This is a genomic window from Rhizobium jaguaris (genome assembly GCF_003627755.1).
GTDB lineage: Bacteria > Pseudomonadota > Alphaproteobacteria > Rhizobiales > Rhizobiaceae > Rhizobium > Rhizobium jaguaris.
The window spans coordinates 1,320,615-1,435,164 of record NZ_CP032695.1 but is presented as its reverse complement, the minus strand read 5'-3'; the positions used below and the strand labels follow the sequence as shown (position 1 = coordinate 1,435,164).

106 protein-coding genes and 1 pseudogene (2 of these 107 only partly in view) are annotated in these 114,550 nt (G+C 59.3%); 59 read left to right on the top strand and 48 right to left on the bottom strand.

Annotated elements, in window-relative coordinates; genetic code table 11:
* From CCGE525_RS28945 to CCGE525_RS28930, 4 genes are all read left to right on the top strand, one after another.
* Positions 1–198 carry the final stretch of an ABC transporter permease gene (locus tag CCGE525_RS28945; RefSeq protein ID WP_120707675.1) on the top strand. The gene continues 810 nt to the left of window position 1, outside the view, so the window shows 198 of its 1,008 coding nt (coding positions 811–1,008); the start codon falls outside the window, past its left edge; it ends in the stop codon at positions 196–198.
* Positions 195–1,022, top strand: coding sequence for an ABC transporter permease (locus CCGE525_RS28940; protein WP_120707674.1), 828 nt, complete (start codon positions 195–197; stop codon positions 1,020–1,022). Before CCGE525_RS28945 ends, CCGE525_RS28940 begins: the two co-directional genes overlap by 4 nt.
* Positions 1,015–2,646: an ABC transporter ATP-binding protein gene (locus CCGE525_RS28935; protein ID WP_120707673.1), complete on the top strand. Its 1,632-nt coding sequence runs from the start codon at positions 1,015–1,017 to the stop codon at positions 2,644–2,646. The genes CCGE525_RS28940 and CCGE525_RS28935 overlap by 8 nt, the downstream gene beginning before the upstream one ends.
* 66 nt (positions 2,647–2,712) lie before the next feature.
* Positions 2,713–4,716, top strand: coding sequence for a CocE/NonD family hydrolase (locus tag CCGE525_RS28930; RefSeq protein ID WP_120707672.1), 2,004 nt, complete (start codon positions 2,713–2,715; stop codon positions 4,714–4,716).
* Here CCGE525_RS28930 and CCGE525_RS28925 read toward each other — a convergent pair whose 3' ends face one another.
* The 3 genes from CCGE525_RS28925 to CCGE525_RS28915 form a co-directional block, all read right to left on the bottom strand.
* Positions 4,717–5,637: an alpha/beta hydrolase gene (locus tag CCGE525_RS28925; protein ID WP_120707671.1), complete on the bottom strand. Its 921-nt coding sequence runs from the start codon at positions 5,635–5,637 to the stop codon at positions 4,717–4,719.
* Between the two features lie 117 nt (positions 5,638–5,754).
* On the bottom strand, positions 5,755–7,590 hold the full coding sequence (locus tag CCGE525_RS28920) for an ABC transporter ATP-binding protein (protein WP_120708682.1): 1,836 nt from the start codon (positions 7,588–7,590) through the stop codon (positions 5,755–5,757).
* 22 nt (positions 7,591–7,612) lie between these two features.
* Positions 7,613–8,812: an aminotransferase class V-fold PLP-dependent enzyme gene (locus CCGE525_RS28915; RefSeq protein ID WP_120707670.1), complete on the bottom strand. Its 1,200-nt coding sequence runs from the start codon at positions 8,810–8,812 to the stop codon at positions 7,613–7,615.
* 109 nt (positions 8,813–8,921) lie between these two features.
* Here CCGE525_RS28915 and CCGE525_RS28910 point away from each other — a divergent pair, with 109 nt between their 5' ends.
* Positions 8,922–9,761 carry an IclR family transcriptional regulator gene (locus CCGE525_RS28910; protein ID WP_120707669.1) on the top strand — a complete coding sequence of 280 codons (840 nt, stop codon included), beginning with the start codon at positions 8,922–8,924 and terminating at the stop codon, positions 9,759–9,761.
* A gap of 15 nt (positions 9,762–9,776) precedes the next feature.
* Here CCGE525_RS28910 and CCGE525_RS28905 read toward each other — a convergent pair whose 3' ends face one another.
* The 7 genes from CCGE525_RS28905 to CCGE525_RS28875 form a co-directional block, all read right to left on the bottom strand.
* Entirely contained in the window at positions 9,777–10,274 is a 498-nt protein-coding gene (locus CCGE525_RS28905; RefSeq protein ID WP_120707668.1) for a RidA family protein, read from the bottom strand.
* A 39-nt stretch (positions 10,275–10,313) separates the two neighbouring features.
* Positions 10,314–11,516 (bottom strand): amidohydrolase/deacetylase family metallohydrolase, encoded by a 1,203-nt coding sequence (locus tag CCGE525_RS28900; protein ID WP_120707667.1) that lies wholly within the window; start codon positions 11,514–11,516, stop codon positions 10,314–10,316.
* A 3-nt stretch (positions 11,517–11,519) separates the two neighbouring features.
* Positions 11,520–12,389, bottom strand: coding sequence for an ABC transporter permease (locus CCGE525_RS28895; protein ID WP_120707666.1), 870 nt, complete (start codon positions 12,387–12,389; stop codon positions 11,520–11,522).
* A complete protein-coding gene (locus CCGE525_RS28890) occupies positions 12,389–13,330 on the bottom strand; it encodes an ABC transporter permease (protein WP_162950339.1) in 942 nt (313 codons plus the stop codon). The genes CCGE525_RS28895 and CCGE525_RS28890 overlap by 1 nt, the downstream gene beginning before the upstream one ends.
* Positions 13,331–13,388: 58 nt before the next feature.
* Positions 13,389–14,870 carry an ABC transporter substrate-binding protein gene (locus CCGE525_RS28885; RefSeq protein WP_425375922.1) on the bottom strand — a complete coding sequence of 494 codons (1,482 nt, stop codon included), beginning with the start codon at positions 14,868–14,870 and terminating at the stop codon, positions 13,389–13,391.
* 475 nt (positions 14,871–15,345) lie between these two features.
* Complete coding sequence (locus tag CCGE525_RS28880) at positions 15,346–15,591, bottom strand: helix-turn-helix domain-containing protein (RefSeq protein ID WP_120707664.1); 246 nt, start codon at positions 15,589–15,591, stop codon at positions 15,346–15,348.
* Between the two features lie 492 nt (positions 15,592–16,083).
* Positions 16,084–17,070, bottom strand: a complete 987-nt coding sequence (locus CCGE525_RS28875) for a quinone oxidoreductase family protein (RefSeq protein ID WP_120707663.1) — start codon at positions 17,068–17,070, stop codon at positions 16,084–16,086.
* A 134-nt stretch (positions 17,071–17,204) separates the two neighbouring features.
* Between CCGE525_RS28875 and CCGE525_RS28870 the strand changes: the two genes are divergently transcribed.
* Entirely contained in the window at positions 17,205–18,089 is an 885-nt protein-coding gene (locus CCGE525_RS28870; RefSeq protein WP_120707662.1) for a LysR family transcriptional regulator, read from the top strand.
* Between the two features lie 67 nt (positions 18,090–18,156).
* Here the strand turns inward: CCGE525_RS28870 and CCGE525_RS28865 are convergent, their stop codons facing one another.
* Both CCGE525_RS28865 and CCGE525_RS28860 read right to left on the bottom strand, forming a co-directional pair.
* Positions 18,157–18,825: a Vgb family protein gene (locus tag CCGE525_RS28865; protein WP_120707661.1), complete on the bottom strand. Its 669-nt coding sequence runs from the start codon at positions 18,823–18,825 to the stop codon at positions 18,157–18,159.
* A 9-nt stretch (positions 18,826–18,834) separates the two neighbouring features.
* Positions 18,835–20,055, bottom strand: a complete 1,221-nt coding sequence (locus CCGE525_RS28860; RefSeq protein ID WP_120707660.1) for a helix-turn-helix domain-containing protein — start codon at positions 20,053–20,055, stop codon at positions 18,835–18,837.
* 120 nt (positions 20,056–20,175) lie between these two features.
* On the opposite strand from CCGE525_RS28860, the gene CCGE525_RS28855 reads away from it, so the two are divergent.
* Positions 20,176–20,946 (top strand): DUF899 domain-containing protein, encoded by a 771-nt coding sequence (locus CCGE525_RS28855; protein ID WP_120707659.1) that lies wholly within the window; start codon positions 20,176–20,178, stop codon positions 20,944–20,946.
* A 6-nt stretch (positions 20,947–20,952) separates the two neighbouring features.
* A complete protein-coding gene (locus CCGE525_RS28850) occupies positions 20,953–21,258 on the top strand; it encodes a hypothetical protein (RefSeq protein WP_120707658.1) in 306 nt (101 codons plus the stop codon).
* On the opposite strand, the gene CCGE525_RS38525 is transcribed toward CCGE525_RS28850, so the two are convergent.
* Positions 21,151–21,561 carry a hypothetical protein gene (locus CCGE525_RS38525; protein ID WP_162950259.1) on the bottom strand — a complete coding sequence of 137 codons (411 nt, stop codon included), beginning with the start codon at positions 21,559–21,561 and terminating at the stop codon, positions 21,151–21,153. The genes CCGE525_RS28850 and CCGE525_RS38525 overlap by 108 nt on opposite strands.
* Here CCGE525_RS38525 and CCGE525_RS28845 point away from each other — a divergent pair.
* From CCGE525_RS28845 to CCGE525_RS28785, 13 genes and pseudogenes are all read left to right on the top strand, one after another.
* Positions 21,446–22,492: a glycoside hydrolase family 25 protein gene (locus CCGE525_RS28845; RefSeq protein ID WP_120707657.1), complete on the top strand. Its 1,047-nt coding sequence runs from the start codon at positions 21,446–21,448 to the stop codon at positions 22,490–22,492. The genes CCGE525_RS38525 and CCGE525_RS28845 overlap by 116 nt on opposite strands.
* A gap of 225 nt (positions 22,493–22,717) precedes the next feature.
* Positions 22,718–24,298 carry an amidohydrolase gene (locus tag CCGE525_RS28840; RefSeq protein WP_245472201.1) on the top strand — a complete coding sequence of 527 codons (1,581 nt, stop codon included), beginning with the start codon at positions 22,718–22,720 and terminating at the stop codon, positions 24,296–24,298.
* A 330-nt stretch (positions 24,299–24,628) separates the two neighbouring features.
* Positions 24,629–25,945, top strand: coding sequence for an MFS transporter (locus CCGE525_RS28835; RefSeq protein WP_120707656.1), 1,317 nt, complete (start codon positions 24,629–24,631; stop codon positions 25,943–25,945).
* Between the two features lie 453 nt (positions 25,946–26,398).
* Positions 26,399–27,496: an enolase C-terminal domain-like protein gene (locus CCGE525_RS28830; protein ID WP_120708679.1), complete on the top strand. Its 1,098-nt coding sequence runs from the start codon at positions 26,399–26,401 to the stop codon at positions 27,494–27,496.
* Positions 27,497–27,531: 35 nt separating this feature from the next.
* Complete coding sequence (locus tag CCGE525_RS28825) at positions 27,532–28,710, top strand: enolase C-terminal domain-like protein (protein WP_120707655.1); 1,179 nt, start codon at positions 27,532–27,534, stop codon at positions 28,708–28,710.
* Between the two features lie 32 nt (positions 28,711–28,742).
* Positions 28,743–30,392 carry an ABC transporter substrate-binding protein gene (locus CCGE525_RS28820; RefSeq protein ID WP_120707654.1) on the top strand — a complete coding sequence of 550 codons (1,650 nt, stop codon included), beginning with the start codon at positions 28,743–28,745 and terminating at the stop codon, positions 30,390–30,392.
* Entirely contained in the window at positions 30,393–31,397 is a 1,005-nt protein-coding gene (locus tag CCGE525_RS28815; RefSeq protein WP_120707653.1) for an ABC transporter permease, read from the top strand.
* Position 31,398: 1 nt separating this feature from the next.
* Positions 31,399–32,013: an ABC transporter permease gene (locus CCGE525_RS28810; protein ID WP_120707652.1), complete on the top strand. Its 615-nt coding sequence runs from the start codon at positions 31,399–31,401 to the stop codon at positions 32,011–32,013.
* 34 nt (positions 32,014–32,047) lie between these two features.
* Entirely contained in the window at positions 32,048–33,013 is a 966-nt protein-coding gene (locus CCGE525_RS28805) for an ABC transporter ATP-binding protein (RefSeq protein ID WP_120707651.1), read from the top strand.
* Positions 33,010–33,999: an ABC transporter ATP-binding protein gene (locus tag CCGE525_RS28800; RefSeq protein WP_120707650.1), complete on the top strand. Its 990-nt coding sequence runs from the start codon at positions 33,010–33,012 to the stop codon at positions 33,997–33,999. The genes CCGE525_RS28805 and CCGE525_RS28800 overlap by 4 nt, the downstream gene beginning before the upstream one ends.
* Before the next feature lie 23 nt (positions 34,000–34,022).
* Positions 34,023–34,649 (top strand): YjbE family putative metal transport protein, encoded by a 627-nt coding sequence (locus CCGE525_RS28795; RefSeq protein WP_120707649.1) that lies wholly within the window; start codon positions 34,023–34,025, stop codon positions 34,647–34,649.
* Positions 34,650–34,786: 137 nt separating this feature from the next.
* Positions 34,787–36,150, top strand: a pseudogene (locus CCGE525_RS28790) (NfeD family protein).
* Positions 36,151–36,185: 35 nt separating this feature from the next.
* Positions 36,186–36,959: a slipin family protein gene (locus CCGE525_RS28785; RefSeq protein ID WP_120707648.1), complete on the top strand. Its 774-nt coding sequence runs from the start codon at positions 36,186–36,188 to the stop codon at positions 36,957–36,959.
* 26 nt (positions 36,960–36,985) lie between these two features.
* Here the strand turns inward: CCGE525_RS28785 and solA are convergent, their stop codons facing one another.
* The 6 genes from solA to CCGE525_RS28755 all read right to left on the bottom strand — a co-directional run bounded on the left by solA (position 36,986) and on the right by CCGE525_RS28755 (position 42,868).
* Entirely contained in the window at positions 36,986–38,155 is a 1,170-nt protein-coding gene (solA, locus tag CCGE525_RS28780; protein ID WP_120707647.1) for an N-methyl-L-tryptophan oxidase, read from the bottom strand.
* A 9-nt stretch (positions 38,156–38,164) separates the two neighbouring features.
* A complete protein-coding gene (locus CCGE525_RS28775; protein WP_120707646.1) occupies positions 38,165–39,661 on the bottom strand; it encodes an HAL/PAL/TAL family ammonia-lyase in 1,497 nt (498 codons plus the stop codon).
* Positions 39,658–40,434, bottom strand: a complete 777-nt coding sequence (locus CCGE525_RS28770) for an ABC transporter ATP-binding protein (protein ID WP_120707645.1) — start codon at positions 40,432–40,434, stop codon at positions 39,658–39,660. Before CCGE525_RS28770 ends, CCGE525_RS28775 begins: the two co-directional genes overlap by 4 nt.
* 32 nt (positions 40,435–40,466) lie before the next feature.
* Positions 40,467–41,171: an ABC transporter permease gene (locus CCGE525_RS28765; protein ID WP_120707644.1), complete on the bottom strand. Its 705-nt coding sequence runs from the start codon at positions 41,169–41,171 to the stop codon at positions 40,467–40,469.
* A gap of 9 nt (positions 41,172–41,180) precedes the next feature.
* Complete coding sequence (locus CCGE525_RS28760) at positions 41,181–41,903, bottom strand: ABC transporter permease (protein WP_120707643.1); 723 nt, start codon at positions 41,901–41,903, stop codon at positions 41,181–41,183.
* Between the two features lie 119 nt (positions 41,904–42,022).
* On the bottom strand, positions 42,023–42,868 hold the full coding sequence (locus tag CCGE525_RS28755) for a transporter substrate-binding domain-containing protein (protein WP_120708678.1): 846 nt from the start codon (positions 42,866–42,868) through the stop codon (positions 42,023–42,025).
* Positions 42,869–43,062: 194 nt separating this feature from the next.
* Between CCGE525_RS28755 and hutC the strand changes: the two genes are divergently transcribed.
* Complete coding sequence (hutC, locus tag CCGE525_RS28750; protein ID WP_120707642.1) at positions 43,063–43,818, top strand: histidine utilization transcriptional repressor HutC; 756 nt, start codon at positions 43,063–43,065, stop codon at positions 43,816–43,818.
* A 66-nt stretch (positions 43,819–43,884) separates the two neighbouring features.
* Here hutC and CCGE525_RS28745 read toward each other — a convergent pair whose 3' ends face one another.
* Complete coding sequence (locus CCGE525_RS28745) at positions 43,885–44,472, bottom strand: sterol desaturase family protein (RefSeq protein ID WP_162950338.1); 588 nt, start codon at positions 44,470–44,472, stop codon at positions 43,885–43,887.
* A gap of 541 nt (positions 44,473–45,013) precedes the next feature.
* On the opposite strand from CCGE525_RS28745, the gene CCGE525_RS28740 reads away from it, so the two are divergent.
* Positions 45,014–45,217, top strand: coding sequence for a hypothetical protein (locus CCGE525_RS28740; RefSeq protein ID WP_120707640.1), 204 nt, complete (start codon positions 45,014–45,016; stop codon positions 45,215–45,217).
* 50 nt (positions 45,218–45,267) lie between these two features.
* On the opposite strand, the gene CCGE525_RS28735 is transcribed toward CCGE525_RS28740, so the two are convergent.
* A complete protein-coding gene (locus tag CCGE525_RS28735) occupies positions 45,268–45,978 on the bottom strand; it encodes a hypothetical protein (RefSeq protein ID WP_245472200.1) in 711 nt (236 codons plus the stop codon).
* Between the two features lie 361 nt (positions 45,979–46,339).
* Between CCGE525_RS28735 and CCGE525_RS28730 the strand changes: the two genes are divergently transcribed.
* Together CCGE525_RS28730 and CCGE525_RS28725 are read left to right on the top strand one after the other, a co-directional pair.
* Positions 46,340–47,764: a sensor histidine kinase gene (locus tag CCGE525_RS28730; protein ID WP_120707638.1), complete on the top strand. Its 1,425-nt coding sequence runs from the start codon at positions 46,340–46,342 to the stop codon at positions 47,762–47,764.
* A complete protein-coding gene (locus tag CCGE525_RS28725; RefSeq protein WP_120707637.1) occupies positions 47,761–48,408 on the top strand; it encodes a response regulator in 648 nt (215 codons plus the stop codon). Before CCGE525_RS28730 ends, CCGE525_RS28725 begins: the two co-directional genes overlap by 4 nt.
* A gap of 94 nt (positions 48,409–48,502) precedes the next feature.
* On the opposite strand, the gene CCGE525_RS38810 is transcribed toward CCGE525_RS28725, so the two are convergent.
* On the bottom strand, positions 48,503–49,021 hold the full coding sequence (locus CCGE525_RS38810; RefSeq protein WP_120707636.1) for a hypothetical protein: 519 nt from the start codon (positions 49,019–49,021) through the stop codon (positions 48,503–48,505).
* Positions 49,022–49,465: 444 nt separating this feature from the next.
* Here CCGE525_RS38810 and CCGE525_RS28715 point away from each other — a divergent pair, with 444 nt between their 5' ends.
* Positions 49,466–49,855, top strand: a complete 390-nt coding sequence (locus CCGE525_RS28715; protein ID WP_205587488.1) for a hypothetical protein — start codon at positions 49,466–49,468, stop codon at positions 49,853–49,855.
* 74 nt (positions 49,856–49,929) lie between these two features.
* On the opposite strand, the gene CCGE525_RS28710 is transcribed toward CCGE525_RS28715, so the two are convergent.
* The 5 genes from CCGE525_RS28710 to CCGE525_RS28690 all read right to left on the bottom strand — a co-directional run bounded on the left by CCGE525_RS28710 (position 49,930) and on the right by CCGE525_RS28690 (position 53,861).
* Positions 49,930–50,487, bottom strand: coding sequence for a DoxX family protein (locus CCGE525_RS28710; protein ID WP_120707635.1), 558 nt, complete (start codon positions 50,485–50,487; stop codon positions 49,930–49,932).
* Positions 50,471–51,286, bottom strand: a complete 816-nt coding sequence (locus CCGE525_RS28705; RefSeq protein WP_120707634.1) for an HvfC/BufC N-terminal domain-containing protein — start codon at positions 51,284–51,286, stop codon at positions 50,471–50,473. The genes CCGE525_RS28710 and CCGE525_RS28705 overlap by 17 nt, the downstream gene beginning before the upstream one ends.
* The gene (gene bufB / locus CCGE525_RS28700; protein ID WP_120707633.1) at positions 51,273–52,199 is read right to left on the bottom strand and encodes an MNIO family bufferin maturase; all 927 of its coding nucleotides are present in this window, start codon (positions 52,197–52,199) and stop codon (positions 51,273–51,275) included. The genes CCGE525_RS28705 and bufB overlap by 14 nt, the downstream gene beginning before the upstream one ends.
* A 33-nt stretch (positions 52,200–52,232) precedes the next feature.
* Positions 52,233–52,547, bottom strand: coding sequence for a BufA1 family periplasmic bufferin-type metallophore (locus tag CCGE525_RS28695; protein WP_120707632.1), 315 nt, complete (start codon positions 52,545–52,547; stop codon positions 52,233–52,235).
* Positions 52,548–52,988: 441 nt separating this feature from the next.
* Positions 52,989–53,861: a protein-L-isoaspartate O-methyltransferase family protein gene (locus CCGE525_RS28690; protein WP_120707631.1), complete on the bottom strand. Its 873-nt coding sequence runs from the start codon at positions 53,859–53,861 to the stop codon at positions 52,989–52,991.
* 162 nt (positions 53,862–54,023) lie between these two features.
* On the opposite strand from CCGE525_RS28690, the gene CCGE525_RS28685 reads away from it, so the two are divergent.
* Together CCGE525_RS28685 and CCGE525_RS28680 are read left to right on the top strand one after the other, a co-directional pair.
* Positions 54,024–56,666, top strand: a complete 2,643-nt coding sequence (locus CCGE525_RS28685; RefSeq protein WP_245472199.1) for a spermidine synthase family protein — start codon at positions 54,024–54,026, stop codon at positions 56,664–56,666.
* A gap of 387 nt (positions 56,667–57,053) precedes the next feature.
* Positions 57,054–58,868 (top strand): methyl-accepting chemotaxis protein, encoded by a 1,815-nt coding sequence (locus CCGE525_RS28680; protein WP_120708676.1) that lies wholly within the window; start codon positions 57,054–57,056, stop codon positions 58,866–58,868.
* Between the two features lie 125 nt (positions 58,869–58,993).
* On the opposite strand, the gene CCGE525_RS28675 is transcribed toward CCGE525_RS28680, so the two are convergent.
* From CCGE525_RS28675 to CCGE525_RS28650, 6 genes are all read right to left on the bottom strand, one after another.
* On the bottom strand, positions 58,994–59,518 hold the full coding sequence (locus CCGE525_RS28675; protein WP_120707630.1) for a DUF992 domain-containing protein: 525 nt from the start codon (positions 59,516–59,518) through the stop codon (positions 58,994–58,996).
* Between the two features lie 214 nt (positions 59,519–59,732).
* Complete coding sequence (locus CCGE525_RS28670) at positions 59,733–60,581, bottom strand: sugar phosphate isomerase/epimerase family protein (RefSeq protein WP_120707629.1); 849 nt, start codon at positions 60,579–60,581, stop codon at positions 59,733–59,735.
* 5 nt (positions 60,582–60,586) lie between these two features.
* The gene (locus tag CCGE525_RS28665; RefSeq protein ID WP_120707628.1) at positions 60,587–61,582 is read right to left on the bottom strand and encodes an ABC transporter permease; all 996 of its coding nucleotides are present in this window, start codon (positions 61,580–61,582) and stop codon (positions 60,587–60,589) included.
* The gene (locus CCGE525_RS28660; RefSeq protein WP_120707627.1) at positions 61,579–62,580 is read right to left on the bottom strand and encodes an ABC transporter permease; all 1,002 of its coding nucleotides are present in this window, start codon (positions 62,578–62,580) and stop codon (positions 61,579–61,581) included. The genes CCGE525_RS28665 and CCGE525_RS28660 overlap by 4 nt, the downstream gene beginning before the upstream one ends.
* Positions 62,573–64,087, bottom strand: coding sequence for a sugar ABC transporter ATP-binding protein (locus tag CCGE525_RS28655; protein ID WP_120707626.1), 1,515 nt, complete (start codon positions 64,085–64,087; stop codon positions 62,573–62,575). The genes CCGE525_RS28660 and CCGE525_RS28655 overlap by 8 nt, the downstream gene beginning before the upstream one ends.
* Positions 64,088–64,174: 87 nt before the next feature.
* A complete protein-coding gene (locus CCGE525_RS28650) occupies positions 64,175–65,164 on the bottom strand; it encodes an autoinducer 2 ABC transporter substrate-binding protein (RefSeq protein ID WP_162950337.1) in 990 nt (329 codons plus the stop codon).
* Positions 65,165–65,406: 242 nt separating this feature from the next.
* Between CCGE525_RS28650 and CCGE525_RS28645 the strand changes: the two genes are divergently transcribed.
* A complete protein-coding gene (locus tag CCGE525_RS28645) occupies positions 65,407–66,465 on the top strand; it encodes a LacI family DNA-binding transcriptional regulator (RefSeq protein ID WP_120708674.1) in 1,059 nt (352 codons plus the stop codon).
* Positions 66,466–66,651: 186 nt separating this feature from the next.
* Here CCGE525_RS28645 and CCGE525_RS28640 read toward each other — a convergent pair whose 3' ends face one another.
* Entirely contained in the window at positions 66,652–67,290 is a 639-nt protein-coding gene (locus tag CCGE525_RS28640; RefSeq protein WP_120707625.1) for an outer membrane protein, read from the bottom strand.
* 284 nt (positions 67,291–67,574) lie between these two features.
* Between CCGE525_RS28640 and CCGE525_RS28635 the strand changes: the two genes are divergently transcribed.
* Positions 67,575–68,240: an alpha/beta hydrolase family protein gene (locus CCGE525_RS28635; RefSeq protein WP_120707624.1), complete on the top strand. Its 666-nt coding sequence runs from the start codon at positions 67,575–67,577 to the stop codon at positions 68,238–68,240.
* 125 nt (positions 68,241–68,365) lie between these two features.
* Here the strand turns inward: CCGE525_RS28635 and CCGE525_RS28630 are convergent, their stop codons facing one another.
* The gene (locus tag CCGE525_RS28630) at positions 68,366–68,629 is read right to left on the bottom strand and encodes a hypothetical protein (RefSeq protein WP_120707623.1); all 264 of its coding nucleotides are present in this window, start codon (positions 68,627–68,629) and stop codon (positions 68,366–68,368) included.
* A gap of 218 nt (positions 68,630–68,847) precedes the next feature.
* Between CCGE525_RS28630 and CCGE525_RS28625 the strand changes: the two genes are divergently transcribed.
* The 4 genes from CCGE525_RS28625 to CCGE525_RS28610 all read left to right on the top strand — a co-directional run bounded on the left by CCGE525_RS28625 (position 68,848) and on the right by CCGE525_RS28610 (position 72,932).
* Positions 68,848–70,023 carry an adenylate/guanylate cyclase domain-containing protein gene (locus tag CCGE525_RS28625; protein WP_120707622.1) on the top strand — a complete coding sequence of 392 codons (1,176 nt, stop codon included), beginning with the start codon at positions 68,848–68,850 and terminating at the stop codon, positions 70,021–70,023.
* Positions 70,024–70,114: 91 nt separating this feature from the next.
* On the top strand, positions 70,115–71,311 hold the full coding sequence (locus CCGE525_RS28620; protein WP_120707621.1) for an MFS transporter: 1,197 nt from the start codon (positions 70,115–70,117) through the stop codon (positions 71,309–71,311).
* A 160-nt stretch (positions 71,312–71,471) separates the two neighbouring features.
* On the top strand, positions 71,472–72,494 hold the full coding sequence (locus tag CCGE525_RS28615; protein ID WP_120707620.1) for an LLM class flavin-dependent oxidoreductase: 1,023 nt from the start codon (positions 71,472–71,474) through the stop codon (positions 72,492–72,494).
* 147 nt (positions 72,495–72,641) lie between these two features.
* Entirely contained in the window at positions 72,642–72,932 is a 291-nt protein-coding gene (locus CCGE525_RS28610) for a hypothetical protein (RefSeq protein WP_120707619.1), read from the top strand.
* Between the two features lie 338 nt (positions 72,933–73,270).
* Here CCGE525_RS28610 and CCGE525_RS28605 read toward each other — a convergent pair whose 3' ends face one another.
* Positions 73,271–73,615, bottom strand: a complete 345-nt coding sequence (locus CCGE525_RS28605) for a hypothetical protein (protein WP_120707618.1) — start codon at positions 73,613–73,615, stop codon at positions 73,271–73,273.
* A gap of 284 nt (positions 73,616–73,899) precedes the next feature.
* On the opposite strand from CCGE525_RS28605, the gene CCGE525_RS28600 reads away from it, so the two are divergent.
* Both CCGE525_RS28600 and CCGE525_RS28595 read left to right on the top strand, forming a co-directional pair.
* On the top strand, positions 73,900–74,370 hold the full coding sequence (locus CCGE525_RS28600; RefSeq protein WP_120707617.1) for a DUF1801 domain-containing protein: 471 nt from the start codon (positions 73,900–73,902) through the stop codon (positions 74,368–74,370).
* A 136-nt stretch (positions 74,371–74,506) separates the two neighbouring features.
* Complete coding sequence (locus CCGE525_RS28595) at positions 74,507–74,968, top strand: DUF1801 domain-containing protein (protein WP_120707616.1); 462 nt, start codon at positions 74,507–74,509, stop codon at positions 74,966–74,968.
* Between the two features lie 65 nt (positions 74,969–75,033).
* Here CCGE525_RS28595 and CCGE525_RS28590 read toward each other — a convergent pair whose 3' ends face one another.
* Entirely contained in the window at positions 75,034–75,507 is a 474-nt protein-coding gene (locus tag CCGE525_RS28590; protein WP_245472333.1) for a DUF4334 domain-containing protein, read from the bottom strand.
* A gap of 471 nt (positions 75,508–75,978) precedes the next feature.
* Between CCGE525_RS28590 and istA the strand changes: the two genes are divergently transcribed.
* From istA to CCGE525_RS28570, 4 genes are all read left to right on the top strand, one after another.
* Entirely contained in the window at positions 75,979–77,508 is a 1,530-nt protein-coding gene (gene istA, locus CCGE525_RS28585; protein WP_120703235.1) for an IS21 family transposase, read from the top strand.
* Positions 77,509–77,520: 12 nt separating this feature from the next.
* Entirely contained in the window at positions 77,521–78,258 is a 738-nt protein-coding gene (istB, locus tag CCGE525_RS28580) for an IS21-like element helper ATPase IstB (protein ID WP_120702904.1), read from the top strand.
* Positions 78,259–78,587: 329 nt separating this feature from the next.
* Positions 78,588–78,830 (top strand): DUF982 domain-containing protein, encoded by a 243-nt coding sequence (locus CCGE525_RS28575; protein WP_120707615.1) that lies wholly within the window; start codon positions 78,588–78,590, stop codon positions 78,828–78,830.
* 255 nt (positions 78,831–79,085) lie between these two features.
* Positions 79,086–79,340 carry a DUF982 domain-containing protein gene (locus tag CCGE525_RS28570; RefSeq protein ID WP_120707614.1) on the top strand — a complete coding sequence of 85 codons (255 nt, stop codon included), beginning with the start codon at positions 79,086–79,088 and terminating at the stop codon, positions 79,338–79,340.
* A 263-nt stretch (positions 79,341–79,603) separates the two neighbouring features.
* Here CCGE525_RS28570 and CCGE525_RS28565 read toward each other — a convergent pair whose 3' ends face one another.
* Positions 79,604–80,104, bottom strand: a complete 501-nt coding sequence (locus CCGE525_RS28565) for an invasion associated locus B family protein (RefSeq protein ID WP_120708672.1) — start codon at positions 80,102–80,104, stop codon at positions 79,604–79,606.
* Between the two features lie 425 nt (positions 80,105–80,529).
* Between CCGE525_RS28565 and eglC the strand changes: the two genes are divergently transcribed.
* Positions 80,530–81,969, top strand: a complete 1,440-nt coding sequence (eglC, locus tag CCGE525_RS28560; RefSeq protein ID WP_120707613.1) for an endo-1,3-1,4-beta-glycanase EglC — start codon at positions 80,530–80,532, stop codon at positions 81,967–81,969.
* A 167-nt stretch (positions 81,970–82,136) separates the two neighbouring features.
* Here the strand turns inward: eglC and CCGE525_RS28555 are convergent, their stop codons facing one another.
* The gene (locus CCGE525_RS28555; protein WP_205587487.1) at positions 82,137–82,586 is read right to left on the bottom strand and encodes an OsmC family protein; all 450 of its coding nucleotides are present in this window, start codon (positions 82,584–82,586) and stop codon (positions 82,137–82,139) included.
* Positions 82,587–82,676: 90 nt separating this feature from the next.
* Between CCGE525_RS28555 and CCGE525_RS28550 the strand changes: the two genes are divergently transcribed.
* Both CCGE525_RS28550 and CCGE525_RS28545 read left to right on the top strand, forming a co-directional pair.
* Positions 82,677–83,288 carry a GntR family transcriptional regulator gene (locus tag CCGE525_RS28550; protein ID WP_120707611.1) on the top strand — a complete coding sequence of 204 codons (612 nt, stop codon included), beginning with the start codon at positions 82,677–82,679 and terminating at the stop codon, positions 83,286–83,288.
* Positions 83,289–83,387: 99 nt separating this feature from the next.
* Positions 83,388–84,017 carry a L,D-transpeptidase family protein gene (locus tag CCGE525_RS28545; RefSeq protein WP_162950336.1) on the top strand — a complete coding sequence of 210 codons (630 nt, stop codon included), beginning with the start codon at positions 83,388–83,390 and terminating at the stop codon, positions 84,015–84,017.
* Positions 84,018–84,041: 24 nt separating this feature from the next.
* On the opposite strand, the gene CCGE525_RS28540 is transcribed toward CCGE525_RS28545, so the two are convergent.
* Positions 84,042–85,352, bottom strand: a complete 1,311-nt coding sequence (locus tag CCGE525_RS28540; RefSeq protein WP_120707609.1) for an HlyD family type I secretion periplasmic adaptor subunit — start codon at positions 85,350–85,352, stop codon at positions 84,042–84,044.
* Complete coding sequence (locus CCGE525_RS28535) at positions 85,349–87,049, bottom strand: type I secretion system permease/ATPase (protein ID WP_245472332.1); 1,701 nt, start codon at positions 87,047–87,049, stop codon at positions 85,349–85,351. The genes CCGE525_RS28540 and CCGE525_RS28535 overlap by 4 nt, the downstream gene beginning before the upstream one ends.
* Here CCGE525_RS28535 and CCGE525_RS39200 point away from each other — a divergent pair.
* Entirely contained in the window at positions 86,961–87,263 is a 303-nt protein-coding gene (locus CCGE525_RS39200) for a hypothetical protein (RefSeq protein ID WP_245472380.1), read from the top strand. The genes CCGE525_RS28535 and CCGE525_RS39200 overlap by 89 nt on opposite strands.
* A 467-nt stretch (positions 87,264–87,730) precedes the next feature.
* Positions 87,731–89,098: an FAD-containing oxidoreductase gene (locus CCGE525_RS28530; RefSeq protein ID WP_120707607.1), complete on the top strand. Its 1,368-nt coding sequence runs from the start codon at positions 87,731–87,733 to the stop codon at positions 89,096–89,098.
* A gap of 146 nt (positions 89,099–89,244) precedes the next feature.
* Here CCGE525_RS28530 and CCGE525_RS28525 read toward each other — a convergent pair whose 3' ends face one another.
* The gene (locus CCGE525_RS28525; protein ID WP_120707606.1) at positions 89,245–90,555 is read right to left on the bottom strand and encodes an ABC transporter ATP-binding protein; all 1,311 of its coding nucleotides are present in this window, start codon (positions 90,553–90,555) and stop codon (positions 89,245–89,247) included.
* A 31-nt stretch (positions 90,556–90,586) separates the two neighbouring features.
* Entirely contained in the window at positions 90,587–92,320 is a 1,734-nt protein-coding gene (locus CCGE525_RS28520) for an ABC transporter permease (protein WP_120707605.1), read from the bottom strand.
* Positions 92,321–92,772: 452 nt separating this feature from the next.
* Between CCGE525_RS28520 and CCGE525_RS28515 the strand changes: the two genes are divergently transcribed.
* Positions 92,773–93,855 carry a sensor histidine kinase gene (locus CCGE525_RS28515; RefSeq protein ID WP_245472198.1) on the top strand — a complete coding sequence of 361 codons (1,083 nt, stop codon included), beginning with the start codon at positions 92,773–92,775 and terminating at the stop codon, positions 93,853–93,855.
* Positions 93,852–94,484: a response regulator transcription factor gene (locus CCGE525_RS28510; RefSeq protein WP_120707603.1), complete on the top strand. Its 633-nt coding sequence runs from the start codon at positions 93,852–93,854 to the stop codon at positions 94,482–94,484. Before CCGE525_RS28515 ends, CCGE525_RS28510 begins: the two co-directional genes overlap by 4 nt.
* Before the next feature lie 182 nt (positions 94,485–94,666).
* Here CCGE525_RS28510 and CCGE525_RS28505 read toward each other — a convergent pair whose 3' ends face one another.
* From CCGE525_RS28505 to CCGE525_RS28490, 4 genes are all read right to left on the bottom strand, one after another.
* Positions 94,667–96,157, bottom strand: a complete 1,491-nt coding sequence (locus CCGE525_RS28505) for a methyl-accepting chemotaxis protein (protein ID WP_120707602.1) — start codon at positions 96,155–96,157, stop codon at positions 94,667–94,669.
* Positions 96,158–96,470: 313 nt separating this feature from the next.
* Positions 96,471–98,360 (bottom strand): molecular chaperone HtpG, encoded by a 1,890-nt coding sequence (gene htpG, locus CCGE525_RS28500; RefSeq protein WP_120707601.1) that lies wholly within the window; start codon positions 98,358–98,360, stop codon positions 96,471–96,473.
* A gap of 220 nt (positions 98,361–98,580) precedes the next feature.
* Positions 98,581–99,057, bottom strand: a complete 477-nt coding sequence (locus tag CCGE525_RS28495) for a hypothetical protein (RefSeq protein ID WP_120707600.1) — start codon at positions 99,055–99,057, stop codon at positions 98,581–98,583.
* A 224-nt stretch (positions 99,058–99,281) separates the two neighbouring features.
* Positions 99,282–99,782: a histidine kinase gene (locus CCGE525_RS28490; protein ID WP_120707599.1), complete on the bottom strand. Its 501-nt coding sequence runs from the start codon at positions 99,780–99,782 to the stop codon at positions 99,282–99,284.
* A 260-nt stretch (positions 99,783–100,042) separates the two neighbouring features.
* Between CCGE525_RS28490 and CCGE525_RS28485 the strand changes: the two genes are divergently transcribed.
* From CCGE525_RS28485 to CCGE525_RS28475, 3 genes are all read left to right on the top strand, one after another.
* The gene (locus tag CCGE525_RS28485; protein ID WP_120707598.1) at positions 100,043–100,927 is read left to right on the top strand and encodes a helix-turn-helix domain-containing protein; all 885 of its coding nucleotides are present in this window, start codon (positions 100,043–100,045) and stop codon (positions 100,925–100,927) included.
* A 163-nt stretch (positions 100,928–101,090) separates the two neighbouring features.
* Positions 101,091–103,286 carry a TonB-dependent siderophore receptor gene (locus CCGE525_RS28480; protein WP_162950335.1) on the top strand — a complete coding sequence of 732 codons (2,196 nt, stop codon included), beginning with the start codon at positions 101,091–101,093 and terminating at the stop codon, positions 103,284–103,286.
* Between the two features lie 290 nt (positions 103,287–103,576).
* On the top strand, positions 103,577–103,882 hold the full coding sequence (locus tag CCGE525_RS28475) for a hypothetical protein (protein ID WP_120707596.1): 306 nt from the start codon (positions 103,577–103,579) through the stop codon (positions 103,880–103,882).
* A gap of 87 nt (positions 103,883–103,969) precedes the next feature.
* On the opposite strand, the gene CCGE525_RS28470 is transcribed toward CCGE525_RS28475, so the two are convergent.
* The gene (locus CCGE525_RS28470) at positions 103,970–104,740 is read right to left on the bottom strand and encodes an alpha/beta fold hydrolase (protein ID WP_120707595.1); all 771 of its coding nucleotides are present in this window, start codon (positions 104,738–104,740) and stop codon (positions 103,970–103,972) included.
* Positions 104,741–105,197: 457 nt separating this feature from the next.
* Between CCGE525_RS28470 and CCGE525_RS28465 the strand changes: the two genes are divergently transcribed.
* From CCGE525_RS28465 to CCGE525_RS28420, 9 genes are all read left to right on the top strand, one after another.
* Positions 105,198–105,671 carry a DUF2147 domain-containing protein gene (locus CCGE525_RS28465; RefSeq protein WP_120707594.1) on the top strand — a complete coding sequence of 158 codons (474 nt, stop codon included), beginning with the start codon at positions 105,198–105,200 and terminating at the stop codon, positions 105,669–105,671.
* 338 nt (positions 105,672–106,009) lie between these two features.
* Positions 106,010–106,840, top strand: coding sequence for an oxidoreductase (locus CCGE525_RS28455; protein ID WP_120707592.1), 831 nt, complete (start codon positions 106,010–106,012; stop codon positions 106,838–106,840).
* Positions 106,841–106,896: 56 nt separating this feature from the next.
* Entirely contained in the window at positions 106,897–107,931 is a 1,035-nt protein-coding gene (locus CCGE525_RS28450) for an AraC family transcriptional regulator (RefSeq protein ID WP_120707591.1), read from the top strand.
* 173 nt (positions 107,932–108,104) lie between these two features.
* Positions 108,105–108,707 carry an ANTAR domain-containing response regulator gene (locus tag CCGE525_RS28445; protein WP_120707590.1) on the top strand — a complete coding sequence of 201 codons (603 nt, stop codon included), beginning with the start codon at positions 108,105–108,107 and terminating at the stop codon, positions 108,705–108,707.
* On the top strand, positions 108,704–109,930 hold the full coding sequence (locus CCGE525_RS28440) for a CmpA/NrtA family ABC transporter substrate-binding protein (protein WP_120707589.1): 1,227 nt from the start codon (positions 108,704–108,706) through the stop codon (positions 109,928–109,930). Before CCGE525_RS28445 ends, CCGE525_RS28440 begins: the two co-directional genes overlap by 4 nt.
* A 318-nt stretch (positions 109,931–110,248) precedes the next feature.
* Positions 110,249–111,520 carry an MFS transporter gene (locus tag CCGE525_RS28435; protein WP_120707588.1) on the top strand — a complete coding sequence of 424 codons (1,272 nt, stop codon included), beginning with the start codon at positions 110,249–110,251 and terminating at the stop codon, positions 111,518–111,520.
* An 18-nt stretch (positions 111,521–111,538) separates the two neighbouring features.
* On the top strand, positions 111,539–113,989 hold the full coding sequence (gene nirB, locus CCGE525_RS28430; RefSeq protein WP_120707587.1) for a nitrite reductase large subunit NirB: 2,451 nt from the start codon (positions 111,539–111,541) through the stop codon (positions 113,987–113,989).
* A 4-nt stretch (positions 113,990–113,993) separates the two neighbouring features.
* Entirely contained in the window at positions 113,994–114,344 is a 351-nt protein-coding gene (nirD, locus tag CCGE525_RS28425; RefSeq protein ID WP_120707586.1) for a nitrite reductase small subunit NirD, read from the top strand.
* A 46-nt stretch (positions 114,345–114,390) separates the two neighbouring features.
* Positions 114,391–114,550, top strand: the 5' portion of a protein-coding gene (locus CCGE525_RS28420; RefSeq protein ID WP_120707585.1) for a nitrate reductase. Its footprint extends 2,498 nt past the window's final position; 160 of the gene's 2,658 nt are visible here — the first part of the coding sequence; it begins with the start codon at positions 114,391–114,393; its stop codon lies off the right edge, out of view.

Below are 114,550 nucleotides of genomic sequence, written 5' to 3'. Positions count from 1 at the left end.
ATCGTCGGCGTCGTGGTGGTGGAAGTGGTCTTCGTCTATCCCGGTATGGGCCAGTATATGGTCGATGCCGTCACCGTGCGCGACATGCCGGTGGTCCAGGCCTGCGGACTGATCTTCGCCGCCGTCTACATCCTGCTCAACATGGTTGCCGATGTCCTGGCGATCGTCGCCAACCCGCGCCTGAGGCATCCGCGATGAGATTGAGAGACATCCCCATCACCGCCTGGGTCGGCATCATCGGAATTCTGCTGGCCTTCATCTGTGCGATCTTTGCGCCCCTGATCGCGCCCTACGGCGAAACCGAGGTCGTCGGCAACGTCTGGCAGGCGGCCGACGCGCAGTATTTCTTCGGTCTCGACAATCTCGGCCGCGATATCCTGTCGCGGTTGATCTACGGCGCCCGCACCACTTTATTCGTGGCGCTGGCGGCGACGATCATTTCGTTTTCGCTCGGCATCATCCTCAGCTTCACTGCCGCCGTCTCGCGCGGATTGGTCGACACGGTCTTCTCGCGTTTCAACGACCTGATGATGTCGATCCCGACCTTGATCTTCGCACTCGTGGTGCTGGCCGTGCTGCCGCAGAATCTTGTCGTGCTCATCCTCGTCATGGCGATCCTCGATTCCACGCGCGTCTTTCGCCTTGGCCGCGCAGTCGCGCTGGATGTGGCAGTGATGGAGTTCGTGGAGGCGGCTAAATTGCGCGGTGAAGGCAAGGTCTGGATCATCTTCCGTGAAATCCTGCCGAACACGCTCTCGCCATTGCTGGCGGAATTCGGCCTGCGTTTTGCTTTTTCGATCCTGTTCCTCTCGACGCTGTCCTTCCTCGGGCTCGGCATCCAGCCGCCGTCGGCCGATTGGGGCGGCATGGTCAAGGATAACAAGGACGGCATCATCTTCGGCGTCTCCGCCGCTCTTGTGCCGGGCGCCGCGATCGCGGCGCTGGCAGTCTGTGTCAATCTGGTGGTCGACTGGCTCCTGAAGCGCACCTCCAGCCTTAAGGGAGGACGTGGCGATGCCTGAGCTTCTTTCCGTTCGCAATCTCAAGATCGAAGCGACAAGCTATCCGCCCGGCGAGCCGCCGAAAAAGGTCACGATCGTCAACGATGTCTCCTTCGATCTCAAAAAGGGCAAGGTGCTCGGCCTGATCGGCGAGTCCGGCGCCGGCAAGTCCACCATCGGCCTCTCGGCGCTTGCCTATGGCCGCGGCGGCGCGGAGATCACCGGCGGCACGGTGCTGCTCGACGGCGTCGATATTCTTCCGCTTGGCAAATCGGGCATCCGCAGGATTCGCGGGGCGCGCGTCTGCTATGTCGCGCAATCGGCTGCGGCCGCCTTCAATCCGGCCCACAAGCTGGGCGAACAGGTGATCGAAGCCTCCGTCAAGCATGGGTTGATGACGAAGGATGAGGCGAGGAAGCGTGCACTTTACCTCTTCCGGGTCCTCGGCCTGCCCAATCCCGAGACCTTCGGCGATCGCTTTCCCCACCAGGTCTCGGGCGGCCAGCTTCAGCGCGCGATGACAGCGATGGCGCTCTGCTCCAATCCCGAATTGATCGTCTTTGATGAACCTACCACCGCGCTCGACGTGACGACGCAGATCGACGTCCTGGCGGCGATCAAACACGCCATCGAGGAGACCCATACGGCAGCACTCTACATCACGCACGACCTTGCCGTCGTCGCGCAGATCTCCGATGACATCATGGTGTTGCGGCACGGCAGACAAGTGGAATGCGGCCCAGTACAGCAGATCATCGAGGCGCCTCGGGAAGACTATACCCGCGCCCTCGTCAATGTCCGCCAGACCGCGCGGGAAGAGGCGGCAGATCAATCCAACACCCTTCTGAAGGTTGAGAATATCAGTGCCGAATATTCGAACGGCTTCAAAGTGTTGCACGATGTTTCTCTACATGTACCAAAAGGTCAGACACTTGCCATTGTGGGTGAATCCGGCTCCGGAAAATCAACGCTCGCACGCGTTATCACCGGATTGCTGCCGCCCAGCGACGGCAGGATTTCCTTTGACAACAAATCGCTCACTCCGGCCCTCAAAAACCGCTCGCGCAATGAGCTGCGACGCATTCAACTGATCTACCAGATGGCCGATACCGCCATGAACCCCCGACAGACCGTGCGCGATATCATCGGCCGTCCCCTCACCTTCTATTATGGCTTGCGGGGCGCAGCAAAGACGGCGCGGGTGAAGGAGCTGCTCGATGAGATCGAGATGGGCAATGGTTTCATCGACCGTTATCCGGCCGAGCTTTCCGGAGGCCAGAAACAGCGCGTCGCGATTGCACGCGCTCTTGCAGCCAAACCGGAACTGATCCTCTGCGACGAGCCTACCTCGGCGCTCGATCCGCTCGTTGCCGAAGGCATCCTGAAACTGCTCATGCGGCTCCAGGAGGAATCCCAGCTCTCCTACATCTTCATTACGCACGATATCGCCATCGTGCGTGCCATCGCCGACAGTGTCGCGGTCATGCATCGCGGCAGGCTCGTGCGCTTCGGGCCGAAATCGAAAGTGCTTTCGCCGCCGTTCGACGACTACACGGATCTGCTGCTGAAATCAGTGCCGGAAATGGAGATCGGCTGGCTGGAGCGGGTGCTGACGACAAGAAAGATGGAGAGTGCTGGAAATTGATGTTGTGATCTTTGACCATTCCACGCGCTATAATCATCATCCTCGCAATATCGGAATGAGCCCGTCATGACTGACCGCAGCTTCACTGTCATCGAAAACCATTGGATCACGCTTAAGGACGGCACGCGGCTTGCGGCGCGTATCTGGATGCCCGACGGCGCTGAAAGCGATCCGGTACCGGCGGTGTTCGAATTCCTGCCTTATCGCAAGCGCGACGGAACGAGCCCTCGCGATGAATCGACCTACCCGGTATTTGCCGCCGCCGGCATCGCCGGTGTTCGTGTCGATATTCGCGGCTCTGGCGAATCCGATGGCGTTATCGACGGCGAATATACCGAACTTGAGCTCGCCAATGCCTGCGAACTGATCGCCTGGATCGCGGCACAGCCCTGGTCGAACGGCTCCGTCGGCATGATGGGCATTTCCTGGGGTGGCTTCAACAGCTTGCAGGTCGCAGCGCTCCGCCCGCCTGCGCTCAAGGCGGTGATATCGATCGCCTCAACAGTCGACCGCTATAATGACGATATCCATTATAAGAATGGCTGCCATCTCTCGGCGCAGCTCTCCTGGGCCGCAACTATGCTCGGTTATCAATCCCGCTCTCCCGACCCCGATATCGTCGGCGATCGTTGGAAAGATATGTGGCTACAACGCCTGGAGAATGAGCCATTCTTCATGGAAGAATGGCTGCAGCATCAGCGCCGCGACGATTTCTGGCGGCACGGCTCGATCTGCGAAAATTTCGCTGACGTCAAGGTTCCCGCCCTTGTCATTGCCGGCTGGGCGGACGGCTATCGCAACACGCCGCTGATGGCCGTCGAAGGTCTCGGCAATAGGGCAAAGGCGCTGATCGGTCCGTGGGTCCATAAATATCCGCATTTTGCCTGGCCGAAGCCCCGCGCCGATTTCCACGGCGAGGCGATCGCCTGGTGGAACCGCTGGCTGCGTGGCGATCAAAATGGTGTCGAGGGCGTGCCGCAGGTGCGCGCCTATATTCTCGACGCGGTGAAGCCGGCACCGCGCCGCGATTTCGATCCGGGCTTCTGGATCGCCAAGCAGGATTGGCAGAAGCCGGAGATGCAATGCTTTTATGTCGAGCAGTTCGGCACGCTGATAGAAGGCATGCCGATCCCGCATGCGCCGGAACATGCCGTCTATCTGCGCTCGCCGCTCGATACGGGTACGACTTCCGGTGAATATTTCACCTTGAAACCCGATGCCGAAATGGCGCTCGACCAGCGTCTCGACGATGCCGGCTCGCTGACCTTTCAAACCGCACCGCTGGTCGCCGATCATGACTATCTCGGCTGTCCGGTCGTCACCCTCCGCCTGCGCTGTGATGCCGAGACGGCAAATCTTTGCGCCCGGCTTATCGATCTTCACCCGGACGGTACCGCGACGCGCGTCTCCTTCGGCGTCCTTAACCTCGCCCATCGCGAAGGCAACGCCGAGCCAAAGCCGCTGAAGAAGGGCGAACGCACCACGGTCAGGCTGACGCTGGATGCATGCGGCTATCGATTCCGAAAAGGCCACCGCATCTGCCTTTCGCTTTCGACTTCATACTGGCCGATGATCCTGCCGCCGCCGGAAAATCCAGGCCTGACGATCGATATCGCCTCCATTGGTTTCGGTCTGCCAAAGCTCGGCGCACATGAAGCCATCGATATCAAGCAGCCGGACAGCCCCGACCCGCTGCCGAAATATATCGAACATGCCCCGGCCTTGACGAAGCGTCAGGTCGTGCGCGATCTCTCCGCTAACAAGACCCATTATGAAATCCGCGAGGATACCGGCCTTTTCGAACATCCGGGCACCGGACTTTCCACACGCCAGCTCCGCGAAGAGGTCTGGTCCATCGCGCCGGACGATCCGCTGTCGATGAGTGGAACCTCGATCTGGACATGCGACATGCGGCGGCCGGGATGGTTCGTCCGCACGGTGGCGATGGCGACGATTTCTTGCACGGCAACCGAATGGATCATCCGCGCGTCCGTCATCGCCTTCGAAGACAATACGCAAATTTTCGAAAAACTCTTCGAGGAAAAGCGTTTCCGGCGCGATCTGATGTGATCAGTTCGATCCGGCAAAATGCCTGGCTGCCTCGCATATGGCGCGGAAACCGGCACGCGCGCCGTCGCTCATATGCCGCGCGCGCAGCCAGGCATGCACCATCTGCGGCTCTTCGCGAAACCAGACCTCGACACCCGCCTCGGCGAGCCTTGCCGCATAGTTGCGGCCGTCATCACGCAGCGGATCAAAATGCGCGACCGTTATGAAGGCCGGCGGGAGGCCGGCAAAAGACGATGAGGCAAGAGGCTCGACGACCGGATCGCCAGCGGGCGCCTGCAACACGCTGCGATAATAGCCGACGTCGGCGGTCGTAAGCCCCGGCGCATTCGCCATCTCCTCGTAGGAACCGGAAACGAGGTCGCCGCCAAGCGCCGGATAGATCAATATCTGCCCGACAATGCCGGAGAGCTCCTCTCCCTTTGCCCGAACGGCGAGCCCCGCCGCCAGATTGCCGCCGGCGCTGTCGCCGATCAGCACGACGGTCTTTCCCTCGGCAAGCAACGACTTGAGAACGCCATAGCAATCATCCGTCTGCGCAGGCCAGCGATGTTCAGGTGCCAGACGATAATCGACGGACACCAGTTCGGCCCCAGCATGGTCGGCTATTTCGGCGCAGATTGCATGATGGCTCTCGAGCGAACCGACCACGAAGCCGCCGCCGTGAAGATAGAGCAGACATGTAGAGGTCCGGATCGTCCGCGGCGGATAACGCCTCACCGGGATTCTCCCCATCACGGCGTCATCCTGCGTGCGCATGCCCTCAGGCAGCGGGCGATCGAAGCGGCTGCAAAGTGCATCATACCATTGCCGCTGCTGCTCGATGGAAGCCGTCACGGCATCGGGCGGATAGAAGGAATCGCAGATCTCCATGAATTGCAGAATGCCCGCCTCGGTCGGTCGGGGTTGCTGGGAAAAATCCATGGGATCTCCTCAAGATAAGGCTCGTTGTGCAACCATAACATCATCGACGCAAACCGTTTATCCAGGGACGGCTTGCGACACTGCAATGACGACATGGATGCGCCGAACCTCCGGCCGTCAGAGCGCAACCTGATGACCGGGCGAGATCTCCACATATTTCAGCGGCTGCATCGTGTGGTTCGGAGGCCGGATTGGGCTTTTCAGCTCGTCTGCAGCGATGCCGTGCTTCAATTTTCGCCGCGCCGGATCGGGTACCGGCACCGCCGACATCAGCTTCTTGGTATAGGGGTGTTGAGGGTTCTCGAACACCGCTTGGCGCGGCCCGATCTCGACGATTTCGCCGAGATACATCACCGCGACCCGGTGGCTGACGCGCTCGACGACGGCCATGTCATGGGAAATGAACAGGAAGGCGAGGTTCAGGCTTTGCTGCAGGTCGAGCAGCAGGTTGATGACCTGTGCCTTGATCGAAACGTCGAGAGCGGAGACACTCTCGTCCGCGATGATCACCTTGGGATCGAGGGTGAGCGCCCTGGCAATGCAGATGCGCTGACGCTGCCCGCCGGAGAACTCGTGCGGATAACGCGCCGCCATATCAGGCGAAAGGCCGACTTTGACCAGAAGGTCCGCGACCTTGTCGCGTGCCTCTTTCGCCGTTCCCATCTTATGTTCGAGATAGGGTTCGGCGACGGCAGCACCGATCGTCATGCGCGGATTGAGGCTCGCAAAGGGGTCCTGGAAAATCATCTGCACCTTACGGCGCATATCGCGCAGACCCTTGCGGTCAAGGGCCAGCATCTCCTCGCCGTCGACAAGCACGGAGCCGCTTTGCGGCTCTATCAGCCGCATGATGGCACGGCCCGTCGTTGACTTGCCGCAACCGGATTCGCCGACCAGCGACAGCGTCTCGCCGGCCTGGAGATCGAAGGAGACGTTCTCGACCGCATGCACCCTGCCCTGCAGCCGGCCGAAAAGACCGGAATGGATGTCGAACCGTTTGCAAAGGTTCTTCACCTCCAGCACAGGTCGCTGCATCGCTGCGACAGTATCGGCAGCCTCCATCAACGGCTCCGCTTGGCCGGTTTCGCTGTTGACGACAGGAAACCGCAAGGGCCGCTCGCGCCCCTTCATCGACCCGAGCACAGGAACGGCCGAAAGCAGCGCGCGTGTATAGGAGTGCGTGGCGTGGAAGAAGATCTCGCTGGTCTCGCCCGTTTCCACCTGCTCGCCGCGATACATGACGATGGTGCGGTCGGCGATCTCGGCGACTACGCCCATGTCGTGGGTGATGAAGAGGACGGACGTTCCCTGCTCTTCCTGCAGCATTTTGATGAGATCAAGTATTTGTCCCTGAATGGTGACATCGAGTGCCGTCGTTGGTTCGTCGGCAATCAAAAGCTTCGGGCGCGAGGCCAGCGCCATGGCGATCATCACCCGCTGGCGCATACCGCCGGAAAAGCGGTGCGGATATTCGTCGAAGCGCGAGGCGGCCGATGGGATGCGCACGCGCTCCAGGAGCCGGATCGTCTCCGCCTTCGCTTCGGCCCTGGACATCTCACCATGGCAGAGCAGCGCCTCGGAAATCTGGTCGCCGATGGTGAAGAGCGGATTGAGGCTGGTCATCGGCTCTTGGAAGATCATCGCGACATCCTTGCCGCGTACCTTGCGCATTTCGCTTTCTGGCAGCGCCAGAATATCGCGCCCGCCGAGCATGATACGGCCGGTAATCCGGCTCATATCCTGCTGCAAGAGCCGCATGATCGACAGCGACGTGACGCTCTTACCGGAACCGGATTCCCCGACGATCGCCACGGTTTCTCCCGGCGCCACGGTGAAAGACACGTCACGCACCACCGGCTTCCAGGCGCCCTCCACCAGGAAGGAGGTCGTCATTCCCTCCACCGAAAGCACCGGCTCGGCGATCTGTGAAGTCTGCGAGTCGCTGCTGGCCATCATGATCCCCTTGTCCACCGCCTCAATCCGGCCAACGCAACAGACCATCGAAACGGCGGCGGCTGCGATCTTCCAAGGACGTGGCGATGATCTCGTTCGAGGCCTGCGCCCTGTCGAGCTCTTCGCCGATGCGGGCCGCTACGATCACCTCCTCGCCCGGATGCAGATTGCAGGGATCAAGATAGAAGTAATTGTGCTCGACCTCGTGGTCGCGAACGATGATTGGCGGTGTTCCCCGTGCCAAGGCGACGGCCAGATCCCAGGCGGTGATGTGGGCCTCGCGCGGATCGATGGCTAAACGCAGCCGGTCAAGCGGATTGTTGGTCGGATCAGGCTCGATTACCGCCTCGACGCCGGGGCGGCCCTCGAAACGGTCGTGCCAGAGACGGAGATAGCTAGTCTCGCGCTCGCGGATGCCGGCATGGTCGCGCGTCTCCCAGGCTTCGAGTGCCGCCATGACGCCGAAGATGCTCTCCTTGCCGACCTTCATGCCGCGGCCGATACCGAGATTTTGCAAGAAAGTGTTGCGCACCATGTCCTTGCGTCCCGCGACGATGCCCGAAGTCGGACCGCTGAGGAATTTGTGGCCGGAGTAGAGAACGAGATCCGCGCCCTGCTCCAGGAAGATGCGCAGATCATATTCGGAAGCCGCATCGACAATGACGGGCACGCCCTTGGCATGGGCGATCTCACAGAATTCCTTGAGGCTCAACATGCCGTAATTGACGACATGATGCGAAACGACATAGAGGGCGGCCGCCGTCTTTTCGGTAATCGCGCCTTCGAGATGATGCCGGTATGTCGAGGTCGCCTGGCCGATCAGCACGACCTTGCCGCCCGCAAGCCGTATCGCCTGGTCGACCGGCGCGCCATAGCTCACGACATGTCCCATCTGAACGATGACTTCGTTCTTGTCGCCGCGCACGTCGGGGAGACGCTCAATCGCGGCAAGGTCGTTGCCAGTGATGGCGCCGGCGACCGCCAGGCTGATGCCCGCCGAGCAGGAGGCCGTGACGAAACCCGCCTCGCCGCCCGTCAGACGCGCGATAACCGCACTCGCCTTGCGCTGCAGGTCGTTGATTTCAACGAACTGCGGCAGGATGGATCCCATTGCCGCAATCGCCTGCGGAACCACGATCGATGCGCCAAGGCTCGTCATCGTGCCCGAGACGTTGATGACGGGGCGAAGTCCGACGGACGGACGAATATCTTCATTCGGCATGGGGATCTCCAGATTTTTTTGCTGGCGAGGTGGTGCTTGCAGTTCCGAACCATCGACAGCTATGCCATAATTATGTAACAAACCACCGATTTGAACGGGAGTTCGGTTTTTGGACGCGAAGACATCACCCATCGGCTACTCCGAGAGCGAGGCAGTCAGCGAAAATCACGGCGACGCCGTCAAGGGCGCGCGGCGCTCGCGGGTCAGCGGCATCGATCGGGCGCTGCAGGTCATCGATCACCTCTACGAAACCGGCGCGCCCTGCGGTGTCTACGCCGTTGCCAAGGCGATCAGCGCACCGCTCTCGACCGTGTACGTCATCGTCGACGACCTCGTTGAGAAAAACCTGCTCAGCCGCAATGCCGACGGCACCATCTGGCTTGGCTCCCGCCTCTATCACTATGGCCTGGCCTATGCCCGATCGCTCGATTTCATGAGCGTCGCCACCCATGAAATGCACGATCTCTGCCGGCAGGCCGGAGAAACCGTTCAGGTCTGCGGCCGCGACGGCGACCACATGCTCGTTCTCGCCATGGCCGATGGCCCAAGCCACTTTCAGGTGGCCTCGCGCGTCGGCACGCGAGTACCGCTCAATTGGACGGCTTCCGGCCGCCTGCTCGTCGGTCATCTGCCGGAGGAAGAACGCATCGAACTTTTCAGGCACTGCGCACGCACCTCTCCGACCGGCCGCGCCGATGTCGATCCCGTGACGCTGTCGACGGCTGCGGCAAAAGCGCTGGAAGCGCGCCTGTCGATCCAGGCAGGGGAATCCGACTATTCCGTCGCCTGCATCGCTTCGCCCATATGCGATCGCGACGGCCAGTGCGTCGCCACCATCTCTATCGTTCTGCCGGAGCAGAAAGCCTTCTCCGACGAGGGCCACTATGTCGCGCAGGTGCGTAGCTCGGCGGAGAAGATCGAAAGACTGATGGGCTGGCGCGGTCATTGATGTCCTGTCCTTCCCTCAGCCGTGCAAAGCCACGATCGCTTCGATCTCGACGGTGATATTGCCTGGCAACGAGCCGAAGCCGACAGCGGAACGGGCGTGCTGACCGGCTGCTCCGAAAACCTCGATGAACAGGTCGGAACAGCCGTTGATGACGCTCGGATGATCAGCGAAATCCGGGGTGGCGTTGACCATGCCCAAAAGCTTCACCACCCGCTTGACGCGCTTGAGATCGCCGAGCGCGTCCTGCATGACGGCCAGCAGGTTGATGCCGGTCAGCCGGGCATGGCGATAAGCCTGTTCGATGCCCACCTCAGCGCCGACCTTGCCGAAATGCATGGTGCCGTCGGCTTCGCGCGGACCTTGGCCGGATAGGTAAAGCATGTTGCCTTCGAGAACATGCGTTACGAAATTGGCGATCGGCGGCGGCGGTGGCGGCAGCGCGATGCCGAGGGTGGAGAGGCGCTCATAGGGCGAACCCTGTGCGCTCTCGGCTTGGGCTGAAGACTGGTTCACACAAACTCCTGTCGTATAATCATAAAATTCTAAGTTCGGCTAATGGCCGTGGCCATGGGGTGTCAGTTTTCGCGCCCGCGGGATGTAGCGGCTTGCCGCAACGGCCTCACTGCCGATGACCGCGTAGCGCGGTTCAAAAAGCTGCTTCAACATGGCGGTATCGCCCATCGAATCCACCGCCTCGATATCGGACTCCACAAGATCGAAGATGGTGAATTCAGCGCGTTCTCCGACCGCAAGTCGATTGATAAGCGGCAACTTGATGGCCGAGGCCGGCGCGTGGGTGACCGCTTCGATCACCTTCTCGAAGGGCATGTCGACCGACAGGAGCTTCGACATCGTCGTTGCGAGATCCCAGACCGGGAAATTCAGCGATCGGTTATGCAGATCGGTGGAGATCGAGAATGGCAGAAGCCCACGCTTGATCGCCGCCTCGGCGACACGGAAGGAGAAGGACGCGCCGCCATGGCCGATATCGAGACGGATGCCCTCGCCGGCGCAGCGCTCGGCGAGATCGAAAAGATCCTCATCCTCCATGATGCTGCTGCCAGCCTTGCCGTTGAAGCAGTGCGTGACGATGTCGCCAGGTCCGAGAACCTCCAGCACCTCGTCATAGAGTGCAGGCGGCTCGCCGACATGCACCATCATCGGGATCTTCAATATCTTGGCGATCTTCTTGCCGAGCTTGACGGGTGTGATGCCCCAGGAGCCGGTGATGACATGGCTCGCGCGTACCTTGATGCCGACAATATGCTCGCTGTTGTCGGCATAGACCTGAAGCATCCGGTCGAAATCGATCGAGCGGATGTCTATCAATTCGCTGACGCGATTGCAGGCGACGAGGCCAATCGAGCCGAGATTGAGAAACGCCTTGATGCGTTCGCGTGCCGGCTCGATGATATATTCGCGGAAACCATGGAAATTCGCTTCGCCTGCCGAGCCGGCATCGACCAGTGTCGTCACGCCGCGTTCAACGCCACATTCTGAGGGACGAAGGGAGATATCAGTCCCGCCATGCCAGATATGGACGTGTAAATCGATCCAGCCTGGCGACATCCAAGCGCCCTTTCCATCGATCCGTTCGACGTCGGCGGAGACCGCAAGCGACGGCCCGACCTCGGCGATACGCCCATCCGCGCCGATCAGCACGTCAACGACGCCGTCTGACGTCGCCTGTCCGAAAGCCATCGGCTTGACGTTGGCGATCAGCAATGGCCGTTTCGGTTCATATCCGGAAGACATGAGCTACAAGTCCTTTCGAAGTCTGGGATCGAGAATGTCGCGCAATCCGTCGCCGACCATCTGCAGCGACAGGACGGAGAGGATGATAGCGAAGCCTGGGAACAGCGTCATCCAGTTGGCCTGGTCGAGATATTGCCGGCCGGCGGCGATCATCGTTCCCCAGGTCGGAATGTCGGGGCTGACGCCAAGGCCGAGGAAGGAAAGGCCGGCTTCGGCGAGCATGGCATTGGCGAAAAGGAAAGTGCCCTGCACCAAGATCGGCGACAGCAGGTTTCTGAGCACATGTCGCGTCATGATATGCAGCGTCGAGACGCCGAGTGCGCGCGCCGCCTCTACATAGGGCAGTTCGCGGATGACCAGCGTCGAGGCGCGAACGATACGCGCGAGCCGAGGCGCATAGACGATGCTGAGCGCAATAATGACAGTCGTCAGCGACGGCCCGAGCGCTGCGACCAGCGCGATCGCCAGCAGGATGTCGGGAAAGGCCATCATCGCATCGATCAGCCGGGCGATCGGCGTATCCAATTGCTTGAAGAAGCCGGCGAGCAGACCGAGCGTGACGCCTATGACAGCCGCCAGTGCAACGACCGCGCCGCCGACCAGCAATGATAGGCGGCCGGCATAGATGGTGCGAGTGAAGACATCCCGGCCGAACTCATCGGTGCCAAAGAGATGAATGAGGCTCGGCGGCTTCAGCCGGTTGACGATGGACAGCTTAGCCGGCGCATAGGGCGCGATCAGCGGCGCAAAGACGGCGAGCAGCACGAAAATCGTCAGCACGGCGACGCCGAAAACGACCGTCTTGCGCTTGAAGAGACGCCTGACGAATTTGCGGCGCTCGGCGCCGGCGGTCATGTCTGATATCGCGGCCATCAGTAGCGCACCCTCGGATCGACCAGCAGATAGAGCATGTCGATCGCAAAATTGATCAGCACATAGAGCCCGGCAATGACGAGCAGTGCGCCCTGGATCACCGGATAGTCGCGCCGCAGCACGGCGGACACCACGAGATTGCCGATGCCGGGCAGACTGAAAATGGTCTCGGTCACCACCGCGCCGGAAATCAGCACCGCGGCGGTCAGACCGATGACGGTCAGGATCGGGATCAGCGCATTTTTCAACGCGTGCTTCAGGATGACCTTGCGTTCGATGAGACCTTTTGCCCGCGCGGTGCGGATATAATCATCACCGAGCACATCCAGCATCGAAGCGCGAGTAAACCGCAGGATCAGTGCCGAGGAGACGACACCGAGCACGATCGAGGGTAGCGCCAGGTGATACATCCGATCCACAAATGATGAGCCCGGCCCGCCATATCCGGAGACGGGGAAGATACCGTGGCGAACGGCGAAGGACTGAATGAGGATCAGGCCCAGCCAAAAGCTCGGAATGCTGGCTGCTAGCATGGCAAGCGCCGTCGCCGCTTGATCGAACAGCGAACCGCGACGATAGGCGGAATAGATGCCGATCGGCAGGGCGATGATGCTCGCGATGATCAACGAAAACACGGTCAGAAAGAACGTCGGCTCGGCGCGTTCGAAAAGCGCCGCCGTCACAGGCTCATTCAGAAAGATCGACTGACCGAGATCGCCCTGCAAAAGCTGGCCGAAATAATAGAGATATTGCAGGGCGAGCGGCTGGTCGAGGCCGAGCCGGGCTCTGAGGCTGGCGATGTCCTGCGCGGTCGCATCCGGACCGAGCATGACCGCGGCCGGATCGCCGGGGGTGACGCGCACGATCACGAAGACGATCGTGACCACGAGGAACATCACCACGATCATGCCGAAGAGGCGCTGAAGGATATAGCGTATCATGTCTTGTCCGATCCTTCGGCCGCGTCAATCGCGGCCGGAATGACGAGCCTAAGGGCTGCTACTTCTTGATCGACGCATTCCAGAAATATGGCCAGGGCGCGGCCTCGACCCCTTCAAGCTTCTGCGATTTGGCGGCGAGCGCATTGAAGTCGCCGATCTTGATCAGCGGCACTTCGTCGTAGATCACTTTTTGAACATCAGCCCACGCCGCCTGGCGCTTGTCGGGATCAACGGCGGAATTAAAGGCATCAACTGCGGTCTTTCGCGCCGGCGTGTCCCACCAGCCAGGCGAACTCGTCGACATTTGGCCCATCAGAGCCGGCTCGGGCAGGAAAGGACTGTGGGTGATATAGATGTCCCACAGCTTCGGATCGGCACGGCGTTGCGTGAGTGTCGCCCAATCAACCACCTGCATATCGACATTGAAGCCGGCCTGCTTCAGATATTCGGCAGCAACCTGCGCCATCTTGTAATGAAATTCATACTGGCGGCTGGTGAGGATACGCAGTGGCTCGCCATTATAGCCCGCCTTCTTCAGCAGCGCGCCGGCAGCCTCGGGATCGGCGACATTATAGGCGCCCTTCGTGCCAGCATCTGTGCTCCAGGCATAGGGCTTCGGATAAAGTGCAGCATCGAGCGAATAGAAATCGGTACTGCCGAAGGCGGCGGCAAGCATGTCTTCCATGCTGAGCGCGGTGCGCACCGCCTTGCGGATATCGACATTCTTGGTGATGCCGTTCGCCGTGTTGAAGACGAAGACCGGATAGCCGAAGGGCTTCAGCATGACCGGCTGGGACGCTGTCGAGCCTTTTACGCGGTCGAAGGATTCGACCGGCAGCGAGTCGACATAGTCATATTGACCGGCAACCGCCGCCTCGACGCGGGTATTGGCATCGGGAACTGGGACAAAGCGGATTTCATCGAGATATTGATGCCGGGCGCCGCCATAACCATCGGCCTCGCCGTCGCGGGACCTATAACCATCGAAGCGCACCAGCTGAATATATTGATCCGCCTTGCGCTCCTTCAGCATGTAAGGGCCGGTGCCGATGAAGACGGTCATCGGGTCTTCCTGATGCTTGGCCGGAATGATGATCGCCGCCGAATTATTAAAGGCGAGCAGAGAGAGAAGCGGCGCATAAGGCTGCTTCAGCACGATCTTGACCGTCGAGGGATCGACCGCCGTAATGCTGTCGATGATACCGGCTGTCTGCTTGCCGCGTGAGGCAACCTTGGTCCAGCGATTGAGCGAGGCAACGACATCGTCCGAGGTCATCTCGCTGCTGTCGTGGAACTTGATGCCGGTGCGAAGCTTGATCGTATAGGTTTTGCCGTCGGCGCTGATGTCGGGCATGCTGTCGGCCAGAAGCGGCGTCACCTTCCAATTCTTGTTGAAGGTGAAAAGGGTCTCGAAAATATGCTGCGAGACGATGCCGACCAAATCGGCCGTCGACGCCATCGGATCCAATGTCGGCGGCTCGCCGATCGTCGCGACATTGATCACACCGCCTTTTTCCTGCGCCAGAAGCGCCGACGGCATGATGAGAAGAGCTGCTCCCAGAAGAAAGGCAAATTTGTTTCGCACGATATCATCCCCTTGATTATTCCGTTATTACGGAATATTAAATGTTATAATGGAATGATAGCTGTGGTGAGCACGATGTCAATATGGTGGGGAATATCGGGAGGGCGTCTTGGCGCGATGCTATTGGCCGGCACAGTGGAAACCACGCCAACAGCAGGACCGACGTCCCATCGCGACGGCGATCTCGAAAGCATCATTTATCTGGTAGAAGGCGGGGCACGTGCACTTGGTAAAAAGCCGGGCCAAGCGGCCGAGGCAAAAGCCGTCAGTCGTAATTACCTGCGGCGGTATCTAATGCCCTGCGGGGTTCGGACGAGTACTGTACAAAAGGGGAACGCATCACCGCCAGGGTGTTCGCCAATATGGAAGAACAATTGCCCTACTAGTCGGCCCTTGCCAGTGGCAAGGCCGACCAGATTTCTTCTGAAGATTAAGCCGCCAGGAACGCTGACGGCGGAAGCTGAAGAGCGGTGGCGATCCGCCTGAGCTTGGCTGGATCGATATCCGCGCCGCCCTCGATGTCGATGAGTTCCTCATTGGCGAGACCGCATGTCACCGCCAGATCCTCAATGCTGTAGCCCACGGTTTCACGGGCCGCTTTAACACGCGCCGCCACATCGTCCGCCTGCAGGGCTTCCGTTTGAACCTCATTGAAATTGTTGATTGAAATGGACACTATCGTCTCCTTCTCTGCATAGATTCTTGCGAAGTCTTTTGTGAGTTTTGGGACAGCGTCCGTTAAGACGCCGATAACCTTTTATTTCAACGTTGTAATATGAACAAGCGTAAATCGTTGCATTGCGTCAACCACGCTTTAGGCCGCGCGGAGACGCCGTTCATGCGTGTCCTGGCTGACATCCGACGACGATTGACCAAACAACGGATAGTTAACGGATTTTCACCGATCCCGAGGCGCTAAATAATGGCAGTAAAGAGATCGGCGCTCGGCTTATCGCCCCGGAAATATCTGTGCATACGGATGGGCAGGAAAACGAATTAATGCGCAAACACGTTGGGATGGCTTGCCTTTTCGAACGACATCCAGCTGCGATTCGTCCGACCCGGCACATCCGATCGGCATCGCCAAACAGCCTAATGGCTTTGTAGCTCAGATCCCGGCATCGGGAGCCTCGCGATGATGAGTTTTCGGTGCCGATCGATCCCTTCACTATTGCGTCACGCGAAGCACGGCCGAACCTGTCGTGCGTCGCTCTTCCAGATCGTGATGAGCCTGGACAACATCATCGAATGAATAAATGCGGGAAGGATCGACTTGCAGGACGCCCGATCGGATTGCAGTGAACAGATCGGCTGCCGCCTCTGCGGTCTGCGCCGGTGTCGCAACATAATGCTGCAGCATTGGCCAGGTGAGGTGCAGTCCTCGCGGGCCAAGTTCATAGGGATCGATGGGAGTGATCTCACCCGACGCCTTGCCGAATTGGACCAGCGTACCGCGAACTTTGAGGACGGCTAGGGACCCGCGAAAGGTATCTTCCCCGACAGAGTCGAAAACCGCGTCTACACCGAGTCCATTCGTCAGTTCGAAGGTTCGCGCGACAAAATCTTCCGCGCGATAGTTGATGACATGGTCACATCCAGCCTGGCGCGCAACGTCTACTTTGCTGTCATTGGATACGGTTCCAATCACTCGATAGCCGAGAGACTTTGCCCACTGTACAAAGATCTGGCCCACGCCGCCTGCAGCGGCATGATAAAGGATGGTGTCACCTCTCTTTAATGGGACGACGTCCCTAATCAGATATCTAGCTGTTAAACCTTTGAGAAAACTGCCGGCGGCCTGCGCGTCGGAGATATCGTCTGGAATGATCGCCAACCGGTCAGCGGGATGAAGACCAGCCGTGGCATAGGCCCCTGTGCTGTGGCCGAAAACCACGCGATCACCCACTTTTACCGAGCTGACGTCGCGCCCAACAGCCTCGACGACCCCTGCTGCCTCATTACCGATGATTGCAGGAAAGGACGGCACTTCCATTGTGCCTCGCCTGAAATAGACATCGACAAAATTGAGACCAATCATTGTGTGGCGGACGAGTACCTCACCATCGCGGGGTTCCGGGATAAGAATGTCTTCGAATTTCAAAACCTCCGGCGCGCCGTACTGATGAATCCGCGCTGCTCGAGCTTTGACCATCATCTCGATTTCCTTCCAAGCTGTAGCGCCACTCTCATCGAGTGGTCGTCTCCAAAGTTCATGTCCGAGATATTGATTATTTCGTCTTTTTTGATAATCGTGGCTATTTCGACAGCACCTTTCGGAGTTTTCGAGAAATGGACACCTTGGATGCGCTGCGTCTATTCGTCAGCATCGCGGAAGCGGGAAGCCTGTCAGCGGCGGCACGACAGAGCTCGGTCGCTACGTCGACTGCTACGGTGGCACTGCAACAGTTGGAGGATCAGGCAGGCACGACACTGATCAGGCGGTCAACGCGCCGGCTATCGTTCACATACGAGGGGCTGCGGTTCCTGTCGAATGCCCGGCGATTGTTGGCAGACTGGGACGCCTCCGTCGAAGGAGTAAGAGGGGGACCCTTGCGTGGCCCCATCAGAGTGACTTCAACCGTTGACTTTGGCAGGAGCAAGATTGTTCCGGCGATCGACCGGTTCATGGAGTTGCACTCCGGCGTTTCAATAGACCTGCATCTCTCGGATGCCGTTATTGATCTCGTCGAGCACAACATCGATCTCGCGATACGAAACGGGCCTCTGCGAGACTCTTCGCTAAAAGCCCGTCTGATTTTGCGTGGTCAGCGGGTCATATGTGCAGCTCCCTCCTATTGGGATTCACATGGGCTGCCGGCGCATCCCGATGACCTATCGGGCCACAATTGCCTCATGGTCTCGAGGCCCGCAACGACGTTTTCGACCTGGCATTTCGTGGATGGCGGCAGGAAGATTTCAACGCGCGTATCCGGAAATCGTGTCGCGAACGACGGCTCCATTTTGAAGCGGTGGGCGTTGAAGGGCTATGGCGTCTTCCTGAGCCCCGCCTGGGATGTCCGCGACGAATTGGCATCCGATGCGCTGGTGACGGCGCTTGATAGGTTTCTGCCGGATAGCGCCAATTTATATGCGGTCACGAATGGCAGCGCGCCCAGTCATCGCGTTCAGACCTTTATCGATTTCCTGGCGAACGAGCTGCACCATCAGGAGTAAACTCTTGTTGTTCCACTGCGAAGCGAGGACGTGCAGGGCCAAAAGCCTATCTGAGCCTCAACTCGATTTATAAGTCCTGACTCGGGCCTTTGGACTTGGAGACGCGACCTGGCCGGCGAACGGCTCTCACCTTGCCGCTGCGTCCGCCGCCACAGAAGAACTGATCGCCGCCATCGCACTCCAGTCCCGACACGCCCGTTCCAGGCGGCATATCGAGCCTCTCCAGCACCTTTCCCGTTTCAGGATCGATCCGCCTCACATCGCTCTCGTCACCTTCCCAGGTGCCATGCCAAAGCTCGCCGTCGACCCAGGTGACGCCGGTAACAACGCGATTGGACTCGATCGTGCGAAGGATCGCTCCTGTCTGTGGATCGATCTGATGGATTTTCCGGCCACGATGCTGCCCAACCCAGAGCGTCCCCTCGGCCCATGCTAGCCCCGAGTCTTCGCCGCCGCCAGGCGCCGGGATCGTGGCGAGTACGCGGCCGGTCTGCGGATCGATTTTCTGGATGCGGCCCTCGGCGATCTGGAACAGGTGCCCACCATCGAAAGCCGTTCCCGCATGAGCGGCGACATCAATCGAGCGCACCGTCTTCCCAGTTACCGGATCGAAGGCGTTCAGCCGATCTCCAGACGCAAACCAGACGTGTCGGCCGTCGAAGGTGACGCCATGTATGTGATCGGCATCTGGAAAGGGTCCATACTCTCTGAGGATTTCAGCAGCGGATTGTTTCATGCTCTCATCCTACTCGTTCAGCAGCGGACCGGGGAGTAACAAGATCGTCGGAAATCCAAGTACGGGTGGGGTCATCCAGCGGCGTGCCCTCCCGAGGCCCAACGACTGTACCTTGCCTGCCGCAGCAAGTTGTTCAAGTGCCCGCTGCACTGTACGCGGGCTAGCCCCAAGCGCAATCGCAAGAGCCGAACTTGACCAGGATTCTCCGTCGGCAAGGAAGGCAAGCACGGCTGCATGCTGCTCCTCAACAGGTGGCGCCAGCACCACGACCTTGCGCCCGCGGCGCGGCACCAGCGTAAAGCCTCCCTTCGTCGCCTTGACGTCCGCCAGCGTCCGAAGCTCCGCGCGGAGCCGCCCCATTTCGACCCGCAGCCGTGCGCGATGCGATTCATCGGCATGTTTCGCCCGGAAGGCGCGTGCGAGGAGGGTGTTCCTCGGCACGTCTCCGGGCCAGGCCTCACCCAGCGCACGGGCAAGCGCGAACAACACCGGGCGCGTCGCAAGTGAAACGACGCCGCCCGCGTTCCGAACGACATTTCGGCATGCGTCCACGACGAGTTCTCCCGATGCCAGAAGCGTCTCCACCTCTTCAAGCAGGAGCGGGCGTTCCTCGCCACGACGGACCAAGCGCGCCGCAGGCGTATTCAGGACAAGGGAAGCGCTTTCTACCTCCGCCGCCAGCGCGGGAATGTTCGCTGCCCGCGCAGCCTGCTCGGCTCGGGTGAGTGCCGCGCGCGCTGCCTTCGTCTGCAGGCGCCGAACGGCGATTCCGGCAACCACCAACTCGTAAGCGGCCCTCGAAACAGGAGGCAGCAGGGTCGGATCGAGCTCGGCAAGCATCCGCTCGGCCTCATCGAGATGGCCGATCAGGAGCAGCCGCCTGACCTCGAGATTGCGTGCATGGGCGGCATTCATCCGGTCGCCGTGCGCTTCAAGCGTCGCCCGCGCCGCAGCAAGCGCCTTAGCCGGCCAGGCAAGGTCGCGCGACACGAGTGCAATCTCAGCCTCGGCGACAATACAGCGCGCGCGAGCCATGGCCTCTTTCGGACCGAACGCGCGCGCAGCATTCTTGAGGAGCACCTTTGCCCGGACGAGATCGCCGAGCTGTGCCATTGCGATGCCTCTCAGCGCCAGTGCGGGCGCGTCGTCACGCAGGGCGACCCGCTTCAATGCCCCAAGAGGGTCACCCGTGGCCAGCGCCCGCGCCGCAGCGGTGATCATCGAGTCCATCGAAATCCCGTCAAACTTGTAACTCCCCTCATTTCAGCAGGCGGCGTATTTTATTACGGCCACCAACCAACACGTTGCATCTTGAGTGATACGACGACAGACAGTCAAAGGAGAAGAACAATGACGGCACATTTGACCGCGACACGGGAAGAGTGGTTGGCCGCGAGGCTCGATCTGCTCGAGGATGAGAAGGAGCTGACGCGGCGCAGCGACGAGCTGGCACTGCGGCGTCAAGCATTGCCGTGGGTCAGAATCGGCAAGGATTATCGGTTCGAGACTGACGAGGGACGCGCCTCGCTCGCGGATCTCTTCAAAGGGCGCTCGCAGCTTCTCGTCTACCACTTCATGTTCGGCCCCGACTATACGGCCGGGTGCCCCTCCTGCTCTTCGATCGCGGATGGGTTCAACGGCTTCGTCGTCCATCTCGAAAACCACGACGTCGCCTTCTCGGCGATATCGCGTGCACCGCTCGCAAAGCTGCAAGCTTTCAAGCAGCGGATGGGTTGGATCTTCCCGTGGGCATCTTCGTTCGGCAGTGATTTTAACCGCGACTTCAGCGTTTTGTTCACCGAGGAGCAACAGCGCGACGGTGGTATAGAATATAACTTCCGCCGCGAAGCGCCCTCGCCTCAGCTTGTCGCAGGCAAGACCGAGGGACCGGTTACACAAATAGCAGCCATGACCGGAACCGACGCTGCTACATTTACGCGCGACAGGCCGGGCATGAGCGCCTTCGTGCTCGACGACGGCATCGTTTACCACACCTATTCCAGCTATGCGCGCGGGCTGGACGGCCTTTGGGGCATGTACCAATGGCTCGACCGTGCCCCCAAGGGACGCAACGAGGACGGTATCTGGTGGCGCCACCATGACAAATATGGTCGGGGTTGACGTTCGATGTCTCTCCAATCCAACAGCACAAATCAGGCCTCACCCGTCGGCAGCGGTTCTGCCGGCGGCCTCAGCGACAACGTTCCCGCCACTGGCATCTCCCGTTGGCTACCCCTGGCAGCGGCGCCGGCATTTGCGGTTATGGCGCTGCTGACAGCTGCCACCGGCGGCGAGGATATGCTCTGCTCTGCCGCGCACGGGGCTTCACCGCTCAGCGGAATGGTCCCGATGTACCTGCTCATGAGCGTGTTTCATTCCGCTCCCTGGCTGAGGCTTCTCTCCCGCGAACGAAGCGGCGCCCGCCGGTCCTGACCCGGCGCGCGCCAAACCGACGACGATCAATGGCGATGTCGCTTTCTCTTCGCGCAGCGACGTTGGTCGCTGAACCGTAAAGATTGGATTCAATCTTTTTTGGTAATTGTCCGTTAGCATTTCATGTCGGTGGTTTTCCGACGGCATGGATTCGGTCGTCGACTGTTGTTTTTGCGTACGGGTTCCTATGCGTCTATCGGCTGTGTCAGCAATTTTTCTTGCTTCCCTCATCTTATCGGCTTGCGTCGCCAGTTCCGGTTCGGAAGAGGCCGGAACACCGTCGCAAGAAACGACCAGTTCCATCACTCGATCGAGCGGCCCTGTACCCTCTGCTAGCGTAGGCAACGCTACTGTGCAGGTGACCCAGCGACAGGATGCCCAGCAGCAAGCATTGGGCTGGACGGCGCCGCCCTCGGAGCCGCAGGCATTCCTACCCACGCCCACGGCCAGGACCGGCGACGTACCGATCCCCGCGGAAAAACCGGTCGCGTTGCTCATGCCGGCCAGCCCTGCGATCGCCGCGGCTCCGCAAGCACGAGCACAAATCTACAGCCGTCGTTTCCGTGACGCCAAACCTATCAACTTCGGCAGTTCCTCGCCGAGAAAACTTGCCGTGCACGGCGTCGACGTTTCGCGCTGGCAGGGTGAGATCGATTGGGAGACGTTGCAGGCACAGGGCGCAAACTTCGTCTATTTGAAAGCGACCGACGGTGGCGATCACCTAGATCCGATGTTCAACAAGAACTGGCGCAGGGCCAAAGAGGCCGGGCTGAAACGGGGTGCCTATCACTTCTTCTATTGGTGCCGAACCGCCGGCGAACAGGCCGACTGGTTCATCCGCAATGTTCCAAGGGAGGCAGGCGCCCTCCCGCCGGTCATAGACGTCGAATGGAATGGCGACTCCAGCTGCAAGAGACGGCTTTCACGCGAGCATGTCCTGGAAAAAATGCAGGTTTTTATGGACAAGCTTGAGAGGTATTACGGCCAACGCCCGATCATCTATACCTCTCCGGATTTCTACCGCGACAACTTGAAGGGCGAGTTCGCCGATTATCCCTTCTGGCTGCGCTCGGTCGCTGCGCACCCCTCCAAGGTCTATCCGGGACGCAAATGGCTCTTCTGGCAATATTCCGGTTCCGGCCTCTCGCATGGCGTCGAAGGTCGGATCGACCTCAACGCTTTCCATGGCAGCGAGGAAGAGTGGCACCACTGGGTGGCGTCGCGCTCGAATTGAGCCGGCGGACACGCCTAGGTGGCCTCAGTTCCAGAAGAACCAACAGGCCAACCTACAGCTTATACAGGAACGGCTCAGGACTGTTGGGCTGGATTTCTGCCAGCCGAGGTGCCATCATCCCCACCAAGCCTGTCCCTTGATGCCTTGCCGCAAACATGTGCCGGTTACAAACATGTGCCGGTTATTTGTGTCTGGGATCGTTGGACGTTGTTGGGATGACTCGCCATGTGGAACGAATCTTTCATCAGGATGAACGAGATTTCGCGCCGGACACTGCTAGCAGGCTCGCTTGCGTCCACGGCCGTGTGGATGATGCCGCCTTCCTTCGCCGCGGCTGAGGACGGCAACGTTCCCGAGTCTGCCAAAGCCGCGCATGACGCCGTCGAGGCGGTCCGCGAGGCGATCCTGCGAATCTCACGCGAGGTCTGGAAGACCCCGGAGCTTTCGCTACAGGAGGAGAAGTCGTCGGAAATCCATCTTCGGGAGTTGCGGGAGGCCGGCTTCAAGGTCGTCAGCACCGGGACTTCCGGCATACCTACGGCGTTCGTGGCCGAATGGACGCAGGGCGAAAGCGGACCGAAGATCGGCTTCCTGCCGGAATACGACGCACTTCCGGACCTCGGCAATGCTGCCGAGTCGCGCCAGACGCCCGGCCCCACAGGTGTCGAGGTCGGTCATGGGTGCGGCCACAACATGTTGGGCGCGGGCTGCACCGGCGCGGCGTTCGCGTTGAAGAATATGATGATCGACAAAAAAGTACCGGGAACCATCCGGGTCTACGGCTGCGCGGCAGAGGAAACCGAGGGTGCCAAGGTCTATATGGCCCGCGACGGGCTGTTCAGTGACCTCGACGCCTGCCTCGCCTGGCATCCGGGACCGATGAACGCCACGGGCCTGCTCAGGAGCGCGGCCGCCAACATACTGCGGATACGCTATATCGGCCGCACCGCTCATGCCGGCGTCGACCCTTGGGAAGGCCGTAGCGCGCTGAAGGGGGCCGAACTTTTCGGCATTGGCATCCAGTTCATGCGCGAGCATATGAAGCCGACGACGCGTCTGCACTATATCTATACGGATGCTGGCACGGCGGCGAATGTCATTCCCGCCTCCGCCGAGATTATCATCGTGATCCGCGATCAGGATCGGGAAGATGTCAACACCGTCACGGAATGGGTCAAGGATGTCGCCAGCGGTGCGGCCACCTCGACGCAGACCCACGTCGAAATTGATCATTTCTTCGGGATGTACGATCTGCTGCCGAACGAAACGCTGGTGAACCAGATCCACGCCCATATGACGAAGCTCCCCATGGAGTGGACGGAGGAGGAGCAGGAATTCGCCAAGGCCTTTCAGCGCGAAATGCAGCTGCCGGAAGCCGGCCTCATGCCCGTCATCATGCCAATGCTGCCCGAAATCACCACTGGCGGCAGCACCGATGTCGGCGACGTGAGCTTCAACACGCCTACCGGCCTTTTCGCCATAGCCACAATGCCGATCGGCGTCGGCCTGCATACCTGGCCAGTGACAGCCTGCGGCGGTATGAGCATCGGCGACAAGGGATCGATCTACTCGGCAATTATAATGGCTGGCGTCGGTTACGACCTGATGACCAGCGCCGAACTGCGCGCTGCCGCCCGTGCCGATTTCGACCGCCGCAAGGCCGGCCGGAAATATGTGTCGCCGCTGGCAGAAACGAGGCTGCGTCCCGATGGAATACCGCAGCATCTGCTTATGCGTGATGGAAGCCAGGAACTCGGCGTCGAGTTTGTGGAGGAGGCAGTCGACTCGAAGACGCCCATGCCGTAAGACTGCTCGCAAAACGTTCGGATCGAAACCTTGCTTCAATCTACAGCAGTAGATGCTCTCGGCAATGCCCCCGCAATGGCAGAGAGCAGCAATACCCTCCTCGCCGCGCAGGCCCTCCGGCACATTCGGATTTTGTCTTCGGCGGAGTGATAGTTGCGTGTCGCACACCGGATGTCTTCGGTGACCTGTTCGGCCACTGGTTTCTGCAGTCCGGATTTCTGTCTAAACACATATTGCCACACCCTCCCGCCGCCACATCTAGAAAGCGAAATAATCAGCTCGCTCATCTTCGAGTGCTCAGAAATCGAATAACATTTTAGGAGAACCGCCATGGTCGACGAAAAACAGCTCATCTCGAAAATCACCTGGCGCCTGATGCCCTTCTTAGGGCTTCTATACCTGGTAGCCTACATCGACCGTCAGAATGTCAGCTTCGCCAAGCTGCAGATGGTCGATGCGCTCGGGATGAGCGAATATGCCTATGGCCTCGGCGCGTCCCTCTTTTTCATCGGCTACTTCATCTTTGAAGTGCCGAGCAATCTGATGCTGGAGAGATTTGGTGCCAGCAAATGGTTCGCCAGAATTCTCGTATCCTGGGGCATCGTGACGACGCTCCTCGCCTATACGCAGAATGCGACGATGTTCTATATCCTGCGCTTCCTGCTCGGCGCTTGCGAGGCAGGCTTCTTTCCCGGCGTCCTCTACCTTCTCACGCTCTGGTTCCCGTCGGCCTATCGTGGGACGATGGTCGGGCTGTTCATGATCTTCAGTGCATTTGCCAACGCCGTCGGCGCGCCGCTCGGCGGTACCCTGCTCGATCTCGATGGGCTCTATAATATTTCCGGCTGGCAATGGGTGTTCCTCGCAACGGGTATTCCAGCCATCATCTTGGGCGTTGTGACACTGTTTTATCTATCTGACCGTCCAGCGCAGGCACATTTCCTCTCTGACGAGGAGAAGCGCTGGTTACAGGACAGGATCACCTCCGAAAATGCGGGTATGGACAAGAATTCCGATAGCGGTTTCAAGGCGCTCGTCGACCCGCGCGTGCTGCTGATGGCGCTCTGCTATGTCGCCTTTCCGCTCTCGGCCTACGGCCTCAGCTACTGGCTGCCGACGATCGTGAAAAGCTTCGGCGTCGGCAATACCGAAAACGGTTTCCTGAATATCATTCCCTGGGCCCTGGTCGCGATCTCCCTCTACGTCGTTCCCGCCATGGCGAAAAACGCGAAATCCAAGACGGCCTATATCGTCATCCCGGCTTTTGTCGGCGCGATAACGCTCCTGCTTTCCGCGCTGATCCCGGACCACACGCTACAGTTCGCGTTCCTGTGCATAGCTGCGGCCGGTATCTTTGCCGGTCAGCCGGTGTTCTGGAGCCTGCCCTCGCGATTCCTGAAGGGTGCCGGCGCCGCAGCAGGCCTCGCGGCGATCAACTCCGTTGGCAATCTAGGCGGCTTCGTTGCCCAGAACGTCGTGCCATGGATCAAAGACGCTACGGGAAGCACGATCGCACCGATGTTCTTCCTGGCCGCATGCCTGGCTATCGGCGGGCTGCTCGTATTCGTCGTCGAACAGCAGATATCGCGCAGGGAGCAGATCGCCAGGGAAACTCAGGTTGGAGCCGCGGCATCCCCGAAAATCTGACCGGCACACCATCTGCTATTTTGGCCGTCGGCGCGAAATCGTGCCGACGACCCATAACGCTCCATCAAAACCCTTTTTGCGCATGAAGGATCGCTAGTCCGCTTGAACTAGGCGCGCCGGCCCTTCTTTAAGCCGAAGATGAACGTGACCCGCCCTCCGCACTGGCCGGGCGCATCCCATTTCGACGAAGCCAATCACATTCATCGACCGGATCATCGGTCACCTTGGTTCGGGATCTCCTCGGCCCAGCCTGTCGGAAGCAGCGCCTCCATGGTTCGCGGCCGACAATCCCGGCTTGACAAATTATAAAATCAGATACGATATATGAAAATATAAAGTGCGCGGGGCCGGAGGAGGCAACCTTTGCAAGAACTTGATGATATTAAGCGTGATATCGAAGCGTCCCCTGCCACGCAGGTGAAGCGTATCGAGCTATTCCTGTTTTCGTATCCCATGATCGGCGTCGACCGCGGCGGCATCGATATGCCGGGCGCAAAATCCTCACGCGCCCGTTTGGCCGTTTCCATCGAGACCCGTGACGGCGGGAAAGGCGCCTATGTCGGTGGCCAGGCCAACGCGATGGCGCAGGCTTCAGCCTGCGCGCGCGCTATTTTGGGCATGGATTGCTTCGCACGCGAAAAGGCCTACGAGCTGATCCGGCGGCAACTGCGCAAAGAGGATCGCATGGGCGCCGGCGTCATCGACGTGGCTCTCTGGGATCTCGCTGGACGCCGGCTCGGAACATCGGTGGCCAGCCTGCTCGGCGGCGGCAAGGATCGGGTCAAAGCCTATGCCAGCACCTGGTTTGGCGGCGACGGCGGCGGACTTGCCACGCCTGAAGCTTTCGCCGACTTCGCCGAAGCCTGTTACGAAAAAGGCTACCGCGGCTTCAAGATGCATGGCTGGACCGACGGCGGCTATGAGCGCGATGCCGAGGCCGTGCGCGCCTTGGGCCGGCGCGTCGGCGGCCGCATGGCGCTGATGCATGACTCTGCCTGCCACTTCAAGACATTCGCCGATGCGCTCGCGGTCGGTCGCGCCTGCGACGACGCCGGTTTCTACTGGTATGAAGACCCCTATAGCGACGGCGGGCTGGCGGCGCATTCACATCGCCGTATGCGCGAATTGATCAAGACGCCGCTGCTGCTTGGCGAACACGTACGCGGCCTGGAGTCGATCGCCAATCTGGTTCTTGCCGACGGCACGGATTTCGTCCGCGCCGACCCCGACTTCGACATGGGGATCACGGGCACGATGAAGATTGCGCATTTTGCCGAGGCGCTCGGTCTCGATGTCGAGCTGCATGCGCCCGGTCCGGCACATCGCCACTGCATGGCGGCGATCCGCAACACGAATTTCTACGAGCTTTCGATGGTCGGGCCTTCGGGCGCCGATTTCAATGCGCCTGTCTATACATGCGGCTACAGCGACCATCTCGATGCCGTCGACGAGGACGGCTGCTTCCCGGTTCCGACCGGTCCAGGCCTCGGCGTGGACTATGACTGGGATTTCATTCGGAGCAATGCGACGGCGCACGCCGTCATCGAATAGGTCGTCAATCAAGCGGAAGGGAGATCGCTTCGGAGATGGACCAAACATCCAGAGAACCCGGCGCTGTGATCAAGCGGGTCGAGATATTTCTATTCTCGCAGCCGGTTAAGAATGTCGCATTCGATGTCAGTCCGAGCGGCATCGACATGCCAGGCGCCGAGAGCCTGCGCACGCGCATCGCGGTGACGATTGAAACTGCCGATGGCTCGCGCGGCGAATATAGCGGCGGGCGGTCCGACGCCGTTGGACAGACGCGATTTTGCGCCAAATGGATATTGGGCGAAAACGCGCTTGGCCGCGAACAGATCTATGAGCGCATTCGCCGCTTCTTGCGCAAGGAAGATCGGATCGGAGCCTGCCAGATCGACAACGCGCTCTGGGACCTGGCGGGCAAACGGGCCAATGCCTCCATCAGCCAGTTGCTCGGCGGCTTTCGCACCCGGCTTCCGGCCTATGCCAGCACATGGTTCGGCGGCGATGGCGGTGGCTTGGCGACGCCGGAGGCCTTCGCCACGTTCGCTGAGGAGTGTTACGGCCTTGGCTATCGCGCCTTCAAGATGCACGGCTGGACCGACGGTTCACCGGATCGCGATATCGCCGCCATCACATTGCTTGGTCAAACCGTCGGCGGCCGCATGGCGCTGATGCATGATTCCGCCTGCCATTTGAAGACCTTCGCCGATGCGCTTGCTGTCGGCCGCGCGTGCGACGAAGCGGGCTTCTTTTGGTATGAGGACCCTTACAGTGATGGTGGCCTGGCAGCGCATGCGCATCGCAGGCTGCGGGAGCTGATCAAGACGCCGATCTTGCTCGGCGAGCATGTTCGCGGACTTGAAGCCGTCGCCAATCTGGTCCTGGCGGATGGTACCGATTTCGTCCGCGCCGATCCGGACCTCGATATCGGCATCACCGGCACGATGAAGATCGCTCATTTCGCAGAGGCCCTTGGCCTCGACGTCGAACTGCACGGCAACGGGCCGGCGCACCGGCACTGCATGGCAGCCATGCGCAACACGAACTTCTATGAACTCGCCATGGTCGGTCCATCGCGCGGTCAGGCGACGGTGTCGATCTACCGGGATGGCTATTCGGACCTGCTGGACGATGTCGGCGCCGACGGATGCTTCGCCGTGCCCGACGGCCCAGGTCTCGGCGTCGAATATGATTGGGAAATGATCAAACGAAACACGCTCGAACATTTCGTCATTGAGTGACGTTCGCGATACCCTGAGGAGGAGGGACGAACATGACTACAAAAACAGAGGTCACGCAGCCGCTTGAGGCTGGCGCCAAAGGTGGCATCACCCGCCGCACCCTCTTGGCCAGTGTCGCCATAGCAGCTGCGATGGCCCATATGCCACGCGCTTTCGCGGCGGGCGATCCGAAGAGGATCAGCATCCGCCTGGGATCGCGCGATATCGGCTCGGTCGATCCGGCCATGACCAAAACGGGCGACGATGAAACCGTCGCGCTGCAGATTTTCAATTCGCTGGTTTCTCCCCCGCGCGGGACGCTCGACGTCGATTTGGACAAGTTGCAGCCGGTTCTGGCAAAAAGCTGGGATATCTCGCCGGATCGCAAGACCTGGACATTCCACCTTCGCCCCGGCGTGAAGTGGCACAAGGGTTACGGCGAAGTCTCCGCCGAAGACGTCAAATTCTCGTTCGAACGCCAGATGGATCCGAAGCTTGGCGGCGTGCATGGCGCAAGCTTCAAATCGATCGACAGCATCGACATCGTCGATCCTCTCACCGTCCGCTTCAATCTGAAGGCGACCGACCCATTCTTCCATGTCGAGGCGCTAATCCCCGGTTTCGGCCGGTTCATCGTGCCGAAGAAGGCTGTGGAAGAGCTGGGCGAAAAATTCGGCTTCCAGCCGGTGGGCAGCGGTGCCTTCGAATTCTCCGAATATCGCCCGCAGGAGGCGATTATCCTGAAGGCGTTCGACGGTTACTTCGGCGGCCGCGCGCCGCTCGACGAGCTTGAGCTGCGCTATATCCCCGACAACAATGCCGCGACCATCGCCTTTATCGGTGGCGAGCTCGACGTCACAGGCGGCGATCGCGATCCGAAATGGGTCAAGAACATGCAGGCGCAGAATCCGGATGCCGTGATCAACACGCTGCTGCCGGGAAGCTTGCAGTTCATCTCTTTCAACATGACGGTCAAGCCCCTCGATAACCTCAAGGTCCGCCAGGCTCTGGCCTATGCCATCGACCGCAGCCAGTGGGCGAAGGCCTTCGGCATTGTCCATGGCGATCTTCCAGCCATCGTTCCCGAGGAATTCTTCGGCGCCCTCAAGGCCTCCGACATCCCGGCGGAGCTGCGTTATGACTACAGCCCCGAGAAGGCCAAGGCCCTGCTGGCGGAGGCCGGCTATCCCAATGGCTTCTCGCTCGACGCAATCATCAGCGAGCGCGACGACTACAAGACCAATATGCTGATGGTACAGGACATGCTGCGCAAGATCGGCGTCAACCTGAACCTGCAGGTGCAGGATCACGCCAGCTACCAGGCCAATATCCGCCAGGATCGGGGCACGGTCGTCGAATTGTCGACCGCCATGGAACCGACGGCGCCGCAGGTTCTGAACGAATTCCTGTCGAAGCAGGCGGCTGTCGGCAAACCTTCTTCGCTGCGCAACTTCTCCCATTATGGCGAAGTTGGCGGCAACATCGACGATCTGGTTGCCAAGGCAGTCGCGGAAGCAGATGCCGCCAAGCAGCTCGATTACCTCAAGCAGGCGCAATTGCAGGTATTGAAGGACGTTCCGCTCATCACGCTGCAGACGGCCCCGATCATCACCGCGTTCCAAGGGAAGATCGACCTCGGATACAAACCGGTCAGCGGCTACGGCCAGTTTGAATATTCAACCGCCAAGCTCATGGACAGCTGATTGTTCGACGGACCGGGCCGGTCGCGCCCGGTCCTGACCATCAACCGGCATCATGCGTCAGAGGAACCAGAATTGCTCGGCTTTGTCCTCAAACGAGCGGGAGAAGCGATTTTAACCGCTTTTCTCGTCTTCAGCTTCGTCTTCTTCGCCATGCGCCTTCTGCCGGGCGATCCTGTCGTCGCCATGCTTGGGGACAGAGCCGGTGCAGAGGCGATCGAGAATGCCCGAAGGGCGCTCGGTCTCGACCAGCCGCTGATCGTGCAATACGGACAGTTTCTATGGGGTCTGCTGCATCTCGATCTCGGACATTCCCTGGTCAACAAGGTGGATGTCGGCGCCACCATGGCGCGGCATCTGCCCTATACGATCATGCTGACCATCGCCTCGACGCTCATCGGCATTATTGTCGGCCTGCCGCCGGGTGTCTGGGGTGCGCTGAAGCCTGGGGGCGGCGCCGACCATTCCTCACGCCTGGTTTCCCTGTTCGGCTCGGCGCTGCCCGACTTCTATGTCGGCCTCGTATTGCTTGTCATCTTTGGCCTCAGATTGCATTGGTTTCCGCTGCTTGGCGGCGGCAAGACACCGTTCGATCTGCGTTACCTGGCTTTGCCGGCGATCACGCTCGGCGTTCTCAAGGGTTTCGGATTGATCCGCTTCACCCGCACGGCGGTACTCGATGCCAGCGGCCGCGACTTCGTCCGCACGGCCCGCTCGCTCGGGCTGTCGGAGCGAACGGTCGTCTGGAAACACATCTTCCGTAACGCCATGATCCCGATCACCACGCAGATTTCTCTGTCAATCATCGCCACGCTCGGCGGCACGATTGCCATCGAACTGGTGTTCAACCGCCCCGGCGTCGGGCAACTGCTGGTGGGCGCCATCACCTCCCGAGACTATACGCTGATACAGGGAGGGCTGGTCATTCTGTCCGTTCTCGTCGTCGCGGTGAACCTCGCCACCGATCTCCTATACGTCGTCTTCGACCCGCGCGTGAGGACCAATTGATATGCTGGACCGCTTCTTCATCGGCATCGCCCTCATCATCCTGGTGGTCCTGCTCGGGGTCGTGGCCTTAGGTCCGGTCATCGAACCGCATGATCCTCTGCTGCAGAATGTCGACATGCAGGAGGCCGGCCCCTCCGCACAATATTTGCTCGGCACCGACACGCTCGGCCGCGACGTTCTCTCCCGGCTGATCGAAGGGGCAAGGCTTTCAATGACGATCGGGCTCGCCGCGCCGTTGATCGCCGGCGCCGTCGGCATTTCGCTAGGCATGGCGGCTGCTTTCTTCGGCGGCTGGACCGAGCGCATCGTCACACGCGTTACCGACGTGATGATGTCTTTCGACCCATTGCTGCTCGGCGTTCTCATCGTCGCCATGCTCGGGCCGGGCATCCAGAATCTCTCGATCGCGATCGCGTCGGCACTGGTGCCTTCTTTCGTCCGCTTGGCGCGCGCCTCCGCTCTCTCGGTCAGGCAGGAAAGTTACGTCGATGCCTCGATCGCCATGGGCCGGCCGAGCTTCGGCACGATCTTTGTTCATATCCTGCCAAATATCGCCGGGCCCCTTGTGGTGATGACCACTATCTGGATCGGCACGGCCATTCGCCTGGAGGCGTAGCTAAGCTTCATCGGCTTGGGCGCCCAGGCGGCCATTGCTTTCGATCAAAAATCTGCGGGTCAATTTCAGGAACAAGGGAGCGGATGTACCGGCCCTGCGCGGCATCGATCTGGCCGTCGCTTCCGGTGAATGTCTTGGACTGGTCGGCGAATCCGGTTCCGGTAAGAGCCTCACCGCACTTGCCGCTATGGGCCTGCTGCCAATGGCGGCCGATGTTGTCGCCGGCGAGATTTCCTTCGATGGCCAAGACCTGCTGCAGCTCAACCGCACGCAGCTCGATCAGGTCAGGGGCAAAGACATTTCGATGATCTTTCAGGAGCCGATGACCGCGCTCAATCCCGTGATGACGGTCGGCCGGCAGATCACCGCACCGATCATGCAGCACCTGAAGCTGTCGAAGGCTCAGGCACGGACCCGAGCCCTCGATCTCCTTGCCCGCGTCGGCATTCCGGACCCGGTCGCCCGGTTCTCGGCCTATCCCCATGAATTGTCCGGCGGCATGCGCCAGCGCGTGATGATCGCCATGGCGCTATCCTGCGAGCCCAAGCTGGTGATTGCCGATGAGCCGACCACTGCGCTCGACGTGACGATCCAGGCGCAGGTGCTGGAACTGCTGCGTAGCCTGCAGGAGGAAATGAACCTCGCGGTCATCATCATCACCCATGATTTCGGCGTGGTGGCCGAACTCGCCCAACGCGTCTGTGTCATGTATTGCAGTAAGGTGGTCGAAGAAGCACGGGCGATCGATCTTTTCGATCGCACGATGCATCCCTATTCGATCGGCCTTCTCGGCTCGACGCCATCCCTGGAAAGCCCTTTGGTCCGCCGTCTGCCGGCAATCGGCGGCGCCGTGCCGCATATCTCCGAAATCCCCTCGGGATGTGCATTCAATCCGCGTTGCGGCGAGCGACTGACCGTTTGCGACAAACAAATTCCGGCTCTTGAGGACTACGACCGCGGCCAGTGGGTCGCGTGCTGGGCGAGGAGCCAGGCAAGATGAGCGCATCCATTCTGAAAGTCGAAAACATTGCCAAGACCTACGGCAGCAGCTTGCGCGCGGTCGACGGTGTCTCCTTCGACATCAAGGAGCGTGAGACGCTGGCGCTGGTCGGCGAGTCCGGCTGCGGCAAATCGACGGTCGCCCGTCTGGTGCTCGGCCTGACCAAGCTGACGGCCGGCCGGATCGAGTTCGATCAAGCCGATATATCGAGGCTTTCGCAGCGGCAGCTACGCTCTGTGCGCCGCGAATTGCAGTTCGTTTTCCAAGACCCCTATTCCTCGCTGGACCCGCGCATGACCGCCGGCGCAATCGTGACCGAACCCATGGTCGTGCACGGCATGATTTCCGGTCCCAAGCAGCGCCAGACGATCGCCGGCCAATTGCTGGAGGCCGTGGGACTGAGCGCCCGGCACATCGGCCAGCGGCCGCGGCAGTTTTCGGGCGGCCAACGCCAGCGACTGGGCATCATCAGGGCCTTTGCCCTCAGCCCGAAGCTGATCGTCGCCGACGAGCCGGTTTCGGCGCTCGACGTGTCGATTCGCTCACAAGTCATAAACATCCTGCAGGATCTGCAGGAGGAAAAAGGCACCGCCTATCTGTTCATATCGCACGATATGCCGACCGTTCGCCATATCGCCGATCGGGTTGCCGTCATGTATCTCGGCAAGATCATGGAGATCGCCCCGAAGGCCAAATTCTTCCAGGAACCACATCATCCCTATAGCCAGGCCCTGCTCTCGGCCGTGCCCGCGGCGCATCCAGCGCGTCGGAAGAAGCGAATTCTTCTGCCCGGCGACCCGCCAAGCCCGGCGGCCGTCCCCGTCGGCTGTCGATTCCATCCGCGTTGCCCGATGGCGAAGGATATCTGCAAGGCCACCGAACCTCCGCTGCAATCCGTCGGCGACGGACACTCCGCCGCCTGCCATTTCGCCGGCCCCTGGCCGATCAAGTTCAAAGAGCTCGCCGGAGCCATGCTCACCGACTGACCGGGACAGGACCCCGTCTGAGAATGCCATTCCATATCGACCAAAGCGCGATCTCCGCCTATCTGCAGGTGATCGTGATCAACATCCTTCTGTCCGGCGACAATGTCATCGTCATCGGCATGGCGGCGGCCGGACTGGACAACAGGCTGCGGAGCAAAGCGATCGCCGCGGGGATCACGGCGGCCGCCATTATCCGCATCCTCTTTGCGATCATCGCGGTGCGGTTGCTTGATATCACCGGCATCGCCTTCGTCGGCGAGTTGCTGTTGCTATGGGTCTGCTGGACGATGTTGAAAGAATTGCGGGCGCCCCATGAGGAGGAGGCTCCCGATGCAGGTAATGCAGTGGCGATAGGAGCGAAACTGTTCCGGCAGGCGATCACTCAGATAATCGTTGCCGACGTCTCCATGTCGCTCGACAATGTTCTCGCGGTCGCGGGTGCCGCCGAGCGGAACATGGGTGCGTTGATTTTCGGCTTGGCCCTCTCGGTGCTGCTGATGGGCGTGGCATCGTCCTTCATCGCCATGCTATTGAGCAGGTATCGCTGGATCGGCTGGATCGGCCTCGCCGTCATCGTCTACGTCGCGATCGGCATGATCTGCCGCGGCGGCGAGCAATTGCTGCCTTTGGTGACGGCTCTTTACGCTTGACGGTTTATTGATCTGTTTTCAGCACAATAGAAATCGATCGAAGCGGTTTCCACCTTACCGTTTGGCGCCTCCGCCATATATTCATGAAAATGAACGCTCGGCGAAGGATAGCGCAGTGTTTGAAGCTTTGGCGACGAATGCCGCCAATCCTCGCGTTAATGCTGGCTCTGGCGTCCGCTTTCAGCCTGGCCGCCCCGCCGGCATGGGGGGCAGAGCGCGCAGCCATCGTCCTGAAGATAAACGGCGCCATCGGTCCGGCAACATCAGACTACGTGATACGGGGTCTTCAGCGCGCCAACGAACAAGGCGCAAGCCTGGTCGTACTGCAAATCGATACGCCCGGCGGTCTCGATACGTCGATGCGAGATATCATCCGCGCCATCCTCGCCTCACCCGTGCCTGTGGCTGGATTTGTGGCACCCAGCGGAGCACGGGCGGCTAGCGCCGGCACGTATATCCTATACGCAAGCCACATCGCCGCGATGGCGCCGGGCACCAATCTGGGCGCGGCCACTCCGATCATGATTAGCGGCGGCCCCTTCGGCGGCGGTACGGAACCCGACCAGGGGACTCCAGGGGCACACCAGGCAAACCAGATAACACACAGGGACAGCCCCATAACGCCAGCGAGGCGAAAGCCGTCAACGATGCCGTCGCCTATATTCGCGGGCTTGCCGAATTGCGCAATCGCAACGCCGATTGGGCGGAAAAGGCGGTGCGTGAGGCCGCGAGCCTCTCATCGACCGCAGCCGTGCGCGAGCACGTCATCGATTTTACGGCAACCACCGTCGAGGACCTCTTGACCCAAGCACAGGGTCGCATCGTTCGGGTCGGCCAAGCGGATGTCCGCCTCGATACCACCGGCCTTACCGTTCGGGAATTCGAGCCGGACTGGCGGACGCGTGTGCTTTCCGTAATCACCGATCCGAACATAGCACTCATCCTCATGATGGTCGGCATCTACGGCATAATTTTCGAATTTCTGAGCCCGGGGACATTTGTCCCCGGCACGATCGGGGCCATCTGCCTGCTGCTTGGTCTCTACGCTCTGGCATTGCTGCCGGTGAGTTACACCGGCGTCGGATTGATTGCTCTCGGCGTAGGGATGACCGTCGTCGAAGCCCATTCGCCGTCCTTCGGCGCCATCGGCGTCGGCGGCGGGCTTGCGCTGGTGCTCGGCGCGGCCATCCTGTTCAATACGGATATTCCCGGCTTTGAGGTGTCCTGGGGCGTGCTGGGTGGTATCGCCATCGCAGCCCTCGTATTCAGCCTCATCGTCGCCCGCGTCGCGATCCTCTCGCGCTGGCGCAACGTCACCACCGGCACAGAACAGATGATCGGCATTTCAGGCAAGGTCGAAAGTTGGACGGGTGCCGCAGGCTTCGTCATTGCGCGCGGCGAACGCTGGAAGGCAGTTTCCTCGGAACCGCTTGCCGCCGGTGACGCCATCAAGGTGATCGCCCGTGACGGCCTGACGCTCGAGGTGACGCGCAGCACTTAGGAAAATGCGGGCTTTGGAAAGCAGGAGGAAAAGTCATGGGCATATTTGCAGATCTCGCCTTCTATCTTGTGATCGTCCTTATTTTGCTGCTCGTCGTCGCATCTGCAATCAAGGTCCTGCGGGAATACGAGCGCGGCGTGGTTTTCACGCTTGGACGCTTCACTGGCGTCAAAGGCCCCGGCCTCTTTCTGCTCATCCCTTATGTCCAGCAGATGATACGGGTCGACCTACGCACGCGGGTGCTCGATGTGCCCGGCCAGGACGTCATTTCGCATGACAACGTCTCGGTCCGCGTCAGTGCGGTAATCTATTTTCGGGTCATCGATCCGGAAAGGTCGACGATCCAGGTCGAGGACTTTATGATGGCGACAAGCCAACTCGCGCAGACGACGCTACGCTCGGTCCTCGGCAAGCACGACCTCGACGAGATGCTGGCGGAGCGCGACAAGCTCAACAGCGACATTCAGGAAATCCTCGATGCCCAGACCGATGCCTGGGGTATCAAGGTCGCCAATGTCGAGATCAAGCATGTCGACATCAATGAATCCATGATCCGCGCGATTGCCCGGCAGGCAGAGGCGGAACGCGAGCGGCGCGCCAAGATCATCAATGCCGACGGCGAGCAGCAAGCAGCAGCGAAGCTTGTCGAAGCGGCCGAAATCCTAGCCAAGCAACCGGAGGCGATGCAACTTCGTTATTTAGGCACGCTGAACGTCATCGCCAGCGAGAAGACCTCGACGATCCTGTTCCCCTTCCCGATGGAGTTCGCCAATCTCCTGCTCTCCAAGGCGGATAAACCATCGCAATAACAGCCTCGCACTGGCGCTCGCAATCGCTAGCCGTGCGCCTGCATCTTTTGCGGCGCAAGGAAATTCTCCATCGCCTCGAAGGAAAAGGCCGAGATCGGCAGCCGTGTGCCGCCGTCCATCGCGAGATCGGCGAGAATTTCTCCGACAACGCTCGTGAACTTGAAACCGTGACCGGAACACGGCGAGGCGGCGACGACGCGCGGCTCGCCGGGCATGAGATCGATCAGGAAATCCTCGCTCGGTAGCATCGTGTAGCGGCAGGTGATGGCATTGACACGAACGCCTGCGGCGGCTGGAAGGCGCTTTGCGATGAAGCCGTCCAACAATGCCGTATCCCTGTCATTGACGGGCGGATTCGGCCGGTTCGGATCGATGGGCTCCATGAAATGCGCGTGGCGGCCGATCTTGACGCCGTCGACGCCAATCGCCGGGAAGCCAAAATAGGAGCCCTCCTCGCCTTCGTCCCGGAGGAAGGCGGGCATGCGATGCGGCTGCGTCACGAAGCCGTCGCGCGGTTGATACCAGGCGACGACCTGCCGAATTGGATTGGCATGCTCCCGCAACTGCGGCACCAGTTCGGCGATCCACGAGCCTGTCGAGACGATCAGCTTCCTGACGCGATAGCGGCCGACATCGGACGAAATCGTCACGCCGGCATCATCGGGCTCGATCGCCGTCACCTTCTCGCCGAAATGCAGGACCGCGCCATCCGCTGCCGCGAGCTTCAGATAGCCCATGACCGCCGTTTCCGGGCGGAGATAACCGCCCTGAGGATCGAGCAGCGCGATCTCGTCTTCGTCCAACGCAAAGGCCGGAAAACGCGCTGCCATCGCCTTCCGATCCAGTTCCTCATGGGGCAGATGATGCAGCTCACAGGAGGCCCGCGTACCGCTGACGATCTTGCTGTCCGGCTTGCCGATCTGCAGGACACCGGTGATCGTCAGGACATCGGCGCGCAGCTGCGCTTCTAGCGCCCGCCAGTTTTCATAGGCGCGCCGCAGCAGCGGCACATAAGACGGATCCTCGAAATAGCCGAGGCGGATCAGCCGACTGTCGCCATGCGATGAACTCAAGGCATGGGCGGGAAAGTGGGCATCGATGCCGATCGCTTTGACGCCACGCGCCGAGAGAAAGGAAATTGCCGCACTCCCCATGGCGCCGAGGCCGATGACGGCAACGTCGAACTGAGCGGTCATAAAGCTATCCTATTCGGTAAAATCGGGAGGCTGCGTCTCGCGCAGCAGTGTGCGCAAGATTTCCATATCACCGCTCAATGGCCGATCGTCGGCATAGTGCGGGATGCGCTCGCGCACCATCTTGTAGATTGCATCAGTGCCCTCCGCACGAGACCCGGCAGCACTGCGGAAATCATGCGCCTGCGCCGCCGCCATCAATTCGATCGCCAGGATGTATTCGGCATTGTCGATCACCGCGAGCAGCTTGTTTGCTGCCGCCGTCGGATGCGCCAGGAAATCCTCCTGCAGGCCGGAAGTCAGTCCGCCGTCGGTGCTGGCGGGTGCCGCCAGCCGGCGGTTCTCGTTGGCAAGGGCTGCGGCCGTATACTGCGCGATCATGAAACCGGAATTGCTGCCGGCGTCGCTCGCGAGGAAAGGCGGCAGACCGCTGACAAGCGGATTGACCAGCCGGTCCATGCGCCGTTCGCTCATCGCTGCGATCTGGGCGAGCGCGATCGCAAGACTATCGGCGGCTTGTCCGAGCGCCGGAGCAACCGCATGCGCTTCCGAGGAGACCACCGGGTTCTCCGGCGTCCCAGAAACGGCCGGATTGTCGGTGACGGAGGCAAGCTCCTGGTCGACAACGCGCACGGAATTATCGAAGACGTCGCGGGCGGCGCCGTGAGCATGCGGAATGGCGCGCAGGCTGAGAGCATCCTGCGTGCGCCGGCCCAACGCTGCGGCGATGAGGCCGCTTCCCCGCAGCCGGGCACGCAGCGAGGCGCCGACAGCGGCGATGCCCTTGGAGGGACGCAGCGCCAGCACCACTTCGTCGAAGGCCGCCATCTGGCAACCGGCGGCTTCCAGCGTCAGTGCCGCGACGGCGTCGGCCCACGCAAGCAGATGCTCGGCGCGCGCCAATGCCACGCTGGAAAGACCGGTAGCACAGGCCGTGCCGTTGACGAGGCTTAGTCCTTCCTTGGCGCCGAGCACGAGCGGTTCGAGACCGATCGCTGCCAGGGCCTCTCGACCGCTCATCGCCTTTCCGGCAACCCTGGCGCTCCCCTCCCCGATCAGCACCAGTGCTGTATGGGCATTATGCGTCAGATAACCGGCCGAACCTTTCGAGGGCACGTCGGGGATGCAGTCCTTTTCGAGAAAGGCCGCGAGATAACTGACGATCTCTAATCGCACGCCGGAATGGCCATGGGCGAAATTGGCGATCTCCGCCGCGATAATGGCGCGCACTTCACGCGGCGCCAGCAGCTCTCCGACGCCGCAGGCGTGGCTGAGGATGATATTGCGCGACAGGCGGCTCTGGGATTCACGGTCGACCACCGTATCCGACAGTGCGCCGACGCCGGTATTGACTCCGTAGGCACGCACGCCGGTCTCGACGATGCGTTCGACGATCCGGCTTGCATGGACGATGCGTTCCCGGACGGCGGGGGCAAGCGACAGAGGCGCGCCGTCCGCCACGCTGGCGATATCCCGCCAGCCGAGCGCGGTTCGAAGCGTGACAGTCATGTTGGAGTTCCGAAATGCCCAATGAACTGGCGGAAAGCCGGCGAGGCGCCGCTGCCGAACATCTCCTGCGGCGGGCCGCTGCTCTCGATCAGGCCTTCGCGCATGAAGACGACGCGGTTGGAGACGTTGCGGGCAAAACTCATCTCGTGGGTGACGACGAGCATGGTCATTCCCTCTTCCGCCAGCGAACGCATGACGCGCAGCACTTCGCCGACAAGCTCGGGATCGAGCGCCGAAGTAGGTTCGTCGAAGAGCATGACCTTCGGCTTCATGGCGAGCGATCGGGCGATTGCCGCGCGCTGCTGCTGGCCGCCGGACAGAAGCGCCGGATAGGCATGACGCTTATCGGCGATGCCGACCTTCTCGAGCAATGCCTCGGCTTCGGCGATGCATTCGGCCCGTGGCCGTTTCAGCACATGCACCGGCCCCTCGATGACGTTCTGCAGGATCGTCATATGGGACCAGAGATTGAAGGACTGGAACACCATGCCAAGCTCGGAGCGGATATGATCCACCTGCTTTTGGCTTGCCGGCTTGGTTTTGCCGCCCTTATGCACCATGCGTATTTGCTCGCCATCGACCCAGATCTCGCCGTCAGTCGCGGTCTCCAAAAGATTGATGCAGCGCAGAAAAGTTGATTTGCCCGAGCCGGAGGCGCCAAGCAGCGAGATGACGTCGCCATCCTGTGCATCTAGGGAAATGCCGCGCAGAACCTCGTGCGTGCCGAAGCTCTTGCGGATATTACGGACCGAAAGTCGGGTGACGCCGGGCATGATCGCTCCAATCCAGATCTAGGCCAGTTGCCTCACGCCTTCAGCGCCGCCGGAACGGCGCGACGATGGCGGGACAGATGATATTCCAGCAAGCCGAGGGCCTGCAGGATGATGAAATTCAAGATGAGATAGATGGCCGCAGCGCAGAGGAAGACCTCCATCGTGCGGTAGGTATGCGAGATCAGCCGCTGGGCGACGCCGGTCACCTCCCAGACGGTGACGAGACTTGCGAGCGCCGTCGACTTCATCATCAGTACGATTTCGGTCGAATAGGCAGGCAGTGCGTGGCGGAAGGCGATCGGCGCCAGGACGCGCCGCATCAACAGGAAACCGGACATGCCGACCGAACGCGCCGCCTCGATTTCACGCGGCGAGACAGCGCGAATGCCGCCACGGAAGATCTCCGCCGTATAGCCGGCAGTACAGAGCGCCAGCGACAGTACGGCGCAGACGAACGGCTCGCGCAGCAGCGGCCAGAGAGGCCCGTAGCGGATGAAGCCGAATTGGGCGAGCCCGTAAAAGATGAGGAACATCTGGATGAGCAGCGGCGATCCGCGGAAGACGAAGATATAGCCCTTGGCGATGGCGGTAAAGACAGGATTGCCGCCTACCCGCATCCAGACGATCAGGATTGCGAGGACGCCGCCGATGGCAATCGACAGGAAGAACAGCGCCAGCGTCGTCGGCAGAGCTTCGAGCAGCGTGAGCATGGTCTGTGCAAGAAAAGCGAAATCCATGATCGATCCTCAGGCCTGACCCATTGCGGAGGGCATGCTGCGATTGGCGCGCCGCTCGGCTCCGTTGAAGACGCGGTCCGACAGGCTCGTCAGGATGAGATAGAGTGCGCCACCGACGACGAAGAACAGAAAATATTGCCGTGTCGAACCGGCGGCGACCTGGCTTGTCCGCATCAGCTCGGCAAGTCCGGTGACTGAAATCAGCGCCGAATCTTTGAGGCTCAACTGCCAGACATTGCCCATGCCGGGAATGGCGAAGCGAAGGACCTGCGGCATGATGATGCGCCGGAATCTCAAGGCCCCATGCATTCCAATTGCTGAAGCGGCTTCAAGCTCACCCTTGGAAACGGCGAGATAGGCGCCGCGGAACACCTCCGCCTGATAGGCGCCGGAGATGATGCCGACCGCAAGCGCACCGGCCGCGAAGGACGGCATGCCCAGAAAGCCCTCATAGCCAAAGGACTTGCCGATGCTGGTGATCGCGCTCGATCCGCCGAAATAGATGAGATAGATGATAAGCAATTCCGGCACGCCGCGGAAAACGGTCGTATAGACGTTACCAAGCGTCTTCAGGATGAGATTGCCGGAAAGCTTCGCGGACGCAACGATGGCGCCGAAGACGGCGCCGATCGCCAGTGCGACAGCGGTGACGCATAGCGTCATCAGCGCTCCGAGCAAAAGCAGGGCGCCCCAGCCGGTCGAGCCGAAACCGATCAATTGCAATGTCGCCATTACCTTCGTTCCCCGTACCGAGCGATCAGTCTTCTTGATTGTTCAAAATCATAACATGCAGGAAGCAGCGTTGGAGCCGTAAGCCGGCGCGTCCGCCATGCGGAAGCGCCGGCCAAGGATTACTCCTGCGGGGAGACGTCCGTCTTGAACCACTTCATGGAGAGGTTCTTTACGGTGCCGTCGGCGAGCGCCGACTTGATGGCCGCGCTGAACATGTCACGCAGATCCGTGTCGGACTTGCGGACGCCGAGGCCTTCGCCGACGCCCCAGATCGGGCCGGCGATTTGCGGGCCGGTAAAGGCGAGCGCGCCGTTGGCGGCATCGAAAGCTGTCTGGAAATAAACGGCATCGTCGAAGCCGAGATCGATACGGCCGTTCTGCAGATCGAGGTCGCGGTCGGCGCCGGTCTTGTACTCGCGGATCGTCGCGACGTCGCCGAAGTTATCGTAGATGAACTTGGCGTAGACGGTAGCGGCCTGAATGCCGATGGTCTTGCCCTTGAAGGCTGCCTTCAGCGCGTCGATCTCCTTAACGCCGGTCTGGCCGGGCGTCATCTTGACAGTCGCGCCCGTGCCTGCGGCATTAGCCAGCGGGCTATCCTTTGCAGTCGCAAAGGCGGCCGGCGTTGCAGCATAGGGAACCGTGAAGTCGATGACCTGCTTGCGCTCGTCGGTGATCGACAGCGCATCCATGATCACGTCGAACTTGCCTGCATTCAGAGCGGGAATCATGCCGTCCCAATCGGACGCCACAAGCTTGCAGTCGACCTTCGCCCGCTCGCACAGAACCTTGGCCAGCTCCGGTTCGAAGCCGCCGAGCGTGCCGTCGGAGTTGGTCAGATTCCATGGCGCATAGGCGCCTTCAAGCGTGATGGTAACAGTCTTCCAGTCCTTCGCCTGAGCGGCGGGGCCGGTGAGAACGGAAAGCGCCAGGGCGCTGGAAAGAAGCGCATGCCTAATCTTCATCGAAGTTCTCCTCTTGAGATCGAAATAGCCAATCTTTGTTTTACGCCAGTCTGCGCCGGCTTGCCGCTCACCGACCGGCATTCGCTGGTCAGCTCAATCGGGTAGTTGTATAGGGTACCATATGTGATATTTTGTGATATGCAAGTGCCAAGTCGATTTACGGGCGAAATTCCTGGCTGCACAAGGATTAGGCAATGAAACGCGGTACCGATCGGAAACGTGAGCTGGCGGAAAACGACTCCGGCCCACTATACGCCGGCGTCAAGCAAATGATCCTGGATCGGATCCATAGCGGAGAATGGCCTCCGAAGCATCGTGTTCCTTCGGAAAACGAGCTGGTCGTGGAACTTGGCGTCAGCAAGATGACCGCCAACCGGGCGCTCAGAGAGCTTGCCAACGAGGGCGAACTCGTACGCATTCAGGGCGTCGGCTCGTTCGTGGCCGAGCGCAAGGGGTACTCGGCGCTGTTCGAAGTTCGCAACATCGCCGAAGAGATCGCCGAACGCGGCCATGTTCACGAGGCCTCTGTCATCGTTCTGGCCCGGGAAACAGCCTCTCCCGAGGTTGCCGACGCGCTGGAGCTGGAAATCGGCGGGCCGGTTTTCCATTCGCTGATTGTCCACAGCGAAAACGGCGTTCCGGTGCAGATCGAGGACCGCTTCGTTCATCCGGAGGCAGCGCCCGAATATCTCGAGCAGGATTTCACGACGCTGACGCCAAACGCTTATCTGACGGCTGCAGCCCCGCTAAGCGGTTCGGAACACATCGTCGAGGCCGCGATGCCACAGCCCTGGGAATGCAAGCTGCTGACCGTGCTGAAGACCGAGCCGTGCCTGACGATCCGCCGGCGTACCTGGTCGGCGCGCCAGGTGGTCTCTATCGCCCGCCTCGTCTATCCCGGACATCGCTACCGGCTTGAAGCGCGCAGCGGCAAGATGTTCGAGGAATAAAACACCAATCAACTTGTATATGGAAGATCGTACGCTTAAGCGTTGCGTGCCCTGAAGCAAACGCAATCAGCCGCCGCGCCTCTCCCTGCTCTTCGCGGCCGGATCCGGCAGCACTGTGCCAAACACGTGGTCCCAGAAAAGCGACGAAACGCCATAATTCCCCTCATCGGTGGAAGCATGATGCTGCGCGTGCCAGCGCTTGGCGCTGTAGAGATAGGTGCCGTGCGGAATCCGCCAGTGATGCATGGCGTGATGCATCGTTCCATACGTGAGATAGCCAAGCGTCATTCCCACGGTGAAGCCAGACGCCACGCCGAAGCCAAAGGCCCACCATGATGGCAACAACACGCCCGCGACCATGAAAAACAGGCTCAGCCAGATCGGCGTGTCGATCAGTTCGGTCGGCGCATGGTGATGCTGGACGTGCATATCGCGTACATAGACGACATGATGCAGCACGAAGCGATGAATCAGGTACTCGACTAATGTCCATGCGGCCGCGCCGACAAGCACCGCTGCGAGCCAGATCAATGGCTCGCGATCATAACCCACGGTGAAATAGGCTGCGATCAGTCCGATAACGATGATCGGGTAGGCAACAAAATCAGTATAATAAGCGATCGCATTTGGTTTTCGCGAGAATGGCCGCCTCATATAGCTTGCTCGCTGCATTTACCGAGAAGATTCGTCACAAGATTCCTCTTCATTCTGTCCAGGCGGAAACCAATCATATGCCCTCTATCATCATTTGCTTGAAAACATGCAAGGAAGCCAAAGCACGTTAATATCCACATCGTAAAATCCGCATCGCGCTCCATTTCGGTCGCGACAAGCCGATGCTCAAAGCTGGCTAATTGCGAGGCGGCATAGAAGCATGCCGAATAAGATGTCTCTCAAAAAAATGACAGGCAAGTGAACATGCCGCCAAGTCGTGTAGTGTCGGCTACGTCGGGCAACATGCCGCGATGCCCAGAACAGGCGAATCGAGAGAGGATAAGACAGCCCACCGATTAAGACGATAGGGCGCGTTGTCGCTGGCCAGCTCGCCGTGATTCGCCGAGGCGACGAGCGACCCGAATCGGATTCGCCATGGCGTCGAGCAATGCGGGTAGAATCACTTTGCGAGCTAGGTGATTTAGAGCTTTCAAAATTAGCTTCTTATGTTTAGGGTCGCCTCCGATCGGAGGAGCTGTTTATGCGAAGGTATAATTTGCGGCTGGATGGCGAGGCGAAGTGGGAGATTGTCGACCGCGTGACCATGCGCACGGCTGAATTAGGCGGTGCTGCATTGAGGCAAATGCCGTGGGCGGAGGCCTGCGATATGATTTCGATATTGAACTCACTCAACGCGATTGAAAGCGTCTCACGCGGTTATGAGGCTTTGACGGCAGCCGAGTGATTGTGGCTGCCGTCCACTGTGCGCCGGGCTGGTTAACCTGCCCCGAGCTTTCAGTCGGCGGGTTCTGTGGAGCTGTCCGGCACCGTTTCAACGGTGGATCTCTCCAGGGCATCACGAACCTGATCTATCTTTCCGGCCAGGATTTCCTTGGCCTCGGCCAACTGTTTGTCTGTCACGACACCGGTCTTCGTCTCCTGAGCCAAAGCCGAGCGCAGCGCTTCGTCGCTAAGGGCCGGGTCCGTCGGAACAGCATTGGTTCCGTTCTTGAGTTCGAACTCGGCATAATCCATCACGTAAGCTCTGACAGCCGCCATCTTCGGATCATTTGAATTCATGTAGGCGTGATAATTGCGCTTCAGCGAATTGAGGCTGCCAAGCCCCGTCGTCTCCGATTTGGCCTTGATCGCAGTGTGCTTCTCAAGCTTCTCGCTTGCAACTGCGGACTTAGAGAGATGTGTCGCATGCTTGACGTCTCCCACGCTTCCACCGGTGTCGCCTGACTGTGTGTCGTCGGACTTTGCGTCGTCAGATTTTGCATCGTCGGACTTTGTATTGTCGGACTTTGCATGGCTGGAATTGTCACTGCCGTGACTTCCTCCATTGCCGTTGCCATTGCCGCCACCGTTTCCGTTGCCGCCGCCATTGCCATTGCCACCTTTGGCATATGCGATGCTTGCGAGACCGACTGCGGCGCCTCCCGCCGGAACAACGGCAAGCGTCAAGGCAACAATGGTCGTTCCAAAGACTGAACCGAATTTCATACGCATCTTCCTTTCATTCGAGACCGTGCTCTTCCTCTGCCTCGCAATTGTGACGCGGGACGAGCTACGAGCATCCACGTCGCTCGCCCCACGCAACTGCGACGCGGGACGAGCAACGAGCAACCGCGCTGCCCTCCACAATATTGCCGGAAATAAAAGTTTCTACCGGGGCGGGACCAATGCTACCGGCAATCGGACCTTAGGCTGGTTGCGGATGGCCAAAAGTCCGATAGGTTTCACCGGGACTTAGGGGGTATCGATCCTGGAACTCGCTGGTAAGACGAGCCTAACTTCATTTGACGCGCTGCCCGGCTGCAATAGGTATGCCGGAATAAGTGGTCATCGCTGAAAGTAGCCAGAGATGCATATGAATCTCAAATCAATGCTGTCGCCTGCCCGTTTACTCGACGGCTGGAATTCCCAATCTCTGGCGAAACAATTTCTGCTGTTTGGCGGCTTCGTTTCCGCCTGCGCGATGATCCTCGTCGGCGCCTTCGTTACAAGCCTCATCGAGGAGACCGTCACGCGCAACTCCGCTGCCAGCACCGCTCTTTATGTCGACAGCGTCATTGCGCCCCTGCTTCCTGATATGCAGACAACAGAGGTACTGGACGATACTGTGACGCGAGCGCTCGACGAGACGCTCGGTGAGGGTGCGCTCGGCAGCCGCCTCATGTCCTTCCGCCTTTGGCGCAGCGACGGCACCATTCTTTATTCCAACGACAAAAACCTGGTGGGTAAGCAGTTTCCGCTGAGCAATGACCTAAAAACGGCCTTTGCCGGCAAGATGGTGGCGCAGTTCAATCAGCTCGACGATGCCGAAAGCGTAGCCGAGCGCAACAACGGCAAGCCGCTTCTGGAGATCTACAATCCGGTCCTCCAGCCCTGGTCGGGCAAGGTCGTGGCCGTTTCCGAATTTTACGAAGTGGCCAACGATTTCGAGCGCAGCCTGAACGAGGCACGTTTCAGAAGCTGGTTGGCTGTCGCCCTGTTCACGCTGACGTTCTTTCTACTTCTCTCCATTATCGTCCTTCGCGGAAGCCGAACGATTGAAAGCCAGCGCAGCGCGCTTAAGTCGCGCATCGGCGAGCTGTCGGCACTCCTGCGGCAGAACGAAATTCTGCACGCCCGCGTTCAACGAGCTTCCCAACGCGCCACCGCGCTCAACGAGAGCTACCTTAGGCGCATCGGCGCCGATTTGCATGACGGCCCGGCCCAGCTCGTTGCATATGCGTCGCTGAGATTGGACAGTCCGGCTTTGGTGAACCCCGCCACTCCGGCACATGAACGAGAACAGTCGCTAGCCGCAATCAAAGCAAGTCTGGACGATGCAATGGCGGACATCAGAAGCATCTGCAGTGGGTTGGTGTTGCCGCACATCGAAACGGCAAACCTCGCCGAACTGCTGCAACGCGCAGTCCGCGCCCACGAGCAACGAACCGGCGTCAAGGTCGGCCTATCCTTTTCCGACACGACGCAAGAACTTTCGACATCCGCCAAGATATGTGTATACCGCTTCGTGCAGGAAGCGCTGAACAATGGCTATCGTCATGGTGAAGGCGCGGCGCAGCAAGTGAGGCAGACCATAGAAGGCGGGCAGATCATGGTCGCAGTGTCGGACAAGGGGCCTGGCTTTGATCCGTCCTATATACCGCCGAGCAGCCTTGGTTTGGCAGGCCTCAGAGAGAGGGTGGAAAGTCTTGGCGGCACTTTCGACTTAAAATCTTCCAAGGATGGGACGATCGTTCAAATGTCGCTGAACGCAATGGAAATGGAGCAGACATGACGACAGCAATCAGCCTAGCGGTGATCGACGACCATCCATTGTTCCGGGAGGGAGTCATTCGCAGCCTTGCCGAGATCGACGGATTTGCGATCGTTGGCGAAGGCAGCACGATGGAAGATGCGATTCGAATATCCGAGAACGGGCGTCCGGACGTTCTGTTGTTGGATATCTCCATGCCTGGCGGAGGCCTGAACGCGCTCTCGCTGATCCTCGAGCGGGTGCCCGGCCAGAAAATCGTGATGTTGACGGTTTCCGAATCAAGCGACGATGTGACGACGGCTCTCAGGACCGGAGCAAAAGGGTATGTTCTGAAGGGCGTAGGCTCGCGAGCGCTGGCCGACATCCTCCGCACTGTTGCCTCGGGAGAGACCTATGTCGCCCCCACTCTTTCCGCCCGCCTGATCTCCGGCGATGGCAACGGCTCCGCGCAAAAGGCGGATCTTCTTCGCGACCTAACAGGCAGGGAGAGCGAGGTGCTTCAGTTCGTTGCAGCCGGATTGAGCAACAAGCAGATCGGTCTGAAGCTTGATCTCCACGAGAAGACGGTCAAGCATCATATGACGCAGATTTTCACGAAACTGGGTGTTGCAAACCGAACGGAAGCCGCAATGGCTTTTCGTGATGCGCTTGAAAGGCGTGGTTAGAGCGCCGTTCATTTGAACGCACAAAGGCCGCTAATTTTTTGAATTTAGAGCATCTTGTCCACTTGCAGGTGATCCCACGTGGACGCGGCATGTTCTAGTGAAGCAAAAACCTCAGTCTCAAGTGATCGGCCGTGGTCGCACCCCGATTGATGATGGTGCGGCCCTTCGAATCCTTCATGACATAACGTCCATTTTGGATTGCTTCACTGATGCCGTCGTCATGATGCACTTCCATCGACGCGTCATTCGAGTCGTCGGAGTCGGTTTGCGACTGCGTGGCGCTTTTGCCGCTGGCTCCTTTGCCGTTGCCATTGCCATTACCGCTACCGCCGCCATTTCCATTGCCGTTTCCGCTATTGCCACCGCCGTTACCATTGCCGCCGCCGTTTCCGTTGCCTCCACCGTTTCCGTTGCCCCCGCCGTTTCCGTTGCCTCCACCGTTGCCGTTACCTCCGCCTCCGCCGTTTCCGTTGCCGCCACCTTTTGCGTCGGCGGTTTGCGCAACAAGTCCGATAGAGGATCCGCGAATCTTGACGGTATAAGGCGTCGCCACAAGCACCAGCGCAAACGAGGCACCGAGAAGAACGGCGATCGACTTTTCGCGTAAAGACATGGCTGGCTTCCTACACGCCTATAAATACACCACTGTGCGGAAAACCGTTCAGTCACCGGATTCGAAACAGCTACTCCGCCACGATATCAGATCGCTTTTACAACCGAGCCGTCAACCGTTGTCTTGGCTAAAACTCAAATCTTGGACTTTTGCAATACCGGCTAAGACCTTGGTCCAGCGTATATATCGGACAAAGGTCTCAAGGAAGAGCGGACTGAAGCCCAATTGCGAACAGCGAGATTGAAAGAGCGTTCGCCCTGCGGGTACTACTGGGTGGATACACCAGACGGGGAGAGTGTGGATGGATGTCTTTCGTCACACTCGGTTGCTGGTGGTCCGACTGCAAGCGGAAAAGGGACAAACTGTTATGGACGCCGTCGCCACAGAGTTTCCCGCCGTCCCTTGCGTTCCATTTCAAGCCAGCTGGACGCGAAAGATTTCAAAATGAAAACGCAGTGGAAAAAATACCTGGATCAAACGAGACCACCGGGCGCCGTCGTCGATTTCTCAGCCGCCGGTTTCGTCCTTCAGGTGGCGATGAATATCCGGGTCTTGCTGGACTTTGTCGACCCGACGCCTGAATGCAGCTATTGCGCGGAACGCGTTATCGCCTGTGCTGAAATATACGGCCATGCAAGAGAGGCAGGTTCGGCACTGCCGTTTACCGACGCTGAGAAGGCGCTAGCGGAGGCTGTAACGCTTCTTGCAATCGAGTTGCAACAATGTCCACCAGCGCGGCGAGCAGGCGACGTATGGCTGGCCAGAAGACGTCCAACTGCGGCGTCTCAGCCGACAACGATCAATGAAGGCCATTTCGGAAGCGCCTCCTTGTAACGACCATTGCGAGGAGGAAGACTGTTGCGCGGCTGCGGCAGTCTTCGGGCTCACAAAGCCGCGCGCCCCAAGCTCTACGCTTGATCTTCGGTTGGCATCGCGGGTCGAGGGCTTCTGAACGATGCATCCATCCCGAGAAGCCGTCGGACGAGATAATCCAACGACAAACGCCCCGGCCCCCAAGCCATGACACCAAGCGCCATCGCCGCCCAGGTGATATGAACGGGCCATCCGTCGGGAACGGTCAGTTCGACGATGGCGGTCATGGCGAGGAGACCTGTTGCGGCAAAGCGCGTGGCAAGGCCGAGCACCAGCAAGGTCGAAAACACCACCTCGCCGGAGCCAGATAGGAATGCCATCACCGCAGGCGCCGGATAGGGATATGGCCCGCCCGGCAGATGCAGCATGAATTCATCCGTAAAGAGTTCGACGGCCGTATCGCTCAGTTGCAGGAATCCGTCCCATTTGAGGATGCCGGAACGCCAAAACGGCACGGCCAGCCCGACACGCAAAACAAGTTGCACAAAGGATGGCCGAGCGATCATCTGGACCAGCCAGCTTGCTTTCTCGACCAGACCGACGATCGGTGCGAGCGGCTTGCCGACCACCGAAATGTCAGACGTTTTCGACATCGGAATTCTCCATGTAAATCTCGGTGAAAGCGCCAGCTTCGATCATCTCGGCAACCATGCCCGCAAGATCGAACGCCGGATTGACGTTCAGAGCCGTAGCCGCCGCCGCCCCGAGTGGACCGCCATCGGCAAGACAGAGGAGGAATGCGGCTCCGCCAGGCCTGAGCAATCGGACCACGACGTCGAGCTCCGGTCGGGCAATCAGAGCGTCTTCGGGGATAATGTGTTCGATGCGGCCCACCGGTTCGGAGCTTCGGTTTGCGGCAAAGATTGTCACAGCCGGAAATTCGGAGGAAAGAATTCTCGTCGCGGGATGGGTGCGAAATCGAAGTTCGGGCAACTTCTCCGGTGCGACACGCGACAGATCGTCTGCCGAGACGGTCGGGCAATCGTCGGCATGATAGGCATCCAACCAGGCCCGCTCCAACCGCGCGACATCGCCCAACCAAGGCATCGATTGTGCATGTTCATAAGCATCGATAAAGGCAGGGAAATCGTGGCCATATTCGAACAGAAGCGGTGAAGTCGGTGGCGTCTCGCGAATGTGGAAGCGCGCCATCGCACGAAAGAAATCTGGTCCTGTTATGCGTTGGGTCGCTGGAAAAATCGCGGTCAGCGCCTCGATCAGGCTCACGGTGACATTGTTGCGATAGACGTTGTAGCGCTTGTCGGCAGCTTTCCCACGCGGACCAATCACCGAAACCGGCGTTTGCCGTTCCGGATTGAGCAGGGACGCAGAAAAAGTCGAGGCGAAGGACGGGCCGCCGCGCCCGATGGATAAGACTTCAGCGGATCGCATAGGACTTGCCCAAGGTCTGCGAACGCCGATCGAGGATGGCATGGGCAACAACGGCCTCGGCACGCAGGATCGGCCAATCCGGGATTTTGCTGTCCCATTCGACCAGCGATGGAATTGCACCACATCGGTCGATGACGATCTCATAAAGGCGCCACACAGCGTCCGCGACAGGCCCGTCGTGACTGTCGATCAGCAGCAGTTCGCCCTCGTCGTCCGTCTGTTCCGCATGGCCTGCGAGATGGATTTCACCGACTTTCGCCAGTGGAAAATCGGCAAGATATTCTAGCGCCGAATAGCCGTGGTTCGTAGCGGAAACAAAGACGTTGTTGACGTCGAGCAAAAGCCCGCAACCGGTCCGCTTTGCAATCTCGCCGATAAAATCCGTTTCGCTCATGGAGGATTCGGCGAAGAGCACGTAAGTGGATGGGTTCTCCAACAGAATGGGACGCCCGATCGCCGTCTGCATTTCGTCCACGTGATCACACACGTGGGTGAGCGTGGCGCTCGTGTAGGGCAAGGGCAGCAGATCATTCAGATAGGTGTTCTCGTGGGTCGACCACGCCAGATGCTCCGACACAAGCGCCGGTTCGTATCTGATCACCAGCTCGCGAAACCGCCGAAGATGATCCTTGTTCAGAGGCTGCGGTCCGCCGAGGGACATGCAAACGCCATGCAGCGAGATCGGGTGGTCCCGACGCACAAGCTCGAGCGCATGATGAGGAGGGCCGCCGGCGCCCATGTAGTTTTCGGCATGGATTTCGAAAAAACCCTGTCGGCCTGTTTCGGCGAGAATTGCCGACAGATGTTCCGGCTTGAAGCTGGTGCCCGCCAAGCCGTGAACAGGATAGAAGGGAAAGCGGAGCTCAGCACCCGCTTCGACGGCAGGAGCGACGGTTCGATTGTCAGCGTTCATCTTGTCTTCTCCGCTTTCCACTGGCCGTTTCGATTAGAGGTCGCGCTTGAGCGGTGTCAGCGAGCCATGACGTCCACCCGGGATGTCGAGCGAGGTGCAGGTGCCGCCCTGAACGAACTTCCAGGAATTGCCCTGGAAATCGACGGTCGACGTACCTTGGCAGGTGGTTCCCGGACCAGCGGCGCAATCGTTCTGGCCCTTCAGCGCGACGCCGTAGCACTTCTCTTTGTGGGCAGCCATTGCCGCACTGACCTCAGCCTTCGTCAGCGGCGCTGCGGCGGCCATGGACGCAAGCGCTGTAGTCACCGCGCCGGCGAGCAGGACAGAACTCACAGTAGCTTTCAACATGAACTATCTCCATTGGGTTCGTTGACGCCCCGTCATTGGGGCACGTCAGGTACTCGTTTGCAGAGGGAGATTAGTTACAGTGGAGATTGTCACGAAGGCGTGATCGCCAGCACTTCCGCGCGATCGGTCTGACGATGAGGTAGACTGCAAACACCGATCTCTTTTGTCCGGTGAGTGCCTGCGTCCGACCAGGCAACCTGTAGCCTCAACGAACTACGCGGGCCAACCAGACCAATTGGCAACGCTATTCACACCATGATCGATCCAGTGCGACCGACACTGCTCACAACCGCCAAGGCTTGAGTCACCAATGGATGACAGTTTAATGGAACCTCAGGCCGAAATTGCAACACCCGATCTGATGGCTGGTTGTGTCAGAGGGTTGCCACGGCCAGTATGATGATCAGAGCAGCGACGGGCGCGATGGTTATCCTCGCCCGATTATCCCCCATTGTGGGTTCCCTCAATCGTTCCGTCCTTGAATTTCGTGAACGGCACGAAATTGACGATCGAGCCGTGGTAGATATCGGAACGCGCCACTGCAATGGATCCATCTGCGCCCCGGCTCTTGACGATCTTGAGGACGTGTTGGGCGCCTGGCGGCCCGATCGGGATCACCATCACGCCGTCAGGCTTAAGCTGCTGTAGGAGTGGCGGCGGAACGTGGTCGATGCCGCAGGTGACGATGATCTTGTCGAACGGCGCGAATTCCGGCCAACCGTAGTAGCCGTCGTCATTCTTACGATTGATCGCGGCATATTCACTGTAACCCTCGGCAATCAGCTCAGCGTAGCGCGCGCCGGTGCGCTCAAACAGCGGTTTGATGATTTCAACGGTCCATACCTTGTCGGTGAGGTTGGAAAGATAGGCGGACTGATAGCCTGAGCCGGTGCCAATCTCCAGAACCTTCTCGCCAAATTTTGGATCAATGGTATCGGTCATACGGGCGACGGTGTGCGGTCCAGTGATTGTCACGCCATAGCCGATATCGAGGTAATGCCATTCGTAGGCGCGAGACAAATTGGCGACGGTCACAAAATCCTCGCGCGGCGTCATCAGAAATGCACGCTTATTGCGATCGTCCCACACGTCCTTATGTGCAATCAACTGCAGAAAGCGGTCGTAGCGCTGGCCGAGGAAATTGGCATCTTCGCCACGATGCTGGACCATCCAATCGATGAAGGCCCTACGATCATCCATTGGCGGTGCAGCATTCCAGTCATATGGCATCGGCACACCGGCCATCGCAGGCCTTGGCAATGTCCCAAGCAGGAGCGCGCTCGTCGTGCCGGCCAGAAAGTCTCGCCTCTTCATCGCCACTGCCCCATCGCTTATCCAAAAAATCAGTGATACCACATTCTGAGCCGAGAGGGCCTACCCCGCAATGGGACACATCTATGGCTCTTCCAACCTTGCAGTCCAACCTCGAGGCCATCCAAGAATAGGTGTTCGCGAGTTCAGCTTTAAGGATACGCGATGCGGCAGAAAGTGTCTCCTGCCAATGTCCCCGATTTCGAAGTAGTGACCGCGAGCTACATTTCGATAGGCCTCGTCGCCGGATCAATCATCGCGCTGCAGATTGCAGTGATGCGTGTGTTCGCCGTTGGAAGTTGGGCGCATTTTGGCTCGCTGGTCATCGGCCTCGCCATGCTGGGCTTCAGCCTTTCGAGTGTCATCATCTTTCTTTTCAAAGACTGGGTCGAGCGGCACTGGCGCGGCGCGGCGGCTACTGCCCTATGTCTGATGGGACCCCTGACCGTCTGCGCCAACCTTCTCGCCCAGCAATTGCCATTCAATGCAATCTTCATCGTCTCCGACCCGGCACAGAAGTGGCGCCTGCTTGCCAATTTCATCCTCTATCTGCTGCCGTTCCTGTCGGGAGCGTTCTTTTTGGGCGTCGTCTTCTTGAAAAGCCGTACGGGATTCAACCGGGTGTATTTTGCCGATCTGACGGGCTCGGGTCTTGCCGGGCTCCTGATGCTCGGCGCGTTCTACGTCTTTGCACCGGAAGCCATCATCGTGGTGGCGCTGCTATTCTGGGCCGCCGGGACCATCGTATGGTTTGTTGGACAGAAGGCTTTCGCGATTAGCGCTGCCACGGCGGCGCTGGCTGGGTTGTCGATTGCGGCTTACCTGATGCTGCCGGAACTGATCGGCGTGCCGGCAATCGCCGTGACGCAGTACAAAGGCGTTTCCTATGCGCGCAATTTCCCCGACGCGACACGGATCTATCGCAGTATTTCTCCGTTCGGAGACCTGCAGATCTACAAGAGCTCCTATATGCACTTCGCGCCTGGGCTATCGGACAACGCGGCATTCAATGTCCCTGAGGTGCCACACGACACCTATGTCGGCCTATACATTGATGGGGAAGGGCCGGAAGGCATCATGCGCGAACTGCCACCCGAAGACGTGGCCTACTACCGATACCTGCCAGCGTACTACCCCTATGTCCTGAAGACTCACCCAAAGATCTTTGTGGTGCAGCTCGGCGGTGGCATTTCGGCCATGGTGGCGCTGCATGCCGATCCACAATCGGTCACCGCCGCTGAGAGCAATCCGGCGATCCTCACAGCGCTCCGCGATCCGCGTCTCAAGGACAGCACCGGCAATCTAATGGTAAATCCGGCCCTGCTGGTCGTCGACGGCGATGGTCGGCTCTATCTTGCCCATACCAACGAGCGCTACGATGTCATCGACCTTAGCCTTGCCGATTCCGTCGGCCTTTCCAATCCCGGCGGCTTCGCCATTGTTGAGAAATACGCCTACACCGAGGAAGCCATGCTCAAATACATAGGCGCCCTCGCCGATGGCGGCATCCTTTCGGTGACGTTGTGGAACAAGGAGGAACCGCCGAAGTCAATTCTCAAGTTCTACACGACCATCGCCGAAGCCGCCAAGGCGGCCGATCCCGAGCGCGCGGCGCAGTCCCTGTTCGTTGCGTCCAGTTATCTTTCGACCACAACGATTGTCTACAAGAAGGGCGGCTTTTCGCCGGAGGAGGTTTCCAAGCTTCGCGACTATACGCGGTCAATGTCCTTCGATGAAGTCTATTCGCCGGGCTTTGTGTTCGATGCATCAAAATCGGCAAAACTGCTGGCAGATTATCGCGGCTCGATCTTCGGCAATGGCGCGGCGACCGGCGATGCTGCCGCACCGGCAGATGGCGCTACAAGCGAGGCGCCGCCATCCGACGACAACAGCACGGATGATGCCCCTGCACCACTGCCTGCGACCGTCCTGGGTCAGATCGCCTGGCACGCCCTAATGATCGGTAGTTGGCCTGAATTCGCTAAAAGCTATGTTTTCGACACGAGCATGCTGACCAACGATCGGCCGTATTTCGCCGGCTATGAGAAATTCGGCGACCTGCCGAAAACGTTCGACCGGCTCGATCTCTTCCAGGACGACTGGGGCTATCTGGTGCTGTGGGCGACGCTTGGTGTCGCTACGCTCGCCGCCCTGGTACTCATCTGCCTGCCGCTGGCCTTTCGTTGGCAAACGGTGCTGGCTCCTACGCCCGGCAAGGCAGGAACCATCGTCTATTTCGCCTGTCTGGGCCTCGGCTACATCATGGTCGAGGTCGGCTTGATTAGCCGATTCACGCTGGCGCTCGCTAACCCCACGATCTCCGCCTCGGTGCTTATCTCGGGCCTATTGGTGTTTTCCGGACTCGGCAGCTTGGTCAGCGAACGCATTGCGAAGGAGGCACGGACCGTCCTGCCGCTTATCCTCGCTTGCATCGCCGCTCTACTCATTGTCTATGCTGTTGCTTTAGCGCCCGCCCTCGACTGGATCGGCGGCCTGCCCTACGGTCTGCGCCTCCTCGCTTGTTTTGTCTTGATCACTCCGCCAGCATTCCTGATGGGCTTTCCGATGGCTGCCGGTATGGGCTGGCTCACGCGCCTCAGCAAGGATCACATGTTCGTCTGGGCGTGGGGGGTCAATGGCTGTTTTTCCGTGGTCGGTGCCGCTCTTGTGCCGATCATCGCCACCACTTTCGGCCTGAGTTCGGTACTCGACGTCAGCGCGGCCGCCTATCTTCTTGCTGCCCCAGCGTTCCTTTCGGTTTTACAACCCATAAAGCAGCCAAGCGTCCCCCGTCTTTCGACAAATTAAAGTTGAATTTCAATACCTTACGACTTCCGCTTGCGGCATATTTCCAAGGGCAGCAGGTCACGGCCATTCCCGACCCATCAAGCTGCGCGCACGCACCCCAAATATCGGCCGTTCGGGAAGATTGCCGCGCGCGATATCGACCGAGGCCGATCGTCATGGACGAATAGAGATTTACCGCGGTCGCGGCTCCAAGAGTATTACTCTCACGTCATCTCAGATAAAGTCTACCAATTAAAGTTTTCTTAGAGAAATAAAGTCATTTTTAGCCATACCGGTAGCCGCATGTCATTTTCAGCAGCAGTAGATCCGTCGGGTTTCATCTGGCGATCGCACAGGCGGGATCAAACCGCACCGGGGGTTCATTGATCCATCCTGATGCGGGGCGCCATGAAAAACCTGAAGATTTCAAGCCAGCTTATATTGCTCGTTACCGGGCTTATGGTCGCCTTTGCGGCGGCGACCTACCTGCAAATCCGCTCGTCTACCGACTCCCTCTACAACGAACGCTACGAAATGCTTCGTACGCAGGTCGAGTCCGGCATTTCCGTGCTCAAATTCTATTATGACCAGGAACAGGCCGGCAAGCTGACGGAAGAGCAAGCGAGAGCCCAGGCCTATGCCGCTGTCACCAACATCAAATATACGCCGGACGGCTACCTTTTCGGTTACGACTACGACATCAACCTTGTCTTCCACTATGACGCTTCGAAGGTCGGCAAGAATCAGAAGGGGCAGCCCGACCAGACGGGCCACTACTATCGCGAGGACCTGGTCAAGCTCGGCCAACAGGGCGGCGGCCTCACCGACTACTACGCCAGCAAACCCGGCCAGCCGGCGGACGCCACTTTCCGCAAGACCGCCTATGCCCGCGCCTTCGACCCTTGGAAAGTCGTCGTCATCACCGGCGTCTATATGGACGATCTCGATGCGCAGGTCGATGCGAAGATCTGGACGACCTTGTGGTCGAGCCTCGTACTCTTCGTCGTCGCACTCGCCGGCGCCTTCGTCGTCATTCGCGGCATCTCGAAGCCCCTGACGGAGGTTCACGCCGCGCTGAAGGCTGTTGCCGACGAGGACGTGAAGACGGCGATCCCGCATGTCGGCATGCGCAATGAAATCGGCCTGATGGCCAAGGCCACTTTGGCGCTGCAGGAAAAGATCCGCGAACGTCATGCGCTGACCGCGCGCCAGGCGGCACAGGAGCAGGAAATCAACACCGAACGCCAGCAGAACCTGCGCCAGCAGCAGGACGAGGCCCAGGAACAGGCCCGCGTCGTCGCCACCATCGGCCGGGCACTCGAAGAGCTTGCCCAGGGCGATCTGACCGTGCGCTGCGGCGATATCGGTGCCGGCTATGCCGGCCTGCGCAACAACTTCAACGAGGCGCTGTCGCATCTGGAAGCCGCCATGGGCCGGGTCAATGCCAAGGGCAACGATATCGGCGTCTCCAAGGAAGAGATCCGCCGCGCCTCCAACGAACTGTCGCAGCGCACCGAGCGCCAGGCCGCAAGCCTGGAGGAAACCTCGGCCGCCCTCGACGAGCTTACCGTCGCCGTGCGCCAGACCGCCGAAGGCGCACATGAGGCCAGCAAGCGCGTGCACGCCGTCTCGACCGAGGCCTCGCGCAGCGATGCCGTCGTCGCCCAGGCGATCGAAGCAATGAGCGGCATCGAGAAGTCGTCGGAAGAGATCGGCAAGATCATCGGTGTCATCGACGAGATCGCCTTTCAGACCAACCTCCTGGCGCTCAATGCCGGCGTCGAGGCGGCCCGGGCCGGCGAATCCGGCAAGGGCTTTGCCGTCGTCGCCCAGGAGGTGCGTGAACTGGCGCAGCGCTCGGCCGCTGCCGCCAAGGAGATCAAGGACCAGATCGCCCGCTCCTCCGGCCAGGTCGACCAGGGTGTGCGGTTGGTCGGCGAGGCCGGCGAAGCCTTGAAGCGCATCTCCGACCAGATCAAGGCGGCCAACGAGATCGTCTCGAAGATCGCCCACAGCGCCTCCGAACAGGACACGACGCTGCGCTCGATCTCGTCCTCGATGAACCAGCTCGATGCCGCCACGCAGCAGAACGCTGCCATGGCCGAAGAAACCACCGCTTCGGCCGAAACGCTGGCCGCCGACACCGAGGACCTGCTCGGGCTCATCCGCGGCTTCCGCGTCAACGACGGCCGTCCGCTCGCACAAAACCGCCGCGCCGCCTGATCCCAGAGCCCGCATCGACGCAAATCATCAGACCGCCGGAGAAATCCGGCGGTTTTCTTTGTCGGGACGGCGAGCGTGCCCATGTCGCCGCCAGCACCTCTCATGACAGGCGGCGAGTAGGGCAACTACTTAGCGTGACGCAATTGCAGCCTCGACACGCCGGCAGCAACGTTAAGTCCTGTGCCCGCTTCACCACTCAACGGCTGCAGACCGAAATTTTTCGAACTGCCACCGATGAGCGCGTTTGCCCCCAGACCGACACCCACCGCAGCGCCGGCGGATGCGCCGACATAGTCGCCGGCCAAAGCGCCCTCTCCCGCACGGGTCGCATTGATACTGTAGACCACCCAGCTCAGATAGGATTTACCCGTCACGCCGATGTCGATACCGAGCTTGCCGATGGAGCCAACATAGTGCTCGTTCGGACCTGAGCTCCGCTTGAAAACACAATCGACGGACTTATTGGAGCCGATCACCATTCCGACACCTCCCGCAACCTGGCAGGACAAGGTGCCAAGGCGTTCTTTGGGCCCCGTCGTTGTCTGCTGCTTCTGGGGATGTTTCTGCGAGTGATGCGTCGTCGCAGCATCGGCGGCTGGAATGCCGAGCGCAAGCGAGGCCGCAGCGACGATAAGAGCAAGCTTTTTCATAAGGTTTCCTCCTGAACAATTCGCACACCAAACATTCGCACACCATTCAACGCGCCGTGCAGGAGTTCGTTGCAACCCAGGGAGAATTCCTTGCAAATTGGAGGCGAGCGTGGGTGATGCCATGCTCCTTCGCCAAGCCCCTCTCGTGAATGCAGACGGGCCTGTCTTTCGGTGAAGTGAGCGGTTATCCCACGAAGCCTGCGTGCGATCAGCGTCAGATCAAGCCATACTGCTTCGCCTTATTGCGCAGGAACGGCAGGCCGTTGCCCATGACTTCCTCCTCGTCCCTGGCAACGGGGCGCCAGACCGACAGTCCGTAGGCCAGTTCCGGCGGCATATTGATGAAGCTTTCCATTGCAAGTCCGCCCTTGAAGCCGATGGCCGCCAATGTCGCGTAAATCTCGTCCCAGTCGCAGGTGCCATAACCCGGCGTACCCCGGTCGCTTTCCGACAGGTGGATGTATTTCAGGTGGTCGCGCGCCGCCAGGATGCCGTTGCCGACACCCTTCTCCTCGATGTTCATATGGTAAGTATCGAGGTGAACGAAGATGTTGTCGGCGCCGACGCGCTCGATCATCTCCACCGCCTGTCGGCCGGTATTGATCAAATGGTTTTCGTAGCGGTTGACGGCCTCGACGCCAAGTTCGAGACCGCGGCCCTTGGCATGCTTGGCTGCTGCCGTCAGAGCCCGGGCAATGTTGTCATATTCCTGCTGCGTCGGGGGAACGCCGGTACGTTCGCCGATCCCGCCGTAGATGACGCCCGATAGAGCCTCGGCGCCAAGGTCGGCGGTCTTGTCGATCGCAAGAGCCAGATGATCGATCGCCGCCTCTGGGCGGACGGATGCCCAGGCGCGTTCCGGAAGGCCGAGCGAACACACGGCCCGAAGTCGATGCTTTTCCAGCAAAGCTTTGGTATGGGCCGTATCGATGGTGGATGGATTGAGCATCGGGATTTCGATGAAATCCACTTTGTATTTGACGGCAGCTGCGACCGCCCGCTCGGCCCCTGCGCGGTCCCAGTTCATCGTCCACATGCTGGTGTGAACACCAAAGCCTTCCATAGCTTTCATCCTTTTCGGTTGTTGAGGAATTTGTAGTGGGAGGCGACCCAGCGCAGGAACATCACGCCGACGAGGAGCAGGCCCCAGACCGCAGTTGCCAGATGCTGATTGGCTCCCATCAAATTCAGCCCTGAGGACAGGAGCTGCAAAACAACGAGCGCCACAAAGACGGGGATCACGCGGCCGAAGCCGCCGAACGGATTGACGCCGCCCAGGAAGCAGGCAAGCACTGTGATCAACAGATAGGATTCGCCGTGGCCGACGCGGACGGAGTTGAAGCGCGCCAGCATGATGATGCCCGCGACCGCGCACATGGCGCCGGAAAGCGTATAGACGAGAACGACGACCTTGCGCGTGTTGACGCCGGAGTAGCGGGCAGCCTCGATATTGGAGCCGATCATATAGGTATTGAAGCCGAGCTTCATGCGCGTCAGCAGCAGATGCCAGACGAGAACGCACACAATGAAGATGATCAGAGGGACGGGTATGCCCAGCAGCGATCCGTGCCCCAGGGGCCGAAGGAAGTCCGGAAAGCCCGATACGTCACCGCCTCGGGTGAGAAACTCGCCAAGGCCGCGCAGGAAGATCATCATCGACAACGATACGAGGATCGGATGGGCGCGCGTATAGGCGATGACGAAGCCCATCACCACGCCGCTCGCCGCACCTGCAGCGAGCGCGAGCACACATCCGAGAGCGAACGCCAAAGGTCCGGCATCCACCCCGCCGTTTGCCTGCAGCACCCAAGCGACCGTCAACCCAGCGATATTCGCTGTGAACGTTATGGCCAGGTTGAGCCCACCCGTCAGAATAGGCAGCAGCATCGCCAGTGTCAGAAGGCCAAGCTCGGGCAGTTGAAATGCCACCGAACCGAAGGTCGCCTGGCTCAGAAATTGCGGCGATGCGACTCCGAAGAAGATCATCACGGCAATGAAGGCGAAGAAGGGGCCGGCCATTTCCGGGCCGAAGCGTTTCTGGAAACTTTCGACAAGAACGGTCATCGTGTCTGCCCCTCTCCGCGCAGAACCGGCACAAGCTTGTCGATCCGCGTATTCGATAGCGTGATGGCGACCAGGATGATGGCGCCGATGATCATCTTGAACGCGAAGGGCGAGACGCCCATCAGATTGAGTCCGTTCTGCGTGATGGAGATCAGCAGCACGCCGAGGACGCAACCGAGCACCGATCCCTTGCCGCCGCCAAGACGCGCCCCGCCGAGAACCACCGCGGCAAGCACGTCGAGTTCACGACCGTAGAACGCATTCGGGACGACCTCCTGCGCATAATGCGCCTGCACCAGACCGCCGATACCGGCCATCAACCCCAACCAGCCGAATGCAATGAATTGCATGGCGCCGATGTTGATGCCAAAACGACGCGCGCCTTCTGGATTGTCGCCGAAGGCGTAGAGCTGCCGGCCGATGGTGGTGCGGGTTATGAGTATCCAGGTGGCGACGACACAGATCACCATAACCAGGACCGGAAGTGTGATCTCGATCCAAGTGCCATCGGGCATTTCATGCTCGAACAAGACGACCTTGTCCGTCAGCCAGTCGGGCAGGTCGTAGATCGACACGCCCTTGGTGAAGAACATGAGAAGCCCGAAATAGATATTGAAGGTGGAGATGGTCGCGACGATCGAGATGATCCGGAAACGATGGATCAGGAAGGCATTGATCGCTCCGAGCAGGATGCCGATCGATCCCGCGATGAGAATGCCCGAGAGCCAGCTTCCTCCACCGATCCAGCCGAGCGCGATGGCTGTTACGTATTGCACAACGGACGCACCGACCGCGAAGGAGATATCAATCCCGCCGGCGATCAGAACGACCAGCAGACCGACCGCAAAGATGATGTTGACGGCGCTGGTGTTCAGGAGATCGAAGGTATTGCCGAGGGAGAAGAAATTGTCCGTGGCGAAAGACAGGAAGGCGCAGATGACGATCATCACCGCCAGCAGGGAACTTTCCGTCGCATGGGTGCTGATGAAATTACGCATAGACGGCAGCCTCGATATCGTGAAGGGAACATTGCCGTGGATCGAACGAGCCGACGATCCTGCCCTGCGCCATGTGCAGCACGCGATCCGCATTGAAATAGACCTCGGGCACTTCGTCGGAAATCAGGATGATCGCCAGGCCGCTTTCAGCGAGCTTGGCCACGATGTCGAAGATGCCTGCCCTCGCGCCGACGTCGACGCCGACGGTCGGCGCATCGAGGATCAAGAGCTTCGGATCGGTCGCCAGCCATTTGGCGATGGCGACGCGCTGCTGATTGCCGCCCGACAATGTCGAAATCGCATCCTCCTGCCGCCCGATTCTGATACCGAGCTCGCGGATCCAGTGCGAAACGAGGCTTTCCTTCCTTTCGTCGGAAAGGAAGCCGCCGGACAGGATCTTGCGCAAAGACGAAATCACGAGATTGTCGGCGATCGATTGCGGCTGGATAAGCCCGAGCGACAGGCGGTCCTCGGAAAGATAGGCGATGCCGGCCTGAACCGCGTCGCGATTGGACGAGAAGCGCACCGGCCTGCCATCGAGCATGATCGTTCCGGAATTCGGTTTCGTCATACCGAAGAGAGCAAGGGCAAGCTCCGTCCGGCCAGCGCCGAGCAACCCGGTGATGCCGAGGGTTTCACCGCGCCGCACTGTCAGCGAAATATCCTCGAACTGACCGCGCCGGCTGAGCGACCTGACATCGAGGACAACGGGCTGATGATCCTTGGGCGTTGCCCGAACCTGATTGTCGAACGTCTTTCCAGTCATCAGTTCGGTAATGCGGGACTGGGTCATGCCTTCAGTCGGATAAACGCCGACAAGCGCACCATCACGAAGCACCGTCAGCCTGCTCGATATCTCGAGTACTTCCGCAAGCCGATGGCTGACGAAGACGACGGCGACGCCGGAGGCTGACAGATTGCGGACAATCTCGAGAAGATGGTTGGTTTCGGACTGTGTGAGCGACGCCGTCGGCTCGTCCATGAAGACGATCTTCGCTTCGCCGACTAGCGCGCGGGCAATGGCCACGATCTGCCGTTGGGCGATTGCGTATTCTTTGAGCGGCAGATCGACATCGAGCGTAACGCCCAGCCGTTTCAGCGCGTTCATCGCAAGCTGTCGCATCTGCTTGTAATCGACGAGGCGGGGCCAGCGGCCGAGCACGGTCTGGAAGGCGATATTCTCCGCCACGCTCATCTCTGGAAACAGCGCGAGATCCTGCCAGATGACCTGAATTCCCTTCGCCTGGGCAGTCACAGGCGACATGTGGGAATAGGTCTGGCCGTCATATTCGATGATGGCTCCGGGTGCAGGACGATAGACGCCGGTGATGATCTTGATCAGCGTGCTTTTGCCCGAGCCGTTTTCGCCGGCAAGGCAATGAATCTCGCCCGGATGGACTTCGAAAGCCACGTTCTTCAGGGCCTTGACGCCGCCGAACGTTATGTTGATGTCGCGAAGCGATAGCAGCGCTCCGCCGCTCGCATTCGCGCTTTCGATCTCAGACATGCGGATCCGCCCGTCATACCTTGAATGGGTGAGGACATGCCGGGCCAGCCGAAGCCGGCCCAGCCTGCCGGGAGAACCGGTCTTGTTTCAGAGGCCCATTGCCGCGAGATCGGCAACCGTATTTTTGTTGATCGGAACGAGCTGGTCCACGATGATGTTATGCTTCTCGAAATCCGGATGGATCGTACCCAGGCCCTCGATCTGCTCGCCGTCCTTGATTTGCTCGCCCTTCATCAGCTTCTGCGAAAGCGTCACGAAGACCTCGCCAGCCTGTTTCGGGTTCCACATGAAGCCGCCGGAAATAGCGTCCGCGTTCAGGAGCTTCTGCCCTTGCCCGGGGGAGAAGGGGCCAAGCACGAAGATCTTGCCGACCTTGCGACGCTCTTCGATCGCGCGACCCGCTCCGATCGGACCCTGGCTGCCGAAGGCGAGGAAGCCCTTGAGATCCGGATGGGCGGAGATGAGATCGAGCGCCGTGCTGCGGCTCTTGTCGACGTCTTCTGCCACGCCGTAACGATCACCGACGAGCTTCATATCCGGATAGTTCTTCTTGAGATAGGCGATGGCCGCATCGGCCCAGGCATTGTGCAGCGGTACCGTCAACGAACCGACGAAGACTGCATATTCGCCCTTGCCGCCCATTTTCTCGGCAAGAAGCTTGGCATGCGCCTCACCAAAACCGGTCGAGGAGGCGAGCTCGAAGTCCCAATCCGCCCCCTTCTGGCCCGGCGATTCATGCGTGATAACGATGATGCCCTTTTCCTTCGCCTTGCTGAGAACCGGCTCGAGCACTTTGGCATCATTCGGAACGACGCCGATGACCTTGACGCCTTGAGCGATCAGATCCTCGATGGCGCGCACCTGAAGGGCCGGATCGGCGCTTGTCGGACCGATCATCGAGGCGTCTACGCCGAGTTTCTGTCCCTGCTCCTTGATGCCGGCTTCCATGGCATTGAACCACGGGATGCCGCCGATCTTCACGACGATGCCGACCTTGCCGGTGTCCTGCGCAAAGGCCATTGTGGCGGTAGCAAGCGACAGTGACGCTGCTAGCGCAGCCACGATAAATCTCTTCATGATCTTCTCCTCCACAGTTCCCCTCGGGGAACAAACAGGCACGCCTAGACCGGCGGCCCTCCTCCCGGCGTGGGTGGCGAATGAATGCCCCGCCTCCCTTTGGCAGCCGCTTCCTCAAACGGCACCATTATTGTGCACAATCGATCTTTCTTTTTTGCACAATCGATGGTGCAATCAATATCGATGAGATCTATCCTTTCGTCAAGAGGACTCGGACGCTAAGAAAAGCTGAGGAGACGTTCATGAAAAAAGACAGTCGGAAGAAGGCCACGATCTATGACCTATCCATGCTCTCCGGAATTTCTCCCTCGACCGTCAGCGCGGTTCTGAACGGCACTTGGCGCAAGCGCCGCATCAAGGAAAGTACGGCCGAGCTCATTCGCGATCTCGCGGAGAAACATCAGTATACCACGAACCGGCAGGCACAGGGGCTGCGCAGATCTCGCTCGGGATTGGTGGGGCTGATGCTGCCCGTTTATGACAATCGATATTTCTCCTCGATGGCCCAGACCTTCGAAGCCCATGTGCGGCAACGTGGACAATGCCCGATCGTCGTCAGCTCCAGCCGCGACCCGCAGGAGGAGCGTGAGACCGCCGAGAACCTGATCTCCTACTCCATCGACGAATTATTCATATGCGGCGCGACGGACCCCGACGGCGTGCACGAAGTCTGCGAAGCGGCCGGGCTAAAACACATCAATATCGACCTTCCGGGCACGAAGACCCATTCGGTCATCAGCGACAATTACGAAGGCGGTCGCATCCTGACCGAAGCGATCATCAATCATTTTTCGACTGACGATCCCCTGAGCCCCGATGAACTCTTCCTGTTCGGCGGGCGAAACGACCATGCCAGCCGCGAGCGTATTCGCGGTTTTCGGGACGTCAAACGCGCGCTACTCGGCGCGGATCCCGAGGCGTCGATTCAGCCGACCGGCTATTCGCCCAACACCGCCCGAATTGCTTTCGAGACATTTTTCGAGAAGGCGGGTCGCCTGCCGCGCGCACTCTTCATCAACTCGTCAATCAACTTCGAAGGGCTGCTGCGCTTCATGTCGGCCCATCCGCACGAAACCTTCGCGGATCTCGTCGTCGGCTGCTACGACTATGATCCGTTCGGCTCCTTCCTTCCCTTCCCCGTCATCATGATGCGCCAGGACGTGGAAGGCATGATCACTAAGGCATTCGAACTGATCGAGGAGACGCAGACACCACCGAGAATTCATCTTATCCAACCGGACCTTGTGCCGCCGCGAACAGCGCTGACCGGGCCATTGGATGGTCTCAAGGACATTGTGTAGACGGCCGGCCCTCAGCAAAAGCGGTCTCGCCCGTCCGGCCGATGTCTGCGGACACCAGCCGAAGACATTCGCCCTGTCCTCGAAGAAGCTCTTACGCTTCCCGATTTATCGAAAATACAACTTGGCGTTCCTGGCAGTCAGCCGATCAAAATCCGAGTTACAGCAAGACCGAAGAACCTGACGAATTTACCAGAACTTGACGCCAACACCGACCATGACGGCGTTTTGTTTCAGGCTAACGTCGACGCCGTTAAGATGCTTGTCGCCGAAGTCCGTGAAGCGATACTCAAGCCTGCCGAAAATCTTGTCGGTGAAGGCGTAGTCAACGCCAGCGCCAATCGTCCAGCCGTTGAATGTGCTTGTGTCTTTGCTGCCGGTATCAACGAAGCCGCGCGTCGCCTCCCAACCGCCGGCCGCATAAAGAAGAGCGCGATCGAAAGCATAACCGATACGGGCGCGCACCGAACCGTCGATATCTGTGCCTACGTCAATGCCGGGCGCTATCGTCTTCTTGTTCCAGTTGTAGTTCAAATCGCCTTCAAGTCCGAGGACGATATTGTTCTGGAGCTGCCAATTGTAGCCTATGAAACCGCCAATCCCCCCGCCATTGACGTCGTCGGATCTGCTGCCAACGCCGGAAATATCAAAGTCACCGTTAACCCAGGTTGCGCCGCCGCGAATACCGGCATATGCGCCGGCCCAGGTAAAGCCGGGAGGCGTTTCTACGGCAGGGGCTTCAGGGGGAGCCTGCGTTAAATCGGCTGCATATGCAGCGCTGCAGGCAATGACGCTGGCGAATGCCGTGGAAATGAGCAACTTGTACATCGGACCTGTCCTCCATTTGCTCAAGAATGGAAAAATAGGCCAATCCGGACCTCAAGGCTGTAGCAAAAATGACACGGCCTTCGATATATTTTCTTCTTTCTAATATATCACTTGCCAACGATAGCGATATATGCGCGTGCCGCTGGCCATATCTTCAAGATTGGTGAAGACCCACTGACGAGAGCCCCAACGGGTGATTGGACCGTCGGATCCGCAATCGACTGGTTCAGATTTTGCGATGCCGGTGGTTGTCAAACCCGAAGGCGTGGGCGAAAACTAGCCGCATGGCAATCGCAAACGGCAAGTTTCTTCTTCAAGGTCCGGAAGACGCTGAGATCACCATTCTCCTCGCACATGGCGCAGGTGGACCGATGGACTCCGCTTCGATGAACGCCGCCGCCCAAACCCTTGCTGGCTGCGGTTTTCGTGTTGCGCGCTTTGAATTCGCCTATATGGCCGCGCGGCGCAGCTCCGGGTTACGAAAACCACCGCCCCGAGCGGAGACGTTGAAGGGCGAATATCTGGCGGCGGTCACTGACCTCAGCGCCACCGGCACGCTCATCATAGGTGGCAAGTCGATGGGCGGCCGCGTAGCAAGCATGATCGCCGATGATCTCTACGCCACCGGAAAGATCGCCGGATTGCTCTGCCTGGGTTATCCTTTTCATCCGCCAGGAAAACCCGAGGATCTGCGAACAGCGCACCTCGAGCAATTGAAAACTCCGACCCTGATCTGTCAGGGCACCCGAGATCAATTTGGCGCCCGCGAGGAAGTCGCCGATTATGTGCTGTCGGACGCGATTGAAATAGTCTGGCTCGAAGATGGCGACCATGATCTGAAGCCACGGAAGGCAGTTTCAGGTTTCACGGCCGCCGACCACCTGAGGACGGTGGCCGGGACTGTGCGGGCGTGGAGTACCCGCCTTCTTGATCGAAGATCGCCCGGCTGAGCGCGAAACCTTCAATCGTGTGAGGTGCCTTCTATCGGCCCGCCTCAAACACTGACAATCATGCCTCGTCCCCTTTAACCGCTCATCAAAACCGAACGCCGGCGTCACCGAACTTTTCAGCCTCCCTAGAAAGGCTGTTGAATAATTACCCGGTTCACCAGTCTGAGGCTGCGGTCCGGTTGGATGATGTAAGTTTCGAAAACATCGTCTCCCCATTGATCGGTGAAATGGTGCGGGAGTTGGCTTCCGATGGGAGATTTCGTGAGCTTCATCGTCGGCTGGCCGCCATAGGTGATGCTCCCCGGAATTGGTTGCAATGAAAAGTTGCTCGTCTGATTGCATGAGCAAGTGATCAGACCAACGGTTGCAAGAAGGATGATGCGCCGCATAGGCTCGCTCCGTGTTGCTATTCTGCTCTGCCTTGCACTTTAACAAGGGCTTGAGCTCGCGGAATGTGGCCCCAACAGCCACGCGCGTTGTACTGAGGCTATAGGTTAGGATGACGCGCCGTAAATGAATTTCCAACGCGATCTTCCGATTTCTCTCACTTGAACGATCGAGGTCGTCAGCCATATTTTGCGGTTAAGGGATCTCAAGGATATCCGAAATGCTGGAGTTGCAGGAACTGGCCGGCTGGATCATCGGCAAAGGCCTGTCCACGAACAATATCGGAGATATTCTGGAAGGCGTCGCAGAGCGGCTGGTAACACTTGGATATCCGCTTCTTCGAGCTTCGATTACCATGCCAGCCATCGATCCCCTGCAACGGGGCTTCTCCGTCGCGTGGTCGCGATCGTCGAGCATTTCGGTGGACGTTCAGGGACATGACGAAGCGGGTCAAGAGATGTTCCGCAGGTCACCCATTTCCTATCTTGTGGCAAACGGTCTTCGATATGGTCGCTGGAAGCTGCCGTCCGATGAGGACGCCGCACTCTACCCACTGCTGAAGGAATTATCTGATCTGGGAGCGACCGATTACTTGCTGAAGCTCACGGCCTACCCAGAAGGAACCGCCTTGGCAGGTGTCGGGTTCTCTCTTGCCGGTGAGGGTCCTGTGGGTTTCTCGGAACGACAAATTGCCGATCTCGATATTTTCTTACCCAGCCTTGCGCTTGCCTGCTACCGGATCGCGGCAACGCGCATCGCTACGGATATGCTTGCAGTCTATACCGGCACCCGCACCAGCGGGCGAATTCTCAGCGGACAGACACAGCGCGGTGAAGGCGCCGCCATCTATGCGGCTATCCTGCTGGCCGACCTCAAGAACTTTACCTTGCTCAACGAAAATCACGCACCGAACCATATTGTGGCATGGCTGAACGAGCATTTTGAGGCGATCGGACGGCCTGTCGAGCAGGACGGCGGCGAAATCCTGAAATTCATGGGCGACAGCCTGCTGGCTATTTTTCCGGCCGATGTGGAAAATCCCGCCGAGGCGTGCCGCCAGGCCCTGTCTGCAGCCAAGAAGGCACAGGAAGCCAATGCGACACTCAATCGTAGGCGAGTGGCTGCCGCGCAGCCAGAAATCCTCGTCGATATCGTTCTGCATGTTGGCGAGGTCTTCTATGGAAACGTCGGCGCCGTCCGCCGCCTCGATTTCACGGCGATTGGAAAGGCAGTCAATGAGGCGGCTCGCATCGAGAAGCTGTGCGACACCGTTAACCGCAGCCTGTTGGCGTCCGAGGCCTTTGCATTGCACTTTCAAGCTGGATTCGAAAAAGTGGGCACCTTCTCGCTTAAGGGCGTCACCCGGCCGGCAGAAATCTATACTTTGGCCGAGTGACCGGCGCGGACTTTCGCCCATCAAAGTTGCTGATGGGGCACATCATCTTTCTGAACTTGGAGGTCTGACGAGGCTTTGCTAAGAGCGGGGCATGACCAAAAACCTCCCTCCTGGCGCGATGTTCGCGTTGATCGCATGCGGAACCGTGCTTGGTATTGCGGGTACGGATCTCGTCCTTCCTGCCGTTCCGAGCCTGCCGCAGTCGTTGGGAGGAACGACCGCGCTGGCACAATTGGTATTGGCGGCCTACGCTCTCGGGACCCTGATCGGCCTGATCGCATTCGGAGAGCTTGGCGCTCGATTTGATCCGAGAAAATTGCTGGTGTGGTCGCTTGGCCTTTTCACACTGACGTCTTTCCTCGCGGTACTTGTGCCCTCGATCGAGTGGCTGATCGTTCTGCGCCTCGCACAAGGCGCGTTCGGTTCCGGTCCCGCGGTCTTTGCCCCTGGCTTCATCAGCAGTTCCAACTCACATGATAGGGCGGCAACCGTGCTTGGCAGGCTTGGTTCGATCGAATCCCTGACGCCCGCTTTGGCCCCCATAGCCGGGGCTTATCTTCTAGCACTTGGCGGATGGCAAATCTCTTTCGCCGTCCTTGGCGGTCTGGGCCTTGCAGTGTCAGCCGTTACATGGCGCTATGTGGCCTCATTTCCCGGGCGAGACCGGGCTCCGACCCCGCATCAAAGCTACATGACAATCATCCGAGACCGCGCGTTTCTCCGGTATGCGCTGAGCCAGGCTTTTTCGCTTGGAAGCATTCTTGTTTTTGTATTCGGCGCCCCGGCCGTGCTGACCGGGCCGCTCGGCAAAGGGATCCAATATTTCGTTATTCTTCAGGTCTGCGGCATTGCGATGTTCGTTATCGGGGCAAATCTGTCGAGCAGCCTGGCAAGAAGATTCGGAACGGACCGCGTCATCGCCACAGGAACTTGCGTCCTGACGCCGGCTTTCTTTCTCATCCTTGTCTATGCCGCGGCGGGGGGAGAGAACTTCGCGGTGCTTGTTGCCTTATGGATCATCGTCAATCTCGGATTCGGCACCAGGGGGCCGGTCGGGTTTCATCAAGCGATCGTAGCATCGCAAGGTGACCATTCGCGGGGTGCTGCCCTTGTCATAGCCAGCATTCTGGGCACGGCTGCGATTGGAACAGCGATTACCGCCCCATTCATAGGGATGGGCTTATGGCCTCTGGCATCAGCAGGTACGGCAATTGCGTTTCTTGGGCTGCTTTCGCTTGTCGCGTTAAGGCCTTCAGCCGCAAGGTCAACCAGCAGATCGCAACGGTAGCTTGCCTCCGTTGGGTCCGTCCCCATGCAGCTTGGTGTTCCGGTTCTCGTTTCTATTCGTCGTATCACCGCCGAGATCCAGATTTCACCATGCTGTATGTTGAGCCGGAATTGTGCCAAGAGATAAGCTGAGCATGTCACAGTTTTGAGGCTACATAACGATGAAGAAAATCGGCTTCCTATCGTTCGGGCACTGGACGCCCTCGACCCAATCGCAGACGCGGTCCGCATCCGACGCGCTTCTGCAGTCCATCGACCTCGCCGTCGCGGCCGAGGAACTCGGCGCCGACGGAGCCTATTTTCGCGTGCATCATTTCGCCCGGCAGCTTGCCTCGCCGTTCCCGCTGCTGGCGGCCGTCGGCGCGAAGACCAGCCGTATCGAGATCGGCACGGCGGTCATCGACATGCGCTACGAAAATCCACTCTATATGGCCGAAGATGCAGGTGCTGCCGACCTCATCGCCGGCGGACGTCTGCAGCTCGGCATCAGCCGCGGGTCCCCCGAACAAGTTATCGATGGATGGCGCCACTTCGGTTATGCGCCGACCGAAGGCGAGACCGAGTCTGAGATGGCCCGGCGCCACGCCGAGGTTCTGCTCGATGTGTTGCGCGGCGAAGGCTTCGCGCAGCCCAACCCACGGCCGATGTTCCCCAACCCTCCCGGCCTTCTGCGCGTCGAGCCGCATTCCGAGGGCCTGCGCGACCGGATCTGGTGGGGCGCCAGTTCAAACGCCACCGCCGCATGGGCGGCCAAGCTGGGGATGAACCTGCAGAGCTCCACGCTCAAGGATGACGAGAGCGGGCTTCCGTTCCACGTCCAGCAGGCCGATCAGATCAGGGTGTTTCGCGAGGCGTGGAAGGCCGCCGGCCATAAACGCGAGTCGCGGGTATCGGTCAGCCGAAGCATTTTTGCATTGGTGGATGATCGCGACCGAGCCTATTTCGGATACGGCAACCAGAACGAAGACAAGATCGGCTTCATCGACGAGAAGACCCGAGCGATCTTCGGTCGCAGCTACGCCGCTGAGCCGCACGCTCTTATCGAGCAACTGGCGAAGGACGAGGCTATTGCCGAGGCTGATACGCTGCTTCTGACAGTCCCCAACCAGCTCGGCGTGGACTATAACGCACATGTCATCGAAGCCATCCTGACTCACGTCGCCCCTACCCTCGGCTGGCGTTGACGCCGCTCAGAACAGGCATCGATCCTCGGCAATCGCCCGCTAAACGGCTTACCAATCGCATCAGCGCGATGTTCGACGACGATCAAATCTTGGAACCATGTCTCTCCTCAGTCGTTGCTTAAACATGCAAGCAAGGAGGATAAACTCATGCGAAACGCAATCATAGGATGCGCACTGGCAGTTCTCGCTGTGGGTTCCGTTGCCGTCCCTGCATTCGCGCAGGACGTCATTGTCGGCGGCCCCTCGTATGATGACGGCTATTATTACCCGCACCATCGTGATCGCGCCGGCGTGATCATAAGCGATCAGGGTATCTCGATCGGCAGACTTCGCGAGCGCGATCGTTATTATGACCGCGACCGGTGCTATACCAAGAGCATTACCCGCATAAATGAAGATGGTGATCGGGTCACAAGGACGATTCGACGCTGCGACTAGCAGCAACCGAGACCCGGCATATCTGTCGGGCCTCGCTGATTTTGGATAGCAAGCGTCTCCGCGTGAACACGTCGACGCCGGGAGCTTCCATCCCTTCAGCTTAGTGAGGGATTGATAACGTCGATCTCGTTGAACGCTAATCGAAAGGCCCTTCCCGCCCGTTTCCACCGGATAACCCGCCAACCACTATTTCCATCTCACGTTCCTCTCTCAAGGCCGCAGGAAATGATTGACGAGTGCGGGGCTGGGCCGGACTTATTCAAGCGCGGCCGGGCGATACTTCAAGCGCACCCTACCCCGCCGGCTAACTCGGCTCGCGATGAAGAACGACTGACGCCTCAGTCGATAACCGGGCAGCCGCGCCGGTTGGCAAAGACCATGCGGTCAGGGCCGCCGTCATTCCAGCCACGGACGACGATGCGCCGTCCATTCATCTGGACTGAATCGATGCGCCGGAAGCCTTCGTCACGCGCGGCTGCCATGAGCTCACGCCGGCTGCAGCCGCCACCGTAATAGTCTCTCTGCGAGTGATCCCAGTATTGATCCTGGTGATGGGCCCACGGCGGCGGCCCGTTGTCCTGGTTATCGTCGAAATACTGCGCCATTGCGACCGAGGGAAGCAATTGCGACGCTGCCAATCCAGCCAACGCTATGTAAGAAACTGCTGCGAGACGTCCAAACATCTTTTGCTCCTTCTGATGTCGGTTCCTTGAGTGAACGATACGACACTTACCTGAACACTACCCGAACAAGCCGTTCATTCAGCCACCTTGGTACCATAACGGTACGGCTCGCTTATCCTGCGCTACACTCGGACAGCGAGATGTGACGTCTTCCATGCCACTTACAAAGTTAAATAGCGCAGGTATCTAAAGACGGTAGTCATACGAAATGCGTCACCGCCGCATATGGCTGATAACGACGACGCATTGCCAACCGGATGAGGTAAATTCAAGGAGCAAACACGATGGCCAGCAAGGCACCAGAGAGGTCGGCGAAGGTCGCAAAAAAGACCACCATCAAGCGGGTTGCTGAGGAGCCAGCCCTCCTCGCAGGCGGCAATCCTCAGATCGCGAAGGCCGACGGCGACGCCCCTGTGCAGGCCTACATCGCGGCTTTGCCGGGCTGGAAAGGCGATGTCGGGCGCCGCCTGGACGCGCTGATCGCACGCACCGTTCCCGGCGTGCATAAGGCGGTAAAGTGGAACTCGCCGCTATATGGAATCGAGGGCGGCGGCTGGTTCCTCGGCATCCATACATTCACGAATTATGTCAAAGTGGCTTTTTTCCGCGGCACGTCGCTGCGACCTGTTCCCCCCGGCGAGTCCAAGAGCAAGGACACACGCTACCTCAACATCCGCGAGGACGACCAGCTTGACGAAGCTCAGCTCGCGGCCTGGGTGAAGCAGGCCAGCCAATTGCCGGGCGAGCGAATGTGAGCAGCCATTAAACGTGTGTGCACGGCGCGAGGACGATCTGCGGGTCTGGATTGACCATCGAAGACCCGATAGAAACAACATGCGGTGGCGCCAAACGCTAATAAACGGTACTGAAGCGCCGGGTGGGTAACAAGCCATGAGGAAGGCGACAACAACGATGGAGAACAGCGTCTCAAAAGAAGGAGAAGACTCTCCCTCTCAGCTGATAGATGCGAGAATCAAGCAGCTGAATGATTGGCGGGGCGAGACGCTCGCTCGGATCCGGACTCTCATCAAACAGGCCGACCCGGAAGTGGTCGAGGAATGGAAGTGGAGAGGGGTTCCTGTGTGGTCGCACGCCGGAATAATCTGCACCGGTGAGACCTACAAGGAAGTCGTCAAGATGACCTTCGCCAAGGGCGCCTCTTTGGAAGATCCTTCCGGTCTCTTCAATTCCAGCCTCGAAGGCAATACCCGGCGTGCCATCGATTTTCGCGAGAGCGACGCGATCGATGAAGATGCGTTGAAGGCGCTCATTCGCGCCGCCGTGGCAGTGAATACATCGGCGCGCGCTGCCGCTCGCCCCGCCCGCGCCCAGAAGAAACCGAAAAGCGCGTGAGGGAAGCCGGCCACAGAAGCCATTGACGGCCTGCCGACTGTCGAAAGCGGGCCGGCTCCGGCGTCCTAGGCCTCCGTCTTTATGCGCATGAGAACAAAAAAATAATGCCGATCGTCGCCCTCGGCTGCCATCACGCCGAGGAGCCGATCATCATCAATTCTGCGGAAATAGTCGGTGATCGGCTGACTGTCATAGACCATTGCAGCGCTCGTCTTGCCTCGGAAGGACATCGATCGCAGGGAGGCGACCGGCCCCTTTGCCCGCCACATCTTCTGCAGATACGAAAACCAGCCGCGCGCCGCCCTGGTCCGCCCGACGCGATGAAAGCGGAAGGCGAGTTTCAAAGGGATCATTCCCGGGTCGATCGCCACGAGCCGGTGAGGTCCTACCGCAAATAGCAGAGCATCGGCTCTACGATCAGACCTGAAGCGCTTGCCGTACCATCCGAGATTTTCCAGGACGCCGTCCAGCGGGTGGCCGGACGCGATGCCATGACCCTGCCAAAGACCGGTGAGTTCGCCGACCGAGGCTGCGTCCAGGCAATCGAAATAGCCAAAGGCTTCGGCCTGCGATCGGAAACTGCTTGGAATTTGCCGCGTGTTTTCCACGTCGCTCAGCCGGCGCTTTCGACAGCCGTCGACATACGATTTCGGTCATTCATGACAAGACCTCCTCAAAAGGCGGGCGGAGCAGCCCGTTTCAGGAACATTGATGATCGAATCAAGTTCCGCATCGTCTCATCTCAAAACAACCAGATGCCGTTCTTTCGACAATCTTGTGCTACTATTTTACGCTTTGACTGGACAGCGTCGGTTCGGCTGCAAATTCCGAGGCAATCCGCCCCCTGATTCCGAAATGATGTCGCCCCCCAATTCCGAGAATTAGTCGCCCCCTTGTTCCGAGATGATGCCGCCCCTACGGAGGGATGTGGCAAGGGTGTTCTGCCGGTGTGAAGTTCCTTCCGTCAATGATGACAAGGAAGGAACGGGATGCCTGCGGAGAGACTGGAGATGCGGCGTGTCCGCGAGATACTGAGATATCGGTCCGAGCAAGGGCTGGGCCACAAATCGATTGCGGTTCGGGTCGGAGCAGCAGCCTCGACGGTGCGCGAGACGCTGCGACGGGCGGCGGCTGCGGGGCTTTCGTGGCCGTTGGATGATGACGTGAGTGATGCCGTCCTGGAGGCGGCGCTCTACCGTGCGGCTGGGACGAAGACGGGTCATCGTCGCGCACCGGAGCCTGACTGGGTGCAAGTCCATCGCGAGCTCAAGCGCAAGCACGTGACGCTGCAAATTCTCTGGGACGAATACATAAGCCGTTATCCCGATGGTTACCGCTACAGCCGATATTGTGACCTCTATCGCGGCTGGGCGTTGAAGCTGCCGGTGACGATGCGGCAGGATCATATGGCGGGCGACAAATTGTTCGTCGACTACGCCGGCGACACGGTCACTGTTGTCGTTGATCGGCTGTCGGGCAAAACACGGCAGGCCCATTTATTTGTCGCTGTCCTGGGGGCATCCAGTCTTTCGTTCGCGCAGGCGCGCTGGACCGAGACGCTTCCGGACTGGGTCGAATGCCATGTTCAGGCGCTGGAGTTCTTCGGCGGTGCGCCGGCGTTGCTGGTTCCCGACAATGCCAAGGTGGCGATCATCAAGGCGTGCCACTTCGATCCCCAGGTCAACCGGACGTATTGCGCGATGGCAGCGCATTATGGCAGCGCCGTCCTGCCGACGAGGCCGAGACGCCCCCGCGACAAGGCGAAAGTCGAGGCTGCGGTTCGTATCGTCGAGCGTTGGCTGCTGGGCCGCCTCCGCCATCGCACCTTCTACAGTCTGGCCGAAGTCAATGCGGCGATTGCCGACTTGCTATATGATTTGAACGACAGGCGTGTCCTTCGCCGGGTTGGCGTCACGCGCCGCCAATTGTTCGAAGAGCTCGACCGGCCCGCTTTAAGGCCATTGCCCGTTGAACGCTATGTCTTTGCGGAATGGCGTATCCGGCGTGCTGGATTGGATTACCACGTCGAGATCGAGCGGCATTATTACTCCGTTCCCTATCGCTTTGCTCGCGAGCAAGTCGAGGCGCGCATCACCGCCAATACGATCGAGATATTCCACAAAGGCGAGCGAATAGCCGCTCATCGCCGCTCCAGCGGTAACGGCAAGCACACCACAATCCCCGATCACATGCCCTCGGCCCACCGCCGCTTTGCCGACTGGACGATCGAACGCATTCAACGCGAGGCCTCTTCCATCGGGCCGGAGGTTGCATTGCTGTGTGAGAAGATCCTCGCCGACAGGCCGCACCCGGAGCAGGGCTTTCGAGCCTGCATGGGAATTATCCGCCTGAACAAAAGCTTTGGCCGCGACAGAGTGAACGCTGCTTGCAGCCGTGCGCTTGAGATCGGGGCCCGGACCTACGGTTCGGTGCGCTCCATCCTCGACAATCATCTCGATCGAGCCGCCTCCACCAATGGACCACCTTCGCATGAGCCTATCCAACACGAAAACATCCGTGGACCTCGCTATTACCACTAAGGAGAACAAAGAATGCTTGCCCATCCAACACTCGACAAACTCAATTCCATGGGCCTGGCCGGCATGGCAAAGGCCTTCGGGGAGCTCGTCACCAACGGCGAAGCCGAACATCTCTCGCATGCCGAGTGGCTAGGACTGCTGCTCGAACGGGAGTGGAGTTCCCGCTACGATCGTAAGCTTGCCGCACGCCTCAGGTTTGCCAAGCTTCGCCACCAGGCCACCCCGGAAGATGTCGACTACCGCAGCGAGCGCGGCCTTGATCGCGCGCTCTTCATGAAGCTGCTCGGCGGCGACTGGATCAACGCTCATGACAATCTGGCCATTTGCGGACCCTCGGGTGTCGGAAAAAGCTGGTTAGCCTGCGCTCTCGGCCACAAGGCTTGCCGTGACGATCGTTCCGTTCTCTATCAGCGTGTCCCACGACTGTTTGCTCAGCTCGCACTTGCTCGCGGCGACGGCAGGTATGCTCGGCTGCAACGTACCCTGGGCCATGTTCAAGTCCTGATCCTCGACGACTGGGGTCTCGAACCGCTCAACGAACAGGCCCGGCACGACCTCCTCGAAATCCTGGAAGATCGCTACGGCCGCAGATCAACCATCATTACCAGCCAACTTCCGGTGTCGGCATGGCACGACGTCATAGGAAACCCGACTTATGCTGATGCCATCCTGGATCGCCTCGTTCACAACGCCCATCGCATCGAATTGAGCGGCGATAGCCTACGCCGAAACCTGCCCCGAAAAGCTTGACACCCCGCCTAAATGGACTGACAACAATCATCGCCTGCAGACCCCACTAAACAGGGGGCGAGATCATCCCGGAATCAAGGGGCGCAATCATCTCGGAACAAAGGGGCGGCTTCATCGGAATCGGCAGTTCGGCCGACCGGCCAGTTATCTGCCTTTAGGGCATACGCTCTCCTGTCGAAAAGCTGCCTTATTTGTAACCCTGATTTGTAATTCGGCTTACTTGTGCAGCTTTTTCTTACGGAGATGGAATTTTTTGATCTTGCTCTTGGAACAGAGCGGTAAAAGCCATCGTTTGTCTAACCTTATCTGAAAGACAAAGGAGGAACAGAATGAGCGCTCTCGCATGGGAGGCACCCGTCTCCGTCATTGTCAGCAGCGGGAAACAAAAGGCCGTCAAAAGCCCGGCTGAGGCCGTAGGGTGCCTGGAAAAAGAATGGCCCATCACCGATGGTGTCTTTTTGAGAGAGGCCAAGAAGGTCTGCAACGCCGCGCTCGAACATGAATGTACGGCGAGCGAGGCACGGGACGCCTTCGAGATGGCCTCGATCGAGGCACTTCTGGTTTGTCGATGAGGCTGTTGGCTGATCGCTCTTTCGCCGGCGGGGACGCCAAGTGCGGCTTTACCGAGATATTTTCCCCACAGTTTGAGCTTTGGCCGCGTTAAGCCCAACCACGCTCGCGTTACCGCCAGCGGCATTAACATGGGGTCTTGGCTCTCTCGGGTCATATTCTGGCGATTGGCGACCAAGGGCGGACAGGCCCTGCCGCCTCCCCGGAACGTTTTTTGCAAGGTTACCGAAATCTATATGTTTCGGAGGTAATGCGTTTTGAATCGAGACACCTTGCAGCCATTTTCTGCCGTAACGCTGGTGATGGGAGGTACGGACGGTTATCGGCGGGTCAATTCGGTACGAGAGGCCGCTGAGACTCTGCTGGAGCACTGGCCGATTGAAGATGGTGAAGAGTACGTGACCGCGGTGCGAATATGCCTCGATGCGATGATGGGTGTGACCTGCCCAGAGGCTGCCCGGGAGGCATTCATCAAAGCAGCAAAAGAAGCCGGGATATCTTTGTTGCAGTAGGCATTGCTCAAGCCACTGCGGCCTTCCGGTCATATCCACCCATCAGTACGGGCGAACGAAATATCGCACCGCTGCGACGGGAACCAAAGCGCTTCGTCTGAGTTCATACCATCGGGACGTTTGCGCCCCGCAGCTCACGGTGTACCACGCCGGCCACTGGAGCGTGAGCCCGCCGCGACTACTGACTCCCGGTCTGCGGCGGGCTTTTGTTCGTGGCTGGCGCCCGTTACTGAAGCCTGCGGATTTCACGACGGCCTGCTATTTCATTCGCACACCTTTATTTGTTTCAACGCTGCGGTAATGCCGGAGAGTGAGTAGGAATAGCTAGTCGCCGTTCCACGCCGCGACGTGGCTTGCACGCTAAGCTCGTTGCCCGACTTCATGGCATCCACCATGGTGGGCTCCTGTGATTGATCCTCGACCCAGCCATGTCTGTCCTTGGCGAACATGGTGAAGGTGGCATCACCAATCGTGGCTTGTATTGGCGCGCCCTGCTTCAGATCGTAGCCCATGGCAACTTCAGGCATATATGCCTTTCCGTCGGGACCGCGCGCGACGATGAAGAAATTGCTCCCATGGTCAACCGTCGACGGTACCTGACTAGTGGGTGTCGATAGGACATAGCAGCTAACTTCACTTCCGGACCGATAGGAATAGGCGCCCCAAGCATCAAATTGCCCGATGCGGGCCGGCGGCTCGGCATATGCGGTGGAAAAGCCTAACAATACGAGCGCGAGCGCGGTGGGGAGTTTTTTGGCGAACATGATTTCCTGCCCTTTCATATGACATGCCGAAGCCAATGGAGCGGAGGGCTCTTTGGCTGGGGCAATCTGACCGGATGTTCGTTATCTGTTTCTTAAGGGATCCATTAAAATCTGTTAATGTTCAGCCGACTGGATCATAGGCGCGCCGGCCGGAAATGCGCCCTGCCGCATTGATCCACCGTATCTACTACTCGGCGCGCTTTCTCCTCCGCACCACGAAACGGCACGCGACGTGGGAAGCAGCATGCGATCTTGCCGCACGATTAAGCATGACGGATCTCTGAACCGGCAAATTTCATAAAAAGCTGAAATTAACGTCTTCGGGGGGTGTGCTGCGGTGCGGAAAATGTTATCCCTCTAACTTAAGCGCGGAGGAATGTTAGCGCTTTTGGGGGAGACAGCCAAGCACAACGGAAGAGGTTTCGATGCCCAATTCAGTTCTCAATGCTCTAGGCCAACCGCTCTACTACAGCGGAACTTCGACAAGTTGGTTTTCCGCCACAGGCTCTGGTCCGACGCTTAACGGCACGGCTGGAAATGATTCGATGTACGGTGACGGCTCCGTCAACGTAACGATGGTGGGCGGCACTGGAGATGATATCTACTATCTCTATTCGAGCCTCAATCACGCGTCCGAAGCGCCAGGCGGAGGGGTCGACACCATCGTCACATGGATGGATTACACGCTGCCCGACAATTTCGAGAACCTCACGGTGACCGGTGATGGCCGTCATGCCTTCGGCAACAGCGCGGACAACATTATTACCGGTGGGCCGGGCAGCCAGACCATCGATGGCGGCGCGGGCAACGACGTCCTGACCGGCGGCGGCGGTGCCGATACCTTCATCTTCACCAAGGGTAATGGCAGCGACCTGATCACCGATTTCAGCAGCGACGACAAGGTGCGTCTGAACCATTATGGGCTGACGTCCTTCGATCAGGTCGTCAGTCATCTTACCCAGCAAGGTGCCAATCTGCGGCTTGATCTTGGTGGCGGCGAGAGCCTGGTTTTCGCCAACAAGACGGTTGCCGATCTGCACGCGGACCAATTTCAGCTCGGCCTCGACCGTTCCGCGCTCACCCAGACCTTTTCGGACGATTTCAATACGCTTTCCCTTCACCAGGGCACGCAAGGCACCTGGGATGCAAAATATTGGTGGGCGCCGGACAAGGGCAGCAGCATAAGCGGGGACGGCGAGTTGCAGTGGTTTGTCAATCCGCTCTATGGCCCGACCGCATCGGCCAATCCATTTTCCGTTTCGAACGGCGTGCTGACGATTACAGCCAAACCGACGCCCGATTCGCTGAAATCGCTCCTGGACGGCCATAACTATACATCCGGCATCCTGACCACCCATTCGTCGTTTGCCCAGACCTATGGATATTTCGAAATGCGGGCTGAGATGCCGCATGATCAGGGCACATGGCCGGCTTTCTGGCTTCTGCCGGAAGATGGCTCCTGGCCGCCGGAACTCGATGTGGTCGAAATGCGCGGGCAGGATCCGAACACGGTCAACGCCACGGTTCACTCGAACGCGACGGGCACACACACGATGCAAACCATTCCGGTGCAAGTTCCCAGTACCGATGGTTTTCACAATTACGGCGTGCTGTGGGATCAGGATCAAATCGTCTGGTATTTCGACGATGTAGCAATCGCACACACCGCAACGCCAGCCGATATGCACGGCCCGATGTATATGCTGGTGGATCAGGCAGTCGGCGGCGTAGCAGGCACTCCGACCGATGGCCTACCGAACGGGTCTGAGATGAAAATCGACTACATCAAGGCCTATCAGCTGAACGACCATCTCACCCAGACGGCCGCTGCCGCGGCTGCCCACACTCCGGACTGGCATATTTAGTGACAAGAGCCTGAAGCGATAGGCTTCCCCGCGCCCCATCTTTTGTCCAGCCTTGAGTGCCCGCTTGAAGTAGGCGCTCAAGGCTGGATTAGCAATGCAATAGGTTCCGGTGTCCGCCCCTTTTCGGCCCCAGATGTCCGCTGATCAATCACGGCGGAATGGATGTCTCACGCGGCGACCTGAATTTCCGTCTTGACCGAATTGGCAATGAAGCACTGTTCATGCGCCAAATGGTGCAGCTCCGCTTCCACTACGGAGGTCGGCTGCCCCCCGGCGTAGACAATAGTCGGTTTGAGCTCGACGCGGCTGACGATCAATTTTCCGTCGACCTTCTCCATCACGCCGATCGCCTTGTCGGTGTAGCTCTCGACGACAATACCCTTGGGCGCCGCGAGCGAGAGAAAAGTCAACATATGGCAACTGGATATCGCCGCGATGTAGGCCTCTTCTGGGTCGACATTGGCTTCCACAGAATAAGGAAGCGGAACGATATGCGGCGAAGCCGACGCTGGCACGACTTGGCCGCCGTCAAAGCGCCAAATATGCGCACGGCTGTAACGCTTGTCAGTGAATACCGCATCTTCACGCTCCCAATGAACCTCAACCGTCATCTTCATGATAAGCCTCCATGGCGCATATCGCTCTCTTCATATGCGTAGCGATTTATGATATGTATACGCGTATACACAATTGGATGGGTAAGCAAGATGTCGGTTGCCGAACAATTGAAACTGGAAATCCTCAAAGGCGTACTTTCGCCTGGGACTTGGTTGTCTCAAACCGACCTGGCTGCGCGATTTGGGGTGAGTCGCATACCGGTGCGAGACGCGTTGCAGCAACTCGCCTCGGAAAGATTGGTCGCTCTCGTGCCAGGCAAGGGGGCGCAGGTGATCGAACTCAATCGAGATGAGCTCTCGCACGTGTTCGATTTAAGAATTCTATTGGAATGCGATCTCCTGCGGCATGCGATGGCGTCGGTCAGCGAGGCGTATTATGCGGACGTCAGGTATGCCCTTCAAAAATCAGCTCTGGAAGCTGGCAGATCAGGATGGATCGAGGGCGATTGGTTCTTCCATTCAACGCTATATGCGCCCGCAGGTCGTCAGCGACAGGTTGCGATGATCGAGGAATTGCGCAGAAATTGCATTATGTATTCGGTGCGGTACGACAAGCTGATCGATGAGACGCCGTCCTGGCTTGACGACCACGAGAAGATTACCTGCGCATACATTGAAAAACGGGCTGACGAAGCGGTGAATTTGCTGAAGGACCACATTGAGGGAGCAAGAAGGTGTTTGCTTGAAGCGCAAACCGGCTGAGTGCCCTTATGAGCGCGGTCTTTGCCGACCGGGCCAATCCAGGTTACGAAGATAATTCATGAGCACTCAAATGAGCCCGGCATATTGGAGTTTCTTCTTGTGACCGCAGTCGTTCCCCATCATGATCACCTGCCAACGGTCAAGGTTCGTGTTCCACGCAACTCGACGGAGTTGCATTATGGAACACTATCGATCGGCGAATGGACGGCCCCTTGTATTGTGGGACGTGGTGGATTGATTGCGGCCTCACTGAAGCGCGAGGGCGATGGCTGCACTCCCATCGGCATATTCCCGCTTCGGTACGGTTTTTACAATTCCAGCCGATGGACGCCTCCCCCTTCCGGATTGCCATTTCCGTTCGTCCCTATGACTGACGAAATGGTTTGGGAAGAGGACGCGGAGAGCCCATCTTACAACCGCCTGACGATCACCCCCGGCGGCGCTCCGGACGCAGAGCGTTTAAACAGGGTACGGCCGGAGCCCCTTTTCGATATCGTCGTGCCGATTGGTTACAACGACGCCAGCGTCGAGCCCTACCGGGGAAGCGCCCTTTTCGTTCACGCTGCCAGAGCCGACATGTCGGGAACAGCAGGATGCGTCGCGGTCCGGCAAAGCGATCTAAGACACCTTGTTTCCAGGCTTGTGCCAGGCATGGTCATCGATATCGATTTCGACGATGGACAGAAAGGCGGCGGCGCCATCAAATCCTCAAGCGGCACTCCGGCTTAAGGAGCGCCCGCTCGAAGAAGCCTCCTAATCCTCTCTGAATGCACGCTTTATCTGATCGGTCATTGGCTTGGTCAGATAGGCAAGAACGCTTCTCCGGCCGGTCTGCATGAATGCCTCCACCGGCATGCCGGGGAGAGGCGTCAGCTTCCCCAATCGATCCCACTCTTCCTTCGGCACTTTGGCGCGAACGATGTAATAGCCCTGGCCCGTATGCTGATCGGTCGTCAGATCGGCCGAAATGGTTTCGACGCGCCCATTGAGTTCGGGTGTAATGCGCTGGTTGAAGGCGGAGAATCGCAGCGCGACCACCTGCCCGACGGCGATCTGGTCGATATCCTGCGGCGAGAGTTTCAGTTCGGCAACCAATGCGTCCTTGTCCGGGACGATCTGCATGATCGCTTCTTTCGGGCCAATCACGGCACCGGCCGAATGGACAGTCAACTGATCGACAATGCCTGACTGCGGCGCCCTTATGTCCACCCGCTTGAGATCATCCTCGGCTGCAATGAGCCGCTCCGAAAATTGACCGGTGTCGCTTTCGGCCTGCCGCAGTTGGTCGGCGACTTCCGAGCTGTGGTCATTGTCGATCTGAATGATTTGCAGTTCTGTTTCGGTAATCTTGCCATTGGTCTGCGCGATCGACGAGACAAGATTACCGAGCTCCCCCGTCAGGCGAGCGCTGTCTCGCTGCAGAGAATAGACTTTCGCCGCCGGGACGATTCCTTGATCGAACAGTCGCTGGAGACTGCCGAGTTCCTTGTTGACGAGCTCGATCTCGGTTCGTTTCCCCTTCTCCTGCGCGACGAAGCCGTCCACTTCCTGTTTCAACTGTTGAATTCTCTCGCGCAACTGCGACTTCTGGCCTTGTCGCGATGCCAACCGGTCGCTGAAAAGTTGACGCTCGCCGGCAAGTATGCTCGCGACGTTATCGTCGCCGGTGTTGGACAGAAGATCCGCTGGAAAGCTGATCGCACTCTTGTCGTCGCGCTCTGCGACGAGACGCGCTGTTCTGGCGGAAAGCTCATTCAGACGCTTTCTGATGATGCCGAGATTGGCTCTCGTTTGCGTATCGTCTAGCCGGATCAATATCTGGTCGGCGTCGACGTGGTCTCCATTTTTCACGCGGATTTCGCCAACGATCCCTCCCTTGAGGTGCTGGACGCTCTTCACATAGCTGTCGACGACCAAGGTACCGGGAGCAATGACCGCGCCCGAAATCTTCGTTGCCGCGGCAAGACCGCCCATGACGCCGAAAAGAAGAAGAATTGTTACCAGCACGAAAATGGACAGGCGGCGGATCGCACGCTCGGTGGAAGACAAGCCCGTATTCATCATCCGCTCACATCCTCGCCGGCTATCATCAAACGCACTGGCCCGGCCACCGAATGTCTCATGGATGCGCCGAGAATCTCATCCTTTGGTCCAAACGCCTGCAATTGGCCGTTGACAATGATTGCGACCTTGTCTGCGGCGGCCAGAGCACTCGGCCTGTGCGCAACGACAATGGCAATGCCGCCGCGAGCCCGGATGCCCATCAGGGCTGTGGTCAAGGATGCCTCTCCCTCGGCATCCAGATTGGAATTCGGCTCGTCAAGAACCACCAGGAATGGATCGCCGTAAAGGGCTCGTGCCAAGGCAATGCGCTGCCGCTGGCCGGCGGAAAGCCGCGAGCCTCCCTCGCCGATGACCGTATCAAATCCATCCGGCAGCTTGACGATCATGTCGTATACGCCGGCGGCCTTCGCCGCCGCTATAATTGGTCCAGGCTGCATGTCCTTCGCGAACCGGGAAATATTTTCGGCAATCGATCCGTCGAACAAACCGACGTCCTGAGGCAGATATCCGACGTGCCGTCCAAGATCGCTCCGCTCCCATTGCGATAGGGCTGCCTGGTCGAGCCTGATCGCGCCGATCACAACCGGCCATAGTCCCGTGATCGCTCTGGCAAGCGACGATTTTCCCGACGCGCTGGGGCCGATCACACCCAGCACTGTCCCCGCAGATATCTTGAACGAAATGTTGCGGAGGATGAAGTCGCGGCTGCCAGGAGAGGTGAGACTTATGTTTTCGACGCCGAGCTCCTTTTGCGGCGGCGGCAGGGCGACAGCCCGGTGTTCGGCGGGGATCAGATCCAGCAGCTTGGCGAGGCGCGACCAGCTTTGGCGGGCGGCGACAAAACCTTTCCAGTGCCCGATTGCAAGTTCTACCGGAGCAAGTGCGCGGGTGACCATGATCGAGCTGGCGATGATGATGCCGCCCGTCGCTTCCTGCTTGATGACAAGGATCGCGCCGACAGCCAACACACCGGACTGCAGCATCATCCGCAATATCTTCGCAATCGTGGTCAGCGTGCTGACGATGTTGCCGGCCGAGAGCTGATTTCCCAGATATGCTTCATTCATGGCGGTCCATTTCTCGGTGAGACGGCCACTGAAACCCATTGCGACCACCGCCTCCCAGTTCCGCCGCGCCGCTTGTGCAAAACCAAGACGAGCCGCAGAGGACTTTGCGGCTTGCTCTGCCGGTTTTTGCGACAGCGTCTCTGCAAGAGCTGTCAGGGCGATGAGCACGATGGCGCCGCATAAGGCGGTCAGGCCGATCCAGAAATGGAAGAGAAAACATAGGATCAGGTAGAATGGCATCCAGGGCAGGTCGAACAACGCGGTCGAGCCGCCTCCAGCCAGAAACGATCGGACCTGTTCCAGATCGCGGACGGACTGCAGCCCATCATCGGACGATTGCAATCTCGTTGGCAGGTAGATGAGCGAGCCGAACACCTTTCGGTTCAGCCGCTCATCGAGAGATATGCCCACGCGAGCAAGCAGCATCGAGCGCAACAGTTCGAGGGCTCCCTGGAACATGAACAGGGTGGCGGCGATAATCGCCAGGCCCGCGAGCGTTGGAAGGCTGCGGCCAGGAATGACGCGATCGTAAACCTGCAGCATGAAAAAAGAGCCGGTCAGCGCCAGCATGTTTATCGCGGCGCTGGCAATGCCAATGCTGAAAAACGCCTTTCGAAGGGACGACAGCATCACGGAGATGAATTTCTGCGGTGGTTCTTTCGGAACAGCAAGCACGTTGCCTAAATCCTTAAGTTATCCTTCGCACGCAGCAGAGATGCCTCTGAAGTTCGTCAACGCGGTTCTCTTGCCGGGTGCCCGGAGCCTGGAAATACGCACGAAGGTCGAGCGGCATTCCGGTGGTGACGACGGCAACTTCCGCGCCACGATTAAGCCTGCAGCCTAAAGGTCGACCGCTCGATAGGTGAGCTTCGACCATCCTCCGCGTCTAATGAAGTCGAAATTGACTTCGCTCTCAGTCTCAGTGAATCCAACCTTGGCGTTTCGCATGCTGTCTCCTTGCCACACATATGCGGTCAGACATGGCTTAGCGACGCCCGCCGTCAAGGTGCGGAAACATTTGTGCGGGGCCGTGTTTGTGACGGCGCTCCCGGCTGCGATGCTTCCCGATGGCGAAAAGACGCCCTGGATCGCCGGATAGCTCACCTTGGGTTAGGATATTCTAAATAATAAAACGCAAATGCGCGTTGATTTGCCGCAGTCAGGTGCTTTTTGCGAAAGCCATCCGATTGCTCCTTCAGGTTTTCGACCCAGGTTTTGCTCAACTCTGGTAGACTGCGACAGGCTGAGGGGTGCCGGCATCCAGTCCGACCCGGTGTGAAAGACAGACATCAAACTGCGGGATGGAAAACCATGAAGACCTTCGACGCGATTATCATCGGTGCAGGGCAGGCAGGGCCATCACTTGCCGGGCGTTTTGCGGCTGCGGGCATGACGGTGGCTCTGATAGAGCGGAAATTCGTCGGGGGGACCTGCGTCAATGCCGGCTGCATGCCGACCAAAACCCTGGTCGCGAGCGCCCGCACCGCTCACGTGATACGGCGAGGCGCGGACTATGGTATCCACACGGACGGCGGGATATCGACGGATATGGCCGCAGTCGAGAAACGCGCCGCGACCGTCATAAATAATGCCAGGGATTCGCTGACGACGTGGCTGAAGTCCACGGACGGAATTTCCCTGATACGGGGACATGCGCGCTTTGAGAACGCGAAGACCATCCGCGTCGGAGAGGAAACATTGACCGCGCCGCGGATCTTTCTCAACGTCGGTGCGAGGCCGGCCATTCCGCCGCTGCCTGGGCTCTCGGACGTCGAATATCTGACAAGTACCTCCATCATTCATCTGACCGCCCTGCCCCGCCATCTCGCCATCATCGGCGCCGGCTATATCGGCCTTGAGTTCGCGCAGATGTACCGGCGTTTCGGCACTGAAGTCAGCATCATCGAACGCGGCCCGCGACTGGCCCCGCGAGAGGATGACGATATCTGCCAGGCAATCGCGGACGTTCTTCGCTCCGAAGGCATATCGATCCACACGAATGCTGAGGACATCAAACTGTCGAAAAGCGGCGAGGACATCCGCATCTCGACCGCCGGCAATCCGGACGTCGAAGCAAGCCATCTCCTCATCGCGACGGGACGCCGGCCAAACACCGACGATCTTGGTCTTTCGGAGGCAGGCGTGGCGCTGGACAACAAGGGCTATGTCATCGTCGACGATCATCTCTCCACCAATGTCGACGGCATATGGGCACTTGGCGATTGCAACGGCCGCGGCGCTTTCACGCATACGTCTTATAATGATTTCGAGATTGTCGCCGCCAATCTGCTGGATGGTGAAGATCGAAAGGTCAGTGAGCGTATCCCGGCCTATGCGCTCTATATCGATCCACCGCTCGGGCGCGTCGGAATGACGGAACGAGAAGCGCGGGCGACCGGGCGCTCCATCTCGACATCGACCATACCGATGAGCCAGGTCGGACGCGCCATAGAAAAGGGTGAAACCAAGGGCCTGATGAAGGTCGTCGCCGACATCGACAACGGACAGATACTGGGTGCCGCAATCCTCGGTGTCGAAGGCGACGAAGCCATCCACGGCTTCATTGATGCCATGCATGCGGGGACGCCCTATCCGGTTCTGAAATGGGCCGTGCCGATCCATCCCACGGTGTCCGAGCTCATTCCGACGCTTCTCGGCGGGCTCAAGTCGGGCCAGTAGATTCAGCCGCATCTCGCCTTGTCGGGGTCAACGAAGGCGCCGGCCCCTAGCTCGAGTCGCACGATCGTATCGAACATTCCTAAGCAACGAGGGCTAGAAGTTGGCCCGGCCTCCGTCGGGATGGAGCTTAGTTTGTCGGGCCGCCATTACTGGGGATTTTCGAGGCTGAACATCTCCGTTTGCTCGTCATAGGCGAAGAGTTCCGCATATCGCGACCAGGACACGATCGTCTTCAGCGTATCATCAGCGTAGGACTCCGTCATGTAGTCCTCCAACTCGTTGCGAAAACGTGTGGCAGGTGCTGTGTGGTTCGGACGTTCGTCGAGCACGCGGCGGATCAGACCGATGACCGGAACATAGGTGAGCAAATGTTCGGCGAAGAGCTTCTTGCGAGAATCGGTCTCCATGTGTGCAAACTTCTTGCCCGCATCGGTCAGCACGATGTCGCCTTCGCTGAGCTGGGCGAAGCGCAACAATTGCAGCGCCTCACCAAGGTGAAAAAGTTCGTCCGCTTCTAACTGCAGCGTGCCGGCGAGCACGGGCAGATCGGCCTGCCCGTGATAGGGTGCACCCGCAAGCGCCTCGATCAGGCCGGAGAGAATATTGGTGGAGACTGGCTCCAGGACCATCCCCATTCCGGTGCCGGGGATCCCTTCCATGGCCGGCGTCCTCGGCTCCGTGCGCTGCGTCATCAGGGCGTAGATATTGTCGACGAGTTGGCGGAATGCCGGGTCGAGCCGGTTGCGCGGATGCGGCAGATCGACCTTCAGCTCGCGCGCCACACGGCCGGGATTGGATGAAAAAACGAGGATGCGATCGCACATCAGCACTGCCTCCTCGATATTGTGGGTGACAATCAGCACGGACTTGATCGGTAGACGCCCTTCGATCCACAAATCGATCATGTCGGTGCGAAGCGTCTCAGCGGTGAGCACGTCCAGAGCCGAGAACGGCTCATCCATCAGCAGAAGGTCGGGATGGACCACCAGTGCGCGAGCAAAGCCGACGCGTTGGCGCATGCCACCGGATAGTTCCTTGGGAAAGGCGTTCTCGAAGCCGTCAAGGCCGATAAGGTCGATCGCTGCAAGAGCGAGCTTGCGCCGTTCGGCACGGTCGACGCCCTTGGCCTCGAGCCCCAGCTCCACATTCTGCAGAACCGTCAGCCAGGGAAACAGTGCGAAGGACTGGAATACCATCGAGATGCCGACCGGTGGGCCGTCGATGGTCGCGCCACGACATTGCGCCTGGCCGGACGACGGCGAGATCAGGCCGGCGATGATGCGCAACAGGGTCGACTTGCCGGAACCAGACCGGCCGAGCAGGCCGACGATTTCGCCCTCCTTGATCGACAGGTCGACATTTTCGAGAACGACGACATCCTTGCCGCTCGGTTTGGGGAAGGAGCGGCAGACTTGCTGGATATCGATGAGCGGAGCTTTTGCGATTTGGTCGAGCATGGAAACTTTCCTTTGAACGCTAGGGATTCGATCAGCCGAGGCGCAGCCGACGTTCGCCGAAGCCGTAAAGCGGGCGCCAGCAGAGGCGGTTGAACAAGGTGACGAAGGTACACATCACAACGATGCCGAGCACCACGCGCGGGAAGTCGCCGGCCGTGGTGGCCTGCGCGATGTAGGAGCCCAGGCCGGGCGTAGTGAGCTGCGTGTCGCCCCAGCTTGCGACCTCAGCCACGATGCTGGCGTTCCAGGAGCCGCCCGAAGCGGTGATGGCGCCCGTGATGTAATAGGGAAAGATGCCCGGCAGGATCACCTTCAGCCACCAACGCCATCCCTGAATGTGGAAGCTACGGGCAGCTTCCTTGAGATCGCTCGGGAAGGCCGAAGCCCCCGCAATGATGTTGAACAGGATGTACCACTGCGTGCCAAGGATCATCAGCGGGCTCAGCCAGATATCCGCGTTGAGCCCGAAGTGGACGATCAGCACGACGAACACCGGAAAGGCGATATTGGCCGGAAAGGCTGCCAGGAATTGGGCCAGAGGCTGAACCTTCTCCGCAAGCTTTGGGCGCAGGCCGATCCACACCCCGATCGGCACCCAGATTAGGGTGGCAAGTGCCATTAGGACGATGACGCGCAACAAAGTGATGAAGCCGTCCGTGATGGCCGTCGCCACATCTGACCAGCCGATGCTTGCCCTGAGATAATTTATGCTGAGATAGGCGGCCCATGCGGCGGCGGCAATCACTAGCGCCATCCAAATCCAATCCATCGCGCGGGAGGCAGCCACAGTGGCTTGTCGGGACCTAAGCGATGGCAGTGCAGGCAACCGCAAGGTCCAGACCAATCGCGCCAGCCTTTGGAACGGAGCGGCGAGAAGACGGGTAATCCGTGCCCGACGGAAAAGATCGAGGATCCACGACGTCGGCACAACGCCGGAGGTGGTGGTCTCGAAGCGGAACTTGTCCGCCCAAGCGACCAGGGGACGGAACAGGAATTGGTCATAAAGAACAATCACCAACAGCATGGTAACGACGGCATAAAGGACCGCCATGATGTTCTGCTGCTTGATGGCCAGCGCCACGTAGGAGCCGACACCCGGCAGGGTGACGGTGGTGTCGCCGACCGTGATCGCCTCCGAAGCGACAACGAAGAACCAGCCGCCGGACATCGACATCATGGTGTTCCACACCAGCCCTGGCATGGCGAAGGGCACGTCCAGCCGCCAGAAGCGCTGCCAGCCGGTCAAATGAAAGCTCCGCGTCGCTTCCTCCAGGTCCTTGGGCTGGTTGCGCATCGACTGGTACATGCTGAACGTCATGTTCCAAGCCTGGCTGGTGAAGATGGCAAACACGGATGCGAACTCCGCCCCCAACACGCTGCCGGGAAACAGGTTGAGGAAAAAGGTCACGGTGAAGGTGAGGAACCCCAGGATCGGCACCGACTGCAGGATGTCGAGGATGGGGATCAGGACCATTTCGGCTCGCCGGCTCTTGGCAGCGACGGAGGCGTAAATGAGCGTGAAGATCAAGGAGAAGACGATCGCCAGCAACATGCGCAGCATGGTGCGCAGCGCGTAGATCGGCAATCGCGAGGGATCGAGCGAAAGCGGCGCAATATCGAGCGTCGACAGGGGAACCGTCGTGACTTCGGCGCCATAGACAACGAGAACGATCACGCCGACGATGATCAGCAGTGCAAACAGGTCCCACAGGCTTGGCAGTATGGAACGCCGGACGGCAAGCGGAGCGAATGTCTGAAACGTCATGGGCAAAACTCTGTTCGCGTTAAACGTGATGTTGAAACCAGAGAGGCAGATGCCCCGTGTGAAAGGCGCGCTGCTTCGCTGCACTGTTCTGCTGGTTGTCCGATAGACCGCTCTCCATGGTATCCGGTCCCGAATGCAAGAAGTATAAGGCGCCCATAGCAGCCGAGCCACGTTGCAACAGGTAAGAACCGGCAAACCTAGGGATATCGGCGATATACGTTCGTATAGTCCGGAAGATTTGCGTTGTCGTTTGACCCCAGCGGGGAGACAAATGTTTCGTGTGATTGTCAAGCTAACGGCGGACAAACCCACTAACGACGAGATTGGGAGCCCTGATCGTTGTTCAATATAGACCAACCGCTCCTGGACTGTGCCATCGGCGTGTCAACATCGGTGTCCAGGGTATCGGGCCGCGCGGGCGGTTGGCATCTGACGAGGTACAGGACGTTCTGATGACCAGCAGCGCACGAGATGCAATGCCCGCACCGCGGCACAACCGGCCGAAGCTTAGAGCCGCAGTGATATTGTTTTTATTGGTGGCGGTGTTTGTCGCTGACACGGTTACCAAGTTCGAGATCGCAATAGCGGTCTTCTATATTCTGATCATCCTCCTGGCGATCGGCTACATGTCAACCCGCGGTGTGATCCTTTTGGCAGGCCTGTGTGTGGGCCTGACGGGCCTCAGCCTGCTCCTATCGCGGCACGGTTCGTTCGAGGCTGGGCTCATGAATTGCGGCATCAGCATCGCCGCCATCGCAACCACGACCTATCTCGTCCTCAAGACCGTGGCGGCTCAGGCTTCCGCCTTCGAAGCGCAGGCGCAAATGGTGCGCGTCGCGCGCTTGACCAGTCTGGGTGCGTTGACAGCGTCGATCGCCCATGAGGTCAACCAGCCTCTGGCGGCGATCGCCACCAGCGGGGGAGCCTGCCGGCGCTGGCTCGATCGTGATCCACCGAATATCGACAAGGCCCGGCAAGCCGTCGACCGGATCGTTCATGATGCCAACCGCGCCGGCGATGTCATTACCCGGGTCCGAAGCTTGGCCAAGAGCGAGCCGCTGCACAGGGAAGCATTGAACCTCAATGATACGATCGGCGAGGCGATAGCCATCGCGCAGAACGAGACGGAGAGAAACAACATCATATTGCATCTGAGCCTCGCCGAGGACCTGCCCCAAGTGCTCGTCGACAGGGTGCAGATCCTGCAGGTGGTCGGGAATCTGCTGCTCAACGCGATAGAAGCGATGCATGTCATGCCAACCTTCAAGAGGGAACTTGAGATAACGACGTTCCAGGAAGATCGGGACAGGATCGCTTTCACGGTGACCGATTCAGGAGTCGGCATCAAGCCGGCGGCACTCGATCATCTATTCGAGGCCTTCTGGACCACCAAGGAAGGCGGCATGGGTATCGGTCTGTCGATCAGCCGTTCGTTCGTCGAAGCACATGGCGGTCAGATTGCGGTCACGTCGACGCCGCGCATGGGCGCGACCTTTCGCGTCAGCTTGCCAGTCGCCGAGAGGAACTTGGCATGAGAGTGCCGCCTCCGAGCGGCGAGACGACGAAGCCGATCGTCTACGTCATTGATGATGACGAATCCGTGCGCAATGCCCTGGAGGATCTGCTGGCCTCCGTCGACCTCAACGTGATCTCGTTCGGATCGACCCAAGCATTCCTCGACAATGGCCTCGCCGACGCACCGGCCTGCCTGGTGCTCGATATCCGCATGCCCGGTCAGAGCGGATTGGACTTCCAGCGGGAGATGACGCGGCTCGGCATTCGCCTTCCGATCATCTTCATCACCGGTCATGGCGATATCGAGATGTCAGTGCGCGCGATGAAGGACGGCGCCATCGAGTTCCTGACCAAGCCATTCCGTGACCAGGACCTGCTCGATGCCATCCACCAGGGGATCAGAAATGATACCCTGCGGCGCGCTGAAGACCATGTCACGGCGGAACTTCGAGACCGCTGGCTCGACCTCACTGCGGGCGAGCAAGACGTTATGCGGCTTGTGGTCCGCGGTTTGTTGAACAAGCAGATCGCTGGGTCTCTTGGCGTGAGCGAGATTACGGTTAAGGTCCGGCGCGGTCAGGTCATGCGCAAGATGCAGGCTCGAACTTTGGCCGACCTGATCAGGATTTCGGACAGACTAACGGAATAACCGCGAGATATTTGAGCCGCTGTTTCTGAATACAGGCGAGCAGCTTTTGTAGTGATCCCTTTATCAAGGCGACCGGCACCTTTGTTTTTCCAGGTGCCGTCAAGTGAGAACAGCCTTGGAGGGGCCGTTTGCCGCCCCTCTTTCGCCCTTAGGACCGATCGTCCGCAGCCTTCTCCGCTGGATCAGGCGGCCCGGCTCAGCTGTTTGGCTTTTCCGCCGGCGGCACCAAAACGCTGGAGGAGATGTACGAGATTTTCGACTTCGTTGCGAAGTCGGCGTGTCTCCGCGGAGGTGCGTTCGACCATGCCGGAATTCTGCTGGGTGATCGTGTCCATGCCGCGGATCGCGACATTGACCTCGTCGACGCCGGTAGCCTGATCGCGCGCTGTGCCTGCGATGTCGGAAACGAACTGGTTGATGACATCGATCCGGCCGATCATATCGCTCAGCGCTTCGCCCGTATCGCTGACAATACCGACGCCCTTGTTCACCTGATCGGAGCTTTCCGAAATAAGCTGCTTGATCTCCTTGGCGGCCTCGGCGCTTCGCTGTGCCAGTTGCCGGACCTCTTGGGCCACAACCGCAAAGCCCTTGCCCGCGTCTCCGGCACGAGCCGCTTCGACACCGGCGTTGAGCGCGAGCAGATTCGTTTGAAAGGCGATCTCGTCGATCACGCCGATAATCTTCGAAATCTCGCTTGACGACTGCTCGATCGCGGCCATGGCCGAGGCGGCATCGGTGACCAATTGGCCTGAGCTCCTTGCCCGCTGCTGGGTTTCGCGAACAGCCTTAGAGGCCTTCTCGGCATTCGCAGCCGTTTGGCCGACACTGACGGTGAGTTGCTGAAGGGCAGCTGAACTCTGCTCGACACCCGCCGCCTGCTGGGCGGTCCGCAACGCCAAGTCGTCTGTTGCCTTCGATATCGTTTCGGTTCCGGCCAGGATCTCGCCAGATGTACTGTGAACAGACGCGAAGGAGTTGCGCAACGCGCCGACTGCCTGATTGTAGTCCGAAGCCATTTCCTGGAAGGTTCCCGGCAGGTCTGCCGGGAGTTTTGCATCAAGATCGCCCTTGGCAAGCGCCGCCAGCGCCCGACGCAGATGGGCGAGAGCCAGCGCCTGGTCTGCTTCGGTGCGCTGCCGTTCCTCTTCGAGCGCTTTGCGCTTGTCTTCGAGGGCTTCGAGGTAGACGCTGATGGAATAATCCATGTCCAACATCGCTACCTTTACGACGGCAGAAATTCCTGCCGCCAGCTTCTTTCCCCGACCACGGCGAAAGAACGTCGACGATTGCTTTTCAACAATGCCCTTGATCAGTTCCGACATGACGATCGCATAGCCGCCAATGTACCAGCGGGGCTCGAGGCCGACGCGGGCATGCGTTCTGCCGATGGCACGTACACCCTCGACGTAAGGCGCATCGAAGTTTCCATTGGCGAGGTTGGCCCAATGATCCTGCTGCTTCCTCTTCGCTCCGGCCATGTGGCTTTCACTATGGAACAAGCCGGCTACGCCAGCCGCCTTCGCGATCTTCCCATAGAGTTTATCCAGAGCACCGCCAAGTTTTTCCGCGATCAAGGGCCGCAATTCCCTGAGCGTGTCACGCGTCTCGGCGTCGAACTCGATGAAATCAAGACGTTGGTGAAGAGTATTCGTCGAATGTTCAGAGGTCATTGAAAATCTCGGTCAGAGGATGACTCAGCGCAGAGCCCGCTGGCTTCCTTGTTGCCAAATATGGTTTCCCGAGAGTTAAGCGGGCGCTATGGTTTGTAGCCCATAATCGCCTGTCCCGAAGCCTCCACGTCTCTGAATGTCGTTATCGCACGAAGGTGAGCGGCTGGCCGAAAGCGGTGGCTCCCGGCACAAAGCCCCCCGCCCGCATTGGAGTGTCTTCAAGACAGCCGAGGCAGGCTGCTTCGCCATTTGCCGCGGCGGATGGCAACGATCCATCCGCCGCGGAACATTGGATTGCAGAAGCCGCCTTTGCCTACTGCAATGCTCGTTCCATCAACCGCGCCAACCGCTCAGCGAAGGCGCGCGGATCGGCCGGCTTGTCACCGTCCAAAACCCGTGCCTGATCGAGTAGCAGGAATGCCGCATCGTCGCGCAGCGACTGCGCATCCGCCTTGGCGGCGATGGCCTTGACGACGGGATGATCCATGTTGATTTCGAGGATCGGCTTGGCGCCAGATTCCAGACGGCCGGCCCCCTGCAGGATCTTCTCGAGCTGCCGGTCATAGCCCTGCTCTGAAGCAACGAGGCAGACGGCGCTTTCGATCAGGCGATCGGATGCGCGCACATCGGATACCTCAGCGGCGAGCTTCTGCTTGGCATAGTCGAGGAAGGCTTGCACTTCGGCGGAAGCGCTTTCGCTTTCCGGCTTGCCTTCATCCTGCCTGTTGAACTGCGCGAGATCCGCGGAGCCCTGGGTGATCGACTTGAAGCTCTTGCCCTCGAATTCCGGGGCGTTGGTGACCCAGAAGCTGTCGACGGAATCGGTCAGCAGCAGAACTTCGATGCCGCGGGCACGGAAGCCTTCAAGCTGTGGCGAAGCCTTCAGCTGATCCAGGCTGCCACCGACGAGATAGTAGATCGACCGCTGGCCTTCCTTGGCATCTTTGACGTAATCGGCGAGCGAACGATAGCCGTCCCCAGACACAGTCGTGCGGAAGCGTGAGAGGGCCAGAAGTTGCGAGCGGCGCTCGAAGTCCTCATAGAGGCCTTCCTTGATGAGGCTGCCGAAGTTCTCCCAGATTTTCAGGAAGGCGTCCTTGTCGCTCTCCGCCTGCTTCTCGATCGCCGTGATGATGCGATTGGTGACACCCTTGCGGATCGCCGTCAGGATCGGGCTCTCCTGGATCATTTCGCGCGACACATTCAACGGCAGATCGGCAGTATCGACGAGACCGCGCACGAAGCGCAGGTAGCGCGGCAGCAATTCCGCCTCATCGGTGATGAAGACGCGCTTCACATAGAGCTTCATGCGGCCTTTTCGATCGGGATCGAAGAGGTCGAATGGCTGCGAGCCGGGCACGAAGGCGAGTGCGGAATATTCATGGCGGCCCTCGGCACGGAAATGCACCGTCAGAGCCGGCTCGTCATACTGACCGGACACGCCGCGATAGAAGTCGATATATTCCTCGCCGGTAATGTCGTTCTTCGACTTGGTCCAGAGCGCGGTTCCGTCGGTCAATTGTGTCGGTTCGGCGCCGGGCTTTTCTGCAATCCGGATCGGGACCGGTACATGCCCCGACTGTTCTTTAACGATCCGCTCAATGCTCCAGCGGGAGGCATAACTCTTTGCATCGTCCATGAGATGCAGGGTAATGCGTGTTCCGCGTGCCGGCGCCTCGCTTATGTCGATTGGGCTGACGCTGTAGCCGCCCTTGCCGTCGGAAGACCAAAGCCAGGCATTATCCGCGCCCGCGCGGCGCGATACGACATCGACACGCTCGGCGACCATGAAGCAGGAATAGAAGCCGACGCCGAACTGCCCGATGAGTTGCGCACCTTCGCCCTGCTTGTTTGCCTCGATGCGTTCCATGAACGCCCGCGTGCCGGAGCGAGCGATCGTTCCAAGCGCTTCGATCATCTCATCGCGGCTCATGCCGATACCGTTGTCTTCGACGAGAAGCCGGCCGCCCTCCTCATCGAGCGTCAATACGATACGGCTGTCGGGATCGCTTGCGAGCAATACAGGTGTGGCAATTGCCTCATAGCGAAGCTTTTCGCAGGCATCAGCCGCATTCGAAATCAGTTCCCGTAGGAAAACATCCTTATCCGAATAAACCGAGTGAACCATCATGTGCAGAAGGCGGGCAACGTCTGCCTCAAAGACGTGGCTCTCAGCGGGATTTTCTGCGGTGGTCGTCGTCATGTGCGTCTGGTCTCCTGGAAATTTTAGAAGTCGAGCCGAAGAGGTGGCGGATGACGGACAAAAATTCAAGCCGCTGTCGGTCTGCCGAGGTCAGCACGACGCTTTTTCTTTGATGTGAATTTGAGTTGGGACAGCGCGAATTCCAGCGGTGTTCGAAGGAGCAAGCTATCGCAACGCGCGTGTCATCCTCGGCGCGCAGGTTTCTGCATTTTCCGACACGTCAATGAAATGTTGGATGTATGGCCTCGTAAGGATGAAGTTGCTCGATAAAAGGATCGTTTCGGCCGTCTATGAAATAGCCTTGCAGCCGCTCATAAGTCGCTGTGTTCTCCCTCGGGCTGCAGTGCCACATCGTTTGTCCCAGCGTCTCGCCGAGCGCTATCGATCGTGGGCCTCTCCCAGGCATCGTCGAGAAAAACTGCCTGGCGATTGTGTGAAACAGATTCAGCTGCGAATTATGTTTCAGCCTGCCGGCTTCGTTCAGATCCTCGAAATAGCCCTGAACCATATCAAGGCGGTACGCCTTTCCTTCAACATAGGCGACCATCACCTGCGCAATGATAACCTGTTCGTTCGCCCAGTTCGGGAATACCGCGCTCTCTTCCGGCAAAGCGCCATCGACGACGAAGATGGTCCGCATATCCGGTCCGAGGATAATCGTTTTCATCTCATAGCTGTCGACGATCCAGTGCGCCATCTTCACCGATCTACCTGGTTATCGCCTGTAATTTATAGGCGCCTTCTGACAGCGACCTGAAACGCTGCCGGGTTGGCTCTGCAGCACGCCATTTGTCATCTTCGGAGAGCTGAGCAGGACGAGCATCTGTTCATCGGCGGCCATCCGCGCCTTGATAAGGTAATCGCAAAAAGCAAAGGCAACATTATAAGCGGCTGCCTTTGCTGTTCTCCGCAAATGAAGGCTCAATCGTTGATCGGCTTAAGCGAATTCATAATATTCTGCACCGCTTCGTCATGCTTGTCCTGAGTGTCCTTCGAACCCCAATAGGTGACGATCAGAAGCTTGTGCTCGGATGGCTGGAGCAAACCGAGTTCGACGTCGACCGGGCCGTCCTTGTCTTTGCCATCCCATTCGAGGTGCGCCATCTTCATGCCGTTGAGTACGGAATCCGGAAATTCATGCTTGGACTTATCGTCGATTTCGACGCCGTTTTTCATTAGAAAGTCGATGACGTCGTCGAGGGTTTTATCAATCGACTTGTCGCTGGCGATGTCGATGGAGAAATAGATTGCGGAGTCGGGCGAGGTTGCATCGACGCCGGTTTCCGTTTCCTTAGGCCCCCAGCTATGGGGAATCGAGACTTCGGCAATCGGTTCCTCGCTCGGGAACTGCAGGGTTTCGCCGTGAGCGAGAAGCGGAAAAGTTGCTGCGAAAACCGCGGCAATGAGAAGCTTTATTTTCATGAGGGGTCCTATCAACGTCGATTGTATGCCGCTTTGTCAGCGGCAGGCGTGGGATTCACACTCCGCTCGCAGAAGTACCGGCAACCTATTGCGAAGACTAGGCAAAGACGGCCCGTGGCGGGGCTCAAAATTGGGGCGTTCTTGGAAGGTCGCTGCGCTACCGCCTTCGGGAGTTTGCCGCATTGCCACAAGGGTTTCGCTGATATATTAACTTGAGTTTATTACGAAGGATTATATCAAAACGGAGCCGGAAGCTGGCGATGACGTTTCAGCCAAGGATGCAGAACAGGATCGGCGGTTTTTCGGTCATTGGCGGCGTTCACCGACGCCGGTGGAATGGCATCGTTGCCGACGTCTGGAACGTCAATTGTGCAGCCCGTGCCGGCGGGTACTATGTCGCCGACGATCCGAGGCTCTTCATACTGCTCGATCAGCGCGGCTCCGGCACGAGCAGCGTCAGGCTCTCGCCGCGGCTCCAAAGCCGGCAGCAGGAGTTGGAGCATGAAAGGATTTCCTACATACCTGCGGGAATGGAGCTCTGGGCCGATCTCGACGGAATCGATTTCGTGCGCCATCTCGATATTCATTTCGACGCAGAGGTCATCGGCCAGCGCCTGATGGAGGATCTCGACCAGACCCGCCTCGACAGTCCACGCCTGCATTTCTCCGACCCGCGGCTGATGGCGCTGGCCGAATTGATCGCTGCCGAATGTGAGAATCCGGAACCCCTGCATGATCTTTATGGCGACGGCTTGACACTTTCGCTGCTGATCAATGTGCTGCAGCTTCGGGGATCGCAGCCGCGTAGGCGTAGTGAGCTGGCCTCCTGGCAACTGCGCCGCGCTGTCGGCTACATCGAGGAAAATTGCCTTCGGAACATTCGCTTGGAAGAGCTGGCGTCGCTGACGGGGCTGTCGCAATCGCATTTCAGCCACGCCTTCAAGGCGTCGACCGGCCTGCCGCCACACCAGTGGCAGACCAAGGCTCGGCTTGAGCGAGCCAAGCAGTTACTGCTGAAAGGCGACACGCCGCTCACCAATATCGCCGTCGAGACCGGCTTTGCCGATCAGGCGCATTTCACCCGCGTCTTCCGCAAGAATGTCGGCATCACTCCGGCAAACTGGAAACGAAGCCAGATTGCCTAAAAGCCACACCCTGCGGGCAATTGCCGGCACTGTGGAGAATTGCCCAAAAACGTTCAATTCCCCGATTCCGAGACAAGCCGTCCGCTTAAATATGAGTTAATTGCTCAGCTTATTTTGAGGAACGGCCACCTGGGTTGATCTGGGTGTCGCCAAGTTAGGGCTGATGACGGAAATGCAGGGATTGACTAAAGGCGTATCGATGAAACGGGTATTGGCGGCAGGTGTTGCCGTCGCGACAATGGCGCTGGGCTCGCAGGCGGTGGCGCAGGAGAATCCAACGGAACTGAAGCCGCTGGTCGTCCAATCAGGTCAGGATAACGGCGAAACGAGCGGCACGGCACCGGTCAAAGGCTATGTTGCCAAGAAGACGACGACCGGTTCCAAGGCGGATATGCCGATCACCGAGGTGCCGCAATCGGTCTCCGTCATCGGCCGGCAGGAAATGAACGATCGCGGCATCACCAACAAGGTCGATGAAGCATTGCGCTACACGCCGGGCGTCACCACGCAGCCCTTCGGCAATGACGGCGATACCGACTGGTTTTATATTCGCGGCTTCGACGCCACGCAGACCGGCGTTTTCATGAACGGGCTGACGCTCTACAGCTATGGTTTCGGCGGTTTCCAGATCGATCCCTTCATGCTCGAGCGCGTGGAAGTGCTGAAGGGACCTTCCTCGGTGATCTATGGCGGCGCCAATCCCGGCGGTCTTGTCAACATGGTACGCAAGGAGCCGACCGACGATCCGTACTATTACACCGAGATCGGCATCAACAATCTCGGCAACGCCTTCCTGGGCTTCGATTTTTCCGACAAACTCTCGGCTGACGGCGTCTATCGCTACCGGCTGACCGGCAAAGTCGCCGGCGGCGACACCTACAGCGACAATACGCATGACCTGCGCGGCTTCATCATGCCACAGGTCACCATCTCTCCGGACGACTCCACCAAGCTCACCGTCTACGGGATGGTCAGCGGCCTCGATGAGGTCCATAGCGGCAACGGCTTCTTCCCCTATGTCGGCACCGTGGTCGATGCGCCTTTCGGCAAGATCAGCCGCAAGGCCTTCTATGGAGAGCCGGACATCGACAACCTCAAATATGCCCAGCAGATGTTTGGCTACGAGTTCTCGCATAAGCTCGACGGCGGCTGGACCGTGTCGCAAAACGCGCGCTACGGCCATCTCTACAAGCGTGAGGAAGGTCCGTATCTGAACGGTTATGTGGACGGCAATCCGCTCGATCCGTCCTATGACGATCCGGATTATATGCTCAACCGCATCGGCTTCTTCGAACGATCGAAGGTCGACACCTTCTCGGTCGATACCCGCGCGCAAAACGAATTCGATACTGGCGCCATCAGCCATAATTTCATGATCGGCTCGGACTATTCGATCTACCGGCTCGACCAGATCCAAGCCTGCTGCGGCTCCAATCCGATCAGTGCCACCAATCCGGTCTATGGCGCGCCGCAGGGTGCCAACTTCGTCTACCTCAACCAGGTGCTCACCCAGCAGCAGCTTGGCATCTATACGCAGGACCAGATGCGCTTCGGCGGCGGATGGCTGTTGACGCTGAACGGCCGTTACGACTTTGTCGATATCGATTCCGACGCGAAGGTCGGCACCACCTATAGCACCAATGAAAAGGCGGCGAGCGGGCGGGCGGGCCTTGCCTACGAGTTCGCCAACGGCGTCACCCCCTATGTCAGCGCCGGTACCTTCTTCAATCCTCTGATCGGCACCAGTGTCACCGGCGGCGGCCTGACGCCCGAGAAGGGCGAGCAGTATGAAGCCGGCGTCAAATACGAACCCGACTTCATCGATGGCCTGTTCACCGCATCGATCTTCCAGATCAACCGCAAGAACATGGCGCTGACCGACCCTGTCACTTTCCTTCAGCGCCAGATCGGCGAAGTGCGTTCACGCGGCGTCGAATTCGAAGGCAAGGTCAATCTCGACGACAATTGGAAGCTGCTCGGCTCCTACTCCTACACCGATCTCGAAATCACCAAGGACATCGATTCCTCCGTCGTCGGCAATTCGCCCTACCTCGTGCCGAACTCGACCGCTTCGCTCTGGCTCGACTACGCCTTTACGAGCGACGCACTTGACGGCCTCAGCATCGGCGCCGGCGTGCGCTATCAGGGCAAGTCCTGGGCAGACGAGGCCAACACTTTGCGCGTGCCTTCCGCAACGCTCTTCGATGCCGGGATCCGCTACGAGAAAAAGGGCTGGGGCGCGTCCCTCAACGTCGCCAACCTCTTCGACAAGGACTATGTCGCGGGCTGCGCAGGGGAAAACGTCTGCGGTTACGGCGAGGCGCGGACCATTACGTTCAAGCTCAGCAAGAAGTGGTAACACCAGGATACAACTACACTTTTATTCAGAAGTAATAGAGGAAAGAGGACTGCAGAATAGCAGTCCTCTTTCCACCTAAAGCTTGGCCCGGCCAGTGGTCACCCTATGGTGTTCCGCTGTCTGCACCAGTGTTTCCAAGCCAAGAAAAGGTGAGAACCGCGTATTCCTACACGTGCGGAACTAGGGGATTGCGCAGCCGATCGAAAGGGGATCGGATATGCAAAGTTTGGGTTGACCGCTTTCGATGGCGAGGCGACACTTCAACCCCTAGCAACGCAGGAGGAAAAACGATGGACGAGCCAGACCAGTGGCGCCACATGGCAAGCGCGCCAAAAGACGGCAGTCGGATCCTCGTCACGGTCCGCCCGTCCGAACAGGGGCCGGCGGAAGTTGACCTCGCCTACTGGTCGAATGGCGATCGGTTCGGCGCAGAAGGCTGGCGCGCCTCTGATTCCTCCCCCGGCCGCGTCATTGAATATGCCGAGCCGGAGCTGAAATGCTGGATGCCGATGCCCTCGGCCAATCTCGGCCGCGCCTCAATGCCGTCGCCCTGGGAAGGCGACGACGCCCAGCAGCTCGACGGATCGGGGATCTAACCCGCTCCGCCGTGTTGCAAAGACCAGACAGCCGGCAAGGGCATAGTCCCTTTACGCTTGGATAAGCCAACATGCGAACGACAGTTCTTACTTGGACACGGCCTTTGCAGCCTCCTCGATCACCTTTGCAACGTCTTTCGGCTTGGACAAATACACGACGTGGCTTGCCTTAATCTCATAGGTCTTGCTTCCGGCACGCTTTGCCATGCTACGCTCGAGGTCCGGGTTGATCGACCGGTCTTCCGTTGCAACAAGCGCGAAGCTCGGCTTCTTTTTCCAAGCCGGCTCACCCGCTTCGGCGCCGAATGCCTTCTGCGAGGCAAAGACCTGAGACCTGGCGATGAAATTCGCCTCAGCCTGTGGCAGGTCGGCGGCAAACGCTTCATGCACCGCCTCCGGGTCCAAATAGAGGAAACCGTCCGGCGTTGCTTTGACGCTGTCCTTCCTCATGTTCTCGACAGGCTTGCTCTGAGCGAGGGTCACCAGGCTTTCGCCCTTGTCGGGCTGAAAAGCCGCAACATAGACGAGCGCGGCGACATTGGTGGCATTCCCGGCATCGCTGACAACCATACCGCCATAACTATGGCCGACCAGTACAGTTGGACCATTTTGCAGGTCGAGGACACGCTTGGTCGCCGCGACATCGTCAGCCAGTGACGTGAGCGGTTCCTGCACGATCGTAACCTTGTACCCGTCCTTGGTCAGAAGGTCGGATACGCTGCGCCAGCCGGAACCATCGGCAAAGGCGCCGTGAACGATGACGACGTTCTTCACTTCGGCAGCGGCGGCAATGGACCATGAACCTGCCGTCGTTACCGCAAGAGCTACAGCCGCCCGAAACAGAATCTGTTTGATCACGGAGAAATCCTTTCATGAGATAGTTTGTGCGATATTTATTACGATGCAAACTATCTATCGCCATTCTCCGGGTGTCCAGCCGCGCGGGACAGGGATGGACGACCAATTTGTCCGCCAATGTGTACAGCGGGCATCTCTATACATTGGCTTACAAATTTCCGGCCTTGTGTCGAAATCTCGCACCGGCTGCAGCCTACCGGAAGCGACCCGCCAACATTGAGAAATGTCTCGTTGGCGGACTGCGCAACCCGATTGACGTGTTCGGTCACTGCCGGATCGCCGGCAGCCCATTAACGTTCGTTGGGTCCGGAAACAGCAAACAGCGACGGACTTACTCCCAGGCTCACGCAAGTCGGCCTGTACCGCAGTCGCGCGTAAGACGGCGCGCCGGAACAGAGGCACTCGTCTTTCTTTCGCTGACTGCACCAACATTGGTTTATTCAGGAGGTTTTACCTTATGAACGTGTCAAAGGTCTCAAGGCGATCAGCTATATTCCTGGCATTGGCAACGATCGGACTGGCCGTTGTGCCGGCGGCTCATGCCGAGCAGGCCTCACCAGCCGACGCCATCGTCGGCACATGGCAGGCCGACGATGGCAGTGTAAGGCTCAATATGTTCAAGGCGGGAACGGAGTTCCGCGCGCGCCTGCTGCATGGCAATGAACTGATGGAGGCGGATAACGTCACCTTCAAGAAGGACGCCAAAAATCCTGATCCGGCCTTGCGCTCTCGCTCAATGAAGAATGTCGTCTTCATCACCGGCCTACATTGGAATGATGGGAGCTGGACTGACGGCTCTCTTTACGATGGCTCCTCGGGCCGCACCTATAATTGCCAGATCACCATGCAGGGCACCAAAATGAATCTCCGCGGCTATATCGGCATCTCCGCTCTCGGACAGACGCGGGCTTTCCATCGCGTCGGCGGATAGTTCCGCTATCGCGGACATGTGCTGGCCGGCGGGTCTCCCAACATTTGCAGCGCCCCCCCGCATGCGATGGGAACTCTGCGGTTCGGCGTCGGGCGGGTGCTGCATGAGGCGGCACCCGCCCAATTTTTTAAGTGCAACAGAGTTGCTTTCCTCGGAATGAGACTGGAACCGCGGCCGGTTTATCTCATCGGCTACGCAAGGCACTGCTTCCTGGGCGGCAACTTTGGAGGTGCTATGGATGTCATGATTGGCGCGATATGCAACAGTGATGGCATGTTCCGCCAATGAACTGACGCTGGCGGGGCCCTATCTGTGATCTCACAAACAGAGAGGCAAACATGATCGACAATCGCAAGAAAACAGCACTTGTGACCGGCGCATCCTCCGGCATGGGCAGGGAAATTGCCAAGCGCCTCATGAGCGACGGCTTCAGGGTCTACGTGGCGGCTCGCAACGTCGACAAGATGCGCGATCTCGAGAAAATCGGCGCCCGTGCCCTGCAGATGGATATTTCCAGCGATGACGAGATCCAGGCTGCCGTCGCCACTATTCTGGCGGAAAGCGGCGGCATCGATGTCCTTGTCAACAACGCAGGCTTTGGACTCTACGGGCCGGTCGAGGACATTCCGCTCGACGAGGCAAGATACCAGTTCGCTGTCAACGTGTTCGGCCCGGCCCGCTTGACCCAACTGCTCTTGCCGGCGATGCGCCAGAGGGGATCGGGGACCATCGTCAACATCACGTCGATGGGCGGCAAGATCTATACATTGCTTGGTGCATGGTATCATGCCACCAAGCATGCGCTCGAGGGCTGGTCGGATAGCCTGCGGCTGGAACTAGCGCCCTTCGGCATCAATGTCGTGATCGTGGAACCGGGCCTGATCGAGACCGGATTCGGCGATGTGGTCGCCGACGGCCTTGTCAAGCGCTCGGGTGCTGGAGCCTACGCCAAGGCTTCGCAGGCCGTCGCCAAGATCACCAAGGCGACCTATGGCCATGGCCGCGGCACGGATCCGAAGGTCATTGCGGATGTCGTCTCCACGGCAGTCAGCGCAAGACGGCCACGCACGCGCTATGTTGCCGGCAAATACGCCAAGCCGATGATCGCGATTCGCAAGTGGTTTGGCGACCGCATGTTCGATCGCATTATCATGAGCCAGATGCGATAAAGTTTAGGCAATCAACTCGACATCCCTTTATGCGCATTCCGAAAAGGCCAACCCGGATGACGGCAATACCGGCGGATAAATGCAGGGTTCCTCAGGCATTCTGGCGTGCGGTCGAGAGGATCGGTTTACCGCCGTCTGCGGTCCTACGTCAGGCCCGGCTTCCCGGCACGCTGCATCTGGGCGAGAACGGCATGGTGACGACGGCGCAGTATTTCGCGATATTCCGGGCGCTTGAAGAGCTGGCGCCGGAGCCTGCACTCGGGCTTCGGCTGGTCCGCGAAGCTGATACAGCCATCCATCCGCCGTCCACTTTGGCGGCCTTGCATGCCAGGGATTATCGCGACGGCCTCTATCGCGTTGCGCGCTTCAAGCGGCTCTGCACACCCGAACAGTTGAGCTTCAGCGAGGAGAATGGTGAAGTCTCAATCACGAGTAACTGGATTCACGCGACCGAGACGGAACCGGGCATCGCCACGGATGTCGCCTTTGCGTTCCTGGTTGAACTCGGCCGCCGTGGCACCGGCCAGCCTCTGGCTCCTATCCGGGTCGAGTTCATGCGTGCCGGCCCAAAGAGCGATCTCTATCGGCTCTTCTTCGGATGCCCCATCCGATATGGAGCGCCACGCAACAAGCTCCTCCTGAAGTCCGCCGATCTTGACCGGCCCTTTCCGGGGCACAACCCCGAGCTCCTGGATATCCTCACGCCGGCGCTTGCCGCTGCCATGGGTGAACTGGAGGCGCGTAGTTCTGTCGGCGCCCAGGTCAAGGTCGTGCTGAAACGAAGTCTGGCAAGCGGGCGCCCCGAGCTGTCGCAGATCGCCCGGGATCTCAATATGAGCGAACGAACGCTCCAGCGCCGCATCACCGACGAGGGCAAGACGTTCCGCGAGCTTCTGTCGGAAGCGCGCCAGGAACTGGGACGGCAACTCCTCTCCAATCCATCCACTGACATCGACGAGGTAGCGTGTCTGCTGGGCTATCAGGATCGTAGTTCCTTCTACCGTGCCTTTCGTGATTGGGAGGGGCTGACGCCACTCCAGTGGCGCGAGTTGAACGGGCGCGAAGCACCGCAAAGCCATTCGCTGCATTGATGCTCATGGGACTGGGCACACTCCACGACGTGAACCCGTATGACCGAAGTCGAGGGATTTTAAATCCCCTTGCCTTGCGATTGCGGCGAACCGATCGTAAGGAAGCAGACGGCGGCTATGGCGGTTGAGCGTTGTTTCAGCCTGTGAGCTTGGGCCAGAGGCGATATGCGACAATGAAATCTCATACCCTTGCCGTGTTGGTCATAGACGAGAACCGCATTCGCGCGTCGATCATCGAGGCCGGATTGCGCGAGGCCGGATACGAGAACGTCACGATCGTTCATGATATCAACGGCATCGCCCGCAGGATCAGCGAGATCAATCCGGATGTGATCGTCATCGATCTGGAAAATCCCAATCGAGACATGCTCGAAAACATGTTTCAGCTCTCGCGCTCCGTGAAGCGGCCGATTGCCATGTTCGTCGACAGATCGGACGAAGCCTCGATCGAAGCGGCTGTCGATGCCGGTGTTTCTGCCTATATCGTCGACGGATTGAAGCAGGAACGCGTACGTCCGATCCTGAAAATGGCCATCAGCCGCTTCAATGCATTCGCGCGCCTTAATCGCGAACTCGAAGAGACCCGAGGCGAACTCGAAAATCGCAAGGTGATCGACCGCGCCAAGGGCCTGCTGATGAAATCACGGGGCATTTCGGAAGAAATGGCCTATGCGCTGATGCGCAAGACGGCCATGAACCAGAACCGCAAGATCATCGACATCGCGCAAAGTCTGGTAACGGCGATCGGCCTGCTCGATCCGGGAGAAAACGTATGACGCAGAACCACGAAATCGTTGCCGGGTTCCTGCCCCTCCTCGACAGCGCGCTGCTCGTCATCGCCAAGGAAAAGGGTTTCGCCGAGGCCGAGGCGATCGACCTCAGGTTGGTGCGAGAGGTCTCCTGGGCCAATATTCGCGACCGGCTTGCGGTCAGCCGTTACAATGTCGCGCATATGCTCGCTCCGATGCCGATTGCCTGCAATCTTGGGCTGACACCGCTTGCACCGAAGATGATCGTGCCGATGGCGCTCGGTCTCGGCGGAAATGCGGTGACGGTTTCGTCAGCGCTTTGGACCGAAATGGCCGCTGCCGGCGCAAGCGATGACCTCGATGCCGGTCGCAACGGCAAAGCCCTTCATAAGGTCGTCGTCGGCCGCCCGGGACGCCCGCTGCGTTTTGCCGTCGTCCATCCCCATTCCGGGCACAATTACGAACTGCGCTATTGGCTTGCGGCCAGCGGCATAGATCCAGATCGCGACATCGAGATCATCATCCTGCCACCGCCGGAAATGCCGGATGCGCTCGGTGCCGGCCAGATCGACGGATATTGTGTCGGTGAGCCCTGGAATACGGCGGGTGTCGTCAGCGGCAAAGGCCATATCGCAACGGTCAAGGCGGCGATCTGGAAATCCAGCCCGGAAAAAGTGCTCGGCGCCAATGCCGGCTGGGCTGACGATCATCCTGACGCGATGGCCGCACTTCTGCGCGCCTTGTACCGCTCGGCTATCTGGTGCTCCGATCCGCAGAACAGGGAAACTTTGGCGTCGACGCTCGCCAAGCCGGCCTATATCGGCCGCCCCGTCGATTGGCTATTGCCGGCGCTTTCCGGCGATCTGCAGGTGGGCGGCGGCCAGATCACGAGTGTCAAGGACTTCTTCGTTCCCCGCGGCAAGGCGGCAACCTTCCCGTGGAAAAGCCATGCCCTGTGGTTCTATACGCAAATGGTGCGTTGGGGACAGGTCGTCCACGACGAAGGCAACGAGACCATTGCCCGCAACACCTACAGGCCGGACATATACCGGACGGCATTGCAGCCGCTTGGCGTGCCCCTGCCCGGCGCCAGCGCCAAGGTCGAAGGCGCTCTTCGCGTGGAAACGCCTGTTGGTTCCACCGGCGCCAGCCTGACGCTCGGCCCTGATGGCTTCTTCGATGGTGGCCTGTTCGATCCGGATAAGATCGATGCCTATATCGAAGCGCAGAGGGCGGCAAAAGGCGACTGAGCACCCTGCTCGATTAATGTGCACCGCAGCAAAGGCCGCCCAAGATTTGACCATCCCGTTATTGGGTCAATAACCCTCTTCATATTTCCCGTTGATATTGCAAGGCTTTCCGGCCTCCATCGATTTGGCACGCCGCTTGCTTTCTTATTGATGAGGCCGACAAGGCTCACCCATTGGCGTCCAACGTGGGGCGTCTCAAGCAAAGCTGCTGATCAGGATTGACGAACACGCTTTCAGCGTGCGCGAACCCTGACCAGCAGCTTTTTTGTTTTAATTCGAACCGAGGGAAGGCGCGACGTTGTCGCGCACGGAGAAGCTATGCCCGCTTTTGACCAAACGCCGCCATTGCCTGCTGATGCACCACAACGCGCACTGTGGATATCGACACTCGCATTCACGATCTGTTTTGCGGTCTGGACGATCTTCGCGATCATCGGCATTCGTATCAAACAGGAGCTCGGGCTGAACGAGGCCGAGTTCGGCTTGCTCGTTGGCACCCCGGTCCTGACCGGTTCGATCGTCCGCATCGTTCTCGGCATCTGGACCACCCGCTATGGCGGCCGTCTCGTCTACACGCTCACCATGCTGGCCGCCGCATTGGCGACCTTCCTGCTCTCCTATGCCCACACCTATACGCAGATGCTGATCGCCGGCCTCGGTGTCGGCCTTGCTGGCGGCTCATTCGCGGTTGGTGTTGCCTACGTCTCGCCCTTCTTCCCGCCGGAGAAGCAGGGAACGGCGCTTGGCATCTTCGGCGCCGGCAATGTCGGTGCCGCGGTGACCAAGTTCGCAGCCCCCTTCGTCCTCCTCGCCTGGGGCTGGCAGGCCGTTGCCGAGATCTGGGCGCTGGTGCTTGCCGCCATGGCGATCGTCTTCTGGTTCACCACGACCGATGATCCGGCTTTCCGCGCTCGTCGCAACGGCGGCGGCGCATCCAAGAGCCTTTTGCAGGAATTCGCGCCGTTGAAGAACGTGCAGGTCTGGCGCTTCTCGCTCTATTACTTCTTCGCGTTCGGCGGCTTCGTCGCCCTGTCGCTCTGGCTGCCCCGTTATCTGGTCGGCGTCTACGGCTTCAACCTCGAGACTGCCGGCATGGTCGCTGCCGCCTATTCGATCCCGGGCAGCATCTTCCGCGCCTTCGGCGGCATGGTTTCCGACAAGAAGGGCGCCCGAAGCGTCATGTACACGATGCTGGCGGTGTCGGCGCTCACAACCCTAATCCTTTCGCTGCCGGCCGCCGCGGCAGCAGGCCCAGCCTTCGGCATCACGCCGGCTATCTTCATCGTCGTCATCTTCATCCTTGGCTTCTTCATGAGCCTCGGCAAGGCGGCCGTCTACAAGCACATTCCCGCCTATTATCCCGGCGCTGTCGGCGCGGTTGGCGGTATCGTCGGCATGATGGGCGGCCTTGGCGGCTTCGTCCTGCCGATCGCCTTCGGCCTGCTCAAGGACATGACCGGCCTTTGGTCGAGCTGTTTCATGCTGCTCTTCGCGATCGTCACGATCTCGCTGGTATGGATGCATCTCTCCATCCGGCAATTGCAGCGCAACAGCGCATCGAGCGCAAACGCCAGCGTTTTTGCCCAATAATTCGGATCGGAGCTCCTCATGACCCAGAAACTTGTCATCATCGGCAACGGCATGGCGCCCGGCCGAATGCTGGAACACCTCCTCGAAAAGGCGCCCGGCCAGTATGAAGTGACGATCTTCAACGCCGAGCCACGCGTCAATTACGACCGCATCATGCTGTCGCCAGTCCTTTCCGGCGAAAAGGACTATGAACAGATCATCATCCACGGCGATGGCTGGTACATCAAGAACAACATCACCTTGTACAAGGGTCACAGGATCGTCGCCATCGATCGCGCCGCCAAGACCGTGTCGTCGGATCATGGCGTCACCGAGAGCTACGACAAGCTGGTGATCGCCACCGGTTCCGTGCCCTTCATCATTCCCGTTCCCGGAAATGATTTGCCGGGCGTCCTGACCTATCGCGATCTCGACGACGTCAACGCCATGCTGCTTGCCGCGCAATCCCGCGCCAAGGCGGTCGTCATCGGCGGCGGTCTGCTTGGTCTCGAAGCTGCGGCAGGCCTTAGTTCGCGCGGCATGGACGTTACCGTGCTGCACGTCATGCCGACGCTGATGGAGCGCCAACTCGATCCGGCTGCAGGCTACCTTCTGCAAAAGGCCGTGGAGGAGCGCGGCATCAAGGTCATCACCAAAGCCAATACCAAGGCGATCGTCGGCGACGGCAAAGTCGAAGGTGTGGAATTGGCCGACGGCACCATCGTGCCTGCGACGCTGGTGGTTATGGCGGCCGGCATCCGCCCGAGCGCCGGTCTTGCGAAGGATGCCGGCCTCGCGGTCAACAGAGGCATCGTCGTCGACGCCGGTATGGGCACCTCCGACGGCGATATCTATGCGCTAGGCGAATGCGCCGAAGTGGGCGGTCAGGTCTACGGTCTGGTGGCGCCGCTCTATGAAATGGCGCGCGTTGCCGCCGCGCAGCTTGCCGGCGACACCTCTGCCGGCTTCGTGCATTCCGACACGCCAACCAAGCTCAAGGTCACCGGCATCGACCTCTTTTCGATCGGCGACTTCGCGGACGGCGACGATCGCGAGGAAATCGTGCTGCGTGACGCCGCAGCCGGCGTCTACAAGCGTGTGATCCTCAAGGATAATCGCATCATCGGCACCGTGCTTTATGGTGAGACGGCTGATGGCGCATGGTTCAACGATCTGAAGAAGAAGGCGACCGATATTTCGGAGATGCGCGAGACGCTCATCTTCGGCCAGGCCTACCAGGGAGGGTCCCCGCTGGACCCTATGGCGGCCGTTGCAGCCTTGCCGGATGATGCGGAAATCTGCGGCTGCAACGGCGTTTGTAAGGGCAAAATCACCTCGACAATCGCCGACAAGGGGCTGACGTCCCTAGACGACGTGCGCGCCCATACCAAGGCGTCCGCCTCGTGCGGCTCCTGCACGGGGCTCGTTGAACAACTGATGTCGATCACGCTTGGCGACAGCTACAATCCCAAGGCCGTACAGCCGATGTGCGCCTGCACAGAGCTTGGGCATGACGACGTCAGAAGACTCATAAAAGCCAAAGGGTTGAAATCAATTCCTGCTGTTATGCAGGAACTTGAATGGAAGACGTCCTGCGGCTGCGCGAAATGCCGGCCGGCGTTGAACTATTACCTCGTCTGCGACTGGCCGGATGAATATGCCGACGACTATCAGTCCCGTTTCATCAACGAGCGTGTTCACGCCAATATTCAGAAGGATGGCACCTATTCGGTCGTGCCGCGCATGTGGGGTGGCGTAACCAGTTCGAACGAACTGCGCGCCATCGCCGATGTTGTCGACAAATTCGAGATTCCGATGGTCAAGGTGACCGGCGGCCAGCGCATCGACCTGCTGGGCGTGCAGAAGGAGGACCTGCCCGCCGTCTGGGCCGATCTCGGCAAGGCGGGCTTCATCTCCGGCCAGGCCTATGCCAAGGGCCTGCGCACGGTGAAGACCTGCGTCGGCTCCGACTGGTGCCGCTTCGGCACGCAGGATTCCACCGGCCTCGGCATTCGCATCGAGAAGTTCATGTGGGGCTCTTGGACCCCGGCAAAGCTTAAGATGGCGGTTTCCGGCTGTCCGCGCAATTGCGCCGAGGCGACCTGCAAGGACATCGGCGTCATCTGTGTCGACAGCGGTTTCGAAATCCATTTCGCAGGTGCTGCCGGTCTCGACATCAAGGGCACGGAGGTACTCGGCCTCGTCAAGACCGAGGACGAGGCGCTGGAGCATATCGTGGCGCTGACGCAGATGTATCGCGAGCAGGCCCGCTATCTCGAGCGCATCTACAAATGGGCCAAGCGCATCGGCCTCGACGAGATCCGCCGCCAGATCATGGAAGACGGTGAAAAGCGCAAGGCTTATTACGAGCGCTTCGTCTTCAGCCAGAAATTCGCCCAGGTCGATCCCTGGTCCGAGCGCGTCTCCGGCAAAGACAAGCATGAGTTCAAGCCGATGGCAACGATCGGCTACCCGCAGGCCGCCGAGTAAGGAGATGGACATGAACTGGCCCAATGAAAACTGGCATCCAATCGGCGACATTTCGGATATCCCCCTGCGCGGCGCGCGCTGCGTGAAGACCCCGCAGGGCAAGATCGCAGTCTTCCGGACCGCCGAAAACGAAGTCTTCGCTATCGAGGACCATTGCCCGCACAAGGGCGGACCGCTTTCGCAAGGGATCGTGCATGGCGCGGCCGTCACCTGCCCGCTGCACAATTGGGTCATCTCGCTTGAGACCGGCAAGGCACTCGGAGCAGATGAAGGTTCGGTTCGGACCATCCCGGTGCGCAATGAGGACGGAATGCTGTCGATCAGGCTCGATAGCCTCCTGATGGCGGCGGAATAGATGGTTTTGCACCCGGCTCAATTTTCGGATCTCGGAGGGCAACTCGATGTCCGCTGAGACCAAAACGACCTGCCCCTATTGCGGCGTCGGCTGCGGCGTCATCGCCAGCGTCGATGATGACGGCAAGGTTTCCGTCAAAGGCGATCCCGATCATCCCTCCAATTACGGGCGGCTCTGTTCCAAGGGATCGGCGCTGGCGGAGACGA

Bases quoted from the DNA above. Each gene is read 5' to 3' on its own strand.
- CCGE525_RS28940 (WP_120707674.1), top strand. From the start codon at position 195: ATGAGATTGAGAGACATCCCCATCACCGCCTGGGTCGGCATCATCGGA.
- CCGE525_RS28935 (WP_120707673.1), top strand. From the start codon at position 1,015: ATGCCTGAGCTTCTTTCCGTTCGCAATCTCAAGATCGAAGCGACAAGC.
- CCGE525_RS28930 (WP_120707672.1), top strand. From the start codon at position 2,713: ATGACTGACCGCAGCTTCACTGTCATCGAAAACCATTGGATCACGCTT.
- CCGE525_RS28925 (WP_120707671.1), bottom strand. From the start codon at position 5,637: ATGGATTTTTCCCAGCAACCCCGACCGACCGAGGCGGGCATTCTGCAA.
- CCGE525_RS28920 (WP_120708682.1), bottom strand. From the start codon at position 7,590: ATGGCCAGCAGCGACTCGCAGACTTCACAGATCGCCGAGCCGGTGCTT.
- CCGE525_RS28915 (WP_120707670.1), bottom strand. From the start codon at position 8,812: ATGCCGAATGAAGATATTCGTCCGTCCGTCGGACTTCGCCCCGTCATC.
- CCGE525_RS28900 (WP_120707667.1), bottom strand. From the start codon at position 11,516: ATGTCTTCCGGATATGAACCGAAACGGCCATTGCTGATCGCCAACGTC.
- CCGE525_RS28895 (WP_120707666.1), bottom strand. From the start codon at position 12,389: ATGGCCGCGATATCAGACATGACCGCCGGCGCCGAGCGCCGCAAATTC.
- CCGE525_RS28890 (WP_162950339.1), bottom strand. From the start codon at position 13,330: ATGATACGCTATATCCTTCAGCGCCTCTTCGGCATGATCGTGGTGATG.
- CCGE525_RS28885 (WP_425375922.1), bottom strand. From the start codon at position 14,870: ATGCCGTCGGCGCTTCTGGCGCAGGAAAAAGGCGGTGTGATCAATGTC.
- CCGE525_RS28875 (WP_120707663.1), bottom strand. From the start codon at position 17,070: ATGATGGTCAAAGCTCGAGCAGCGCGGATTCATCAGTACGGCGCGCCG.
- CCGE525_RS28870 (WP_120707662.1), top strand. From the start codon at position 17,205: ATGGACACCTTGGATGCGCTGCGTCTATTCGTCAGCATCGCGGAAGCG.
- CCGE525_RS28865 (WP_120707661.1), bottom strand. From the start codon at position 18,825: ATGAAACAATCCGCTGCTGAAATCCTCAGAGAGTATGGACCCTTTCCA.
- CCGE525_RS28860 (WP_120707660.1), bottom strand. From the start codon at position 20,055: ATGGACTCGATGATCACCGCTGCGGCGCGGGCGCTGGCCACGGGTGAC.
- CCGE525_RS28855 (WP_120707659.1), top strand. From the start codon at position 20,176: ATGACGGCACATTTGACCGCGACACGGGAAGAGTGGTTGGCCGCGAGG.
- CCGE525_RS28850 (WP_120707658.1), top strand. From the start codon at position 20,953: ATGTCTCTCCAATCCAACAGCACAAATCAGGCCTCACCCGTCGGCAGC.
- CCGE525_RS28845 (WP_120707657.1), top strand. From the start codon at position 21,446: ATGCGTCTATCGGCTGTGTCAGCAATTTTTCTTGCTTCCCTCATCTTA.
- CCGE525_RS38525 (WP_162950259.1), bottom strand. From the start codon at position 21,561: ATGGAACTGGTCGTTTCTTGCGACGGTGTTCCGGCCTCTTCCGAACCG.
- CCGE525_RS28840 (WP_245472201.1), top strand. From the start codon at position 22,718: ATGTGGAACGAATCTTTCATCAGGATGAACGAGATTTCGCGCCGGACA.
- CCGE525_RS28835 (WP_120707656.1), top strand. From the start codon at position 24,629: ATGGTCGACGAAAAACAGCTCATCTCGAAAATCACCTGGCGCCTGATG.
- CCGE525_RS28830 (WP_120708679.1), top strand. From the start codon at position 26,399: ATGATCGGCGTCGACCGCGGCGGCATCGATATGCCGGGCGCAAAATCC.
- CCGE525_RS28825 (WP_120707655.1), top strand. From the start codon at position 27,532: ATGGACCAAACATCCAGAGAACCCGGCGCTGTGATCAAGCGGGTCGAG.
- CCGE525_RS28820 (WP_120707654.1), top strand. From the start codon at position 28,743: ATGACTACAAAAACAGAGGTCACGCAGCCGCTTGAGGCTGGCGCCAAA.
- CCGE525_RS28810 (WP_120707652.1), top strand. From the start codon at position 31,399: ATGCTGGACCGCTTCTTCATCGGCATCGCCCTCATCATCCTGGTGGTC.
- CCGE525_RS28800 (WP_120707650.1), top strand. From the start codon at position 33,010: ATGAGCGCATCCATTCTGAAAGTCGAAAACATTGCCAAGACCTACGGC.
- CCGE525_RS28795 (WP_120707649.1), top strand. From the start codon at position 34,023: ATGCCATTCCATATCGACCAAAGCGCGATCTCCGCCTATCTGCAGGTG.
- CCGE525_RS28785 (WP_120707648.1), top strand. From the start codon at position 36,186: ATGGGCATATTTGCAGATCTCGCCTTCTATCTTGTGATCGTCCTTATT.
- solA (WP_120707647.1), bottom strand. From the start codon at position 38,155: ATGACCGCTCAGTTCGACGTTGCCGTCATCGGCCTCGGCGCCATGGGG.
- CCGE525_RS28775 (WP_120707646.1), bottom strand. From the start codon at position 39,661: ATGACTGTCACGCTTCGAACCGCGCTCGGCTGGCGGGATATCGCCAGC.
- CCGE525_RS28770 (WP_120707645.1), bottom strand. From the start codon at position 40,434: ATGCCCGGCGTCACCCGACTTTCGGTCCGTAATATCCGCAAGAGCTTC.
- CCGE525_RS28765 (WP_120707644.1), bottom strand. From the start codon at position 41,171: ATGGATTTCGCTTTTCTTGCACAGACCATGCTCACGCTGCTCGAAGCT.
- CCGE525_RS28760 (WP_120707643.1), bottom strand. From the start codon at position 41,903: ATGGCGACATTGCAATTGATCGGTTTCGGCTCGACCGGCTGGGGCGCC.
- CCGE525_RS28755 (WP_120708678.1), bottom strand. From the start codon at position 42,868: ATGAAGATTAGGCATGCGCTTCTTTCCAGCGCCCTGGCGCTTTCCGTT.
- hutC (WP_120707642.1), top strand. From the start codon at position 43,063: ATGAAACGCGGTACCGATCGGAAACGTGAGCTGGCGGAAAACGACTCC.
- CCGE525_RS28745 (WP_162950338.1), bottom strand. From the start codon at position 44,472: ATGAGGCGGCCATTCTCGCGAAAACCAAATGCGATCGCTTATTATACT.
- CCGE525_RS28740 (WP_120707640.1), top strand. From the start codon at position 45,014: ATGCGAAGGTATAATTTGCGGCTGGATGGCGAGGCGAAGTGGGAGATT.
- CCGE525_RS28735 (WP_245472200.1), bottom strand. From the start codon at position 45,978: ATGAAATTCGGTTCAGTCTTTGGAACGACCATTGTTGCCTTGACGCTT.
- CCGE525_RS28730 (WP_120707638.1), top strand. From the start codon at position 46,340: ATGCATATGAATCTCAAATCAATGCTGTCGCCTGCCCGTTTACTCGAC.
- CCGE525_RS28725 (WP_120707637.1), top strand. From the start codon at position 47,761: ATGACGACAGCAATCAGCCTAGCGGTGATCGACGACCATCCATTGTTC.
- CCGE525_RS38810 (WP_120707636.1), bottom strand. From the start codon at position 49,021: ATGTCTTTACGCGAAAAGTCGATCGCCGTTCTTCTCGGTGCCTCGTTT.
- CCGE525_RS28715 (WP_205587488.1), top strand. From the start codon at position 49,466: ATGAAAACGCAGTGGAAAAAATACCTGGATCAAACGAGACCACCGGGC.
- CCGE525_RS28710 (WP_120707635.1), bottom strand. From the start codon at position 50,487: ATGTCGAAAACGTCTGACATTTCGGTGGTCGGCAAGCCGCTCGCACCG.
- CCGE525_RS28705 (WP_120707634.1), bottom strand. From the start codon at position 51,286: ATGCGATCCGCTGAAGTCTTATCCATCGGGCGCGGCGGCCCGTCCTTC.
- bufB (WP_120707633.1), bottom strand. From the start codon at position 52,199: ATGAACGCTGACAATCGAACCGTCGCTCCTGCCGTCGAAGCGGGTGCT.
- CCGE525_RS28695 (WP_120707632.1), bottom strand. From the start codon at position 52,547: ATGTTGAAAGCTACTGTGAGTTCTGTCCTGCTCGCCGGCGCGGTGACT.
- CCGE525_RS28690 (WP_120707631.1), bottom strand. From the start codon at position 53,861: ATGAAGAGGCGAGACTTTCTGGCCGGCACGACGAGCGCGCTCCTGCTT.
- CCGE525_RS28685 (WP_245472199.1), top strand. From the start codon at position 54,024: ATGCGGCAGAAAGTGTCTCCTGCCAATGTCCCCGATTTCGAAGTAGTG.
- CCGE525_RS28680 (WP_120708676.1), top strand. From the start codon at position 57,054: ATGAAAAACCTGAAGATTTCAAGCCAGCTTATATTGCTCGTTACCGGG.
- CCGE525_RS28675 (WP_120707630.1), bottom strand. From the start codon at position 59,518: ATGAAAAAGCTTGCTCTTATCGTCGCTGCGGCCTCGCTTGCGCTCGGC.
- CCGE525_RS28670 (WP_120707629.1), bottom strand. From the start codon at position 60,581: ATGGAAGGCTTTGGTGTTCACACCAGCATGTGGACGATGAACTGGGAC.
- CCGE525_RS28665 (WP_120707628.1), bottom strand. From the start codon at position 61,582: ATGACCGTTCTTGTCGAAAGTTTCCAGAAACGCTTCGGCCCGGAAATG.
- CCGE525_RS28660 (WP_120707627.1), bottom strand. From the start codon at position 62,580: ATGCGTAATTTCATCAGCACCCATGCGACGGAAAGTTCCCTGCTGGCG.
- CCGE525_RS28655 (WP_120707626.1), bottom strand. From the start codon at position 64,087: ATGTCTGAGATCGAAAGCGCGAATGCGAGCGGCGGAGCGCTGCTATCG.
- CCGE525_RS28650 (WP_162950337.1), bottom strand. From the start codon at position 65,164: ATGAAGAGATTTATCGTGGCTGCGCTAGCAGCGTCACTGTCGCTTGCT.
- CCGE525_RS28645 (WP_120708674.1), top strand. From the start codon at position 65,407: ATGAAAAAAGACAGTCGGAAGAAGGCCACGATCTATGACCTATCCATG.
- CCGE525_RS28640 (WP_120707625.1), bottom strand. From the start codon at position 67,290: ATGTACAAGTTGCTCATTTCCACGGCATTCGCCAGCGTCATTGCCTGC.
- CCGE525_RS28635 (WP_120707624.1), top strand. From the start codon at position 67,575: ATGGCAATCGCAAACGGCAAGTTTCTTCTTCAAGGTCCGGAAGACGCT.
- CCGE525_RS28630 (WP_120707623.1), bottom strand. From the start codon at position 68,629: ATGCGGCGCATCATCCTTCTTGCAACCGTTGGTCTGATCACTTGCTCA.
- CCGE525_RS28625 (WP_120707622.1), top strand. From the start codon at position 68,848: ATGCTGGAGTTGCAGGAACTGGCCGGCTGGATCATCGGCAAAGGCCTG.
- CCGE525_RS28620 (WP_120707621.1), top strand. From the start codon at position 70,115: ATGACCAAAAACCTCCCTCCTGGCGCGATGTTCGCGTTGATCGCATGC.
- CCGE525_RS28615 (WP_120707620.1), top strand. From the start codon at position 71,472: ATGAAGAAAATCGGCTTCCTATCGTTCGGGCACTGGACGCCCTCGACC.
- CCGE525_RS28610 (WP_120707619.1), top strand. From the start codon at position 72,642: ATGCGAAACGCAATCATAGGATGCGCACTGGCAGTTCTCGCTGTGGGT.
- CCGE525_RS28605 (WP_120707618.1), bottom strand. From the start codon at position 73,615: ATGTTTGGACGTCTCGCAGCAGTTTCTTACATAGCGTTGGCTGGATTG.
- CCGE525_RS28600 (WP_120707617.1), top strand. From the start codon at position 73,900: ATGGCCAGCAAGGCACCAGAGAGGTCGGCGAAGGTCGCAAAAAAGACC.
- CCGE525_RS28595 (WP_120707616.1), top strand. From the start codon at position 74,507: ATGAGGAAGGCGACAACAACGATGGAGAACAGCGTCTCAAAAGAAGGA.
- istA (WP_120703235.1), top strand. From the start codon at position 75,979: ATGCGGCGTGTCCGCGAGATACTGAGATATCGGTCCGAGCAAGGGCTG.
- istB (WP_120702904.1), top strand. From the start codon at position 77,521: ATGCTTGCCCATCCAACACTCGACAAACTCAATTCCATGGGCCTGGCC.
- CCGE525_RS28575 (WP_120707615.1), top strand. From the start codon at position 78,588: ATGAGCGCTCTCGCATGGGAGGCACCCGTCTCCGTCATTGTCAGCAGC.
- CCGE525_RS28565 (WP_120708672.1), bottom strand. From the start codon at position 80,104: ATGTTCGCCAAAAAACTCCCCACCGCGCTCGCGCTCGTATTGTTAGGC.
- eglC (WP_120707613.1), top strand. From the start codon at position 80,530: ATGCCCAATTCAGTTCTCAATGCTCTAGGCCAACCGCTCTACTACAGC.
- CCGE525_RS28555 (WP_205587487.1), bottom strand. From the start codon at position 82,586: ATGAAGATGACGGTTGAGGTTCATTGGGAGCGTGAAGATGCGGTATTC.
- CCGE525_RS28550 (WP_120707611.1), top strand. From the start codon at position 82,677: ATGTCGGTTGCCGAACAATTGAAACTGGAAATCCTCAAAGGCGTACTT.
- CCGE525_RS28540 (WP_120707609.1), bottom strand. From the start codon at position 85,352: ATGATGAATACGGGCTTGTCTTCCACCGAGCGTGCGATCCGCCGCCTG.
- CCGE525_RS39200 (WP_245472380.1), top strand. From the start codon at position 86,961: ATGAAAAAAGAGCCGGTCAGCGCCAGCATGTTTATCGCGGCGCTGGCA.
- CCGE525_RS28535 (WP_245472332.1), bottom strand. From the start codon at position 87,049: ATGCTGTCGTCCCTTCGAAAGGCGTTTTTCAGCATTGGCATTGCCAGC.
- CCGE525_RS28530 (WP_120707607.1), top strand. From the start codon at position 87,731: ATGAAGACCTTCGACGCGATTATCATCGGTGCAGGGCAGGCAGGGCCA.
- CCGE525_RS28525 (WP_120707606.1), bottom strand. From the start codon at position 90,555: ATGCTCGACCAAATCGCAAAAGCTCCGCTCATCGATATCCAGCAAGTC.
- CCGE525_RS28520 (WP_120707605.1), bottom strand. From the start codon at position 92,320: ATGACGTTTCAGACATTCGCTCCGCTTGCCGTCCGGCGTTCCATACTG.
- CCGE525_RS28515 (WP_245472198.1), top strand. From the start codon at position 92,773: ATGACCAGCAGCGCACGAGATGCAATGCCCGCACCGCGGCACAACCGG.
- CCGE525_RS28510 (WP_120707603.1), top strand. From the start codon at position 93,852: ATGAGAGTGCCGCCTCCGAGCGGCGAGACGACGAAGCCGATCGTCTAC.
- CCGE525_RS28505 (WP_120707602.1), bottom strand. From the start codon at position 96,157: ATGACCTCTGAACATTCGACGAATACTCTTCACCAACGTCTTGATTTC.
- htpG (WP_120707601.1), bottom strand. From the start codon at position 98,360: ATGACGACGACCACCGCAGAAAATCCCGCTGAGAGCCACGTCTTTGAG.
- CCGE525_RS28495 (WP_120707600.1), bottom strand. From the start codon at position 99,057: ATGGCGCACTGGATCGTCGACAGCTATGAGATGAAAACGATTATCCTC.
- CCGE525_RS28490 (WP_120707599.1), bottom strand. From the start codon at position 99,782: ATGAAAATAAAGCTTCTCATTGCCGCGGTTTTCGCAGCAACTTTTCCG.
- CCGE525_RS28485 (WP_120707598.1), top strand. From the start codon at position 100,043: ATGACGTTTCAGCCAAGGATGCAGAACAGGATCGGCGGTTTTTCGGTC.
- CCGE525_RS28480 (WP_162950335.1), top strand. From the start codon at position 101,091: ATGACGGAAATGCAGGGATTGACTAAAGGCGTATCGATGAAACGGGTA.
- CCGE525_RS28475 (WP_120707596.1), top strand. From the start codon at position 103,577: ATGGACGAGCCAGACCAGTGGCGCCACATGGCAAGCGCGCCAAAAGAC.
- CCGE525_RS28465 (WP_120707594.1), top strand. From the start codon at position 105,198: ATGAACGTGTCAAAGGTCTCAAGGCGATCAGCTATATTCCTGGCATTG.
- CCGE525_RS28455 (WP_120707592.1), top strand. From the start codon at position 106,010: ATGATCGACAATCGCAAGAAAACAGCACTTGTGACCGGCGCATCCTCC.
- CCGE525_RS28450 (WP_120707591.1), top strand. From the start codon at position 106,897: ATGACGGCAATACCGGCGGATAAATGCAGGGTTCCTCAGGCATTCTGG.
- CCGE525_RS28445 (WP_120707590.1), top strand. From the start codon at position 108,105: ATGAAATCTCATACCCTTGCCGTGTTGGTCATAGACGAGAACCGCATT.
- CCGE525_RS28440 (WP_120707589.1), top strand. From the start codon at position 108,704: ATGACGCAGAACCACGAAATCGTTGCCGGGTTCCTGCCCCTCCTCGAC.
- CCGE525_RS28435 (WP_120707588.1), top strand. From the start codon at position 110,249: ATGCCCGCTTTTGACCAAACGCCGCCATTGCCTGCTGATGCACCACAA.
- nirB (WP_120707587.1), top strand. From the start codon at position 111,539: ATGACCCAGAAACTTGTCATCATCGGCAACGGCATGGCGCCCGGCCGA.
- nirD (WP_120707586.1), top strand. From the start codon at position 113,994: ATGGACATGAACTGGCCCAATGAAAACTGGCATCCAATCGGCGACATT.